The sequence below is a fragment of the Pseudomonas rustica genome (assembly GCF_018336155.1).
Lineage (GTDB): Bacteria > Pseudomonadota > Gammaproteobacteria > Pseudomonadales > Pseudomonadaceae > Aquipseudomonas > Aquipseudomonas rustica.
The window spans coordinates 224,416-338,660 of the sequence record NZ_JAGYHF010000007.1 but is presented as its reverse complement, the minus strand read 5'-3'; the positions used below and the strand labels follow the sequence as shown (position 1 = coordinate 338,660).

Here is a 114,245-nt window from a genome sequence, read left to right as displayed (position 1 = left end):
GTTTCAACCATTACTGGAGCGTTGCTGATTTTGCCGCAAACGCATATGCAGCAACGGATACGGCTGGCCCATACCATCCACTTCAGAGCGGCCGATCACTTCAAACCCCTGCTTGAAGTAGAAGCCAAGCGCCTGCGGGTTCTGTTCGTTGACGTCCAGCTCATCGGCGTTCAAATGCTGCATCGCATAGTTGAGCAGCTTCTTGCCCAAACCTTGACCGCGAAAATCCGGATCAATGAACAGCATCTCAATCTTGCCCGCCGCGACCCCGGCAAACCCGGTTATGCGCTGGTCGGCGTCCTTGGTGCAAATCAGCATCACCGCATCCAGATAGCGGGTCAGCACCAAATTACGCAGCAGCTCGATGTAGCTGTCCGGCAGAAAATCATGGGTGGCGCGAACCGAGGCCTCCCAGACCCGGGTCAGTTCCTGATAATCGCTGAGTTTCGGCGTGTGGATAACCGAGTGGTGACGCATGCCCGTTGGCCTCTTGTTCGTTCAAGGGAGTCCGTCCCCCGATAAACGATAGCCGTAAAAAAGCCCCGCATCTTGGAAAAAGAGCGGGGCTTTTTGTATTTGTTGCGGTGTCTGGCTGGATACTTCTGTCGCCAGCTAGATCTCTCCCGCTCACCCCAACCCTCTCCCCCAGAGGGGCGAGGGGGAAGGGAGCTGACCTTCGTGCTGTTCAAAATCTGAGTTCGACTCGATATTTCAAGTCGCCGTAATTCGAAAGAACACCTCGATCAGTCCCCTCTCCCTCTGGGAGAGGGCTAGGGTGAGGGGCTTTTGACCTTCAGATCAGATCTGCTCAGCCCACAGATCGTATTCATCAGCATCAGTCACTTTGCACCAGACCTTGTCGCCCGGCTTCAGGTTACTGCCGTTATCAATAAACACGTTGCCATCGATTTCCGGGGCGTCGAAGAAGCAGCGGCCAACCGCGCCTTGCTCGTCAACTTCGTCCACCAACACTTCGATTTCACGGCCGATGCGCATTTGCAGACGTGCCGAGCTGATCGCTTGCTGGTGGGCCATAAAGCGATCCCAACGATCCTGCTTGACCTCGTCCGGAACGATCTCCAGATCCAGATCGTTGGCCGGAGCGCCTTCTACCGGCGAGTACTGGAAGCAGCCGACGCGGTCGAGCTGCGCTTCGGTCAACCAGTTCAGCAGGTACTGGAAGTCTTCTTCGGTTTCGCCCGGGAAGCCGACGATGAAGGTCGAACGGATGATCAGATCCGGGCAGATTTCGCGCCAGTTCTTGATCCGCGCCAAGGTCTTGTCTTCGAACGCCGGGCGTTTCATCGACTTCAACACTTTCGGGCTGGCGTGCTGGAACGGGATGTCCAGGTACGGCAGGATCTTGCCGGCCGCCATCAGCGGGATCAGCTCGTCAACGTGCGGGTACGGGTAAACGTAGTGCAGACGTACCCAGACGCCCAAAGTGCTCAGTGCTTCACAGAGTTCGGTCATGCGGGTTTTCACCGGCGCGCCGTTCCAGAAACCGGTGCGGTATTTCACGTCAACGCCGTAAGCGCTGGTGTCTTGCGAAATAACCAGCAACTCTTTAACGCCGGATTTGACCAGACGTTGAGCTTCGTCGAGCACATCGCCGACCGGACGGCTGACCAATTTGCCGCGCATCGACGGGATGATGCAGAAAGAGCAGCTGTGGTTGCAGCCTTCGGAAATCTTCAGGTAAGCATAGTGACGCGGGGTCAACTTGATGCCTTGCGGCGGCACCAGGTCGATCAGCGGGTTGTGGTCTTTACGCGGCGGCACGACTTCGTGCACGGCGTTGACCACTTGCTCGTACTGCTGCGGGCCGGTCACGGCCAGCACGCTCGGGTGCACGTTGCGGATGTTGCCTTCTTCCACGCCCATGCAGCCGGTGACGATCACCTTGCCGTTTTCCTTGATCGCTTCGCCGATCACTTCCAGCGACTCAGCCTTGGCCGAATCGATGAAACCGCAGGTGTTGACGACTACAACGTCGGCGTCCTGATAGCTGGACACCACGTCATAACCTTCCATGCGCAGCTGGGTCAGGATGCGCTCGGAGTCGACCAGTGCTTTCGGGCAACCCAGAGATACAAAGCCAACCTTTGGATTGGCCGGCGCAGGAGTGGTGGACATGTCTAACCTCGGTATTTTGTGACGCCGCTTGCGCAGTGCGGAAGCCGACGGATGGGCGCTTAGGGTGCGCCTCTGATCAAAAAGTGCGCAATTCTAGCGGCGAGAAGCGCACTTGACCAGCTTTATGCCGGGAAATACGACGAGTGCTGCGCTATGCTTCGCGCCGTTGGGCTTTACCAATTTTTTACAGTCAACAAATCGTCTGTAACAACAGGTAAATCAGCGCATCATGCTGCACGACAAAGCATAGTGCTTCATTGAAAAGAAGCCGGTTCCGGTAAGTCAGGAGTGTTGGATGGGTCAGGCAAGTAGTCATGCGGCAGGCGCCGAGGGTTCGGCAACCAAGCCGCTGAGTATGCTGGTCGCGGCGGTCGGGGTGGTTTACGGCGACATCGGCACGAGCCCGTTGTACACCCTCAAAGAAGTGTTTTCCGGCGGCTACGGTGTGCCCGTCAATCACGACGGCGTGCTGGGCATTCTGTCGTTGATCTTCTGGTCGCTGATCTGGGTGGTTTCGATCAAATACATGATGTTCGTGCTGCGCGCCGACAACCAGGGCGAGGGCGGCATCATGGCGCTCACCGCATTGGCAAGGCGAGCGGCAGGGCATCGCAAAAAGCTGCGTTCATTATTGGTGGTTTGCGGACTGATCGGCGCTGCGCTGTTTTATGGCGACAGCATGATCACCCCGGCGATTTCCGTACTCTCGGCGATTGAAGGTCTGGGGCTGGCATTCGATGGCATCGACCATTGGGTGGTGCCGCTGTCATTGGTGGTTCTGGTCGGGTTGTTCCTGATCCAGCGTCACGGTACCGCGCGGATCGGCATCCTCTTCGGGCCGATCATGGTCACCTGGTTCCTCGTCCTCGGCGCGCTTGGTGTGTATGGCATCAGCCACACGCCAGAAGTGCTGCATGCGATGAACCCGATGTGGGCGGTGAATTTCTTCGTCGTTCATCCGGGCATGGGCGTGGCGATCCTCGGTGCCGTGGTGCTGGCGCTGACCGGTGCCGAAGCGCTGTACGCCGACATGGGCCACTTCGGTCGCAAACCGATTGCCCGCGCGTGGTTCATTCTGGTGTTGCCGGCGCTGGTGCTCAACTACTTCGGTCAGGGCGCTTTGCTGCTGGAAAACCCGGAAGCGGCGCGTAACCCTTTCTATCTGCTGGCGCCGAGCTGGGCGTTGATTCCGCTGGTCGGCCTGTCGACACTGGCCACGGTGATTGCCTCGCAAGCGGTGATTTCCGGCGCGTTCTCCCTGACCCGTCAGGCGATTCAGCTCGGCTACATTCCGCGCATGTACATCCAGCACACCTCCAGCGCCGAGCAGGGCCAGATTTATATTGGCGCGGTGAACTGGGCGTTGATGGTTGGCGTGGTGTTGTTGGTGCTCGGCTTCGAATCGTCTGGCGCACTGGCCTCGGCCTACGGCGTGGCGGTGACGGGCACCATGCTGATGACCACCATTCTGGTGTCGGCAGTGATGCTGCTGCTGTGGAAATGGCCACCAATCCTTGCCGTGCCGGTGTTGATCGGTTTCCTGCTGGTGGACGGTCTGTACTTCGCCGCCAACGTGCCGAAGATCGTGCAGGGTGGTGCATTCCCGGTGATCGCCGGTATTGCGCTGTTCGTGCTGATGACCACTTGGAAGCGTGGCAAGCAGCTGCTGGTCGATCGCCTCGACGAAGGCGCGCTGCCGCTGCCGATCTTCATCAGCAGCATCCGCGTGCAACCGCCGCATCGTGTGCAGGGCACCGCGGTGTTCCTCACCGCGCGCTCCGACGCCGTGCCGCATGCGTTGTTGCACAACCTGCTGCACAACCAAGTGCTGCATGAGCAGGTGGTGTTGCTGACAGTGGTCTACGAAGACATTCCGCGCGTGCCGCCATCGCGACGTTTCGAGGTGGAAGCGCACGGGGAGGGCTTCTTCCGGGTGATCCTGCACTTCGGCTTCACCGACGAGCCGGACGTGCCGCAGGCGCTGAAGCTGTGTCATCTGGATGATCTGGATTTCAGCCCGATGCGCACGACCTACTTCCTCAGCCGCGAAACGGTGATTGCCTCGAAGCTGGAAGGCATGGCGCGTTGGCGTGAGGCGCTGTTTGCGTTCATGTTGAAGAATGCCAATGGGAACTTGAGGTTCTTCAATCTGCCGCTGAACCGGGTGATTGAGTTGGGGACGCAAGTGGAGATGTAACTTGGCGTTATAGAAGAAGCCCCCGTCAGCGCTAGTGGCTGGCGGGGGCTTTTTTGTGTCCGTACACATTGCTTGAATACTGCACCAAGCCCCCTGTGGCAGCGGGCTTGCTCGCGAAGGCGGTGGATCAGCTACTGGAGATGCCGTCTGACGCAACGCCTTCGCGAGCAAGCCCGCTCCCACAATGATTCTGGGTATTTCCTGTATCCCGTGATCAATCCTCCTGTAGGAGTGAGCCTGCTCGCGATAGCGGTGTGTCAGTTGGCAAATAGGTGGCTGACACTCCGCTATCGCGAGCAGGCTCACTCCTACAGGGGATTGGGGTGATCCTCTGAATGTAAAAAGCCCCCGCCATCGTGAGATGGCGGGGGCTTTTTTAAGGACGCTTCAGATCACTCTTCCGCGACCTGGCTCGCCGCCTGACGCTTCTCGATCAAGTCCACCAAGCGCTTGGCCAGCGCCGGGTAGTTCTCGTCGAAGTGGTGGCCGCCGGGCAGTTTCACTGCTTCACCGACTGCAGTATTGTCGGTGCAACCACTTTCATCCGCCTCTTCTTCGCCATAGATGCAGATCACCTTGGCCGGTGGCAACTTGGCCATTTCCGGGCCGGTGGCGGCTTCTTTGCCGGCGTTGCCGAGCCAGCCTTCGACTTCGATTTCGAAGCTGCCGGTGCGGGCGAAGGCGAGCAGGATGATGGCGTCTACGCGTTGCTGCTCGGTGTCCGGCAGGCGGTTGTAGATCGCCGGCAGAACGTCTGCACCGAACGAATAACCGGTGAGGATGAAGCGTTTGGTGCCCCATTTCTGCCGGTAGTGCTGCATCAGTTCGCTCAGATCCAGTGCGCTTTGCTCCGGGCTCTTGTGCTGCCAGTAGTAGCGCAGGGTGTCGATGCCGACCACCGGATAGCCAATCTTGGCCATTTCACCGGCCACATCGCGGTCGAGGTCGCGCCAGCCGCCGTCACCGGAGAGGAACAGGGTGACAGTGTCTTTGGCCTGACCGGCCGGCACTTCAACCACCGGAATCGCCAGGCCACCGTTAGCCTTGTCGCCGCCGACGAGGATTTTGCGTAGTTCGTTGTTCAGCACTTGCGGCAGGTTGATGTCGTAGTCGCTGATGCTGGTTTCGGCGTTCGGTTGATCGCGCACGAAGCCTGCGCTGGCGTCGTCCGGGTTGTCGTTCCACGCTGCCAGCCAGTGGCCGTGGGCAGCGGATTTCGGCAGCAGGTGGGTGCAGCCACCTTTTTCCAGCGCCAGGTCGACGGAAATGGCCTGGGCCTTGTCGTCTTTCTGTTCCGCCAGCCAGCGCCAGGCCAGCACCGCGCCAGGGCCGATGCCGCTGACCAGAGTGGCCGGGCCGTTCAGCTCGCGCAGGCCGGTTTGCAGGGCGCGGCTTTGTTGCAGGCAGTCCTTGGGCAGAATCACCTGAACGATCTGCGCCGAGGCACTGCGGCTCAGGGTGGTCAGTTGATTGTCGGTCAGCTTCTGGTCGCTATTGACCGCCACCAGCACCTGCGCCTTGGGCTTGGTGCCGGGGATGATGCGGGTCAACACGGTGCCGTCGGCTGCCGTAATGGGTTCGAGCGTCGGTTCCGGTGCCGGGCGTTTGAGGTACCAGTAACCGCCGCCGGCAATCACGGCCAGCACAATCAGTGCGGCCAGGATGTACTTCAGGGAGCGTTGAATCATCAGCGTTTCACCAATCCAGTCAAGCCGCCCGCGATCAGGGCAGCAGTGTCGGCCAGCGCCACCAACGGATCGAGTCCGGCGGGCACGGCCATATAACGGGGTTCCCAGTCAGGCTGGAACTTGTCTTTGAAGCGGCGCAAGCCTTGGAAGTTGTACAGCTGCTCACCACGGCGGAATACCATCGAGCCCAGACGCTGGGTCAGCGGTGCACCACGGCGGGGTTGCAACCCCGACAACGGCACCATGCCCAGGCTGAAACGCGCGTATCCGTGACTCTTATAATGTTGAATCAGGCCGACCATCATGAATTCCATGGTCAGCTTCGGCGCATCCGGGTGCGCGCGCATCAGGTCGAGACTGGCCAGATCATGGCTGAACGTCTCAAGCAGGTTGGCGAACGCCACCGGGCGACCTTCGAAGCGAATCACCGCGATGCGGAAATGCTTCAGGTATTCGTCGCTGAAACGGCCGAGGGAGAAACCTTTCTCGCGCACGTTCTTACCGGTCAGCCAGGCATCGGAAATCACTTTCAGCTCATCCATCGGCGCCTGGCCCGGCTCGTGGATCTCCAACGACAGACCGTCGCGGGTGCCTCGGTTCCAGGTGTAACGCAGATCCTTCATCTCTTTGCCCTTGGCTTCCAGGTCAAAGCGATGCAGATCGACGCGGGCTTCTTCGCCAAGCTTGATCGCGGTCAGGCCGATGTCCATGTAGTACGGCAGGTTCTCCGCGCGTACCTGATAGAACACCGGGCGCGCATGGTAAATGTCGCAGAGGTCGCGGAACTGCCAAATCATTTCTGCGCGTTGCTGGCCGGGGCCGATCGGGTCGTACAGCGCCACCAGGCTGCGGCCACGACGGGCGTACATCAGAAACGCCTCGTCGTTGGGGTGGAACAGCAGCGCCTTGTCACCGGTCAGCGCGAGGCCGCCGTCGGGTTGCGAAGAGGCCATCAAAATCTTCGAGGCGCGCTCCAGTTCATCCGGCGTCGGCAAGTGAATCACCGGGCGCGCAGTGCGCAGCAGCCAGGTCAGGGCGATCACCAACAGCAACACCGCAGCACCAAGCAGCGAACGCAGTCCGCGTGGGGCATCAGCGTCGAGGGTGAACTGCCACCACAGTTGATGGCTGTAAGGAACATCCTGATAGGCGAACAGCAGCAGCCAGGTCGATGCACCGAGGACGCACAGGCTGGCGACCAGATACAGCGGCGAGAAGGGCAGTTCGGTCAGTCGGCTCGGGCGGTAGAACGAGCGACGGAAAACCCCCAGCAACGCGGCGGTGAGGGTCATCAGCGTGGCTTCTTCCCAGTCGAAGCCTTTAAGCAGCGAGAGCAGGGCGCCGACCAGCAACAGAATGGTGGTCAGCATCCATGCTGCCGACAGGCGACGGCGCAGACCTTGGGCGAGCATCAGACACAACACGCCAATCAGGCTGGCGCCGAAGTGCGAAGCGTCGACCAGGCGATGTGGAATCAGAAAACCAATGTGCTCAAGACGCGTGTCGATCTCGGGCGTTGCGCCGGAAAACAGCAGCACCACGCCGGAGAGGAACACCAGCACCGCAAGGATCGGCGCGGCCAGACCCGAGGCAGCGCGCATTGTTTGCGATTGAAACAGGCGCTGACCTTCGTTGATCAGCAGCACTACGCAGGCCACCAGCAACGGCAGCACCACGTAGATCAGGCGATACAGCAGCAGGGCTGCGGCCAGTGGTGCGGCGCCGAGCTTGTCGGCAAACGCTGCCAGCAGAATCGCTTCGAACACGCCAACGCCGCCAGGCACATGGCTGAGCACGCCAGCGGCAAGGGCGAGCAGATACACCAGCAGGAACGCGCCAAACGGTGGCGCTTCGGGCAGCAGCAGATACAGCACGGTCGCGGCGGCGGCGACGTCGAGTGCGGTGATGATCAGTTGCAGAAAGGTCAGACGGCGACCCGGCAGGCGCAAGGTGCGGCGACCGACCCGAACCAGCAGGTTGTCACGCAGTGGTTGTTCCGGCAGACGCCGACGATAGATGCCGATAGCCAATACCGCGCCAAGCAACAGCACGACAGCGGCAACTGTGCCCAGCAAACCTTCGGACAGGCCGAGTGCCGCAGAGGCAGCGGGCAGGTCACTCAGCGTCGCCAGCGCAGCCAGTGGCGGCAGGGCGCAACCCAGCGACAGGCTGGCGAACAGGGTCATGTGCGCGACTTCCGCCGCCCCCAGACCATGCCGTGCATATAAACGATAGCGAACCGAGCCGCCGGACAGCAGCGACAGGCCAATGGCGTTGCCAATCGCAAACGCGGTGAACCCGCCCATCGCCAGAGTACGCGGCGGCAAGGTCACGCCGGCATAGCGGCTGGCCGACCATTCATAGCCGAGCAGAATAATGAAGCCGACCACCGTCGCACCGAAAGCGCCGAGCAGGGCGGGTTTCGGTACCTCGAGAATCGAGTCGTGCAGAGCGTCGAGATCAAGCTCGGCCAATAGATGGCGACAGGCAATCAGCGCAATGGCGAACAGCAGCAACGTAACGGCCAGACCAATTGGCTGACGGTATTTGCTCAAACGATCCAGCAAGCGCAAACGCTCGGGCTTGATCGGATGTTCCGCTGTGACGGTGTCTTGTGGATCAGACGAGTTGGCGCGCATCAATCACCTCTTGGATTGTGCGCGACAGGATGGAGGTATCCAGCCAAGTTACCAATCCCTGTAGAAAAAAATAATCACAAAATACTACGCCTCTCACCGGGTATCGGCGAGGGCAGTTCCTGGATTGCAGACGTCGTGCCTGCGACACAAGCATAGTCGCAAGTTGGCGAGTCTGAAGATCCCAAGCGTTCACTGCACAGTGACAGATCATTGTTGCGAAAGGACTTTTTCAACAGATACAAAAAAGGCCACTCTTTCGAGTAGCCTTTTTTGATGTTTGGTTGCGGGAGCCGGATTTGAACCGACGACCTTCGGGTTATGAGCCCGACGAGCTACCAGACTGCTCCATCCCGCGTCTGTGTGGCGGCATTCTACAGAGGAACGACGGGGTGTCAACCGCTAATCCCGTAAAGGGTCAAATAAGTGTGAGATCGCGTCAAACGGTCGCAGGTCGCGCCTAAGTTTCGGAAATGCAACGAATTCCTGTTTGGCGATCGCTTCCTTATAAGTAGAAGAAATCTGCAAAACAGACGCGCACAAAAAAGGCCACTCTTTCGAGTAGCCTTTTTTGATGTTTGGTTGCGGGAGCCGGATTTGAACCGACGACCTTCGGGTTATGAGCCCGACGAGCTACCAGACTGCTCCATCCCGCGTCTGTGTGTCGGCATTCTACAGAGGATCGCCGGGGTGTCAACCCGCAATCTGGATAAAATCTGTTGAGGTTCAATCGGTTAGCGCTTTTTGCAGTGCCTGAAAAGGCGTGCAGGGCAGGTGGCACAAGGGTTTCAGCTCTATCGAAGGGCTTCTTTCGATTGAGAAAATAAATTCATCGGCCTTTTCCTACGCGTGGAAAAGAACATTCTTACCACTGGTGCTATATACAGGTGTCAGTGAGATACTGCCGATCCGGCTCGCCATGTTTCCTTTTCTGTCATGACTCAGCGAAAAATCATCCACGTCGACTGTGACTGTTTCTACGCCGCCATCGAGATGCGTGATGACCCGAACCTCGCCGGCAAGCCTTTGGCGGTAGGTGGTTCGGCGGATCGGCGCGGTGTCATCGCCACCTGCAACTACGAGGCGCGGGCCTATGGCGTGCGCTCGGCGATGTCCTCGGGGCATGCCTTGAAGCTGTGCCCGGATCTGACCATCGTCAAACCGCGCATGGACGCCTATCGCGAAGCCTCGAAAGAAATCCATGTGATTTTCAGCGACTACACCGATCTGATCGAACCGCTGTCGCTGGACGAGGCTTATCTGGATGTCTCGGACAGTGCGCATTTCGGCGGCAGCGCCACGCGTATTGCTCAAGACATTCGTCGACGCGTCTCCAATCAACTGCATATCACCGTGTCTGCCGGTGTGGCGCCGAACAAGTTTCTGGCGAAGATCGCCAGCGACTGGAAAAAACCCAATGGTTTGTTCGTGATCACCCCGGATCAGGTCGAGGACTTCGTCAGCGGTTTGCCGGTGAGCAAACTGCACGGCGTCGGCAAGGTCACCGCCGACAAACTGGGCAGGCTCGGCATTGTTGACTGCTCGCAATTGCGCGAGTGGGACAAGTTGGCGCTGGTGCGCGAATTTGGCAGTTTCGGCGAGCGAATGTGGAGCCTGGCGCGTGGGATTGATGATCGTCTGGTGCACAACGACAGTCGGCGTCAGTCAATCAGCGTGGAAAATACCTACGACGTTGATCTGCCGGATTTGCGCAGTTGCCTCGACAAGTTGCCTGAGCTGCTGGAAACCCTGAAAACCCGCATGGCACGGATCGACAGCAGTTATCGACCGGGCAAGCCGTTCGTCAAAGTGAAGTTTCATGACTTTACCCAAACCACGCTGGAACAGGCCGGGGCAGGGCGGGATTTGGGCAGTTATCAGTTGATGCTGACGCAGGCGTTCAATCGCGGCGGGAAACCGGTGCGGTTGTTGGGGGTTGGGGTGAGGCTGGAGGATTTGCGGGGAGGGTTTGAGCAGATGGAGTTGTTTGAGCGTTAAAGTCAAAAGATCGCAGCCTTCGGCAGCTCCTACATTGGAACGCGTTTTCCTGTAGGAGCTGCCGAAGGCTCGGGCCGCGTTCGGACGATCTTTTATGAGGCCTTAATTCGGCCCCGGATCAGCCACCAACCGCCCCGCATCCTTGGTCAAAGACTTGAGAAACTCAGTCTGCAGCTCAGGATCGTTACGCGTCAGTTCGATCAGGCTTTGTTCCAGTTCGCTGGCTTCTTCTTCCAGACCCAGTTCCGACAGACGTTTGACCCGGTGTACCCACTGGCTCACTTCGTCGTCTTCCAGATCGTCGTAAATCAAGCCGTGCGCTTCGAGCAACTTGCCACGCAAGTGGCTGCTGATCGCCAGGGACGAGTCGGAATGCACGTCATCCTTGGCGTCCTCGACACTGATCTGCAGTTTGCCGACGTAATTGAGTTCATGCTCGGCAAATGGACTGTCGAGCAGATTCAAGCGCAGCACGCCGTTGCGATCGGTGGTCATGTCGAAGGTCTGTTTGCCAGCCTTGACCTGCACCGGCCGCTCGCTCCACGGCAGGCTCGAATACTCCGTGCGCTTGTCGCGCTGGATTTCATCGATACCGGCCAGGTTCTGCTGCGCACGGCCGTTGGACTGCACGTTCATGAACGGGTTGAGCCCGGCAAAACCGTAACTCAGCCAATCCTTGGTGACGCTGTCCGGCAGATTGCCGAGGGCAAACACGTTGACCACGTTGGCGCCGACACCACCGACCACCGCCACCACGCCCAGCGGAATCTCGTAGACCTCGCGCCAAGGCTGGTAAGGCGTGTAGCGATCGTAGCGACGTGTCACTTCGAACTCGGTGACTTCAAAAGTCTTCTGTTCGTTGATCTTCACGCGTCGCTGCGGCAGCTCAAGCTCCTTAGGCTCACCGACATCAATCTGCAGGCTGTGGTCGAGCAACTTTCGCTCGACCCGCTCTTCGTGCTCGCTGCGCTGTGACATGTGATTGGCACAGCCGCTGACCAGCAGGGCACCGCACAGGGCGGTGCCACCGAGGCCTAAGGTGTTTCGCTTGAACATGACGTCTCTATCTGGTTTCAGCGGCGGATACGGGCCTGAAGGAAGGACAGTACGTCGGCGACCGGCAGTGCTTGCGCTTCGCCTTCGGTACGACTCTTGTATTCCAGGTTGCCTTCGGCGAGGCCGCGGTCGCTGACCACGATCCGGTGAGGAATGCCGATCAGCTCCATGTCCGCGAACTTGATGCCCGGGCTGGTTTTCTTGTCGCGATCATCCAGCAGCACTTCGAAGCCGGCCGCCGTCAGTTCGGCGTACAGCTTGTCGGTGGCTTCGCGCACCTGCTCGGTTTCATAACGCAGCGGTACCAGTGCGATCTGGAACGGCGCCAAAGTGTCGCTCCAGATGATGCCGTTGGCGTCGTTGTTCTGCTCGATGGCCGCCGCCACCACGCGGGAAACGCCGATGCCGTAGCAACCCATTTCCAGCGTGACTGGCTTGCCGTTTTCGCCCAGCACTTCGCATTTCATCGCTTTGCTGTACTTGTTGCCCAGCTGGAAGATGTGCCCGACTTCGATGCCGCGTTTGATTTCCAGCGTGCCTTTGCCGTCCGGGCTTGGGTCGCCGGCGACCACGTTACGCAGGTCAGCCACGGTCGGAACCGGCAGATCGCGCTCCCAGTTCACGCCGAAGTAGTGCTTGTCGTCGATGTTCGCGCCGATGCCGAAGTCGCTCATCAGTTCGACCGAGCGGTCGATGATGATTGGCAGCGGCAGGTTCAGCGGGCCGAGCGAACCGGCGCCGGCGCCAATGGCGTCACGCAGTTCGGCATCGGTGGCCATGACCAGCGGGTTGGCCACGCCAGCTTGCTGGGCAGCCTTGATTTCGTTGAGTTCGTGGTCGCCACGGATCACCAGCGCGATCAGCTTGCCTTCTTCTTCGGCGCGCACGATCAGGGTCTTGATGGTCTTTTCAATCGGCAGATTGGATTTTTCCACCAGCGCCGCGATGGTTTTGGTGTCAGGCGTATCGACCAGGCGAAGTTCTTCAGTCGCAGCGGCGCGCGACGTTTCGCGCGGCACGGCTTCGGCTTTTTCGATGTTCGCTGCGTAGTCGGAACCGTTGCTGAAAACGATGTCGTCTTCGCCGGATTCAGCCAGTACGTGGAACTCGTGCGAACCTGCACCGCCGATCGAACCGTTGTCGGCTTCCACCGGACGGAATTTCAGACCCAGACGCGTGAAGATGTTGCAGTAGGCTTCATGCATGCGATCGTAGGTAATCTGCAGCGATGCCTGATCAGCGTGGAAGGAGTAGGAGTCCTTCATGATGAATTCGCGGCCGCGCATCAAACCGAAGCGTGGACGGATCTCGTCACGGAATTTGGTCTGGATCTGGTACAGGTTGATTGGCAGCTGTTTGTAGCTGCTCAACTCGTTGCGCATCAGATCGGTGATCACTTCTTCGTGGGTCGGGCCCGCGCAGAAATCACGACCGTGGCGGTCTTTGATGCGCAGCAGCTCAGGGCCGTATTCTTCCCAGCGCCCCGATTCCTGCCACAGCTCGGCCGGTTGGGTGCTCGGCATCAACACTTCCAGAGAGCCGGCAGCGTTCATTTCTTCACGAACGATGGCTTCAACCTTGCGCATCACTCGCAAGCCCATCGGCAGCCAGGTGTACAGGCCCGAGGCGAGTTTGCGGATCATGCCGGCGCGCAGCATCAGCTGGTGGCTGATCACGACCGCGTCGGAAGGCGTTTCTTTCTGTGTGGCGAGCAAAAATTGACTGGTGCGCATGGTTGGCCGTTGTCGGTTGCTATGACTGGAAATGACGGAGCAGTGTACCGGCGACTTTTGCTGACGTACAGGCGTGTGGCCGGTGGAGGAGTTCAACGGCGGGATTCCTCCCGCCATTGACGAAATGTCTTACGACTCTTCCGCGACGGGCGTCGGGACGGGCTCGGGCGTGGGTGTCGGGCCTTCGCGGCGACTTTCCTGGAACCAGTGCAGAGCGATCAGCACCAGCGTCGGCACACCGAGCAACGCGGTGATCAGGAAGAAGTTGTGGTAACCGAACTTCTCCACCATCACCCCGGAATAGCCGCCGATCAGGCGCGGCAGCAGGAGCATGATCGAGCTGAGCAGGGCGTATTGCGTCGCGGAGAACTTCAGGTTGGTCAGGCTCGACAGGTAGGCGACAAACGCCGATGTCGCCAGCCCCGAACTGAAGTTGTCGAGGGAAATGGTCACCACCAGCATCTTCAGGTTCGGGCCCATGTCGGCGAGCATCAGGAACAGCAGGTTGGTGCCTGCCGATGCGGCGCCGCCGATCAGCAGAATCGGCAGAATGCCGAAACGCACGATCAACAGGCCGCCCATGCCGGCGCCGACGAGGGTCATGATCAGGCCGAAAATCTTGCTGACGCTGGCGATCTGATCCTTGGTGAAGCCCTGATCGATGTAGAACACGTTGGCCATTACGCCCATGACCGTGTCGGACATCCGGTAGGTCGCGATCAAACCGAGCAGCAGTAGTGCCTGCCAGCGATAACGCAGGATGAAGTCGTTGACCGGCGTCAGCACCGGCGCCAGGCCACGGCGACCCATGGTCGACAGGCACAGACCGGTCAGCAGCGTATAGAGGATGGCGCGCAGGAAGGCGCGGTCTTCGAGCAGCAGATCGAGCGGGCTCATGCTGCCGAACAGCACGCTGGCGAAATCGGTGTTGTACAGCTGGGTGAACATCGCCGGCACGGACACGAGCAAGACGATCAGCACGAACACCGACATCAATTGATGCATGAACGTATAGCGCCCGGCCTGCAATTGCGTACGCAGCGGCACCGGCGGTTCGCGCATGAACAGCGTAGTGAGCAGGGCTGGGATCATCAGCGCGCCGAACAACACATAAGTGCCGGTCCACGCCGAGTGCTTGTAGTTGAAACCGGTAGAACCGAAGCCTTCGGCAAAAAACAATGCGCCGGCGGTGGCGAGCAGGGCGGCGACACGGTAGCCGGACATGTAGCTGGCGGCGAGTGCAGCCTGACGATTGTCGTCGGCGATTTCCAGTCGATAGGCGTCGACCGCAATGTCTTGGGTAGCGGAAGCGAAGGCGACGACCACGGCAATTGCGATCAACCAGGACAGGTGCTTCTGCGGATCACAGAAACCCATGCCGATCAGGCCAAGGATCACCAGGACTTGTGAGAGCACCAGCCACGAGCGGCGTCGGCCAAGCTTGCCGAGCAACGGCAGGCGCCATTGGTCGAGCAGCGGTGACCAGACCCATTTGAACGCATAGGCCAGGCCGATGAGGCTTGCGTAGCCAATCGTTTCACGGGCTACGCCCGCTTCACGTAGCCAGACGGAAAGCGTTGAAAACACCAGCATGTACGGCAGGCCGGCGGCGAAACCGAGCAACAACAGCACGAGCGTCGAAGGACTGGCATAAGCAGCTAGCGCGGCGCGCCAGGTTTTACGGGGCATGGGCTGAAGTCTGCCTCAAGATTGCGAAAACAAAGCGCGCACTCTAACCGCTGTGCTCTACCGGACGCCAGCCATGGCGCTGAATATCCACACGATTATTCTGGACGGTGATGCCTTCCACGCGCAAACGCGCCCGTTGTTCATCGCCCGACGGGCTGCCCACCGGCAAACTGATACGACCGCCGGCGCCCAAGACACGGTGCCAGGGCAGTTTGGTATCACCAGGCAACTGACTCAATACGCGGCCTACCCAGCGGGCGGCGCGCCCCAACCCGGCCAGTTCGGCTAACTGACCATAGCTGACGACTTTGCCTTCGGGCACTTGGGCGAGTGTCGAGTAGAGCGCCGTGCGTCGGATTTGCGCTTCGCTGTCCCCTTCGGGGTTCGGGTCTGTCACGTACGGAGTTCCTGAACTTGATCGTATCGAGGCTCTAAGCGTAATCCCTCGTCGTGCAGTTGAGAAATGAACTCAATAGAAATAGTCCGGTCAGTCCTTGTCAGGGTCTTATTCCTACGGATAATGCCCACCTTTTTTCGCAAACTTGAGCCCTCGATTCGCTTATGTTGTCCAGAACCTTGCTGTGCCTTGCTGTTTTCAGTGCGTCCACGCCCCTGCTTGCCGACACCGTCTGGTTGAAGAACGGTGACAAGTTGAGCGGCACCATTTCCCTGTTCGACGGCGGCAAACTGTTGATTCAGACCAAGTACGCCGGAGCGGTCACGATCGATTGGAAAGAGGTCAAGACCCTTGAGAGCGATCAGCACCTGTTGGTCAAACAGGATGCCTACACCGGCGAAGTCTCCAAGTCGCTGACGGCGGCGGAAGACGGCAAGGTCACCCTGGCCAACGGCGAGGCGCCAAAAACTGTCGAGCTGGCGAGCATTCAGCAGATTCTCAAGCCAAAACCGGTGGTCGAGGATCTGGTGTGGAAGGGCAATGTCGATCTGGCGATGGATTATCAGCGCGCGGAAAAAGACACCGACGATTACGACATCGATTTCAAAACCTCCGCGCGTCACGGTCGCTGGCGTCACACCGCCGAGGGCGAGTACAACCGCGAAGTGCAGGACGACGAAGTCACCACCAACAACTGGCGCGCCGAATACTCCCTCGACCGCTTCCTGACCGATAAGTGGTTTTGGCAGGGGCGCCTGAATTACAAGCGCGACCATGTTGAAGACCTTTCGCGCCAGCGCGTGGTCGGTACCGGTCCGGGTTACCAGTTCTGGGATGACGAGTTGGGCGCGTTCTCGCTCGGTTCGCTGCTCAACCGTACCGATTACGAATACAGCGATGGCGGCAAGGACAACTTCTATTCGGTCGCGATGAAGTGGGATTACAACCGTTACCTGATCGGCAAGAAGGTCGAGTTCTTCACTAACGGCGAGTTTGGCAAGCCGTTGTCGGGTGTCGCGGATTACGCGCTGGATGCCGAGATGGGCCTGCGCTACAAGGTTACTGAATGGGCGTCTCTGAATTTGAAAGCTGAGCGCGACATTATCAGTGGTACCGATGATGCGGATTTGAGCAAGACCCGTTATACCGCTGGGTTTGGCGTGGCCTGGTAAGATCTGCCGAGGCAAGGTAGAAAAAGCCCCGTGATTGCGGGGCTTTTTATTATCAGCTCTCTGATTGGGTTTTGCTGGCGCGAATCGAAACGCATTCTCCCTGCTTGACGCCCATTTGGTATTGGCATTCGTAACTCAGACTGCCGTCCTCCCTGAAGAAGCGTCTCGGGCCGTCCTCAGTGCCATCGACGTAGGTGGAAGATGAAGCAATCTCACCATTTTCGTGCCAGGTCGTGGATGCCCCTTGGCGTTTGTCGTCCTTGTATTTTTCGTGCTCCTTCAGCTGACCATCTGCGTACCACAGTTTGAAGTCGCCCTGTTTGCGATGTTGTTCGTCCCACTGCCACTGCAAGGTTTGCTTGCCCAGTTCATTCCATTGCTCATAGCTTCGCTGAACGCCATCCTTGTGATACTGCTTTTCTTTGACTGTCCCGTCGATGAAGTAAGTGGTTAGCCAGCCATCAGGCCTTCCGTCAACGTAGTTGCCGGAGAATTCTAAGGCTCCATTATCAAAATATTGGTTATTCGGCCCTTGAGCTTTGCCGTTGATGTAAACGGTTTCGTACTTCAGCTGTCCGTTCGGATGGTAGCTGAGGACGGGGCCGTCGAGGACATCATCTCGATAACTGCTGCGTCCGATTAACGCGCCGTCTTCGTCATATTCGAGGTATTCACCATCGACGTGCTTGCCCAAATGCCAGTTGTAGGATTCGGCTACCTTGCCATTGTCATGATAGATAAATTGCCAACCTTCCAGATCATTGTTCAAGTAGCTCTCTCGCTTGATGATCACGCCTTGATCGGAGTAGGTTAACGCCTCGCCATGGCGCAGGCCGTTTACGTCGTAGTAGTAGCTTCTCCGGGGTTTGCCGTCTCGGTAGTAAGCTTTGTATGTGTAAACGGCTTTTCCCGAAACAAAATCCTCCTTATCAACATAATGCTCGCTGCGTAAGGTTTGGGTGTCCACGTAAAAAATTTGTGCGTGCCATGCCTTGTTTTTCTTGTCGTAAGCCATTGGCATTTGTAGGTAGTACGACGCTTGTCCTTTGCCGATCGGCTTGGCGTGCTCGTCGAGATAAAGTTTGCCGTCCACCAGTGGGTTTGTCAGGTCGGCACATTCTTCCGGAGTGCAGGGGCGTACTTTTTCGAAGAAAGCGCGTTTTCGCTCGCAAGCTGAGAGCGTGAGCAGTAGAGGGATTTTTAGGTCGATCAAGTCCTGGACTTCGTCGAGTGCTCGGCGAAATGACTCGACCGGGATGCCTGAAGATTCCGGGGTAAGGTAAACCTCGTTGCTTCCACAGGCGTGCGGCGTAGAGAGTGTCAGGAGGGCTGCAGCTTTTAGCTGTATGGATGAGTGACCATTCACTTCTGGCCCTTTAGCCAGATAAGTCGATCGGGTGTTCATATCGAGGATCACTGTGGGGTGATCAGGCTTTGGGTCTGCATTCAGCGGTGGTGCGAATACGAAAATCAGCGCGTTGAGTGTGTTCCAGGAGATGAATTGCATCCTGCTTCTTCCATGTGTTTTCCAGGGCGCGAATCATATAGAGCTGAAGTGGGGTTGCGGCCCGAGAAAACAAACAGACACAAAAAAGCCCCGCTTTTAAGGGCGGGGCTCTTTTCTAAAGAAGCTACAAGTTAGATAACTTGTACTTCCTCAGCTTGCATGCCTTTCTGACCGCGGGTAGCGATGAAAGAAACCTGTTGGCCTTCTTTCAGGCTTTTGAAGCCGTCGGATTGGATAGCTTTGAAGTGAACGAACAGGTCGTCACCGGATTGTGGAGTGATGAAGCCGAAGCCTTTTTCATCGTTGAACCACTTAACGGTACCGGTTTGGCGATTAGACATGGTGTAACTCCTTGAACAAAGATAACTGCGACACAGGAAGAACCCTGGCCGAGACTGAGTGCAAAGAGCAGGAAAAATTCTTGTAGATGGTTGGATCGAAATTCAACATATCGTGTAGAGATTCTCAGTGACACAAGCAGCACAGTGGCGCCACCTTAACCCTTTTTCCGGAACGTGCCAATGCTTCTTGCGAAGGTTTCTAAGATTTAGGGACCAGCGGTGTGACAGTTCGTCGCCAGCGCGCGTAAATACGGGGTGTTCGGCGAGAATTGCAGCGCGCACTTTGAAGAGGGCGGCGCGCCCGGTAAGATGCCGGACAGAATTTTTCCACCTCGCTATTCAGGACACCCCGCCATGAGCATCAAATCGGACAAGTGGATTCGCCGCATGGCGCAGGAACACGGCATGATCGAACCTTTCGTCGAGCGCCAGGTGCGCGGCAGCGACGAGAGCCGGGTCATCTCCTACGGTGTCTCGAGCTACGGCTACGATGTGCGCTGCACCAATCATTTCAAGGTGTTCACCAACATCAACTCGTCGATCGTCGATCCGAAAAACTTCGATCCGGGCAGCTTCGTCGACGTCCACAGTGATGTCTGCATTATTCCGCCGAACTCCTTCGCCCTGGCCAGCACCGTTGAATACTTCCGCATTCCGCGCAACGTATTGACCATTTGCCTGGGTAAAAGCACCTACGCACGCTGCGGCATCATCGTGAACGTGACGCCGCTCGAGCCTGAGTGGGAAGGTCACGTGACGCTGGAATTCTCCAATACCACCAACCTGCCGGCGAAAATCTACGCCAACGAAGGCGTGGCACAGATGCTCTTCCTCGAATCCGATGAAGAATGTGAAGTTTCCTACAAGGATCGCGGCGGCAAGTATCAGGGCCAACGTGGCGTAACGCTGCCACGTACCTGATTCGTCCATCCGGCGGATGCCGGGAATTCTTTGGCGGGCAGACACTCTATGGGGTGTACTGCCCGTTTTTGTTTCAGCAAATGCGGGCCTTCGCCGAGGAGTGCTTTATGAAGATCGATCCGCATATCACTGCCGAACTGGCAAGGCTTGAGCCCAATCAGATTGGCGTATTGGCCTGGTCCTTGTTGGCACACCCGCCTATCAACATGGCCGGCGGAATTCCTGGTCAGCCTGATCCAGATACCCCCAATGAGCAACCGACCGAGCCGGGCGAGCCAACGCTTCCGGACGAGCCACCACCGGCGCCAGTTGCCTGATTAATTACCTGCTTTTGTAGGAGCAGAGCTTGCTCGCGAAGCGATTTGTCTGATTCATCGGTTTTGATTGGACGAACGCTTTCGCGAGCAAGCTTTGCTCCTACAGGGGCAGGGTGTGATTAGTTGATGGGCCAGATTTCGTTGTCGCCGGTAACGAAGATTCGACATTGCTCATCTTTTTCGACCGGATAGCCGCCGGTAAACGCTCCGAATGCCGGTAGCAGGCTGATTCGCTCGCCCAGTCTGAAACAGGCTAATCGTAAACTCTGCCGCCCTTTGCCAAACAACCGGTAAACCGGGTGGACGTGGCCGGCCAATACATGCCGTTCCGGGTGCGGATCAGGCTGGTGTTGAAGCGCAAACGGCCCTAACAGCAGCGGCTCTGGCACCACGCGAATGTTTAGCGACGCAGGCGGATCCCCTGCGCGTTTATCGTGATTGCCGCGAATCAACGTCATCGGCAGATCCGCATGACGCTCACGCCATTGCGCCAGCGCATTCAGCGTACCCACCGCATGCGAGCCCGGCCCGTGCAGGAAATCCCCCAGAAAGATCAGTTGCCGACACGGCAGCACCGCCAACAATCGGTCGATCACCGCAATGTTGCTCGCCGTCGTTCCCTGCGGCACCGGTTGTCCGAGGCTGCGATAGGCCGCTGCCTTGCCAAAATGCACATCAGCGATCAACAACGCCTCTTGCGCTGGCCAGTAGAGCGCCTTTTCCGGAAGTAACCACAACTCCTCGCCGGCCAAACGCACGGGATACGCCGCGTTCATGACGATTTACCGTTGTCGGCAGACTTCTCCAGATCACCGACCATGCGCCTGATCCGGTCGGCGAGTTTTTCCGAACTCATGCTTTCGCGCATGCGTTCCACCAGCAGCGGGAACCCGAGCGGCGTAGGACGTTTGATCTGATGCACATCGAGTTTCATCCCGTTGATCCGCTCCAGTGTCTGTTCCAACCGACGAATATCCAGTTCTTCGCGTAGGACTTCTTCCCCGGCCTGGGCGAGCAACAGGTTGTCGGCGTCATATTGTTTGAACACTTGAAAAAACAATCCGCTCGAAGCCTGCACCTGCCGGGTACTTTTCGGCGCGCCGGGATAGCCGGCGAATACCAACCCGGCGATTCGGGCGATTTCCCGGAAACGGCGCAAGGCCAATTCACCGGCATTGAGACTGGCGAGCACATCAGCCAAAAGATCCGCAGGGTCGAGCAGCTCGGCATTGAGCTGCTGCGACCAATCCACCGGCGTGGCACTGAGCAGCTCCAGCCCGTAATCATTCACCGCGATGGAAAAGGTCACCGGTTGGCGCTGGCTGACGCGCCACGCCAACAGGCTCGCCAGCCCCAGATGCACCTGGCGACCGGCGAACGGATAGAGGAAAAGGTGCCAGCCCTCGCGGGATTTCAGTACCTCCGCCAGCAGATTATTAACCGTCGGCAAGCCTGACCAGCGGGCCTGAGTCTCAAGCAACGGGCGCAGCGCCTGCATTTCCGGGCCGACGAACTCACCTACGGCGGCCGCACTAAACCGTGCAACCACCGCTTGCGCAAGTTCATTGGAGAGCGGCATCCGCCCGCCATTCCAGCGTGGCACCGCCGCTTTTTTCACGGTGCTGCGTTTGACGTACGCCGTCATGTTTTCCACCCGCACCAATTCCAGCAAACGCCCGGCAAACAGAAAACCATCACCGGGTTTCAGTCGGGCGATAAAGCCTTCTTCGACGCTGCCAAGCTGCTTGCCACCGCCGCCCTTGCTCCAGAATTTCAGGTTGATGCTCGCATCGCTGACAATGGTGCCGACGCTCATGCGATGCCGCCGCGCCAATCGCGCATCGGGCACGCGCCACACGCCGTGCTCATCCGGTTCGACCCGGCGATAATCCGGATAGGCTGTCAGAGACATCCCGCCATGGCGTACGAAAGCCAGCGCCCACGCCCAATCCGCAGGCGTCAGGTCGCGATAAGCCCACGCCGTGCGGACTTCTTCGTACAGCTCATCCGGTAAAAATCCGCCACCCAGCGCCATGCTGACCAGATGCTGTACCAGCACGTCCAGCGATTGATGCGGCGACAGGCGCGGTTCGATGCGCCGTTGTTCGACGGCGTCGCGCGCGGCAGCGGCTTCGATCAGTTCAAGACTGTGGGTCGGCACCAGCGTCACCCGCGAGGTGCGTCCCGGTGCGTGACCGGAGCGTCCGGCACGCTGCATCAAACGCGCAACGCCTTTGGCCGAGCCGATTTGCAGCACGCGTTCGACCGGTAAAAAATCCACACCGAGATCCAGACTCGACGTGCAGACCACCACTTTCAACAAACCATCCTTCAAGGCTTTTTCGACCCAGTCACGGGTGTCGCGAGACAGTGAACTGTGGTGCAACGCAATCAACCCGGCCCAGTCCGGCCGCGCTTCCAGTAATGCCTGATACCAGATTTCCGATTGCGCCCGGGTGTTGGTGAACACCAGCGTACTGGCGCAGGCATCGAGCTCGGCGACGACTTGCGGGAGCATCTTCAGACCAATGTGCCCGGCCCACGGAAAACGCTCAATGGACGGTGGGATCAGGGTGTCGACCTTCAGCGTTTTTTCGCTTTGTCCTTGAATACTCACGCCGCCGCCCTGTGGGATCAGCACGTGTTCGGCGTGGGATTGATTACCGAGCGTGGCGGACACCCCCCAGACGATCAGATCAGGCTGCCAGCGGCGCAAACGAGCGAGGGCCAATTGCAGTTGCACGCCGCGTTTGTTGCCAAGTAATTCGTGCCATTCATCGACGACGATCATCTTTAGCGAAGCGAGCGCAGTCTGTGCGTCGGCACGGGCCAGTAGCAGGGTCAGGCTTTCCGGCGTGGTGATCAGCGTGGTTGGCAAACGTCGACCCTGCCGCGCACGTTCGCTGCTGCTGGTGTCACCGGTGCGCAGGCCGATGCTCCACGGGATTTGCAGGTCATCGACGGGTGTTTGCAGGGCGCGCGCGGTGTCGGCGGCAAGTGCCCGCATCGGCGTGATCCACAACACGGTCAGTGGTTCGGCAGGTTGTTTGCGTTTGCGTGGCGGCGCATCGACGGGAAGGATTTTGGCGAATCGATTGAGGGCGGCGAACCATACGGCATAGGTTTTACCGGCGCCGGTGCTGGCGTGGAGCAGACCGGATTCGCCGTTTTTGACGGCCGCCCACACCTGTTTCTGAAAGGCGAAGGGCTTCCAGTCGCGGGCGCTGAACCAGATTTTTGCGAGGTCGAGAGATTTCGCCATGCCGGCTGCGCGCGCTCTGGAGGGGTTCTTCCAGAGACCACGGCGCGGGCGGACAAGTTTGATTTTTGTAGACGATGAACATCCATTGTGGGAGCGGGCTTGCTCGCGAAGGCGGTGTGTCAGTTAAAGAATTATTGGCTGACACACCGCCTTCGCGAGCAAGCCCGCTCCCACAGGGGTGATTTGTGTATGGGGTTACTTGAGGTTGCCGCTGAGGAATTGTTTCAGGCGTTCGCTTTTCGGGTTGCCGAGCACGTCTTCGGGGGCGCCTTCTTCTTCGACCAGGCCTTGGTGCAGGAACAGCACCTGGCTGGAGACTTTGCGGGCGAAACTCATCTCGTGGGTGACCATGATCATGGTGCGGCCTTCTTCGGCCAGACCTTGAATCACCTTCAACACTTCCCCCACCAACTCGGGGTCAAGCGCCGACGTCGGTTCATCAAACAGCATCACCTCCGGCTCCATCGCCAACGCCCGGGCAATCGCTACGCGCTGCTGCTGACCGCCGGACAAAAACGCCGGGTACTGATCCGCCACCCGCGCCGGCAAACCGACCTTGTCCAGATAACGCCGCGCGCGATCATCGGCTTCCTGCTTGCTGCAACCCAACACCCGGCGCGGAGCCATGGTGATGTTTTCCAGCACGGTCATGTGGCTCCACAGATTGAAATGCTGAAACACCATCGCCAGTCGCGTGCGCAAACGTTGCAGTTCATCGGCGTCGGCGACGTGCATGCCGTGGCGGTCGGTGACCATGCGGATGGTCTGGCCATCGAGGCTCATGGCGCCGTCGTTGGGTTGTTCGAGAAAGTTGATGCAGCGCAAAAAGGTGCTTTTGCCCGAGCCGCTGGCGCCGATCAGGCTGATCACGTCGCCGGTCTTGGCCTTGAGCGAAACGCCTTTGAGCACCTGATGGTCGCCATAGCTTTTGTGCAGGCCTTCAACGGTCAGTTTGTACATGGGACAGACATCCTCAAGGCGAAAGTAGGTAGCCGCTGCGATAGGCTTCGGCGCCCGCCACGTGGGCGATGACCATGCCCGCGGTGGCCATGCGGCGCAGCGAGCGGGCGTACATCAGCCCGGCAGTCGAGCTATGAATAGGGGTGATGCGGTCGTGGATCGGGTCGATGATTTCGGCGATCTGCTGCCCCGCTTCCAGGTATTGGCCGGCAACCGCCGTGTACACCAGCAAGCCGCCGACCGGCGTGGTCACCGGTTCCACGCCCGCCAGTGGCGTAGCGGGATACGGCAGCGGCGGTTGCGGTTTGGTTTCACCAACGATCGCATCGGACTGAATCAAGTAGTCGATCAACGCCTGGCAGTCGCGGCTGGCCATCGGGTGATTGACGTCACCCTGACCGCGCAACTCGACGGTCACCGAAAAACTGCCGAGCGGAATCTCGAAGTGTTCGCCGAAGCGTTCCTTCAGTTGCCACCACAGCAGAGTGAAGCATTCGTCGAACGACTGGCCGCCGGAATCGGTGGCCAACAGGCTCGCCTGGGATTCGATGTAGCGCGCCAGCGGTTCGACCTGCGGCCACGCTTCGGGCGTGGTGTAGAGGTGCACCACCGATTCGAAATCGCAGTGCAAGTCCAGCACCATGTCCGCATCGCAGGCCAGCCGTTGCAGGGTCAGGCGCTGCGATTGCAGTTGCGTGGTGGCGGTCTGGCGGGCGAGGGCGTCGCGCAGATGGCTGCGGATCAGTTCGAGGTTGTGCTGCGGATCGTCGCTGAGCTTGCCCTCGATGGCGTTGCCAATCTCTTCACTGAGGTCGACGAACCAGCGGTTGAAATTCTGCCCGCTCTCCAGTTCGTAACGGCCCAGCGGCACGTCCATCAGCACTTGTTCGAGGCCGACCGGGTTGGCCACTGGCACCAGCACGATCTGGCTGCGCAGGCGGCCGGCGGCTTCCAGCTCCGCCAGTCGCTGCTTGAGGTGCCAGGCGACGAGCATGCCCGGCAGTTCGTCGGCGTGCAGCGAAGACTGAATGTAAACCTTGCCCTTGGCCTGCTCCGGGCCGAAGTGGAAGCTGTGAATCTGTCGCGCAGTCCCCGGCAGCGGGGCCAGCAAGTCATGGATCAGGTGGCGCATTGGCATCTCTTTTTTTCTGGGGCCGATCCTAGTGAGTCGGGCCGAGGAAGGCCAGCCATCGGCGTTCGGCAAGGCGGAATAGGCCGACCAGCGCAAAGGTAATGGTCAGGTAGATCAGCGCGGCGATGCCGAACGACTGAAAGGTCAGAAAGGTCGCCGAGTTGGCGTCCCGCGCGACTTTCAGGATGTCGGGGATGGTCGCGGTGAAAGCCACCGTGGTCGAGTGCAGCATAAGGATCACTTCGTTGCTGTAGTAAGGCAACGAACGGCGCAAGGCCGACGGCATGATCACGTAGGCATAAAGCTTCCAGCCTGTCAGACCATAGGCCTTGGCCGCTTCGACTTCGCCGTGGTTCATGCTGCGGATCGCCCCGGCGAAAATCTCCGTGGTGTAAGCGCAAGTGTTGAGGGCGAAGGCGAGGATCGTGCAGTTCATCGCGTCGCGAAAGAAGCTATCGAGAATCGGCTGCGCACGCACGGCGGCGAGGCTATAGATCCCGGTGTAGCAAATCAGCAACTGGATATACAGCGGCGTGCCCCGGAACAGGTAGGTGTAGAACTGCACCGGCCAGCGAATGTAGAAGTGCGGCGACACCCGCGCGATCGACAACGGAATCGACACAAGGAAACCGATAACGATTGAGGCCGTGAGCAGCCACATCGTCATCGCCAGCCCGGTGATGTTCTGGCCGTCGGTATAAAGGAAGGCGCGCCAGTATTCCTGCAGAAGTTCGATCATCGTACGGCCTCCCGGGAACCGGCGGCGTAACGGCGTTCGAGCCAGCGCAGAATGAAGTTCGACGCACTGGTGATCAGCAGATAAATCAACGCGGCGAGTACCAGAAAGTAGAACAGTTGATAGGTGCTTTTACCGGCGTCCTGCGCGGCTTTGACCAGATCGGCGAGGCCGATGATCGACACCAGCGCGGTGGCCTTGAGCATGACCATCCAGTTGTTGCCGATGCCCGGCAGGGCGAAGCGCATCATTTGCGGAAACACCACGTAGCGAAAGCGCTGACCGCGTTTGAGGCCATAGGCGGTCGCAGCTTCAACCTGACCGCGCGGCACCGCGAGAATCGCGCCTCGGAAAGTCTCGGTGAAATACGCGCCATAAATGAAGCCCAGAGTCAGCACCCCGGCGCTGAACGGGTTGATCTCGATGTATTCCCATTCCATGTAGTCAGTCAGGGACGTCAGCCAGGTTTGCAGGCTGTAGAAAATCAGCAGCATCAGCACCAGATCCGGCACCCCGCGAATCAGCGTGGTGTAGAGCTGGGCGGGCAGGCGCACCAGTTTGATCTTTGACAGCTTGGCACTGGCGCCGAGCAGGCCGAGCAACACGGCCACCAGCAGCGACAACGCCGATAATTTGATGGTCATCCAGGTGCCTTCCAGCAGCAAAGGACCAAAGCCCTTGAGGCTGAAGGCAGAGAGCCCCAGATTTTGCAGGAGGGTTTCGAACATAAATCAGCAACCTGAGCGGATGGAAAAGGCGCCCATCGAGGATGGGCGCCGGGGCATTATTTGCCGCTGTACAGATTCAGATCGCCAAAGTGTTTCTTTTGAATCTCGGCGTATTTGCCGTCATCGTGTAACGCTTTGATACCTTTATCTAAAAGCGCCTTCAGCTCAGTGTTACCTTTCTTAATACCGACAGCGGTTTTGGCTGGCAGCAATTCGTTGTCGACTGGCTTGCTGACGTCATAGTCGGCGCCCTGTGGCGACTTCAGGAAACCCAGTTCGGCTTGCAGCATGTCCTGGATACCGGCGTCGAGACGGCCGGAGGTCAGGTCGGAATACACCTGATCCTGGTTCTGATAGGCCTGGGTTTTCACGCCGGCCTTGTCCAGCACGGCTTTGGCGTAGGCTTCCTGAATGGTGCCTTGCTCGTAGCCAACGGTTTTACCCTTCAGCGATGCAACGTCGGCAGTGATACCCGAACCTTTTTTCGACACATAAGCGGTCGGGCCGGAGAACAGCTCGCTGGAGAAGTCGATGACTTTCTCGCGGGCCGGGGTCACGGTCATCGACGAGATCACACCGTCGAATTTGTTGGCCTTGAGGCCCGGAATCATGCCGTCGAAGTCACTTTCGACCCACTTGCACTTGACCTTCAGTTCGGCGCAGATCGCGTTGCCCAGGTCGATGTCGAAGCCCACCAGGCTGCCGTCGGCCGCTTTCGACTCAAACGGTGCATACGAAGGGTCAACGCCAAAGCGCAGCTCTTTGTATTCCTTGGCCAGCGCGGAGCCAGCGGCCATGCACAACGCCAGTGCAGAAAGGGTCAGCAATGCTTTTTTCATTATTCAATCCCTAAGAACCAATATGAGCGCTTGTGGCGCAGAATTATTGTTACTGGAACGCGTACGACCTATAGAAAGTAGCAATTTCCGAACCATAGTCCCGAACAAGTGTTTTAAAAGGTTGGGCGGGGAGGGATGAGGGCGATTGAATGCCCGGAAATGGGCATCGCAGAAAGCATGCACTGTTTTGTGGCTGATCGTTCCCACGCTCTGCGTGGGAATGCCTCAACGGACGCTCCGCGTTTGGCTTTTGGGGGGACGCGGAGCATCCCAGGCTGCATTCCCACGCGGAGCGTGGGAACGATCAATGTCCGGGAGATTGGGGTCAGGCCAACAGATCTTGCAAGGTCGCGAGGCTATCCGCTTCTTCCACGGTTTTATCCTGCCGCCAGCGCAACATCCTCGGAAAACGCACCGCGATCCCGCTCTTGTGCCGCCGCGACAGGGCAATACCTTCAAAGCCCAACTCAAACACCAGACTCGGTTTCACGCTACTCACCGGGCCAAATTTCTCCACCGTGGTCTTGCGCACAATGCTGTCGACCTGACGCATCTCCGCATCCGTCAGCCCCGAATACGCCTTGGCAAACGGCACCAGCGCCCGTTGGCTCGACTCCGGCGGGCCGTCCCACACGGCAAAGGTGTAATCGCTGTACAAACTGGCGCGCCGACCGTGCCCGCGCTGCGCATAAATCAACACCGCGTCGACGCTGAACGGATCAACCTTCCACTTCCACCACACGCCCATGTCCTTGGTGCGTCCGACGCCATACAGCGAATCCCGCGCCTTGAGCATCATGCCTTCCACGCCCAGTCGCCGAGAGGCTTCGCGCTGGCGGGCGAGGTCGAACCAGTCGCTGCCGGTCAACACGGGGGAGGGTAGCAACACCGGGCTGTTACACCTTGCGATCACCTCTTCAAGTTGCGCGCGACGTTTGGCCTGCGGCTGGTTGCGCCAGTCTTCGCCCTGCCATTCGAGCAAGTCGTAGGCGAGCACCACCACCGGTACTTCTTCGAGGATTTTCTTGTCGAGGGTTTTGCGACCGATGCGCTGTTGCAGCAGGGCAAACGGCTGCACTGCTGGCGGCTCTGTCGATTGCGGATCGAAGGCGTCTTCGGTGGTCGGGTGAGTGCTTTTCCACACAACGATTTCGCCGTCGATCACCGTGCCGTCGGGCAAGCCGTGCACCAGCACATCCAGCTCGGGGAAACGTTCAGTGACCAGCTCTTCGCCGCGTGACCACACCCACAATTTGCCGTCGCGTTTGACCACTTGCGCGCGGATGCCGTCCCATTTCCATTCAATCTGCCAATTACTGGCCGGGCCAATCAGCGCTTCAAATTCTTCAACCGGTTGCGACAACGCGTGGGCGAGGAAAAACGGATAGGGCTGACCGCCGCGTTGGGCGTGTTCGTCGGCGGATTCCGGGGCAATCAGTTTCAGGTAACTGGCGGCGTTCGGGCGGTTCGACAGGTCGGTGTAACCCACCAGCCGCTGCGCCACGCGTTTGCTGTCCAGGCCGGCCATCGACGCCAGCGCGCGGGTGACGAGCAATTTCGACACGCCGACGCGGAAGCTGCCGGTGATCAGTTTGATGCACAGCATCAGGCTTGATCGATCGAGTTGCGCCCACAGCGTTGGCAGTTGCCTGCTCAAAAACTCGGGTGTTTCACCACGCAGCGGCAGCAGCTTTTCTTCGATCCATTCGGCGAGGCCGGCTTCAGAGCTGTGCGGATTCTCCGGGAGCACCAGCGAAATGGTTTCCGCCAGATCGCCGACCGACTGATAGCTCTCCTCGAAAAGCCACGGTTCGAGGCCCGACATTTCCACGGCAATCTCGCGCAGAATCCGCACCGGCACCAATTGCCGAGGCCGTCCGCCGGACAAAAAATACACCGCCCACGCCGCGTCCTGCGGTGCAGCCTGGGCGAAGTAGGCTTGCATCGCCGCCAGTTTGGCGTTGCTGGAAGTGGTTGCGTCGAGCTCGGCGTACAACTCGGCGAAGGCTTTCATGTCGGAGTCTCGGCGACGGTGGGTTCGGCGGCGATGTTGTCTTCCTCGTCATCGCCGTATTCGGTGTTGAAGCCTTGCGCGTCGAGGCCTTGCTCACGCAAGTGGCGCACCAGCACGCCGATTGAGCCGTGGGTGACCATCACGCGTTCGGCGCCGGTTTGATTGATCGCCCACAACAGGCCGGGCCAGTCGGCGTGATCGGAGAGGACAAAACCGCGATCGACACCACGCCGCCGACGGGTGCCGCGCAAGCGCATCCAGCCGCTGGCGAAGGCGTCGCTGAAATCACCGAAACGGCGCATCCAGCTGCTGCCGCCAGCAGAAGGCGGGGCGATGACCAGGGCTTGGCGCATGAGCGGATCGTTTTTGCTGACGTCGCCGGCGTAGATCGTCGGCGGCAGGTATACGCCGGCCTCGCGGTACACGCGGCTCAGCGGCTCGACCGCGCCATGGCTGAGGATCGGGCCGAGGCTTTCGTCGATGCCGTGAAGGATTCGCTGGGCTTTGCCGAACGAGTAACAGAACAGCACGCTGGCCTTGCCGGCGGCGATATTGGCTGACCACCACTGATTGATTTCACTGAACACCTGCGCTTGCGGCTGCCAGCGATAGATCGGCAGGCCGAAGGTCGATTCAGTGATGAAGGTGTGGCAGCGCACCGGTTCGAAGGGGGCGCAGGTGCCGTCCGGTTCGATCTTGTAATCGCCGGACGCGACCCAGACTTCGCCACCGTATTCGAGGCGCACTTGTGCTGAACCGAGCACGTGGCCGGCCGGGTGGAAACTGAGGGTGACGCCGTGGTGGGTCAGGCGTTGGCCATAGTCGAGGGTTTGCAGGTTGATGTCTTGACCCAGACGCGCGCGGAGAATCCCTTCGCTGGCGCTGCTGGACAGGTAATGCTGATTGCCGGTGCGCGCGTGATCACCGTGGGCATGGGTGATCACCGAGCGCTCGACGGGGCGCCAGGGGTCAATATAGAAATCACCCGCAGGGCAATAAAGACCTTCGGGACGCGCGATAACAAGGTCCATGGCGTGACCACAATGGGGGGCTTGTTAGCTATGAGGCTGGCGCTGGGCTGGAAGTTCTATCGACTTTGAAGCGCCACCCTCACCCCAGCCCTCTCCCGGAGGGAGAGGGGGCCGACCGAGGTGTCTGGCGAATGACATCGACCTGAAGAACCGGGTCGATTATGGATTTGGCACTGCACGAACCGAGCAAATCCCGGATGTGGAAAAACACGAACCGAGCAAATCCCGGATTCAGCACAGCACCTCCAGGTCGGCGTAAAACTTCGGCCACCCCCAATCAGTCCCCTCTCCCTCCGGGAGAGGGCTAGGGTGAGGGGCTTTTGACATCAGGCTTATTTCCCTGGAGTCAGGGTCAAACGGGTTTTGCCATACACCCGCTCAAAGTTCTGCGGCTGCCTCTATTTTCAGGACGACACAAAGCCAATGTGGGAGCGGGCTTGCTCGCGAATGCGGTGTGTCAGACGCCAAAAGTATTGACTGTCACGACGCCTTCGCGAGCAAGCCCGCTCCCACAGGGGAATTGCATTTACTTGCCGGGAGTCAGGGTCAAACGGGTTTTGCCATACACCCGCTCAAAGTTCTGCGGCTGCATTGGTAACCCGATGTACTGCCCCTTCAACCACTGATCAATCCCGTTCAGGTAATTCGGGCTCTGCGGATTGCCCGATTGCCCCGTACCGTTTTGCCCCATCAGCGGTTCGGTCTGGCCGAAGTCGACGATAAAACGCATCGACGGCGCGCGCGTGGTGTTGAAGTCCTGACCCCAAGCGAATGCCGACGTGTTCAACGTGGTGTGATCGCCGCCCGCCGCCAATGGGCCGCGCACGGTCTGACCATTGCTGTTTTTCCAGGCATAGCTGTGCAACTTGCCCCACTGCCAGGCCCGGTGATCGCCGCCCAACTGACTGTCGCCAGCGCTGATCGCCGCCGCAAGGCTGCGGGCAAGAATCAGCGCTTTGTCTTCTTTCTGCGGTGTGCGGATGTCGTCCCAGAACGGACTGTCTTCACGCCCCAACAGATGATCGGCCTGCGCCGCGTAGGACAAATCGCCGTTGGCGATAAACGCCTTCCACGCCGGGCTCGATTCCGGGCCGAGTTCGTCGAGGAAGATCTGTTTCATGCTTTCTTGCAGAAACAGCTCATAAATCGCCGCGTCCGCCGAGGTCGGGCTGAGCTTGCCGTCGAACGCCATCAATCGTGTGAACGCCTCGCGGGCCTTGCTGCGGTCGGCTTCCGGCAGGGCATCGATCGCCTGCTTCAGCGGCTGCTTCATGCCCGGCGCTTCGAAGACTTTCTTCAGCTTGGCGGCAAACGTGGTGGTCTGGTCGTATTGCATGGCGATCACGCTGCGGCTGTCGTGCTTGCCGCTGCCGGCCAGTTCGGCCAGGCGTTCGCCACGCTCCGGTGCGGCCCACGAGTTCGACAGCTGCATGCCGTAACCGTGAGGAATCACGCGCTGGTTGGCGGTGCCGAGCCAACCTTGCGCCGGATCCTGATCGTAGGGGTGCAGCATCGGGTCGGCGTAACCGTCCCAGTCGTAACGACCTTCCCAGCCCGGCGAGGGCAGCAAACCTTCGCCTTCGCGACGGTTAGGGAAACGCCCGGTGACTTGCCAGCCAATGTTGCTCGCATCGGCGAACACCAGATTCAGGGCGATGGCGCGGATTTCACGGCTGGCGTCCGAGGCACGTTCCACGGTTTGCGCGCGGGTCAGATCGAAAAATGCGTCCAGCGATTTATCGTCGGTGAAGCTCGGCGTTTGTAACGCCAGCCCGTAGCCACTGCCTTGCGCCGCTGCCTGTGCACTGTTGAGCAACGCACCGTGACGGGTTTCGTACACCGCTTCGCGAATCGGTCGCTGACCTTTGACGAAGTAGGTTTCGTTGCGCACGCCCAGCGGCTGCCATTTGCCGTTGACCTCGTAGGTCAGGCTGCTGCCCTGACGACGGATTTTTTCCAGGAACAGATCCTGGTTGTCGCCAAGCACGCTGGTCATGCTCCAGGCGACTTTGCCGTTGAAACCACCCAGTACCAGCGGCAAACCGGCAACGGTGACACCGGCGGCTTGATATTTCGGTGCGCGGATCTGCACGAAGCTCCACAGCGACGGCGCGGCGAGCGGCCCATGGGCGTCGCTGGCGAGAATGCTTTTGCCGCTGCGGCTGCGTTGCGGGGCGATCGCCCAGTTGTTCGAAGACGTCGCGCCCAAGAGGTTCAGCGTCGACAATTGCTGGCTGGCGCTGCTCAGTTCAGTCAGGCCGGGAATCTGCCCGTTGAGCTTGAGGCCTTGCAGCTTGTCGGCTTCGGCCAGCGGCAGGTTTTCGTCCGGCGCCGACGGCGTTAGCCAGGCGAGTTTGTCGGTGGTCACGGTTTGCGCGAGCACCAGCGAGGAGATTTCTTCCGGCAGGTTGGCCGACTGGCTGAAATTCAGCAGGGCGAAAATCAGCGCCGAATCTTCCGGTTTCCAGTATTCGGGTTTGTAGCCGCTGGAGGCGAGGTCGCCCGGCAGTTTGTCGGCGTAGCGGAACAGGTAAGCGTTAACGCCCCGCGCATAGACTTCGAAGAAACGCTTGAGGCGTGGCGACGAGGCCTTGTACAGCTCAGCGGCGCTTTTCTTCAGATTGACCGCGCGCATGTAGCGGTCGGCGTCGAGCATCGAGGCGCCGGACATTTCCGCCAGACGGCCCTGAGCCAGCAGGCGCAGGGTGACCATCTGGTTGATCCGGTCGCTGGCGTGGACGTAGCCGAGGCTGAACAGTGCGTCATGGAAGGTATTACTTTCGATCAACGGCATGCCCATGGCATTGCGTCGCACCGAAACATTCTGCGCCAGGCCCTTTAGCGGTTGCACGCCGGAGGTCGGCGGGAGGGTGTCCTGAGCGTTCCAGGTCTGGCAACCGGACAGCCCCAAAACACCGGCCACTGCTGCGGCAACGCCGAACCGGGGAAGAAAATGAGTAAGGGCTGGCGAGGCCATGGCAAAGCTCCTGCGGGGGGTAGCGTCAGTAAAGGCGCTACGTTAGTGAGCAGGAGGGTGCCGCGCAAGCGGGGGCGGGGGTTATTTGTGTATTTCTGTCGAATGGAAAAGATCGCAGCCTGCGGCAGCTCCTACATAGGCATTCATTCCCATGTAGGAGCTGCCGCAGGCTGCGATCTTTTGATCTTCAATCAGGATTTCGGTGGATTGATCTTCTGCACCAGCGCATACGCCTTGACCGTCGCCGGGCGATCCTTGATGTGGTTGAACCAGCGTTGCACATGCGGGAAGTCTTCAAGGTTCTGGCTCTGCCATTTGTGCGAGACGATCCACGGATAAATCGCCATGTCGGCAATGCTGTATTCACTGCCAGCAACAAACTCGTTATCCGCCAATTGCTTGTTCAATACGCCATACAACCGCGCCGTTTCATCAATGTAGCGCTTGATCGCGTAAGGAATTTTCTCCGGCGCAAACTGGCTGAAGTGATGATTCTGCCCGGCCATCGGCCCCAATCCGCCCATCTGCCAGAACAACCACTGCAACGCCGTTTGCCGCCCGCGCAGATCCTTGGGCAGGAACTGGCCGGTTTTTTCCGCGAGATACAGAAGAATCGCCCCGGATTCAAACACCGACAACGGCTCGCCGCCATCAACCGGCTGATGATCGACGATCGCCGGGATGCGGTTGTTCGGGGAAATTTTCAGAAAGTGGGGCTGGAACTGCTCACCCTGACTGATATTGATCGGGTGAACCTTGTAGGGCAGGCCGGCTTCTTCGAGGAACAGGGAAATCTTGTGGCCGTTGGGGGTGGTCCAGTAATACAGGTCGATCATGGAAAGCTCCAAATCAGAAAATGGCTTACTTGCGGACAGCAAACGCCAGCGTCAGGTGATCCCGTGTGCGTTCGATAGCTTGCCTGTTATCAGGAGGTGATGCTGAACTGCGCAGAATTCAATGACCCGCCCGTGAGAAAAATCGCCATGGAGCTTCAGGCCAACGCAGCACTGATCATCATCGACCAGCAAAAAGGCATCCTGCAGCCGCATTTGGGGCGACGGAATAATCCTCAGGCGGAAGACAGAATTGTTGATCTGCTGGGGTTCTGGCGGCGCAGCGGGCGGCCGGTGATTCATGTGCAGCATCTGTCGCGCGAACCGGACTCGGTGTTTTGGCCTGAGCAGGAAGGCGTGGAGTTTCAGCAACGGTTCTTGCCGCAGGACGCTGAATGGCTGATTCAGAAACAAGTGCCGGATGCGTTTTGTGTAGGCGGACTGGCGGCGCGTTTGCGTGAGGCGGGGGTTGGGCAGTTGGTCATTGTTGGCGTGGCGACGAATAACTCGGTGGAATCGACAGCGCGTTCGGCGGGGAATCTGGGGTTTGATACGTGGGTGGCAGAGGATGCGTGCTTTACCTTCGACAAGGCCGATTATTTCGGCACGTTGCGCACGGCTGAAGAGGTGCACGGGATGTCGTTGGGGAATTTGCAGGGGGAGTATGCGACGGTGGTGAGTGCGGCGCAGGTATTGGCGGAGGGCTGATATCTGTAGTGAATGTGCGGGCCCTTCGCGAGCAAGCTCAACCCCACAGGGGATTGCATTCCACCTGAAGAAACGCGGTCAATTGTAGGAGTGAGCCTGCTCGCGATAGCAGTTTGTCAGGTAACAAATTCATCAACTGACACACCGCAATCGCGAGCAGGCTCACTCCTACAATAAATGCATTCCAAGTGAAGGAACGCGGTCAACTGTGGGAGCGGGCTTGCTCGCGAAGGCGTCAGATCAGGCGAAGAAGCTCTTTGCCCAGAGCATCACGCCCCGTGGCACTTCTTGAATTTCTTGCCGTTGCCGCATGGGCACGGGTCGTTGCGGCCGACGTCTTTCAGGGCGTTGCGCACCGGTTCCTGGTGGGCGTGGCCGCAGTTCGGGCCGTGTACGTGACCGTGGTCATGATCGTGGTGATGGTCATGATCATGATCGTGGTTGCAGTCAGGGCCATGGACATGAGGTTGCTGAGTCATCGGTGTTGCTCCGGAATAAAATCGGCGGGGATTATCACGCCATTGCGCTCAAGGTGCACGTAGTGGGCGATGAATAAACCGGTTTCCATTTCACCCTGCAATCGATAAGGAATCTGCTGGTCGGGTTTTTTCAGCAGTTTCACCACGTCTTTGACCTTCGGCCACAGGTTGGTGCGGATCGGCACCTTGAAGTACGCGCTGTGCTTCGGCCCGACGGTGAACCAGTGTTCATGCTCGCCTTCAGCCAAGAGCATATCGCCCAGATGAATGCGGTATTCGAGGCCGCGCACGGTCAGGTCGCTGTCGTTGGGATTGTCGACGCGAAAGTGCAGGATGAATTTCTGCTCGAGCAGTTTCGCCCGCACCACTTCGACGTTTACCAAGTGCACGGCAGGGTCGACGCTGTCGTCGCTGAACCACGAGGCACAGCCGCCGAGGTTGAGGAACAGCGTGAGGATCAAGAATTGGAATGTGCGCCTGCAACCGAGCATGTGATAACTCCCTTTGGTGCTCAGTCTAGCCTTAAAAGATCGCAGCCTTCGGCAGCTCCTACAGGAGATCGCGTCCCCCGTAGGAGCTGCCGAAGGCTGCGATCTTTTGATCTTCAACCTCAAGCGCCGAAATACCCCGCGCAGCACTTCTTGAACTTCTGTCCGCTGGCGCATGGGCAGCTGTCATTGCGCCCCAGTTTCAATTGCACCGTCGGGTCGATGAAATACCAGCGCCCGGCGTTCTGCACAAACGAGGAACGCTCGCGATGGCTGTGCTCACCCTGATCGTCGTGCCAGCGCGCAGTGAAGGTGACGAAGGCGTGTTCCGGCTGCCCACCAAAGACTTCCGAGCTCTCGACTTCCAGGCCGAGCCAGGTGCTCTGCGCGCTCCAGTTGCTGATCGACTGCCGATCCAGACCCGCCTGCTGAGCGGGCAGGGTGGTCGCCACCAGATAGTCGATCAGGCCCAGCACATAAGCGCTGTAGCGTGAGCGCATCAAAGCTTCGGCACAGGGCGCCGGCAGGCCGTCGTGATAATGGCCGCAGCAGGCATCCAGCAGGTTGCCGCTGCCGCACGGGCAAATGGCTGTACTCATTGCATTACCACCAGTATTTGCCGAAATTTTCCGGATTGGCCCAGAACCGCGCGTTGAGCCAGTCGGGGACTTGTTTGTAGTCAAGCAGATCGTAGGTGAACAGGGTCAACACTTGATCGTCGCGCTGAAAACGTTCGCTGGCTTGCAGGGCCAGCGAATAGAAATCGGTTTCCTGCCAGCCGCAAGCCGACAGATCTGCCAGTACCGCGATGCGGCTGGCATTTAAATTTCGAATCCCGCCCAACAGATTCAGGCCATCGCGCTTGGGCAAATGTTCCAGGCAATCGACCACCAGCGCCAGATCAAAACGCTGCGCAGCCAGTTCGGCGGGCAACGCACCGGGGGCGGCGTGGGCGACAACGGAGTCCGGGTGCGCCTCCTTGAAAGCAGTCAGGGCCGGGAATTCGCTGGCGCCGATCAACAGCAAACGCGCCGGCGCGTAGCGATCCAGCAAAGCGGCCAACGCCTGTTGCGGCGTGCGGGAAGAAATGGCGACGTTCATCGAAGCTCCTCAATCAGACCGCCAAGACTAGCCTGCCTGACCGCGCCGGCAAAGAGCCCTGTCCCGCGACTTTGCGGCAATTGCGCCGAAGTCCTGTGAACACGGTCGCAAACAGCAGTGGCCTATTGCTGGCGGAGATTAAAACTCCGGTCTTTACTCCCTGAATCGGTTTCAAGCCGATCCCTCAGGAGAAAACCAGATGAGCATAGTGCGGACAGCATTACCTTTGATTCTGCTAACCAGTGTGTTGACGGGTTGCGCAGGTTTGCAGAAAACCGACTGGCCGACCTGTGCGGCGGTCGGTGGTGTCGTCGGGGCCGGTCTTGGCGCGACGGAAAGTTCGGCGTGGGCGGGCTACGGCGCGCTGATCGTAGGCGGTACGGCAGCGGCGTATTGCTGGGTACATGGTGATGGCGACGAAGACGGCGATGGTGTGCCGGACAGCCGCGACAAGTGCCCGGGCACTCCAAAAGGCGTGCAGGTCGATGCTGACGGCTGCCCACCACCGGCTCCAGCCCCCGTGGTTGAAGAAGCGGTAGTGGTCAAAGAAGAAACCATCGTTATTCGTGATGTGCACTTCCAGTTCGACAAAGCCACGCTGACCAGCCCTGACAAACAGGTGCTCGATAAAGTCGCGACGCGCCTGAAACAGGAATCCTCGACTGCACAACTGACCGTCACTGGTCACACCGACAGCGTGGGCAGCGATGCCTACAACAAAAAACTGTCGGATCGTCGTGCGCACTCGGTGGTGGAGTACCTGATCCAGCAGGGTGTGCCTCGTGCCAGCTTCGTTTCGGTCTCGGGTCTGGGTGAAAGCCAGCCGGTCGCTGACAACAAAACGGCAGACGGTCGCGCGCAAAACCGTCGCACCGAAATCAAAATCCAGCGCTAGCCCCCTCGCATCCGCGGCTTGTGCAGTCGCGGATGCGGGTCTTTACTCCTGTGTAACCGGTATGGGCCGGTGACACAGGAGCTTTCAAATGAGTGTTTTCTCAAGGTCCGTCTTGCCGGTTCTGCTGCTAGGCAGTTTGCTCACCGGTTGCGCCACGCACAGCGATGGCACTGCACCCCTCAATCAACGTACGTGGCCGGTCTGCAGCCTTCTTGGCGGCTTGGTCGGTGGCGGTCTTGGCGCCATTGAAAGTGGCGGCTGGGCCGGTGGCGGCGCAGCGCTGGGGATTCTTGCCGGCGGACTGATCTGTTACGCCCAGGATGGCGATGAAGACGACGATGGCGTGTTCGACCGCCGCGACCGTTGCCCCGATACACCGGCCAATACCCCGGTCGATCACCGTGGCTGCCCGTTGCCGCAATATCCGGTCACCGAAAAAACACCGGAGCCTGTGCCGCAAACTGAAGTCATCACCCTCAGCGATGCCGGCGATGTCTTGTTCGATTTTGACAAGTCTGACCTGACGCCTTCGGCCAAAGCCCAGCTCGATACGGTTATGGACAAACTGCGTAATGCCGACGTGGTGAGCATCAAGGTCATCGGTCATACCGACAGCAAAGGTTCGGACGCTTACAACCAGGCGCTGTCGGAACGTCGCGCCAGCAGTGTCGCCTCGTATTTGCTGAGTCAGGGTCTGTCGCCGAATAAACTCACCAGTGAAGGACGTGGCGAGAGTGAACCGGTGGCTGACAACGCAACCGATGAGGGCCGCGCGAAAAACCGTCGCGTGGAATTGCACATCAATCGTTAGGACGCGTCTGTAGGGCGCAGGCTAGAGCCGCCGGGCTTCGATCATCGTTGACCCGGCGGCCATTTGGCGACTTGTCTGGATTTTTTCTTTTCCCCTCTGGCTTATCCCCCGCAGAAGCCGTTACTGTGCGTCCAAAGAATAATTCGCAACACGGGGGAGCGTATGAAAGTGTTCTGGGGGCTGGGGCGGTTGTTGACCCTGCTGTTCTGCTGCGTGGTGCTGGCCAATCAACTGGTGCCATTCGTTCATCCGCTGCACCTGCTGGTCAATCTGGCTGGCGGTCTGTTGTTGCTGATCCACGTGCTCGAAGTGCTGCTGTGCAATCGCAGCCTCAAGGGGCGTCCACACCCTTGGCGTGACCGTGGCCGCATCCTGTTGTTCGGCGTATTCCATCTGCAAACCATCCCGGCCCCGGCCGCTCCGGAGGCTTCTTCCCATGCGTAAACTTTGCCTGCTCGCTGCATTCATCAGCCCTTTGGCCTGCGCCCAAGTGGTGACGGTTGAAACCAACTCGCTGATGCGCCTGCCCAACACCACCAGCACCTTGCAACTTGAACGTCTGGACGTGGCTGATTACGGCACGTTGCTGATTCCATCGAACGTGACCGAACTGACCGTGGGCGAATTGCGTCTGGGTCATGAAGCACGCATCGCCATCGTCCCGGCGGAACAGGCGCTGGAGATGAAAGTGGCGCGCGCTGAACTCAGCGAAGGCAGCCAGATCACCGCACGCGGTGCTCCTGGTACTTATGAAAAAGCCGCGCGCGCGGGGCGCAATCTGAATCTGCAATTCAAAGCGTTGAACGCGCCGCAACTGTTGGTCGATGCCCGTGGTGGCACCGGTGCGCCGGGGTTTGTCGGTCTGGATGGCGGCAACGGTGAGGATCCGGGCTGCACTTATGGTTCGGCCGGGCATGGCTTTGATGGCAGTGACGGCGCTGACGGCCAACCGGGGGCACCGGGTGCGCTGGTGCGGCTGGAAGTGCCGCGCGAGTTTCCGGCTGAGCTGATCAAGGTCAATGTGACCGGTGGCAACGGTGGCCCGGCGGGTGTCGGCGGCAAGGCAGGCAAGGGCGGCAAGTCCAAGGGCTGCCTGGTGTATCGCGCCGATGGCGGCAAAAATGGCAAGGCCGGGGCGGATGGACAGCCTGGGCCGGTGGGTGCGGCGGGGGCTGTGACTATTCAGCGCCTGTAAAAGCAGACCCTCACCCCAGCCCTCTCCCGGCGGGAGAGGGAGCCGACCGAGGTGACTCACGCTATCCATGGCTGATTGTTCCCACGCTCTGCGTGGGAACACAGCCCGTGACGCTCCGCGTCACTGGACGCGGAGCGTCCCTTGCGGCATTCCCACGCAGAGCGTGGGAACGATCACGGCCTCGCCGCCGCAATCGCCACCAACACCAACCCGACAATCAAATTAATCCCCACCACCCGCCGAATCCGCCCCAGCACCGCCGAACCTGCCGGCCAGTCCTTGGCGTCCACCGCCGTGCGCAATTCCGGCAGCATCAGCCCTTGAGCGCGGATAAACAGCGCCGTCATCACCACGTACAACCCGATCATCACCTGCACATACTTCGGCGCGGTCTCAAACCCAACCTGCTGCAGATGCAACATGCCCACGCCGCTAATCGGCAACAGGATCACCGCGACCCACACCCAGCGGAAAAAACCTTGAAACACTTCCACCCACAAGGTCAGCCGGGCGGGGCCGTCGAGGGCCTTCACGGTCGCGGGGCGCAAGACCATCCAGGCGAAAAACATGCCGCCGACCCATACCAGGGCGGACAGGACATGCAGGGGGTAGACGAGGCTAAAAAGTGTCATTGGGTTACTCCGTTCTGCGCAGGATCGATTCGCGGGGTATGATAGCCGCCGATCCAAACCACTGAAAATTTATCCAGCGTTTTTTGCGCCCGACACTCAATGATCAGCACTGAACTCAAAACCACGATCCAGGGCGCCTACTCGCGTTTTCTTGAAGCCAAGAGCCTCAAGCCGCGTTACGGCCAGCGCCTGATGATCGCTGAAATCGCCAAAGTCCTCGGGGATATCGACACCGACGACGAAGGCCGGCGCAGTGGCGACCCCGCAATTGTTGCGGTGGAAGCCGGCACCGGTACCGGCAAGACCGTGGCCTACAGCATGGCGGCGATCCCCACGGCCAAAGCCGCCGGCAAGCGTCTGGTCATCGCCACGGCGACCGTCGCGCTGCAAGAGCAGATCGTCTACAAGGATTTGCCCGACCTGATGCGCAACAGCGGGCTGAATTTCACTTTCGCACTGGCCAAGGGCCGTGGCCGCTACATGTGCCTGTCCAAACTCGACATGCTCTTGCAGGAAGGCCACGCGCAAACCGCCACTGCCCAGCTGTTCGAAGAAGAAGGCTTCAAGATCGAGGTCGACGAGGCCAGTCAGAAGCTGTTCACCAGCATGATCGAGAAACTCGCCGGCAATAAATGGGACGGCGACCGCGACAGCTGGCCGAATGCGCTGGAAGATGCCGATTGGGCGCGTCTGACCACCGATCACAGTCAGTGCACCAACCGTCATTGCCCGAACTTCGGCCAGTGCGCCTTCTATAAGGCCCGCGAAGGCATGGGCAAGGTCGACGTGATCGTCACCAACCACGACATGGTGTTGGCTGACCTGGCATTGGGCGGCGGCGCGGTGCTTCCCGATCCGCGTGACACCATTTACGTGTTCGACGAAGGTCACCACCTGCCGGACAAGGCCATCGGCCACTTCGCCCATTACACGCGTCTGCGTTCCACCGCCGACTGGCTGGAAACCACCGCCAAGAACCTCACCAAACTGCTCGCCCAGCATCCGCTGCCGGGCGATCTCGGCAAGTTGATCGAGCAAGTGCCTGAGCTGGCGCGGGAGATCAAGGCGCAGCAGCAGTTCATGTTCAGCGCCTGCGAACAGGTCGCCGATTTTAAACCCGGCGAAGACGTCGAGGGCCGTGAAAGGCCGCGCCATCGGTTCGTTGCCGGGGTGATTCCTGAACACATGCGCGAAATGGGCATCGAGCTGAAGAAAGGCTTCTCGCGCCTTAATGATCTGTTCACGCGTCTGACCGACCTGCTCAAGGAAGGCATGGACGGCGAGGTCAACATTGGTATCGCCAGCAATCAGGCGGAAGAGTGGTATCCGCTGTTCGGCAGCCTGTTGTCCCGCGCCTCCGGCAACTGGGAATTGTGGACAGCCTTCACCGCCGAAGACCCGGAAGACAGCCCGCCGATGGCGCGTTGGCTGACCTTGGCTGAAAGCGGTTCGCTGTTCGACATCGAGGTCAACGCCAGCCCGATTCTGGCCGCCGAAACCTTGCGCCGCAGCCTGTGGAACGTCGCCTACGGTTGCCTCGTTACGTCCGCAACCCTGACCGCGCTGGGCACGTTCGACCGCTTCCGCATGCGCGCCGGTTTGCCGAAAAAAGCCGTCACCGCCGTGGTGCCGAGCCCGTTCCATCACGCCGATGCCGGCGTGCTGCGAGTGCCGGATCTGAAAGCCGATCCGCGTGATGCTCCCGCGCACACCGCCGCGATCATTCGTGATCTGCCGGATCTGGTCGAAGGCTCGCGCGGCACGCTGGTGCTGTTCTCCTCGCGCAAACAGATGCAGGACGTGTTCGATGGCCTCGACCGCGACTGGCGCAAGCAAGTGTTCATTCAAGGCAACCTGTCGAAACAGGAAACCCTGAATAAGCACAAGGCGCGCGTCGATGGCGGTGATTCCAGCGTGCTGTTCGGTCTCGCCAGTTTTGCCGAAGGCGTCGACTTGCCGGGTGCTTACTGCGAGCACGTGGTCATCGCCAAGATTCCGTTCTCGGTGCCGGACGATCCGGTCGAAGCGGCGCTGTCGGAATGGATCGAAGCCCGTGGCGGCAATCCGTTCATGGAAATCTCGGTGCCCGACGCCTCGTTGAAACTGGTTCAGGCCTGCGGTCGTCTGCTGCGTACCGAGGAAGACCGCGGCACCATCACCTTGCTGGATCGGCGCCTGGTCACCCAGCGCTACGGCAAGGCGATCCTCAATGCGTTGCCGCCCTTCCGTCGTGAAATATCCTGAGACATCGGTGGGCAGTTTTGCCCGCCGTGTTGTCTATCTCTCTGCCATCGCTTTTCCATTGGCCATTATTGGTCGTTAGGGAGAACTCCGTTCTTATGATCCGCCGTTCGCTGCCTGCCGTTTTCGCCTTGATCTTCGCTGCCCCTCTGATGGCAGCGCCTGCCGGTCAGCAGACCCTGTTCAACTTTGTCCGCCCGGCGGACGTGGTCAAAGTCACCACCGAAAACGCCGATCTGCCGCAAGCCAACGCTGAGCAAACCGCAGAAGGCGAAGTGCTGCGCCGGGTGACGTTCAACCCGGTGGCCCGTCCGACCCTGCGTCTGACCCCGCAGACCGGTGCTTGGGACTGGTCGCAGTCGGGCATGATGAGCCTGCGTCTGCAGAGCGCGATGAACTGGGCCGTGACGGTCTATGTGCAAATACAGAGCAATGACGGCCGCACACTGGTCAGCCGCGTCGACCTGCCGGCCGGCCCTGCGCAGACCTTGCTGGTGCCGCTGGTGGCGTCGACGCCGCTGAGCCAGGGCATGAAAGCCGGGCCGCCGATGCCGATGACCGTCGACGGTCAGCGCATTTTGCTGGCCGCGAGCAGCGGTGAGATTGATCGCAGCCAAGTGGTATCGGTGAGTCTGTCGATGGATCAGCCGAAAGTCGCGCAGAGCTTGCTGCTTGAGCGTTTCGGCGTGCAGGACGGCGAGTTGGTCAGCCAAGCGGTGTACGGCAATCTGGTCGACGCTTATGGGCAATCGACTCGCAGCAAATGGCCGGAAAAAATCGCCAACGACGAACAACTGAAATCCGCTGCCGCCAAGGAACAGCAACAGCTGAAAACCTGGCTGGCCGAGCGCGAGAAGTCCTCGCTGGACAAGTTTGGTGGCTGGAACAAAGGCCCGGCGTTCAAGGCCAGCGGCTTCTTCCGCACCGAAAAACGCGACGGTCGTTGGTATCTGGTCACGCCTGAGGGGCATCCGTTCTACTCCCTCGGCGTCAACACCGTCAGCCCCGACGTCAGCCAGACGTACGTGGCAGGTCGCGAGTTCATGTTCGAATCCTTGCCGAAACCGGATGAGCCGTTGGCCAGTCACTTTGGTGAAGGCGACAACCGTGGCGGCAATGGTGTTGATCAAGGTCGTGGCTACGGCAATGGCCGCTGGTACGATTTCTACGGCGCCAACTTGCAGCGTGTGTACGGCGAACCGTGCAAAGCGGACAGCGAGGGCAAATCCGGCGTCGCTGCTGCGGCGAAGGCTGAAGCCACTGAAACCGCCGCCGCCAAAGCCGCAGAACCTGCCGCTGTGCCGGCAGAGCCGAAGTCCGGCGTCGCCGAAGCGGCCAAGACTGAAACCGTGCAAGTGGCCACGGAAAAGGCTGCCGCGCCGTGCAAAGCAACTATTGATGAGCAACAGTGGGCCAACCACACGCTCGATCGCCTGCAAGCCTGGGGCTTCAACACGGTCGGCAACTGGAGTGCCGATTCGCTGAGTGACGCCGAGCGCGTGCCGTACACCTTGCCGCTGTCGATCGTCGGCGATTACACCAGCATCAGCACCGGCAGCGACTGGTGGGGCGGCATGCCCGATCCGTTCGACCCGCGTTTCGCCATGGCCACCGAGCGTGCCGTGGCCATCGCTGCTCGCGATCACCGCGACGATCCATGGCTGATCGGCTACTACGCCGACAACGAACTGGCTTGGGCCGGCCCGGGCGACGATGCGAAATCCCGTTACGCGCTGGCCTACGGTACGTTGAAAATGACCACCGACGTGCCGGCCAAACGCGCATTCCTCAAGCAATTGCGCGACAAGTATCGCAATCAGGCGGGCCTGTCGAAGGCGTGGGGCATTGATCTGCCAGCGTGGGAATTGATGGAAGACCCGGGGTTCGTGCCGCCGCTGCCGAACCCCGAGCACCCGGAAATCGAGGCCGACTTCAAATATTTCCAGAAAGTCTTCGCCGACACCTACTTCAAGACCATCTCTGATTCGCTGAAATGGCACGCGCCCAACCAGATGCTGTTGGGCGGTCGCTTCGCCACCAGCACCCCGGAAGCCGTGGCGTCCTGCGCGCAGTATTGCGATGTGCTGAGCTTCAACATGTACACGCTCAAGCCGCAGGATGGCTATGACTTTGCCGCGCTGGGGGCGTTGGACAAACCGGTGCTAATTACCGAATTCAACTTTGGCTCGGCTGATCGCGGCCCGTTCTGGGGCGGCGTGACGCAACTGAGCAAGGAAGAAGATCGCGGGCCGGCATATGCCAATTTCCTCAAACAAGCGCTGAGTGAACCGTCGATCGTCGGCGTGCATTGGTTCCAGTATCTGGATCAACCGGTGACCGGGCGTCTGCTCGATGGCGAGAATGGCCACTTTGGTCTGGTGGGCGTGACGGATCTGCCGTATCAGGGCTTTGTTGAAACCGTGCGCAAGAGCAATTTGCAGGCGATGGATCAGTTGGGTCAGCAGGCGCAGAAAGCGCCGGTGCATGAAGCTGAAGGTGGCCGCAAAGGCGAGGCCGGCAAGGGCGCCGGGGCAGGGCATGCGGGTGGGCATTCGGGGAATGGTCATTAAGGCGTGATACCGCGTTATCGTTCTTCGCGAGCAAGCCCGCTCCCACAGGGGATCTTTGGTGCTATCGAGATCCCCTGTGGGAGCGGGCTTGCTCGCGAAGGCGTCAGTCGCCTCAACCCAAAATCTGAAATAACCGTCTAGCCCGCAGCTGTTCCCAAATCCCTCAAGGGCTGGAACAATGCGGGCCACTTTGTAGAGCGTTTTCGCGGGGGAGTTGCGGGTGCAGATTCAGGGACATTACGAGCTTCAATTCGAAGCGGTGCGCGATGCTTTCGCCGCGCTGTTCGACGATCCCCAGGAACGCGGCGCAGCCTTGTGCATTCAGGTCGGCGGAGAAACCGTCCTCGACCTCTGGTCAGGTACCGCCGACAAAGACGGCGCCGAAGCCTGGCACAGCGACACCATCGCCAACCTGTTCTCCTGCACCAAAACCTTCACTGCCGTCACCGCGCTGCAACTGGTCGCCGAAGGCAAGTTGCAACTCGATGTGCCGGTCGCACGCTACTGGCCGGAATTTGCCGCCGCCGGCAAAGAATCCATCACCCTGCGCCAATTGCTCTGCCACCAGGCCGGTCTGCCGGCGCTGCGTGAATTGCTGGCGCCGGAAGCCCTGTACGACTGGCAAACCATGGTCGACGCCCTCGCGGCGGAAACGCCATGGTGGACGCCGGGTACTGGCCACGGTTACGCGGCAATCACTTATGGCTGGCTGATCGGCGAATTGCTGCGACGTGCCGACGGTCGCGGCCCGGGCGAATCGATTGTTGCCCGGGTCGCCAAGCCGTTGGGGCTGGATTTCCACGTTGGCCTGGCTGACGAAGAATTCCATCGCGTGGCGCATATTGCGCGCGGCAAAGGCAATCCCGGCGATGCCGCCGCGCAACGTCTGCTGCAAGTGACCATGCGCGAACCGACCGCCATGAGCACCCGCGCCTTCACCAATCCGCCGTCGGTGCTCACCAGCACCAACAAACCGGAATGGCGACGCATGCAGCAACCGGCGGCCAATGGTCACGGCAATGCGCGCAGCCTCGCCGGCTTCTATGCCGGGTTGCTCGACGGCAGCCTGCTGGAAAGCGAAATGCTCGAAGAGCTGACCCGCGAACACAGCCTCGGCGAAGATAAAACCCTGCTGACCCGCACCCGTTTTGGTCTGGGCTGCATGCTCGACCAACCCGATGTGCCTAACGCCACCTACGGCCTCGGCCCACGGGCGTTCGGCCATCCGGGCGCGGGCGGATCGATCGGTTTTGCTGACCCTGAGCACGATGTCGCGTTTGGTTTTGTGACAAATACCCTTGGGCCTTACGTTTTGATGGATCCGCGCGCGCAGAAGCTCGCGCGGGTACTTGCCACTTGTCTATAAAGCAACACCCGAGGTCTCTGCATCGGAACCTCGTGCAGTTTTTCGATTCAAAGCGACAGTTTATCCGGGCGAAAGTGCTCTGATTTTTCATTACTTTATTTTGTGGATTTTCAATGTCATCTAAAAAGACCCTCGCCCTGGCCCTGTGTGTAGCGATCACCGGTTGCGCACAGACCCCAAAAAACGATGCGGAAGGCACCAGCACTTGGTGGCCGTTCGGTTCCTCCGAAAAAGTCGCGGCCAAAGAGCCTGCTCCAGCCCCGTTGAAACCTGCCGCAACCGCGCCGGTTGCCAAGTCTGAAAGCAGCAACCCTTGGTACTGGCCGTTCGGTTCCGATGACGAAGCCGTCAAGGCTGACATGAAGGCCGAAGTCGCGCCTGAAGCGAAAAAACCGGTCGCCGTGGCCAAGGCTGATGCCGATTCGGGCGCTAAATGGTGGTGGCCGTTCGGCGCCAAGGACGATCAAACCCCTAAAGCCGTGCCGATGCCAGATCCGAAAGTAACCCAAGCCTGGCTCGACGATTACGAGCCGCGCCTGCGTGAAGCGGTCAAGGACAGCAACCTGCAACTTGAGCGCCGTGAAAACGTCTTGGTCGTTACCGCACCGGTAGAAGGTTCGTTCAACCCGGATCGCCCGGCAATGCTGTTGCCAGTCACCCTTGGCCCGTTCACTCGCGTGGCTAAAATCCTCGAAGCTGATCCGAAAACCGCTGTGCTGGTACTCGGTCACAGCGACACCAGTGGTTCCGCGCCAGCCAACGTCAAACTGAGCCAGGAACGTGCACAAGCCATCGCGGCGATTTTCCGCCTCAGCGGTTTGCAGCGTGATCGTCTGATGCTGCGCGGCATGGGTTCCGAAGCACCGCGTGCGGCCAACGACAGCGTTGAAGGTCGCGCCCTGAACCGTCGAGTCGAGATGCTGGTGACGCCGCAAAACACCATGGTTGCCCTGCTGAGCAAGTACAACATGCCAGCACCGAAACCCGTCACCATGGTGGCGGCGCAAGACGTCAAGCCAGTGGCTAAACCGGTAACTCCGGCTCCGGCCGCGAAGAAAGCCGCTGTACCGGCCACCAAAAAAGCCCCGGCGAAAAAAGCCGCTGCCAAGGCTCCGGCGAAAAAAGCCCCGGCCAAGGCACCGGCGAAGAAAACCACGCCAGCCAAAGCGTCGACCACCGACAAGAAAGTCGCGGCGACCGATACCACCAAAAAGTGATTCGCTAACGAAAGGAATGCGCCATGACCCAGGCTCTGGCAGATATGCGTCGTGATTACACCCGGGATGGTTTGTCCGAGGCGCAAGCCCCGGCCGAGCCGTTTGCGCTGTTCCACCAGTGGTTCGCCGACGCGGTGAAAACCGAGCAGGCACCGGTGGAAGCCAACGCCATGACCCTGGCCACGGTTGATACGGACGGCCGTCCGCATTGCCGCATTCTGCTGCTCAAGGGCCTGGACGCGCAGGGCTTTACCTTCTTCACCAATTACGAAAGTGCCAAGGGCCAGCATCTGGCGGCGAATCCGTTTGCCGCCATGACGTTCTTCTGGCCAACCCTAGAGCGCCAGGTGCGCATCGAAGGGCGCGTCGTGAAGGTCACGCCGGAAGAATCCGATGCGTATTATCAGGTGCGTCCGCTGGGCAGTCGCCTCGGTGCATGGGCGTCGCCGCAAAGCCGAGTGATCAACGGTCGTGGTGAGCTGGAAGACCTGCTCAAAGCGACTGAACAACGTTTCTCCGACAGCCAGCCAGATTGCCCGCAACACTGGGGCGGTTACCGCTTGCTGCCTGAGCGCATCGAATTCTGGCAGGGCCGTCCGAGCCGTCTGCACGATCGCCTCAACTACCGTCTGCAGACCGGCCAATGGTCTGTTGAACGTCTGGCACCTTAAGCAGTCTACCGAGCGAGATAGCTTGCCGCAGCGGCAATGAGCCACTGCGGTAGATCGCGGCGCTTGATCTTCTGCGCCCGAGCGCTCGCCAGTTGCTCGAGCATGTAGGCGCGTTTACCTTCATCCTTGCCGGCCAGCGACAGCGCCAGGTCGCGATCCATCCAGCGTTTGATCCGCACGTACAGCCACCCGTGGAAGTACAGCCCGGCGAGCGTGGTGGCGAAAATGATGAAGTAATCCATGAAAATCCTTGGGGGCGGTGGCGCAGAATCCGTAATTTGGCGCTACTGTAGGGCTCTAGAAGGAAACGTGCAGGCGTCTGTACCTCGCCTGAATGAAAGCAAATTTGTCCGGGCTGCGCCGTGACAGGCGTCAAGCAGCGGAGTTTAATGAATATATGTTCTTTTGGAGTTGATGCTATGCGTAAGTCTGTTCTGCTGGTTGCTTCCTTTTCCACGATGGCGATGTTGCTTACCGGCTGCCAATCGAGCCTGACCGGCGACTCCTACTCCCGTGACGAAGCGCGTCGCGTGCAGACGATTCGCATGGGCACCATCGAATCCCTGCGCCCGGTCAAAATCGAAGGCACCAAAACCCCGATCGGCGGCCTCGCCGGTGCAGCAGTCGGCGGCGTCGGCGGCAGCGCCATTGGCGGCGGCAAGGGCAGCATCGTTGCAGCGGTCATCGGTGCGGTGGCGGGCGGTTTGATTGGTTCGGCCACGGAAGAAGGTTTGACCCGTACTCAGGGTGTGGAAATCACCGTGCGTGAGGATGACGGCAGCATGCGCGCCTACGTGCAGCAGGTTCAGGAGAACGAAGTGTTCCGCGTTGGCGAGCGGGTACGAATTTCGACTGTTGGCGGGACGAGCCGCGTTTCGCACTAAGCGAAAGCGAGTCGTTGAAGAAAACCCCGATCAGGTGACTGGTCGGGGTTTTTCTTTATTGTGCTTCAACGTCCATTGCACGTCAGTTGGAAGGTGTACTTCGGATCGAAGACGTTCCTTCCCAGCAGTTTCTCCAGCGCGGCAAGCTGATCATTTGAAAGATCGTAACCCTCCCAGCCTTCCTGCTTACAAGACCAATTCATGATGGCAGCCAGGTTCTCGTCGCATCCGCTAGGCAGGTCTTCTTCAAAAACGAGAAACTCTGTTTTCCTATCGAATGCTTCAATCCTATAAATCATAAGAGACCATCACCAGACATCGCTGTAGTCAAAAGAGATCTGATAATCGTAAGTTTTGAAGACGATGCCATGTTGAAAATACGGCTGAATGATTGGAATCCATTCTTCGAAAACATTGAAACCGCCATTGTTTATGTTGTTTTCCACCGGTATTCCCAAGGCATTCAAAACGCCCTCATCATCGCCTAAATCCTTGGAATACTCTTCGCCTTCGCACAGATCAGTTTGCTTGTCGTACCACTCCAGCCTCAGTTTTAATCCCATCATCAACCTCACAAATATTTTTTTCTGATGCTTCTTTCATCTTTCGCATCTTCGCGTCGCTCTCCTGTAAAAGGGTCAAACGCGCCTAGGTGAGTTCCGTCACTTGCTCGGTAAACCTCCAACTCTCCGTGCATCGAGTCCCACTCGTAGATTTTTCTACCTTTCGGATCTTTCCACCGTTCCCGAAGTCCTCCGCCTCCTTGTATGGGATTCTTTTTCTGCACCTTTATCAGTCCGGGAAATGCAGTGATTTCCTCTGCTTTTGGCGGCCTATGATAACTATGCCCCGCGGACGGTAAGCCTTTACGTGATGATGTGCTGACTACGATGTATACCGGCCTAACACCCGAATTAGCCGGAAAAACCAAAATGAAATCCCGATACTCCGGCGGATAAACCGGATTAACCAGAATCCCGTCCGCCGCTTTCGTCGGTGGATACACCCAGATATGCGGCGCTTGCGGTGCAGCCTCCAGCGCCGGAATACCGAGAATGTCGGAGCCATCCACAGCAGGCGTCCAGATCAGTTCGACGCCTTCACCCAGATCCGCAATGAACTGGCTGCCGCGCGCGGTGAACTGCACGACATCAACCATTTCCCAATCACGATTCTTGCCGGTGTAGAAACCGTAACCTTTCAGACTGCCGTCGGCCTGTTGTTCGATTCTCAGCCGAACACGAGTTCGCGCCTGCTCAAGCCCGCGCAACTGCTCATCGGTATACAGCGCACTGTCGCCAAGACTCGATGGCATGAACAGCGCGACCAAACCCACCAAAGGCGCAACGGCCGCACTGGATACCACAGCGGGCAGGGCTTCAAACACCGAACCCGCCAACGCCAGACTGCCAAACCCGGCCGGAATGGCGGTTGCACCGATTTTCTTGAGCGGGACGCCGCCGCTATCATCAGCCTCACGCGCGCCCAGCAAAATCAGCTCACCGTAGTCCTTCAAACTGTCAGTCGGCACCATCCCCGAAGGATTGGCGTAATCGATGATCGCGTCCGGCAATTTGCAGGACTTGGCGAATACGCAGCCGGCCCGAACGACATCGTCCTTTTTCGCCGCCACTTCCCGACCACGCTCGAAAGCCTCTTGCCGGGCCAGCATGGCGTCGTAAGCATTTTGTCTGGCGTCGCGGTCAGCCAATTTACTGGCCGTCATGTAGCGTTAGGTGACGTGATGCCCGTCGCCTTGCGGTGGGTTGGGAACCCGGGGAATGTCCTTGTTGCCAGCCACTGATCGTCCTTTCGTTCATCCATCGACAGCCCCTCGCAAGGGACTGGGCAACGTTAACGAAGCAGGAAAATTGTGGCTGTAGGACGTGTCTTTAAAGAGGTGGGGATTAGTCGCTGTATATCAGTGTGGCGGGACTTGTGGCGAGGGGATTTATCCCCGTTGGACTGCGTAGCGGCCCCAAAAGAATGGGACTGCTACGCAGTCCATCGGGGATAAATCCCCTCGCCACAGGTGTTCTACGCAGGATTCGGTAATGTGTTTCGGCGACTCGCCGCCGCCGTCACCGCATAACCAATCAGCGCCGCCAGAATCGAGCCGGTCAGAATGCCCATTCGATCCATCCCGGCGTAGTCGCTCACGCCGGGTTCAAAGGCCAGCGAACCAACAAACAGGCTCATGGTGAAGCCGATCCCGCAGAGGATCGCCACGCCCATGACCTGGCCCCAGTTGGCGCCTTGGGGCAGGGCGGCGATGCCGACTTTGACGGCCAGCCAGGTGAGGCCGAAGACGCCGACGGTTTTGCCGAGCAGCAGGCCGACTGCAATGCCCATCGGCACGTCGTGGGTGAAGCTTTCGACGGTGACGCCGCTCAGCGACAGGCCGGCGTTGGCGAAAGCGAACAGCGGCAGGATGCCGTAGGCGACCCACGGATGTAGCGCATGTTCGAGGGTCAGCAGTGGCGACGGCTCGGCGTTTTTCGTGCGCAGCGGGATGCAGAAGGCCAGGGTCACGCCGGCCAGCGTCGCGTGGACACCGCTTTTGAGCACGCAGACCCAGAGGATCAGCCCGATGATCATGTACGGCCCGAGCTTGACCACCCCGAGTCGGTTCATCGCCACCAGCGACGCAATACACGCGGCCGCGAGGCCCAGCGACAGGGTCGACAGTTCGCCGGAGTAGAAGATCGCGATGATGACGATGGCGCCGAGGTCATCGATGATTGCCAGGGTCATCAGGAACAGCTTCAACGACACCGGTACGCGCTTGCCGAGCAGGGCCAGTACGCCGAGGGCGAAGGCGATGTCGGTGGCGGTCGGGATCGCCCAGCCGCTGAGGGCCGCAGGGTTGTCGCGGTTGAGGAACCAGTAGATCAGCGCCGGCACCAGCATGCCGCCGATGGCTGCGGCGCCGGGCAGGACGATTTGCGACGGCTTCGACAGCTGACCGTCGAGTACCTCGCGTTTCACTTCCAGGCCTATGAGCAGGAAAAACATCGCCATCAGGCCATCGTTGATCCACAGCAGCAGGGGTTTAGCGATTTTCAACGCACCGATCTGCGCCACCACGGGGGTGTCGAGCAGGCCGGTGTACAGCCACGACAGTGGCGAGTTGTTGATAATCAGAGCCAGGATGGCCGCGGCGATCAATAACAGACCGCTGGCAGCTTCCAACTGAAAGAAACGCGTGAAAGTGCTACGCAGAGGCAAGGTCGCTCTCCATCGAATCGTCAAAAAGGTGGAACACCCTAACCCGTACTGTTAGTTGTTAAAACAAAAGTTATATTCTTTTTTGTTATATGTCGTTACAGGCTCTCTGGCTCAAGCCACGGTGAGCCTAGCAGTTGCCTGACATATTGAGACTCAGCTGTATCTGTGCGGAATATAGGATTAATCCTAATCTGAGGTACGAACCTTTTCAGGAGGCCAATCTCCTGCCCGATTCAACGAGAACACAGACCATGAGCGACAACCGACAGTGGGCCCGCGAAGCCATCCGCATCATCGAAGCGGACTTCCAGCGCAGCGCCGACACCCATCTGATCCCCTTGCCGCTGCCGGGTTTTCCGGGCATCGAGCTGTACTTCAAGGATGAATCCAGTCATCCGACCGGCAGCCTCAAACATCGCCTGGCCCGTTCGTTGTTCCTTTATGCACTGTGTAACGGCTGGCTGAAACCCGGCGCGCCGGTGATCGAAGCGTCGAGCGGTTCGACGGCGATTTCCGAAGCGTATTTCGCTCGGATGCTCGGTTTGCCGTTCATTGCGGTGATGCCGGCGACCACCTCGAAAGAAAAAATCGCCCAGATCGAGTTCTATGGCGGCAAAAGCCATCTGGTAAAAGATCCGACGCAGATCTACGCCGAATCCGAGCGTCTGGCCCGAGAACACGATGGTCACTTCATCGACCAGTTCACCTACGCCGAGCGCGCCACCGACTGGCGCGCGAACAACAACATCGCTGAATCGATCTTCCAGCAGATGCGTTTCGAGACGCACCCGGAACCGAGCTGGCTGATTTCCAGCCCCGGCACCGGCGGCACCACCGCGACCCTCGGCCGTTACGTGCGCTATCGCCAGCATTGCACCCGCGTGTTGTGCGCCGATGCCGAGCGTTCAGTGTTCTTCGATTACTACCAGACTGGCGACGCGACTTTGCGTCTGGATTGCGGCTCGCGGATTGAAGGCATTGGCCGGCCACGGGTGGAAGCGTCGTTCCTGCCGAAGGTGATCGATGCGATGGTCAAAGTGCCGGACGCCTTGTCGCTGGCGGCCATGCATTATCTGGCGCAGCGTCTGGGCCGGCATGTTGGTGGGTCGAGCGGCACCAATCTGATCGGCGCGTTGATGGCGGCGCAGCAGATGAAAGCGGCGGGGGAGTCGGGGTCGATCGTGGCGATTTTGTGCGATGGCGGCGAGCGGTATGCCGACACGTATTACGATCAGGGTTGGCTGACGGCGCAGGGGTATGAGTTGAGTGGGTTGATTGAGGCGGTGGCGGCGAGTGCCGAGCGCGGTGAACCGCTGCCGACCTCAGTGCAACGCGCCAACATCTGACACACCGAAAACCAAATGTGGGAGCGGGCTTGCTCGCGAAGGCAGTGTGTCAGGCGATACATGTATCGACTGAAACGACGCTTTCGCGAGCAAGCCCGCTCCCACAGGGGTTTCGTGTTGTGTCAGTTAGTGCTGATTAGTCAGTCAGGCCGAGGATGTCGCGTGCCACGGCTTCTGCGATGCGAATCCCGTCCACACCCGCCGACAGAATCCCGCCCGCATAACCCGCGCCTTCACCCGCCGGGAACAAGCCCTTCACGTTCATGCTCTGCAGCGTTTCGTTACGCGTAATGCGCAGCGGCGACGAGGTGCGTGTCTCGATCCCGGTCAACACCGCATCGTGCAGCGAGTAACCGCGAATCTGCTTCTCGAACGCCGGCAAGGCTTCACGAATCGCTTCAATCGCAAATTCCGGCAATGCCAGGGACAGATCGCCCAGCGCCACGCCCGGTTTGTACGACGGCTCGACTTCGCCCAGTTCGGTCGAAGGAATGTCATTGATGAAGTCGCCAACCAGTTGCGCCGGCGCCTTGTAATCGCTGCCGCCAAGGATGAAGGCGTGAGATTCCAGGCGTTCCTGCAACTCGATCCCCGCCAGCGGGCCGCCCGGATAATCGACTTCCGGGGTGATGCCGACGACGATGCCGGAGTTGGCGTTGCGCTCGTTACGCGAGTACTGGCTCATGCCGTTGGTGACCACGCGGTTCGGCTCGGAAGTCGCCGCGACCACGGTGCCGCCCGGGCACATGCAGAAGCTGTAGACCGAACGGCCGTTCTTGGCGTGGTGCACCAGTTTGTAGTCGGCGGCACCGAGTTTCGGGTGGCCGGCGTACTTGCCCAGACGCGCGCGGTCAATCAGCGATTGCGGGTGTTCGATGCGGAAACCCACCGAGAACGGCTTGGCTTCCATGAACACGCCACGGCTGTGGAGCATGCGGAAAGTGTCGCGGGCGCTGTGGCCGAGGGCCAGAACCACGTGTTTCGAATGCAGGGTTTCGCCGCTGGCCAGTTCGACGCCGACCAGTTGGCCGTCTTCGATCAGCACGTCGGTGACGCGTTCCTGGAAGCGCACTTCGCCGCCCAGTTCGCGGATCTGCTCGCGCATGTTTTCAACCATGCCGGTCAGACGGAACGTACCGATGTGCGGCTTGCTGACGTAGAGGATTTCTTCCGGCGCGCCGGCCTTGACGAACTCGTGCAGGACTTTGCGGCCAAGGAACTTCGGATCCTTGATCTGGCTGTACAGCTTGCCGTCGGAGAACGTGCCCGCGCCGCCTTCACCGAACTGCACGTTGGATTCTGGATTGAGTACGCTTTTACGCCACAGGCCCCAAGTGTCCTTGGTGCGCTGACGGACTTCGGTGCCGCGTTCGAGGACGATCGGCTTGAAGCCCATTTGCGCCAGCAGCAGGCCGGCGAAGATGCCGCACGGGCCGAAACCGACAACGATCGGGCGCTGGTTCAGGTCGCTCGGCGCTTCGCCGACGAATTTGTAGCTGACATCCGGCGCCACGTTGACGTTACGGTCGTCGGCGAACTTGCCCAACACGTTGGCCTCGTCGCGAACTTCGAGGTCGATGGTGTAGATGAAGCACAGTTCGGAGGACTTTTTGCGCGCGTCGTAGCTGCGCTTGAACAAGGTGAAATCGAGCAAATCATCGCTGGCGATGCCCAGGCGCTGCACGATGGCAGGGCGCAGGTCTTCTTCGGGATGGTCGATTGGCAGCTTGAGTTCAGTGATTCGTAACATGGCGAGGATCCGGGTTCGCGGGGCGCACAACTGCGCCAGGGCGTTTGAAGGCCGCGATTATAAGCCGCAAAGGCCGGATCCGGTGAGGCTAAAACGCTCAGTCGTTGCGCGATCCGCCGAAATACCCGCAACCGCGCTGCACCTTGCCGTCGATACGCAACTCGGCGCTCATGTGCTGCACGCTGCCGGTGTTGCTGTCGATGCAGCGCTGCGGCGCGACCCACAATTCGATGCGCTGGTTATTGGCTTCGCTGCTGAGGTTGAAGCGGCCATCGCCCAATTGATCTTCAATGTATGGCACGGCGAGTGGCGGCTGGCCTTCACGGTCGATGACCATACCTTTGCCGCTGACCTTGACGTTCCACTCCGGGCCATGGCCGGCGGCACGCAGGATCAGCAGTTTGAAATTCGGATCATCACACGCGGTGCCGGAGCGCTCGACGCGATACAGCTGAGTCAGATCGAGGCGATCGCCGGAGACTTTGCCGCGAACATCGGCGAACAGCTTGCCTTGCTCGTCGGCGAGGGTGGCGGCTTCTTGCAGCACGCTGGTGCCGCCGATGTCGTTGACCACCAGTTGGCGCTGATCCTGACACGGCTGGAACACCAGTTTGCCCTCAGCGGCGGTCAGTTGCCCCTGCATCCGCGTTTGCCCGACGTGCGAGGCACTTTCACGCGGGCCATCGAACAACTGGCACGCCGCAAACAACGGCAGCAGGGCAACAAGGACTAACGAACGGGCAACACGCATCTTCGGCTCTCCAGACAAGTGTCGCCACGTTACGCAGCCTGTCAGTCAAATGCAAAAGATCGCAGCCTGCGGCAACTCCTACACCGAGTTACGCCGCCCGCCGACAAAATGCAAAACATCGCAACCCCGACACTCCCCTGTAGGAGCTGCCGAAGGCTGCGATCTCTTGATCTTACCCAACGTGAAACGTCTGCCCGGTCTGTAGCCCTTCAACACTCTTGGCGTAGGCCAACGCCACATCCGCCGCAGGAACCGGCTTGTAGCCACGGAAGTACGGCGCATATTTGCCCATCGCTTCCAGCAACACCGTCGGGCTGATCGAGTTAACGCGCAGGCCACGCGGCAACTCAGTGGCCGCTGCCCGCACAAAGCTGTCCAGCGCACCGTTGACCAGCGCTGCCGACGCACCGCTGCGAATCGGATCGTGGCTGAGTACGCCAGTAGTGAAGGTGAACGAGGCGCCATCGTTGGCGAATTCGCGGCCGATCAGCAGCAAATTCACTTGGCCCATCAACTTGTCCTTGAGGCCGAGGGCGAAGCTGTCTTCGCTCATCTCGCCCAGCGGGGCGAAGGTGACGTTGCCAGCGGCGCAGACCAGTGCGTCGAATTTGCCGGTCTGCTCGAACAGCTTGCGGATCGACGTGCTGTCACTGATATCCACATGGAAATCACCGCTGGTGCGGCCGATACGAATTACTTCGTGGCGTTGCGACAGTTCTTTGTCCACGGCCGAACCGATGGTGCCGCCAGCGCCTATCAACAGAATCTTCATCGAGCTGTACCTCAAGTGTGTGAACGAGGTTTCAGTCTAGAGTGGTTTTTTCTGTGGATAAGCGCACTAATAGGCAACCTTTGGTTTTCAAATGGAAACAATCCATGAGCGAAATGGATGATCTGGCGGCGTTCGCCGTGTTGATCGAAGCCGGCAGTTTCACCTTGGCGGCGCAGCAATTGGGCTGCAGCAAGGGGCAGTTGTCCAAACGCATTAGCCAGCTCGAAGCGCAGTTTTCCGTGGTGTTGCTGCAACGCACCACTCGACGCCTGAGCCTGACGGCGGCGGGCGCTGCGTTATTGCCGCAGGCGCAGGCGCTTGTAGTCCAGGTCGAAAAGGCGCGTCAGGCATTGGCGCGGTTGAAGGACGACATGGCCGGCCCCGTGCGTATGACGGTTCCGGTGTCGTTGGGGGAAACGTTTTTCGATGGATTGTTGCTGGAGTTTTCGCAGCAGTATCCCGAGGTGCAGATCGAGCTGGAGCTGAACAACAGCTACCGCGATCTGTCCCGCGATGGCTTTGATCTGGCGATCCGTTCAGAAGTGGCCAATGACGAACGACTGGTGGCCAAGCCGTTGCTGGCCTGGCAGGAAATGACCTGTGCAAGTCCCGCTTATCTGGATCGATTCGGCGAACCGTCGACGCCACAGGCGCTGGCCGAGCACCGTTGCTTGCTCAACAGCCACTACAGCGGTCGCGAAGAATGGCTGTATCACCAGCAGCACGAATTGTTGCGAGTACGCGTGTCGGGGCCGTTTGCCAGCAATCACTACAACTTGCTGAAAAAAGCCGCGCTCAGCGGCGCCGGTATCGCGCGATTGCCTTCCTATCTGCTGCAAGCGGAATTGGCTGACGGCCGATTGCGCTGGATCCTGCGCGATTATCAGACGCGGCGCATGCCGATGTACCTGGTGCATCCGTATCAGGGCGGGTTGCCGAAACGTACGCAAGTGTTGGCGGACTATCTGATTGGCTGGTTCAAACGCAGCGGCGAGGCGCTGGATCGACTCCAGCGTTAACGGTGATCCCCTGTAGGAGCTGCCGAAGGCTGCGATCTTTTGATCTTTCTTTTCAAGAGCAAAAGATCGCAGCCTTCGGCAGCTCGTACAGGGATTTTTGTTTAGCGGGAAAAACGGCGGGCGATCAGGTGGTCAATCGACAACTTGCCCGGCCCGGTTGCCATCAGGTATAGCAATACCGCCGCCCACGTACCGTGAGTCGGGTAAGCATCCGGGTATACAAACAGCTGAATGGTCAACGTCATCCCCAGCAATGCCATGGCCGAAAAGCGCGTAGCAAACCCAACCAGAATCAGCACCGGAAAGAAGTGCTCGGCAAACGCGGCCATGTGCGCGGCGATCTCCGGCGACAGCAGCGGCACGTGATATTCGCTGGTGAACAACGGAATGGTCGAATCGGCCAGACGCGGCCAGCCAAGCTGAAAGGTGCCGTCGATGAGGTCGATCGCCAGCCCCTCGACCTTGGTCTGCCCGGACTTCCAGAACACCGCCGCAATCGCGAAGCGCGCAATAAAAGCGATCAGGCTCTGGGGGATTCTCTCGAGCAGCGCAATGGCGCGAGTGATCAGGTTGTTCATGGCGTTACCTTATTGTTCAAGTGGGTGATGACGTTGCGCGCGATCAGCAAGGCCAGGGTCTGGCTGAGATCGAATTCAGGGCTGTTTTCGGCAGCTGCCAGCAGCGGCTGGCCGTTGATCAAATGGCGGATAAACACGCTGGCGCCGTGATCGATGGCGTACACCTCAACCTCCAGACCGTTGCGCAGGATCAGCGCGTGCTGGCCCTGATGGATTTCGATGCCTTCAAGTGACGGTTGTTGCTGATGTGCAGCCCAGATCGCAACCACGGCATAAGCCGAATGGAGGAGGTGCAGGGAGGGATGAAGCGTGAAGCACAGATCGCTCAAGCCTTGCGGGGCGGCGAGTGCTGCGGTGATCTGTTCTGGCCGTACGGGGTCGGCGTCGGCGGCGTGATAGGCCTGCGTGCGCAGATGCTCAAGGCGCGCGACATCGGCCAGATAAGGCACGCTCGATGCCGGTTCGAAGGTGTCGATAAAGTCCGCAAACGCTTCGCCATAGCGACTCATCAACGGACTCTGCGGCGGCTGCTGTTGTACGAAAGTGGCCGCCATGGCGCGGAAAAATTCCTCGCCGACCAGTTGCGCAACCACCGGATAACCGTCCGCCAGTGCGTTGATCAACGAGCTCTGCACATTGTTGCGGTACACCGCGAAACGACTAGCGGGATCGGCGCCGTTGCTGCTGCACAAACCGGCAGGGCAGGGCAGACGTACATCGAGCAGCGCGGCGCTGAATGCGCTGTGCGTGCTCATGGCCGACTCCCGGCGCACAGCAGCATTTCGTCTGCCTGCTGCGCTTCGGCCAGCAAGGTGTTGAATGAGGGCACCTGATTGTCCCGTTCGATCAAGGTTGCCATCGGCCCGATACGATCCAGCGTCTGCCAATACAAGGCCCAAACGGCCTGATCGATCGGCGCGCCGTGATCGTCAATCAGCAAGCGATCACCCAGGTTGTCGGAATCTTCGGCAAACCCGGCCAGATGAATCTCGCCAACCGCGTGCAGCGGCAGCGCATCGAGATACGCCAATGGATCACGGTGATGATTTACGCACGACACATAAACATTGTTGACGTCCAGCAACAGCCCACAGCCGCTGCGACGGATCACTTCGTGGATGAAGTCAGGCTCGTCGTACGTTGAGCGCTGAAACGCCAGATACGTCGCCGGGTTTTCCAGCAGCATTGGCCGTTTAAGGGTGTTTTGCACCTGATCGATGTGCGCGCAGACGCGGTTCAGCGTCGACTCGTCGTAAGCCAAAGGCAGCAGGTCATTGAGGAACACCGGGCCATGGCTCGACCAGGCCAGATGTTCGGAAAAGGAGTGTGGTTGATAGCGCTCAATCAGCTCGGCCAGACGTTGCAGGTGCTGAGTATCCAACGGCCCTTCGCTGCCGATGGACAGGCCGACGCCATGCAGCGACAGCGGATACTGTTCGCGAATCAAACCGAGAAAGTGATGAAACGGGCCGCCGGCCACCATGTAGTTTTCGGCGTGGACTTCGAAGAAACCGATGTCCGGTTGGGTGTCGAGCACTTCACGAAAGTGCCCGGTCTTGAGCCCCAGCCCCGCACGGGGCGGGAGCCCGGTGAGGGCTGCCTGAGTGCGGGGGAGGGCATGGTCGTCAGGTGTGAACATGATCGTCACTCAGGCAGGCCGTGAATCAGGACTTCGCTTTGAAAGCTTCCATCTGGCCGAAACCGGTCGGCGAGGTTTTGCTTTCAGTCTTGGCGCAGGTGCCTTTAGGGACGAGCTTCCAGGCGTTGGCCTGGTAGTCGGTTTTCGCGGTGCCAGCGCAGGTGGTGCCGGCGCCTGCAGCGCAATCGTTCTTGCCTTTCATGGCCACGCCGAAGCATTTTTCCATGTCATCGGCCGCATGGGCGGTGGAAACGGCAGCGATGCTCAGCGCAGAGCCGAGGGCCAGAACCAAAGCGGTAGCGGACAGGGTGCGGGTGGTAGCAGTCATGGTGTTTCTCCAGTTTCGGTCAGGGTTTTTACAAGCGTTTTTGCGCTTGCTTAACCCTCTAGAGAACGGTCATGGCGATGCGTTACAGCCCAACCGAAAATATTTTTCACGAACATGTAGGAGCTGCCGAAGATTTGATGATTGGAAGTAAGCCGGTTGTATTGATCGTGAATAGTTATAAGAAACTGTCATTTATTACAGTGTTATGAGTTCGTATTCTTGAGTAAATTGAAAGCTGGTGAGTTATTTAATAAGGAGAGAAATATGAAAAAGGCCGAGTTAGAAGAGTATCTAGAGGGAAAGATTAACGATAAGGCAAGGCTCATTCTCGATGAAGATATGGTTCATGACGGCGCCGCACTAGGGGAGATGCAATTCTATTTTTGCATGCGTCGAATATTAAACAAAAAGGCGAATCTTGAGGATGTCGGGACGCTGCGCGCGATGAATAACTTAATGCGCATGCTTGGGCTTTTGTCTCCGAAGGAAACGCTACGTTCTAAAATTGAGAAGTGACTGTTCTTGGAAAATATGCTGTATCTAATTAGATCTGCGCTCGTAAGTGTTTCCTATATGCGAGATAAAAGGTCGTTGGTCAGGGAATGAGGACGCGAATATGAGTGATGTAGAGAAAAAAGTTAAGGATTTGGTCAAAAATCAGTTGGGAGTGGAAAACTATCTGGTAACAGGTGAGGCCAGCTTTGTAGATGATTTAGGGGCGGACTCGTTGGATACAATTGAATTGATCATGGCGCTGGAAGCAGAGTTTGATATACAAATTCCGGATGACATCGCTGAGAATATTAAAACTGTGCAAGAAGCTGTGAACTATATAGAGCTGAATGTTTGATAAATCAGTTTCCTGTTATTGATATGTGGATTTTAAATGTTATGAATAAAAAACGGCCCGAAGGCCGTTTTTTTTTGTTGGGCGAATGCATCAACCGCCGAGGTACGCCTCGCGTACTTTCGGGTCGGTCAGCAGCGCTTCACCGGTGCCTTGCATGACCACACGGCCGTTCTCCAGAACGTACGCGCGATCAGCGATTTTCAGCGCCTGGTTGGCGTTCTGCTCGACCAGGAACACCGTTACACCGTCCTTGCGCAGCATTTCGATGATGTCGAAAATCTGCTGGATAATGATCGGTGCCAGGCCCAGCGACGGCTCGTCGAGCAGCAGCAGTTTTGGCTTGCTCATCAGCGCACGACCGATGGCGAGCATTTGCTGTTCGCCGCCGGACATGGTGCCGCCGCGCTGGTTGAAGCGTTCTTTCAGGCGTGGGAAAAGTCCGAGAACCTTGTCCATCTGTTCCTGATAGTCGCCCTTGTCGGTGAAGAAGCCGCCCATGGACAGGTTTTCTTCAACGGTCAGACGGGCAAACACCCGACGACCTTCCGGCACCACCGCGATGCTTTTGCGCATGATCTGCGACGAGTCCTGGCCGACCAGTTCCTCACCCATGTAACGGATGCTGCCGCTGTGCGCTTGCGGCGAACCGCACAGCGTCATCAGCAGCGTGGACTTGCCGGCACCGTTGGCGCCGATCAGGGTCACGATCTCGCCCTGACGGACTTCGACGTTGACGCTGTGCAGGGCCTGGATCTTGCCGTAGAAGGTGGAAACGTTTTCGAACTGCAGCATTTACGCTTCCCCCAGGTAGGCTTTGATCACTTCAGGATTGTCGCGGATCTGTTCCGGCGTGCCGTCAGCCAGAGGCGTGCCCTGGTTGATCACGACGATGTGGTCGGAAATGCTCATGACCAGTTTCATGTCGTGTTCGATCAACAGCACGGTGACGTTGTGCTCCTCACGCAGCACGCTGATCAGCGCCTTGAGGTCTTCGGTTTCCTTCGGGTTCAGGCCGGCGGCCGGTTCGTCGAGCATGAGGATCCGCGGACGGGTCATCATGCAGCGGGCGATTTCCAGACGACGTTGCTGACCGTAGGCCAAGGTGCCGGCGGTACGGTTGGCGAACTCCTTGAGGTTGACCTTTTCCAGCCAGTACTCGGCAAATTCCATGGCCTCGCGCTCGCTTTTGCGGAACGACGGGGTCTTGAACAGGCCGGCCAGAAAGTTCGTGTTCAGGTGACGGTGCTGGGCGATCAACAGGTTCTCGACCGCCGTCATGTCCTTGAACAGGCGCACGTTCTGGAAGGTGCGCACCACGCCTTTGAGGGCGATCTTGTGGCCCGGCAGGCCTTGAATCGGCTCGCCGTCGAGCAGGATGCTGCCACCGGTGGGCTGATAGAAACCGGTCAGGCAGTTGAACACGGTGGTCTTGCCCGCGCCGTTCGGCCCGATCAGTGCAACCACTTGTTTCTCTTTGACGGTCAGGGCCACGCCGTTGACCGCCAGCAAGCCGCCGAAGCGCATGCTCAGGTTCTCAACTTTTAAGATCTCGCGGCTCATTTTCGCAACTCCATGTGTGGGCGTTGCATCGGCAGCAGACCTTGTGGACGCCAGATCATCATCAACACCATCAGCGCACCGAACATCAACATGCGGTACTCGCTGAACTCACGCATCATTTCCGGCAACAGGATCATTACCACGGCGGCCAGAATCACACCCAACTGCGAACCCATACCGCCCAACACCACGATGGCGAGGATGATTGCCGACTCGATGAAGGTGAACGACTCCGGGGTTACCAGACCCTGACGGGCGGCGAAGAAGCTACCGGCGAAACCGGCGAATGCAGCGCCAAGTGTGAACGCCGACAGCTTGATGATCGTCGGATTCAGGCCCAGCGCACGGCAGGCGATCTCGTCTTCACGCAGCGCTTCCCACGCACGGCCGATCGGCATGCGCAGCAAACGGTTGATGACGAACAACGCCGCCAGCGCCAGCACCAGGGCAACCAGGTAGAGGAAAATCACCTTGTTGATCGAGTTGTATTGCAGGCCGAAATACTCGTGGAAGGTTTGCATGCCTTCCGCAGCCTTGCGTTCAAAGGTCAGGCCGAAGAACGTCGGTTTCTCGATGTTGCTGATGCCGTTCGGACCGCCAGTGATGTCGGTCAGGTTGCGCAGGAACAAACGGATGATCTCGCCGAAGCCGAGGGTCACGATCGCCAGATAGTCACCGCGCAAACGCAGCACCGGGAAGCCCAGCAGGAAGCCGAACGTCGCCGCCATCAGGCCGGCAATCGGCAGGCAGATCCAGAAGCTCAAGCCGTAGTAGTGCGACAGCAGCGCGTAGCTGTAGGCGCCGACGGCGTAGAAGCCGACGTAACCGAGGTCGAGCAGACCGGCCAGACCGACGACGATGTTCAGGCCGAGGCCGAGCATCACGTAGATCAGGATCAGCGTTGCGATATCCACTGCGCCACGCGAACCGAAGAACGGCCACACCAGTGCACCGATGATCAGCGCAATGATGAAGTAGCGTTGCGTGGTCGGCAGGGTCAGGAAGTTGCTGGCCTTGGCCGGGATCAATGGCATGCCCGGCGAGGATTTCCACGCCTTGCTGATCTGCTGGTTGAACAGCACCCGCAGGAACATCAGCACCGAACAGATGGCGATGGTCGCCAGAATCATCGGACTGGTGTTATGCACTTCGAGGTTGATGCCGACGATGGTCAGTTTCAGTCCGAGTACCGGGTAGGCCACAGCCCACACCAGCAAGGCACTGAACAGTGCCTGTTTAAGATTCCTAGTCATACTTTCTCAACCTCCGGACGGCCCAGAATGCCGGTCGGACGGAACAACAGCACCAGAACCAACAAGCCGAAAGCCACGACGTCCTTGTATTGGTCGCCGAAGATATCGGCGCCAAACGCTTCCGCCACCCCAAGCACCAACCCGCCGAGCATGGCGCCGGGGATGCTGCCGATGCCGCCGAGTACTGCTGCGGTGAAGGCTTTGAGGCCGACGAGGAAACCGGCGTTCGGGTTGATCACGCCATATTGCATGCTCAGCAGCACGGCCGCGATGGCCGCCAGCGCAGCACCAATGACGAAGGTCAGGGCGATGATGTTGTTGGTGTTGATGCCGAGCAGGTTGGCCATCTTGATGTCTTCGGCGCAGGCGCGGCAGGCGCGACCCAGGCGAGAACGGGAGATGAACAGCGTCAGGCCGAGCATGGCGATCAGCGTCACCACGAACACCACGATTTGCATGTAGGAAATCAGCACTTCATGTGCGCCACCTGGCCCGAAGGAAATGTTCCCGGGGATCAGGTTGGGGATGGATTTGTCCTTGGAGTCTTGCGCCAGCAGAACCGTGTTCTGCAGGAAGATCGACATACCGATGGCGGAAATCAGCGGGATCAGACGGTTGCTGCCGCGCAGGGGGCGGTAGGCGATCCGTTCGATGCTGTAACCGTAGGAACTGGTGACAACGATGCTCGCAATGAAGGCCGCGGTCATCAACAGCGGGACGTTGTCGATTCCCATCATGGCCAGCCCGGCGATGGCGATGAACGCCACGTAGGAACCGATCATGTACACCTCGCCGTGGGCGAAGTTGATCATTCCAATGATGCCGTAAACCATCGTATAGCCGATGGCAATCAGGGCATACGTGCTGCCAATGGTCAGACCATTAACCAGCTGCTGGAAGAAGTGATAGAGGTCAGGCATTACAACGCTCCTAAAAACCTGATACGCATTTCACTGGTGGAGTCATTTTCCCGCCCGGCCCCGTGGATCTATATCCACTTCGAATCCGGGTTTTGCCAGCGAACCGCTGATGACGGTTTTGAGATTTTCAGGTGGGGAGACTGGCGGATCACGCCAGCGCGGCCCATACATTCGTAAAACAAAGCCCACGGCACGCCGTGGGCTTTATTGGCAGTCAGTCAGGCAGCGCCTTACTGAGGGGATACTTCAGTTTTTGGTTTGCCGAAGTGCCACTCGTAAACCACAAATTTGAAGTCCTTCAGGTCGCCCTTGGCGTCGAAGCTCAGGTCGCCAGTCGGGGTTTTGAAGGTGCCAGCGTGAATGGCTTCAGCCACTTTGGCCGGGTCTTCGCTCTTGGCAGCGGTGATACCGCCGGCAATCACTTCAACAGCCGAGTAGGAAGGGAACACGAACGGGCCGCTCGGATCTTCTTTCTTCGCTTTGAATGCATCAGCCAGGGCGATGTTGGCCGGATCCTGGTCGAAGGATTTCGGCAGGGTTACCAGCAGACCTTCGGAAGCGTCTTTGGCGATCTGCGAAATCGAGTCGTTACCCACGCCTTCCGGACCCATGAACTTGGCTTTCAGGCCTTTTTCAGCCGATTGACGCAGGATCAGGCCCAGCTCCGGGTGGTAGCCGCCGTAGTAAACGAAGTCGACGTTGGCTTGCTTGAGCTTGGCGATGATCGAGGAGAAGTCCTTGTCGCCGGCGTTGACGCCTTCGAACACAGCAACTTTCACGCCTTTCTTCTCAAGGGTCGATTTGACGGCGGTGGCGATGCCTTCACCGTATTGCTGCTTGTCGTGTAGCACAGCAACGATTTTCGGTTTGACGTGATCGGCAATGTAGTTACCGGCGGCAGGGCCCTGGGCGCTGTCCAGACCGATGGTACGGAAGACCATTTTGTAACCACGGGCGGTGATGTCCGGGCTGGTGGCAGCCGGGGTGATCATGATCACGCCTTCGTCTTCGTAGATGTCCGAAGCCGGTTGAGTGGAGCTGGAGCACAGGTGACCGACCACGAACTTGACGCCGTCGTTGACGACCTTGTTCGCTACCGCTACTGCTTGTTTCGGATCGCAGGCATCGTCGTATTCAACGGCTTCGAGTTTCTTGCCGTCGACGCCGCCCTTGGCGTTGATTTGTTCGATGGCCATTTTCGCGCCACTGAACTGCATGTCGCCGTATTGGGCTACTGGACCGGTCTTAGGGCCGGCGATACCGATTTTGATGGTGTCAGCTGCGAACGAATGGCTGGCAACCCCGGCCAGAACCATTGCGGCAAACAGTTTGGAAATCTGCTTAGTAGCCTTAGTCATAGTGCTCCACTCTTACTGTTGTATTTTTTTTTGAGTTCTGGCGCCGTAGCAGCAGAACCGGGTCAGATATCTTTGCGATACCCTCCGGAAATGCCCCCGGCAACTGTACCGGTACAGTGTAGAGCGCCGGTTGTTAGCCTGGGAAGCGGGCGCCGAGGGGCAAAACCTGAGGGTGTCGCTTTTTTGAATGAAAAAGACAGAATTGCGGCGGGGCGTTCGTGGGGTTATGCCCCAATCAACAGCATTCCTTGGCTTTCCTGCTCTTTTCGTTCGGTACAGCCTTTTGCAACCGGGTTTTGCTGGCGGATCACCGACGTTATTATTCGCGTCGATTTCTTTTCCGGACAGTTCCCATGAATCAAGAACCTAGCACCCTCTATGCCAAGCTGCTTGGTGAAACCGCATCTATTACCTGGAAAGAGTTGGAGCCGTTCTTCGCCAAGGGTGCCCTATTGTGGGTCGAACCGGCGCTGGATCTGATCGCTGCCGCCGAGGCCGTGGCGTCGGATGAAGGCGAGAAAGTCGCCGCCTGGCTGGCCGAAGACAGACTCGCCAAGCTGTCTGAAACGCGGGCGCTGGATCTTTTCGAACGCGATCCGCAGCTGTGGGCAGTGGTGGTTTCGCCGTGGATTCTGATCCAGGAAAGGGCGGGTTCTGCCGACGTTGCACCTTGATGGTGCGTCCGCTGGTCGGCGAAAAGTGTGTAGCGGAGTAGCGTGATGGCACGTTGCCGTGAAGAAAGGCCACAAGCGAGGGTGGCATCACGGTGACGTAAACGTAATGGGAACAGTTGAGAGAGCAGCCTTTGGGCTGCTTAATTGTTTCTGGATGTTGGAATGGCTGAAATATTCAGTGAATTTGAGGGCCTCTTCGCGAGCAAGCCCGCTCCCACAGTGTCCGAGTGAACACAAATATTGTGAACACCACAAAACCTGTGGGAGCGGGCTTGCTCGCGAATGGGGCGCCTCGGTTCCGGATCAGACCGAGAAAGACTTCCCGGTATGGTTATTCAGCGAAATAACCTTGGTCTTTCCAATCCGGTGACGATAAATCTCGCGCAAATACTTGATCGACTTCTTCACACAATCGCGCGACAACCGAATGTCATTGATCGAAACAAACTTGTCTTTGTCGTTGATCAGCTCGCGGTACTTCTTCTCGTACATCGGTTTGATCGCGTACCAGTTGGTGTCGAGGATCTTCGCCGGGTTCTCGAATTCGTTTAGCAAATCGTCGATGCGATCTTCGTCGAATTCTTCATTAATGATGAAGTCGAGGATCGAGTTGTCCAGCGTCTCATCGAAACGGTACGGCGTCTTGGCGAAGCAGCGTTTGATGAACGCGACGATCAAGGTCAGGAAGTCGTCCGACAGGCACGGGCTCTTCGCAATCAATGTGGTCAGCGACAGGTTGGCCGAGGCGCCGATCACCAGCGCATAACGCTTGAGCGTGGTGTTGGGGAACAGGCTGTTGAGGTGAGTCTTCAACCGGTTCAGATCCATGTACGACAGCTTGTAATCCTTGGGCAGCGAAACGATCGAGACCACCGACGAGCAGTTCTTGAAGAAGTGCAGGTCGTGCAACGCGGCGGCGTCGTAGCCGGAATTCTTGTACTGCTCCAGCGAAGCGCGATAACGCTTGGATTCAATCGGCAGCAGGCTGATGCCTTCGATCGCTTGCGTGACCTTGTTGAAGTGCGGCAGGTCGATCGAGCGGAAGAACAGATCGTCGATGTTCAGGCGCTGCGGCTCTTTATCGAACACCTTGAATTTGTCGCTGCTCGGCGGCGGAGTTTCCGGCACCACCGATTCGGCGTAGGCAATCGCCACCGGGCCGGCCAGACTCATGAACAGGTCGTTGGCATCCAGGCGAATGGTCTCACCGATGTCGATGCCGGCGCGGCGGAAATAGTTCTGATCGTAGTCAGTCGTCACCGCCTGCGCCGTCAGAATGTTGAAGATTTGCTGCGAGATGTATTGGTTGGCGTGCTTTTCCATCGCATTGACATCAATGTTCTGGATGTTGCCGTCATCGCTCTCTTCGGCGTAACGCATGATGTCGTTGGAGATCAGCATCATCGCGTTCCATGGGCGGATACGGCCCATGACGCTGGCTTCGCTGCTGTCTTCGTTGGCGAAGTTGTAGGAGAAATCCCATTCTTCCGAAAGGTATTTGCACAGCAGGCGTCCGGCGTTGATGTGCAGCGCCTCGGACATTTCGCTGCGGTGATCGGAAATATTCGGCAGCACGCAGATGCCGCTGGTGAAGATCGGTTCGAACACGAACGAATGACCGCTTTTGCCGTCATGCTCGTCCATCGGTTTGGTGTCGAACGTCTTGTTCATGTACGAGTGCTGCTGGGCCAGACCGAATTCCGAAGCCATGCCGGAACCGGTACCGCCGCCGGCACTGAAAATCGAGAAATACAGACGTGACTGGTTGGCTTTGATGCCGCAGCTGTCGATCAGGTACGAGTGGATCATTTTCCAGTCAGGGCTGGAGAAACGCTGGGTGTCCTTGTTGAGGATGATCTTCGCCAGGTACTGGCCGAGGATCGGCGCGTTACCGGCGCCACCGGCGTGGACTTCGGACAAGTCCATGATCTTCATTTTGCTGTAGTCGCGCAGGAAGCCGCTTTTTTCGCCCTTGCGCGAGAAACGAATGCGCCCGGCGATGTCCTTGTCGAGGTCGCCGAGCATCACCAGCGGCTCGACCAGAAACACCGGTTTGCTCGCTTTGCTGTTGCCGATGCGCAGGTTGTTCTTGATCCACTGCGCCGGGCTGTAGCCTTTTTCGGTGGCGCGTCGGTCATTCGACGGGCGATCTTCGTTGTTGAATTCGTTGAGGTAAAACTTGCGCGCGTTGTACACCAGCTCCGCCACGTCGAGGGCGATGTTCGAGCCGCAGCGACCGAGGCCGATCAGGCACACCGACGGGAATTCCTGATCGTTGTGCTGTTCGTTATCGCCTTCCAGGTGCGGCGGGCGCGGGAACACCATGTCGCGCAGACCGTCGAGGTTGTCGAGGATGCGGTCGGTATTGGTTTCGGTGAAGTACAGGTATTGCTGGGTTGACAGCGGGCGCGAGGGAACCAGCGGTTTGGGCGATGACGGGCTGTTGGCGGCGGGGCTCGGATTCAGATCGGAGACCGCGGTGGCGGTATTGTTTTTAGAAGTCATTGGGCGCCATTTACCTGGTACTGGGTTGGTTCGCAGACCAATGTCAGCGAACCTCACGGAATAAGAGCTCGCGTCTTGTTTGCGCGAATTTGGCCCGGGCGTCAGGGACTTGGCCTGACGGTCGCTCGGGGGAATCCTTTCCTGATCGCTGATGAATCGGCCATTATTCGGCGATCTTTAATCAAAAGGAGGCTAAATGATGTCAACGCTACCTTCGTTGGGGTTCGCCGGAATCGGTCTGATGGGCTTGCCGATGTGCCGCCGCTTGCTGGCCGCCGGTTACCCGCTGAGCGTGTGGAACCGCAACCCGGACAAATGCGCGCCACTGGTTGAGGCCGGCGCCCGGCAAGTGGCGACCCCGGCTGAACTGTGCGCACACGCCGACGTGGTGATGCTGTGCCTGGCTGATACGGCGGTGGTGCGCGAGGTGGTGTTCGGCGCGGGCGGTGTCGCTGAGGGTGGCAAGAGCGGTCAGTTGCTGGTGGATTTTTCCAGCCTGGAACCGACCGCGACGCGCGAGATGGCCGCTGAATTGGCGCAGAAAACCGGCATGTCCTGGCTGGACTCACCGGTGTCCGGTGGTGTGGTCGGTGCCGAGGCCGGCAGTCTGGCAATTATGGTCGGTGGTGAAGCGGCGGATCTTCAGCGAGTGCGCCCGGTGCTGCTCAATCTCGGTCAGCGCGTTACGCACATGGGCGGCGTTGGCGCCGGTCAGGTGACCAAGGCCTGCAATCAAATGATCGTCGCTTGTAATGCATTGGTAATTGCTGAAGTGGTGGCGCTGGCGGAAAAAGCCGGGGTCGATGCCAGCCTGATCGCCGAAGCATTGGCCGGCGGTTTTGCCGATTCGAAACCGTTGCAGATCCTCGCCCCGCAAATGGCCGAAAGCCGTTTCGAGCCGATCAAATGGCACGTGCGCACGCTGCTCAAGGATCTCGACACCGCGGTGAAGTTTTCTCGCGAACAGGGCTCGGCCACGCCGATCAGCGGATTGGCCGCACAATTGATGCGCCTGCATGGGGCGCAGGGCTTTTTGGCGAAGGATCCAGCAACGCTGGTGCAAATGTACCGCGCGCCAGAATCAACGGATTGACCGCATGGGACTGTTTGCGCTGATTGATTTCTTCCAGCACCGGGCGTAATTCGTCGAGCGGCACCGGGCGACTGAGCAGGTAACCCTGAATGAAATCGCAGCCCGAGCGTTCGAGAAATTCGTACTGCTCCAGGGTTTCGACGCCTTCGGTGACCACCTGCAAATGCAGGGTGTGCGCCATGACGATGATCGCCTGGACGATTTCCATGTCCGCCGTGGCATTGGGAATGTCGATGATGAACGAGCGATCGATTTTCAGCGTATTCAGCGGCAGACGCTTGAGGTAGGCCAGCGACGAATAACCGGTGCCGAAGTCATCGATCGACAGCGACACACCGAGGGCGCGGATCTGCCGCAGCAGCACCAGGGTGTTGGCGATATTGCCCATCAGCGCATTCTCGGTGACTTCCAGCTCCAGCCGTTCCGGCGCGACCCCGGCGGTGCGTAAGGCGTTTTCGATTTCGTCAGCCAGTTCTTCGCGGCCAAGGTTCAGCGGCGAGCAGTTCCAGGCGATTTTCAATTCATCGCAGCCGTGGCGCGACAGTTCTCCCAAATCCTTGCAGGCGCGACGCAGCACCCAGTTGTCCAGTTCGGCGATCAGGCCATTGTTTTCGGCGATGCTGATAAAACGATCCGGCGTCAGCAGGCCGTTGACCGGGTGCTGCCAGCGGATCAACGCTTCGAGCTTGGTGACCTTGCCGGTTTTCAGTTCGAAGATCGGCTGGTAATACAGCATCAAACCATTTTCTTCGCGCAGGGCATGACGCAGTTCTTCTTCGAGCTGCAACTCCATGGTCGCGCGGTTTTTCAGGTTGGAATTGAAAAAGTGCAGGCCGTTGCGCCCGGCACCTTTGGATTGATACAGCGCCAGATCGGCGTGCTTGAGCAGTTCCTCGCAGGTGGTGCCGTCGTCCGGAAACAGACTGATGCCGATGCTGGTGGTCATCACCATGCGCCGCCCGGCCAGCTCAATCGGCTCCTTCATTTTTTGCATGATGCGCTGGGCCATGCTGCGCGCTTCTTCGCGGTCATGCAGGCCGATGAGGATGCAGAACTCGTCGCCACCGAACCGCGCGACCACGTCTTCATGGCTGCGCACCGAGCCTTTGATGTGGTCAGCGATGACTTTCAACAGCGCGTCGCCGGCGTCATGGCCGAGGCTGTCGTTGATGCGTTTGAAGTGGTCGATGTCGAGAAACATCACCGCGAGCATGCCGCCCTCGATGGCTTTCTGATTGAGCTTCTCGGCGAAGATCTGATTGAAACCGCGGCGGTTGATCAGGTTGGTCAGCGCGTCGTAATTGGCCACTTGCTGCAGCGACATGCGCGCCTGGTCGAGCTGGCTGAGCAGGGCGTTGACCCGGCGCAGGTCATGCTCCTTGTGTTGCAGTTTTTTATCGGCGAGTGCGGCGCTGATCGCGCTGCCGAGAATCAGCAAGGTGATCAGGGCCACGGTCAGGCCCAATTGCAGGTGGCTGGTTTCGGCGGTCAATGTCGGCGTGCTGGCCTCGGGCAAAATCAGCTTGAGGGCGGCCATCCCGGTGAAATGCATGCTGAAAATGCCGGCGCCGAGGATCAGTGCGGCGCTGTATTTGAGTATTTGATGAAGTAAACCGCTGCCTTCGCGCAGATAGCCTGCCACCCACAGAGCGGCGAAACTGGCGCCGATGGCGATCACCACTGACAGGGTGAACAGTCCAGGATCGTAGTACGAGGTGGCGGCCGATTGCATCGCCGCCATGCCGACGTAATGCATGCCGGCAATGCCCAGACCGATGACGAGCGCGGTTTTCAGGTAGAGCACCAGACTGGGCTGGGATTCGCTCAGGGTGTGCATGGCCAGCCACGAGGCGAGCAGGGCGATGAGCAGGGAAAACAGGGTGATGGGCAGGTCGTACTGGATGTCGATCGGTGCCTGAAACGCAAGCATGCCGATGAAGTGCATGGCCCAGATGCCGCCGGCCAGGCAGGTCGCGCCGATCCAGCGCCATAGTCGCTGTGAACGCGGTTCTTCCGCGTGACCGACGCGTTCGGCCATGTCGAGGGTGGCAAAACTGGCGGCGCACGCGACCAGATAGGCCACCAGCACCAGCAGCGGGTTATGGCTGCAATTAAGAATGACCTGCCCGCTCTCCGGCAGCTCGGTAACAAACTGCAAACCAAGCCACTCCATAGCATGCCCCGTCTCTGAGTCGTCCTTACTGCGCGGCTAGCGCAGGCGAATGACTGGAGTATAGAGGCGGTTTTCGCAGAGCAAGTGGTAGTGGCACATTGGCGCTAATGATTTCGGCATTAGCGTCATAGCGATTGGCGCTAAAGGCTTAGGCGATCTGTTCGAAAGGGATTTGCGCCCATTCCGGTTGCAGCGGCGGCAGGCCAAAACGTGCGCGGGCCTTATCGCAATCGACGTTCTGCTCGCCGTTTTCCCACGACGATTCGAACTCGCGGCAGGGACTGGAACGCAATTCATAAATGGAGCACTTCACTTCGCTACCGACTTCGCCTTCCAGCGCCGTGCAGCGTGGCGATTTGCAGTCGGTGCCGTTCATCGCCACCCGGCTCGGGCTGATCTGCGTGACCAGTTCATCGGGCACGGTGCCGCCGGAGGAAGCGCACTCACCCCAGAAAAAAGACACACGGAAATGGGAACAACAGGCACCGCAATTCAGACACGGACTGACTTCGGACATGGACGGGGGTATCAAAGGGATTGATCGGGAGATCCGGACGGATCCGGCGGCTATTCTAGGCTTCGCCACGGCGTTGGGAAGGGGGGCGTGAAACTATTTTTTTGTGGCAAGGTTTTGCCGTAAAAGCCCCGGTTTTCGGGGGATTCAAGCGTTATCAAGGGCTTACGTTTCGTTACAGTGCCATGGCCCGATATCAGGCAGACGAATGATCACAGACAGCCCCCCTCAGGCTGACTAGATTGCAGGTTCCGGGCTCGGATGCGTTGGCAGTGAAGCCCTATAACAATAAAGAGACGGACCCATGCAGAACTCGACCCAAGCGGCGAATGCCTGGCGCATTCTGTTCCTGCTGTTCCTCGCCAACCTGTTCAACTTCTTCGACCGCACCATTCCGGCGATCATCATCGAGCCAATCCGCATGGAATGGCACCTCAGTGACTTTCAACTGGGCATCGTCGGTACCGCATTCACCCTTGTTTACGCGATTGCCGGCCTGCCGTTGGGGCGCATGGCCGACACCGGCTCACGGCGCAAACTGATGGGCTGGGGCCTGGCGACGTGGAGCGCGCTGACCGCAGTCAACGGGCTGGTCGGCAGCTTCTGGAGCTTTTTGATCGTGCGCATGGGCATCGGCATCGGTGAGGCCAGTTATGCGCCGGCAGCCAACTCGCTGATCGGCGATCTGTTCCCGGCGCATCGTCGGGCGCGGGCGATGGGCATTTTCATGCTCGGTCTGCCGCTGGGCTTGTTGCTGGCGTTCTTCACCATCGGCTGGATGGTCAAGGCATTCGACAGCTGGCGCGCGCCGTTTTTTATCGCGGCGGTGCCGGGGCTGGTCCTGGCGATCTTCATGTTCTTCATTAAAGAGCCGAAGCGCGGCGCGGCGGAAACCGTGCAGGTTTCGCAGGAACGCGTCGACAAGCCGATCCGGCGGATTCTGGCCGTGCCGACCTTTCTCTGGCTGGTGATGGCCGGGTTGTGCTTCAACTTCGCGACCTATGCCTGCAACTCGTTTCTGGTGCCGATGCTGCAGCGCTATTTCCTCATGCCGCTGCAGGAAGCGGCCGTGGCGACTGGCGTGATCGTCGGCGTGACCGGACTGATCGGTTTGACGCTGGGCGGCTGGATTGCGGACAAGATTCACCAGCGCGTGGCCAACGGGCGGCTGTTGTTCGCGGCGTTCAGTCTGATTATTTCGACCCTGTGCACGGCGTGGGCATTGCATTCCGGGCGCATCGAGATTGGTGTGTTTGTCGCGGTATTCAGTGTCGGCTGGCTGTTTGCCTACAACTTCTACACCTGCGTTTACACCGCGATTCAAGACGTGGTCGAACCGCGTCTGCGGGCGACGGCGATGGCGTTGTTCTTTGCCGGGTTGTATCTGCTGGGCGGTGGCTTGGGGCCGGTGGTGGTCGGTGGTTTGTCCGATCACTTTGCGCACACGGCGATGCTGGCGGCGGGGGCTGAGCAGATGAGCGAGGCGTTCAAGGCAGTCGGGCTGCATGACGCGATGTATTTGATTCCGGTGGCGCTGTTTCTGACGATGGTGTTTCTGTTTCTCGCGGCGCGGTGTTTTGTGCGCGATGCGCAGAGGATGAAGGAAGGTTTGGTTGCGGTGGTTGAACCAGAGGTTGCAGTGGCGACGGCTTAAGATCAAAAGATCGCAGCCTTCGGCAGCTCCTACATGGGAATGCGGTTCCTGTAGGAGCTGCCGAAGGCTGCGATCTTTGCTTGATCGTGCCCACGCTCTGCGTGGGAATGCAGCACGGGACGCTCTGCGTCCCTTTCCAGAGCTGGAACGCTGAGCGTCCCTTGAGGCATTCCCACGCGGAGCGTGGGAACGATCGGCCCGCATCGCTGCGGGCCTTGTTGTTTCAGCAGAGGAGCAGGGCGGTTTAACCCGCCACCAACACCCGAATCGCTTCCAGGCGCAACGCCGCTTTGTCCAGCATCGCCAGACCTTGCTCACGCTGTTCACGCAATGCCACCAGTTCGCTGTCACGTACGGTCGGGTTGACCGCTTGCAACGCGGTCAGGCGCGCCAGTTCTTCGTCGGTGTCAGCCGCCAGACGGCGACGGGCCTCGGCCACGCGCTCGGCGTGACGCGGGGTGATCTTGTCTTCACCGGCGTTGATCCGTGGCGTCAGCTGATCGCGCTGGGCCTGGATGAACTTGTTGGCGCTGGCGCGCGGCACGCTTTCCAGCTGATCGTTCAGGGTTTCAAACGAGACGCGTGGCGACAGATCGTTGCCATTGGCATCGAGCAGGCAGCGCAGGGCGGCCGGCGGCAGGTAGCGGCCCAACTGCAGCGCGCGCGGAGCCACCACTTCGCTGACGTAGAGCAATTCCAGCAACACGGTGCCCGGCTTCAGCGCCTTGTTTTTGATCAGCGCGACGGCGGTGTTGCCCATCGAACCGGACAGCACCAGATCCATGCCGCCCTGCACCATCGGGTGTTCCCAGGTGATGAACTGCATGTCTTCGCGCGACAGCGCTTGGTTACGGTCGTAAGTGATGGTCACGCCTTCGTCGTCGCCCAGCGGGAAGCTGGCGTCGAGCATCTTCTCGCTCGGCTTGAGGATCAGGGCGTTTTCCGAATGGTCTTCGCTGTCGATGCCGAACGCGTCGAACAGGGTTTCCATGTAGATCGGCAGGGCGAACTGATCGTCTTGCTCAAGGATGTCCTCGACCAGTGCTTCACCTTCGCCAGCGCCGCCGGAGTTGAGCTCCAGCAAACGGTCGCGACCGGTGTGCAGCTCGGCTTCGAGACGCTCACGCTCGCTGCGCGCTTCGTCGATCAGCGCTTGCCACTCGCTGTCGTCGGCTTCTTCGAGCAACGGCAGCAGGCGCGGGCCGAACTGATGCTGCAAGGCGTTGCCGGTCGGGCAAGTGTTGAGGAACGCGTTCAGCGCTTCGTGGTACCACTGGAACAGGCGCTCTTGCGGGCTGGTTTCCAGGTACGGCACGTGCAGTTCGATGATGTGCTTCTGGCCGATCCGGTCGAGACGACCGATACGCTGCTCAAGCAAATCCGGGTGCGACGGCAGATCGAACAGCACCAGGTGGTGTGCGAACTGGAAGTTACGACCTTCACTGCCGATTTCCGAGCAGATCAGCACTTGCGCGCCGAACTCTTCATCGGCGAAGTACGCGGCGGCGCGGTCACGCTCAAGGATGTTCATGCCTTCGTGGAACACCGTGGCCGGGATGCCGGAACGCACGCGCAGGGCGTCTTCCAGATCCATCGCGGTTTCGGCGTGGGCACAGATCACCAGCACTTTGGTGCGCTTGAGCATTTTCAGCTGATCGATCAGCCATTCGACGCGCGGGTCGAATTTCCACCAGCGTTCTTCTTCGCTGGCGTCCGGCTGCGCCTGGAAGCTGACTTCCGGGTACAGCTCGGCGTGATCGCCCAACGGCAGTTCGAGGTATTCGTCCGGGCACGGCAGCGGGTACGGGTGCAGTTTGCGCTCCGGGAAACCCTGCACGGCGGCGCGGGTGTTACGGAACAGCACGCGGCCAGTGCCGTGGCGGTCAAGCAGTTCACGCACGAGGCGGGCACTGGCTTCAGTGTCGCCATCGTTGACCGCGGTCAGCAGGGCTTCGCCTTCGTTGCCGAGGAAACCCTGAATGGTTTTGTGCGCTTTGGCCGAGAGACGGCCCTTGTCGAGCAGTTCCTGAACGGCTTCGGCCACCGGGCGATAGTTGTCGCTCTCGGCACGGAACGCGGCCAGGTCGTGGAAACGGTTTGGATCGAGCAGGCGCAGACGGGCAAAGTGGCTGTCCTGACCAAGTTGTTCCGGAGTCGCGGTGAGCAGCAGCACGCCCGGGATGACTTCGGCGAGTTGCTCGACCAGCGAGTATTCGGCGCTGGCCTTTTCTTCGTGCCAGACCAAGTGGTGCGCTTCGTCGACCACCAGCAAATCCCAACCGGCGGCGAACAGCGCATCCTGCGCCTTCTCGTCGTCGACCAGCCATTCCAGCGCGACCAGCGCCAGTTGGGTGTCTTCGAACGGGTTGGTGGCATCGCTTTCGATAAAGCGTTCTTCGTCGAACAGCGCAACTTGGAGGTTGAAACGACGGCGCATCTCCACCAGCCACTGGTGCTGGAGGTTTTCCGGGACGAGGATCAGCACGCGGTTGGCGCGGCCCGAGAGCAGTTGGCGATGGATCACCAGACCGGCTTCAATGGTTTTACCCAGACCCACTTCGTCCGCCAGCAATACGCGCGGCGCAATGCGGTCGGCGACTTCACGGGCGATGTGCAATTGGTGCGCGATCGGTTGCGCACGCACGCCACCCAGGCCCCAGAGCGAAGATTGCAGCTGGCGGCTAGTGTGTTCGAGGGTGTTGTAACGCAGCGAGAACCACGACAGCGGGTCAATCTGCCCGGCGAACAGACGGTCGCTGGCCAGACGGAACTGAATGAAGTTCGACAGCTGGGTTTCTGGCAGGGTAACGGCTTCGTTCTGCCCGTTGAGGCCGTGATAAACCATCAGCCCGTCGACATCGTCGACTTGCTGCACGGTCATCTTCCAGCCTTCGAAGTGGGTAATGGTGTCACCCGGCGAGAATCGCACGCGGGTGAGGGGCGCATTCCGTAGCGCGTACTGGCGGGTTTCGCCAGTGGCCGGGTAGAGCACGGTCAACAAGCGGCCGTCCTGTGCCAGAACGGTGCCTAAACCCAGCTCGGCTTCGCTGTCACTGATCCAGCGTTGCCCCGGTTGATACTGCTGCGCCATGCTGCCTGACTCCCACCTTGAAAAAGCGGGCTATCTTAACGGAATGAGGGCTTCAGGGCCAAAGATTACTGGCGTAGGAGCTGCCGAAGGTTGCGATCTTTTGATCTTTGGAAACACTTGAGTTCTGCGCTGTCCGATGAAAGATCGCAGCCTGCGGCAGCTCCTACAGGTGCCAAGTGCGTCACAGAATTGCGACGGGTGGCTCAAGGCGTGTTTGCCTTAGCCGATAGCCTGCTGACAGGAGAACCCCCATATGTTGCCACCGATGCTCCCCTTGAGCGCTGTGCCGATCACTTCGCAGCAGGATCCGATCCGCCAGCGGCCGGATATTCCGCCGGTGGTGCCGGTGCAGGAAAGCTCCAACGAAAGCACGATCGATTTGCAAAAACGCGATCCGGAAGAGGATCGACTGCTGGCGCGCGAAGAACAGCGCCGTCAGCAGGAGCGTGATCGTCGCCGTCGCGAGGCCGACGAAGATCCCGAAGAGCATCTGGCCGTGCCGGGTACGGTGCTTAACGCCGACAATACCGTGCCGGTGGTGCCGTTGATTGAAGATCAGCCGCGTCAGGGCTTGTGGGTCGATATCGAGATTTGAGCGGCTCTGGCTAGATGATTGGTTTGATCGTGTTTGGCTGGGTGGCTGGTCAGCGCTGGCGGCAGGCGGCATTATTGGCGCAGTCCTGCCGGTGATGTGGCAGTTGTGATTCTTTGAAGCGATGTTCTGAACGCCATGAGCCAAGACGACAAACTGATCGACCTCAGCACTGAACGCGCCAAGCGGGTGCATGACATTAAAGAGAAGCGGCTGAACGAAGTGCGTCAGGCGTTTGAGCAGGCGATGCCGTTGGGCAAGCCGAAGAAAAAGTTGAAGAACAAGCCGAAAAAACGTTGATCTCCCCCTGCATCTGTTGATGCAGGTCAGTTATTTCCCCTCCTTTCTCTCCCTTCGATGCGGTTATTGATCCCGGTCAATTTGTGCGCCTGTGTGTTTGGTAATTTAGTCCCATCGCAGCAAAGCAGGGGCCAGGAGGCCAGTCATGTTTTTCGATAACGTGGTGTTTGCCGGGGTTCTGACTGTAGGGCTGATGGTTCTGTTTTTTGCAGGGTTTGGATTTTTTATCTGGAAGGATGCGCATAAGCGTAAGAAGTGATTCTTCTGGATTGATGGGCACGCAAGGCATTTTGGGGCGACTTCGGTTGCCCCTTTTTTTTTGCCTTGGCGGCCTTTGGGCCGACCAGGCAGGGGGGGTGTTTTGTGAATATCCGTTGCTGCGGTAACGGCTGCTTAGGGTTTCGCCCTTACGGCGAGTCACCTTTTCCAGACGCCGAAAAGGTAACCGAAAAGGCTTTGCCCTGACGTTCGGCCCGCTCGCTGGGGCTCGGGGTTCCTTCGCTCCGGGATTGATCCGGAGGGCAGCGCCTACGGTTTGCTTCGCTGCACCTCCTCTCGCTGTGTTTGGCTGCGCCAAACGGTCGCTGCGCTCCCACCCCCGGATCAATCCCTCCACTCAGCCTGCCGACGGGCTCCGAGATCAAGATCAAGATCAAGAGCAGGCGAGCTGACACTCGGCCTATTGAGTGGTGTGGAGCACGGCGCGCTTGGCTTTGGTTTTTGTGGTGTTTTTGCCCCTCATCGGAACGCCGCCCGCCCAGCCCTCTCCCGAGGGAGAGGGAGCCGATGGTGGGCTTTTCAAAATATGCATTCGACTCGGCATCCCAAGCCGGCGTACCTCTCCCAAACACCCCGATCAGTCCCCTCTCCCTCCGGGAGAGGGCTAGGGTGAGGGGCTCTTGATCTTGATCTGGCTTTTGACGTGGCTTTTGATCTCAAGCCCCTTCGGCAGGCCGAGCGTAGGTGTCCATCCGGGGATCAGGCGCGTAGCGCCGTGCGGCGTAGCCGCACACATCGAGAGGAGGTGCAGCGAAGCAAACCGTAGGCGATGTCCCCGGATGGACACCGTAGCGAGGGAACACTGAGCCTAAGCGAAGTGCCGTACGCCGGGGCAAAGCCTTTTGGGTTACCTTTTCGGCGTTTGGAAAAGGTAACTCGCTGTAAGAGCGAAACCGCCAGCAGCCATCACCGCAGCAACGGATATGCCCCCAATCCCAACCCCAACCCCCGAACCAAAAAAAAGGCGCGATCCCAAAGAATCGCGCCTTCTTCATATACAGCTATCTATCAACTACCCAAAGCCTTCGAAGCCAACCAGAACAACCCAGCCGACAACGCCACGGTAGCCGGCAGGGTCAACACCCAAGCCAACAGAATAGTGCGAACAGTCCCACCTTGCAGGCCGCTCTTATTCGCGACCATGGTCCCCGCCACACCCGAAGACAACACATGAGTCGTCGACACCGGCAAACTGAAGATGTTGGCCAAACCAATCAAACTCGCCGTAGTGATCTGCGCCGACATGCCCTGCGAATAGGTCATGCCCTGCTTGCCGATCTTCTCGCCAATGGTCAGAACCACACGTTTCCAGCCAACCATGGTGCCCAGACCCAGCGCCAGTGCAACCGCCAGAATCACCCAGAACGGGGCGTATTCAGTGGTCGTGGTCAGGTCTTTACGCAACTTGTCGAGGTCAGCCTTTTCACGGGCATCCAGAACCGGCAACTTGCTGACTTTCTTCGCGGTATCGTCCAGGCACAGCAAGTAGCGACGCACTTCGATGCGGCTATCCGACGACAACGAATGGTAGTCCGCTACACCTTTAAGCGTGTGCAGCAGGGCGCTGATGGTCGGTTCGGTCTGCTGCGGGTTGCAGCGGAATTTCTCCGGCAGGTCGCCGTCTACGCTCTTGCCCAGTGCGAGGAATTCACCCAGCGAATCGGCGTTGCGCTGGTAGAACTGGCTCAGGTGCAGAGTAGCGTCGCGGGTGCGTTCGATCTGGTAAGTGGTGCTGTTCAGGTCGAGAACGAACTGCGCCGGCACGATACCGATCAACACCAGCATGATCAGGCCGATGCCTTTCTGGCCATCGTTGGAACCGTGCACGAAGCTCACGGCCATGGCCGAGATCACCAGAACCAGACGGTTCCAGAACGGCGGATGCTTTTTGTCGTCGAGTTTGCGGCGCTGTTCAGGCGTCTTGTGCATCTTCGACAGCGGGCGCCACCATTTCAGGCCGATCAGGATCAGCGCTGCAATCAGGAAGCCAGCCATCGGCGAGAACACCAGCGAAGCGCCGATGTCGATCGCTTTCTGCCAGTTAACGCCGTCGGCCAACGGAATGTCGTTGATCAACGCGTTGGCCAGGCCGACACCGAGGATCGAGCCGATCAGGGTGTGGGAACTGGACGCCGGGATACCGAAGTACCAGGTGCCGAGGTTCCAGGCGATTGCCGCTGCGAGCAACGAGAAAACCATCGCAAGGCCATGGCCGGTGTTCACATTGATCAGCAGTTCAACCGGCAGCAGGTGGACAATGGCATACGCCACGCCAACGCCACCCAGCAGCACGCCGAGGAAATTGAACACACCGGAAAAGAACACCGCCAGGTGCGGCGGCATGGCTTTGGTGTAGATAACAGTGGCTACCGCGTTAGCGGTGTCATGAAATCCATTGATGAACTCGAAGGCGAGGACAAACGTCAGGGCGAGCAAGAGGCTCACAAGCACCCAAGCATCCAGTCCGCTGAATAAATCGATCATGAAGGTTTTCTGACCCGGTCGTAAGGGGGCGCGATTATGCCAGAAAAGACTGGAAATCGATGCCCTCAGTGCTCATCGGTAACGCACTTCTTCGATTTAATTTGTTGCAGCACATGAAAACCAAGCGGCGTGCAGGGTTTTTCAAGCCTTTGATTTGTCTATAAAAAGGCTTTTTGGAACAAGCGTTTTACCCGCGTTTGGAGGGCTCAAACGCTTGTCTGAAATATCTGTGAAACTTTCCGAAGCTGTCCTTTAGCCGGTTCTACGCAGAATCAGCCGCTGCCCGCGCGTAGCGGGCGCGCAAGGCATCGTCTCGGCACCGCGTGGGTAACCGGTGCGTACACGGATGCTCAAGGCCTTCAAAAACCGTGGCTCATGGCTCTTCGGCTTTGAGTTCCTTTTCGATCTTTTCGATTTCTTGCTTGAAGACCTGATCCTGAACGGTAGGGCGTTTGCGCCATGCCTTGCGTTCCGGTTCTGGTTGAGCGGCGTAGGTGGTGACTTCCCCGCCGTAAACATCCTTGTAACGTTGTTCTTGGCGCTCAAGTTCCGCGCGCAGTTCGTCTTTCGTCACAGTGCTACCTGTATGAGTTGAGATAAGTGTCTGGTGAATCGCACTGCAACGAGTCGATTGAGCGGGCCCGTCGAGAACTCAACGCCAGAACAGGCATTGATGTCTTCGGCAGGGCGATCAAGACTTCCATGTTACAGGCGGCTACGACACCAGATTAAAACGGACGCAGCATCAGTTCCTGTTTCAGCGAGCGCTGGCGTTACATCAATCATGAGCGTCAGGCGCTTGCCGGGGCTGGCGGCGATTGGCGTCGCCTCAGCCGGTGACCACCTCGATGAATAACGGGTGCCACTGAGGTGCATTATAGCGGTCGATTCAGGATTGACTATCGTTGCCAAGTTAAAAACGGTTCGGGATGTGTGATTGTTTTGTTAATCGTAACTTTCTCGGGTAGTTGAAGTGCAAGCAAACGTTTACTTCGCCGCGATCTGTTTTTGGCGCCATTTAGTCGATCAACTAAATCTTGATTGAGTTCCCCGGCAAAGTTGCACAAGCGTCTCAAATAGAAAGCCACAGCAGAGGAGGGCGATTGCGATTATCGGTCGACGGTTCGATAATCGCCCAATGTTGATGGCCCGCCGCTTGTGCATCTGCCCGCGAGCCGTTTGTATAGCCATTGATCCGTGTCGGGTAAAAAGGACAATAAATGAACGATCAAATGCGCAACTCCTTCACTTCCGTGGCGCCGCCGATCGTCGCCTCGCCGGCCAAGCGGATTCAGGCGCTGACCGGTGATCCGGATTTCATGACGTCGCTGGCCCGTGGCCTGGCGGTGGTGCAGGCGTTTCAGGAGCGCAAACGTCATCTGACCATCGCGCAGATCAGCCACCGCACGGAAATTCCCCGCGCCGCGGTGCGCCGTTGCCTACATACGTTGATCAAACTCGGCTACGCCACCACCGACGGACGCACCTATTCTCTGCTGCCGAAAGTGCTGACCCTCGGCCACGCTTATCTGTCGTCGACGCCGCTGGCTGTGTCCGCGCAGCCGTACCTCGATCGCATGAGCGAGCAACTGCACGAAGCCTGCAACATGGCCACACTTGAGGGCGACGACATTCTTTACATCGCGCGGTCGGCGACCACGCAGCGGCTGATCTCGGTCGACCTGTCGGTGGGCGGGCGTCTGCCGGCGTATTGCACATCGATGGGCCGAATCCTGCTGGCAGCGCTGGACGACACGTCCTTGCGCGAATACCTCGACCACGCTGAACTGGTGGCTAAAACCAGCCGCACGATCCACACCCCCGACGCGTTGCTCGAATGTTTGCAGGAAGTGCGGCAGCAAGGTTGGTGCATCGTCGATCAGGAATTGGAACAAGGCCTGCGCTCGATTGCCGTACCGGTCTACGACGCTTCGGGCCAAGTGGTGGCGGCGCTCAACGTCAGCACCCACGCCGGTCGCGTCAGTCGCACCGAGCTTGAGCAGCGCTTTCTGCCGGGCCTGCTCAGCGCCAGCCGCGACCTCAGCGCGCAGTTGTTTGCCTGATGAAGCTGTTCGATAAACGCACAGTGTTGCGTTTATCGAATTGACGCTAAAACCCCCGGATCATTAATGTCGCGGCAGCGTCATCCGGCGCTGTTGTGAATGAGCCCGCCGGACTGTCGACTCCCATAATAATGACAAGAGGCAACTCACCATGCGCACGCTCCCCGACTGTCTCCGCTCCAACCGCTGTTGCCGGGTTCACCGCAACGCCTGATTGCAACCTTCTATTCTTGTAGCTGTGCCGCTCCCTGGCCGGCCGCCGTTCGACTGCGTTTTTTGCGTGGATAAAAATAATGAACCAGCCTCAGTCCGCTGTGGGTCAGTGCCTCGACGTGCAGACCTTCATCAACGCCCAACCGATCTCGCGCTATCAATGGCGGGTGGTGATCTTGTGTTTCCTGATTGTCTTTCTCGATGGCCTCGACACCGCCGCGATGGGCTTCATTGCCCCGGCGTTGTCGCAGGACTGGGGCATCGACCGCGCCAGCCTCGGCCCGGTAATGAGCGCCGCGTTGATCGGCATGGTCTTCGGCGCACTGGGTTCCGGCCCTTTGGCTGACCGCTTTGGGCGAAAAGTCGTACTCGTCGGCGCCGTGATTCTGTTCGGTGCCTTCAGCCTGGCGTCGGCCTACAGCACTAACGTTGAACAACTGCTGGTGCTGCGCTTCCTGACCGGTCTCGGTCTGGGTGCGGGGATGCCCAATGCCACCACGCTGCTCTCGGAGTACACCCCGGAGCGCAAGAAGTCGCTGCTGGTGACCAGCATGTTTTGCGGTTTCAACCTCGGCATGGCCGGTGGCGGGTTTATTTCCGCCAAACTGATTCCGGCGTTCGGCTGGCACAGTCTGCTGCTGATCGGCGGGATTTTGCCGCTGATCCTCGCGGTGGTGCTGCTGTTCTGGCTGCCGGAATCGGCGCGATACCTTGTCGTCCGTAACCGTGGCACCGACAAAGTGCGCAAAACCCTGGCGCCGATCGATCCGGTCACCGTCGCCCAAGCCTCTAGTTTCAGCGTGCCGGAACAAAAAACCGTGAAGGCACGCAATGTGTTCGCGGTGATCTTCTCCGGCACTTACAGCACCGGCACCTTGCTGCTGTGGCTGACCTACTTCATGGGCCTGGTCATCGTTTATCTGTTGACCAGTTGGCTGCCGACGCTGATGCGTGACAGTGGCGCGAGCATGGAACAAGCCGCGTTCATCGGTGCGCTGTTCCAATTCGGCGGGGTATTGAGCGCGGTCGCTGTGGGATGGGCGATGGATCGTTTCAATCCGCACAAGGTTATAGGCATTTTCTACCTGCTGGCCGGGGTGTTTGCCTACGCGGTGGGGCAGAGCTTGGGCAATATCACCTTGCTGGCGACTTTGGTGCTGGTGGCGGGGATGTGCGTGAACGGCGCGCAATCGGCAATGCCGTCGCTGGCGGCGCGGTTTTATCCGACGCAGGGGCGGGCGACCGGCGTGTCGTGGATGCTGGGGATTGGCCGCTTTGGCGCGATTCTCGGGGCGTGGATGGGCGCGACGTTGTTGGGCTTGGGCTGGAATTTTGAGCAGGTGTTGACGGCGTTGGTGATTCCGGCGGCGGTGGCGACGGCGGCGGTGGTGATCAAGGGCATGGTCAGTCATGCGGATGCCACCTGAGTACTACTGTCAGAATCTCCTTTGAATGTTCTGGCCCCTTCGCGAGCAAGCTCGCTCCCACATTGGAATGCATTTCAAAATGTGGGAGCGGGCTTGCTCGCGAAGCTTTTGATCGGATTGTTAGGCAAACAACAATCTGTTCGATAAACGAACACTCAGTCGATTATCGGATTGTTTGGCACTTTTCCCAGGCTTAATCTGCAGTGACTCCGGCGCTGAACCTCGCGCCTTTTTATCACTGGCGATTCATTACAAAAACAGGAGCCCGCTCCATGGCTGAGATCCTTTCGCTGCACGACGCGGTGAAGCAATTCGTCAACGACGGCGACACCGTCGCACTCGAAGGCTTCACTCACTTGATCCCTACGGCCGCAGGTCATGAAATCATTCGTCAGGGCAAGAAAGATCTGACGCTGGTGCGGATGACGCCTGACCTGATCTACGACCAACTGATCGGCGCCGGTTGCGCACGCAAACTGATTTTCTCCTGGGGCGGCAACCCTGGCGTGGGTTCGCTGCACCGTCTGCGCGACGCGGTCGAGAAACAATGGCCGCAGCCGCTGGAGATCGAAGAACACAGCCACGCCGACCTGGCGAATGCCTACGTCGCGGGCGCTTCCGGCCTACCGTTCGCGGTGCTGCGTGCCTACGCCGGTTCCGACCTGCCGAAGGTCAATCCGCTGATCAAAACCGTGACTTGCCCGTTCACCGGTGAAGTGTTGGCGGCCGTGCCGTCGGTGCGCCCGGACGTGACCTTGATCCACGCACAGAAAGCCGACCGCCAAGGCAACGTGCTGCTGTGGGGCATTCTCGGCGTGCAGAAAGAAGCCGCGCTGGCCGCCAAGCGCTGCATCGTTACCGTCGAAGAAATCGTCGACAACCTCAACGCACCGATGAACTCCTGCGTGTTGCCGACCTGGGCCTTGAGCGCAGTCTGCCATGTACCCGGCGGCGCACATCCGTCCTACGCCCACGGTTACAACGAGCGCGACAATCGTTTCTATCAGGCGTGGGATCCGATCGCCCGCGACCGTGAGACGTTTACCGCGTGGATCAACGAATACATCCATGGCTGCGCTGACTTCAGCGAGTTCCAGGCCAAGTTGGCCGCTGCTTCGGAGGCCAAGTAATGACTTACACCACCAATGAAATGATGACCGTCGCTGCGGCCCGTCGCCTGAAGAACGGCTCGGTGTGCTTCGTCGGCATCGGTCTGCCGTCGAAAGCCGCCAACCTCGCGCGTCTGACCTCGTCGCCGGACGTGGTGTTGATCTACGAATCGGGCCCGATTGGCGCCAAGCCGAGCGTGCTGCCGCTGTCCATCGGTGACGGCGAACTGGCGGAAACCGCCGACACCGTCGTCCCGACCGGTGAGATTTTTCGCTATTGGTTGCAGGGCGGACGCATCGACGTCGGTTTTCTCGGCGCCGCGCAGGTCGACCGTTTCGGCAACATCAACACCACCGTGGTCGGCGATTACTTCTCGCCGAAAGTGCGCCTGCCGGGTGCCGGTGGCGCGCCGGAAATTGCCGGCTCGGCGAAAAGCGTGTTGATCATCCTTAAACAGTCGGCGCGTTCGTTTGTCGACAAGCTCGATTTCATCACTTCGGTCGGTCACGGCGAGGGCGGCGATTCGCGCAAACGTCTGGGCCTGCCGGGCGCCGGCCCGGTCGGGATCATCACCGACCTGTGCATCATGGAGCCGGAAGAGGGCACCCACGAATTCGTGGTCACCGCACTGCACCCGGGCGTGACCCGCGAGCAAGTAATCGCGGCCACCGGTTGGGCGATTCGTTTTGCCGACAGCGTTGAGACCACCGCGGAGCCGACTGACGTCGAACTGACCGCGCTGCGCGATCTCGAAGCGCGCACCGCCGCGGCCCACGGTCAGGCACCGGGAGAAGCATGATGCGTGACGTTTATATCTGCGACGCGATTCGCACGCCGATCGGCCGTTTCGGCGGCGGACTGTCCGCCGTTCGTGCTGATGACCTGGCCGCCGTGCCGATCAAGGCCCTGATGGAGCGCAATCCATCGGTGGACTGGAACGCCATCGACGAGGTGTTCCTCGGCTGCGCCAACCAGGCTGGCGAAGACAACCGCAACGTGGCGCGCATGGCGCTGCTGTTGGCCGGCCTGCCGGAAACTGTGCCGGGCGTGACCCTCAATCGTCTGTGCGCTTCGGGCATGGATGCAATCGGCACGGCATTCCGCGCCATCGCCAGCGGCGAGATGGAGCTGGCGATTGCCGGCGGCGTCGAGTCGATGTCCCGCGCACCGTTCGTGATGGGCAAGGCTGACGCGGCGTTCTCGCGCAACATGAAACTGGAAGACACCACCATCGGCTGGCGTTTCATCAACCCGCTGATGAAGGCGCAATATGGCGTCGACGCGATGCCGCAGACCGCCGACAACGTCGCCGACGACTACAAAGTCTCGCGCGCCGATCAGGACGCTTTCGCCCTGCGCAGTCAGCAACGTACTGCCGCCGCGCAGGCTGCAGGATTTTTCGCTGAAGAAATCGTCGAAGTGCGGATTGCCCACAAGAAGGGTGAAACCGTGGTCAGCCAGGATGAACATCCGCGCGCCGACACCACGATTGAAGCGCTGACAAAATTGAAACCGGTCAACGGCCCGGACAAAACCGTTACCGCCGGCAATGCCTCCGGCGTCAACGACGGTGCCGCGGCGCTGATTCTCGCGTCCGCCGAAGCGGTGAAAAAACACGGCCTGACCGCCCGCGCCAAAGTGCTCGGCATGGCCAGCGCCGGCGTAGCGCCGCGCGTAATGGGCATCGGCCCGGTGCCAGCGGTGCGCAAATTGATCGAACGCCTCGGCGTAGCGGTCAGCGATTTCGACGTGATCGAACTCAACGAAGCGTTTGCCAGCCAAGGCTTGGCGGTGCTGCGTGAATTGGGTCTGGCGGATGACGCCGCGCAGGTCAACCCGAACGGCGGTGCGATTGCCCACGGTCACCCGTTGGGCATGAGCGGTGCGCGTCTGGTGTTGACCGCACTGCATCAGTTGGAAAAGACCGGTGGCAAGAAAGGTCTGGCGACCATGTGCGTCGGCGTCGGCCAAGGTCTGGCCCTGGCCATCGAACGCGTCTGACGCAAGCCGTGACGAAAAAGAACAGAGGAAAGCGACATGTCTGACAAGCCTGGTTACCGTCGTCCGCAGGAAGGCACTCAGCCTGAGTACCTGCACCCGACCTATCAATCCACCAACCTGCGCTCGCCGTCGAAGCCGTTGGTGTTTCTGCCGCATTCGCTGTCGGAAATCACCGGGCCGACCATCGGCGCCGAGCGCGTGGGCGACACCGATAACGACCTGACCGCCCAGCATGCAGGCGAGCCACAGGGCGAGCGCATCATCATTCACGGCCGCGTGCTCGACGAAAACGGTCTGCCGGTGCCGGGGATTCTGGTGGAAATCTGGCAGGCCAACGCCGCTGGCCGCTATAACCACAAGCGCGACGTGCATGATGCGCCGCTCGACCCGAACTTCACCGGCACCGGCCGCACCGTGACCGACGCCGACGGCTGGTATCAGTTCCAGACCATCAAGCCTGGCGCCTATCCGTGGGGTAACCACCACAACGCCTGGCGTCCGGCGCACATTCACTTTTCGCTGTTCGGGCCGAGCATTCTTACGCGCCTGGTTACGCAAATGTATTTCCCGGGTGACCCGCTGCTGGCCTACGACCCGATCTACAACTGCGTGCCGGACACTTCGGCCAAGGAACGCCTGATCGCCAGTTTCGATCTGGAAAAAACCATTCCGTCCTACGCCCTCGGTTATCGCTGGGACATCGTGCTGCGCGGGCGTGAAGCCACGCCGATGGAGAAATAAGATGACGCTGACTGCGACCACGTCCCACACCGTCGGGCCGTATTACCACATCGGCCTGACCTGGCTGAACCGCGAAGACCTCACCGTCGAACAAACCCTCGGCGAGCGCGTGGCGATCACCGGGCAAGTGGTGGATGGCAAAGGCGATGTCGTCAACGACGCCATGCTTGAAGTCTGGCAGGCGAACGCTGCCGGCAAGTACGACCACCCGGAAGACGAGCAGGACAAAGCGCTCGACCCGAACTTCGAAGGCTTTGGCCGCGTGCCGGTGGATGCTGAAGGGCGGTTTCGCTTTACCACGATCAAACCGGGCACGGTTGAAGGGCTGAAGGGCTCGACACAGGCGCCGCATTTGGTGGTGCTGGTGTTTGCCCGTGGCTTGGTGAAGCATTTGCTGACGCGGATCTACTTTGAAGGCGAGCCGGCCAACGTTGATGATCCGTTGCTCGAATGTGTGCCGGCTGAACGCCGCGCGACCTTGCTGGCGAAGAAGGATGAATCGGGTGTTTACCAGTGGAATGTGATTTTGCAGGGCACTGATGCCGAGACGGTGTTCTTCGATTATTAAGATCAAAAGATCGCAGCCTGCGGCAGCTCCTACATGATCGTTCCCACGCTCTGCGTGGGAATGCCGCCATGGACGCTCCGCGTCCACCGTGACGCGGAGCGTCACCGGATGCGTTACCACGCAGAGCGTGGGAACGATCAACAGGGGAATGCAGACCCATGTAGGAGCTGCCGAAGGCTGCGATCTTTTGATGTTTCGCCTTGTGGAACGGGACTGTTGCAAAGTATGTCTAGACTCTCACTGTCCCTATCGAGTGAAAAACAATGACAACGACCACCTCCCATTACACCGGCGAAGAGCGCAGCAAGCGCATCTTTGCCATTGTCGGCGCCTCGTCCGGCAACCTTGTCGAATGGTTCGACTTCTACGTTTACGCCTTTTGCGCGATCTATTTCGCCCCGGCGTTTTTCCCCTCCGATAACCCGACGGTGCAACTGGTCAACACGGCTGGCGTGTTCGCTGCCGGCTTCCTGATGCGTCCGATCGGTGGCTGGATTTTCGGCCGGATCGCTTACAAGCATGGGCGCAAGAAATCCATGCTCATCTCGATTCTGATGATGTGCTTCGGCTCGTTGCTGATCGCTTGCCTGCCGACCTACAACAGCATTGGCGTCTGGGCGCCGATCCTGTTGCTGTTCGCGCGTTTGCTGCAAGGCCTGTCGGTCGGCGGTGAATACGGCGCCACCGCGACCTACATGAGCGAAGTCGCGCTCAAGGGCCAGCGCGGATTTTTCGCCTCGTTCCAGTACGTGACCTTGATCGGCGGGCAACTGCTGGCGGTGTCGCTGGTGGTGATCCTGCAACAGTTCCTCACCGAAGAAGACCTGCGTGCTTACGGCTGGCGGATTCCGTTTGTTGTGGGTGCAGTTGCGGCGGTGATTTCGCTGTTCCTGCGTCGCTCGCTGAAAGAAACCACCAACAAGGAAACCCGCGAACACAAAGACGCCGGCAGCATCCGCGCGCTGTTCCGCGATCACAAAGCCGCGTTCATCACCGTGCTCGGTTACACCGCCGGTGGCTCGCTGATTTTCTACACCTTCACCACGTACATGCAGAAATATCTGGTGAACACCGCCGGCATGCACGCCAAGACCGCCAGCTACATCATGACCGGCGCGCTGTTCCTGTATATGTGCATGCAGCCGCTGTTCGGCATGCTCGCCGACAAGATCGGCCGACGTAATTCGATGCTCTGGTTCGGCGCGCTCGGTACGCTGTTCACCGTGCCGATTCTGTTGAGCCTGAAGAGCGTCAGCAGTCCGTTTCTGGCGTTTGTGTTGATCACCGTTGCGCTGGCGATCGTCAGTTTCTACACCTCGATCAGCGGTCTGGTGAAAGCCGAAATGTTCCCGCCGGAAGTCCGCGCCCTCGGCGTTGGTCTGGCGTACGCGGTGGCGAATGCGATCTTCGGCGGTTCGGCGGAATTCGTCGCGCTGAGCCTGAAGAACATCGGCATGGAAAACTCCTTCTACTGGTACGTGACGGCGATGATGGCGATCGCGTTCCTGTTCAGTCTGCGCTTGCCGAAACAAGCGGCGTATTTGCACCACGATCTCTAACCCGATGCGCGCGGGCCGTGATGGCCCGCGCCGGCAAGGATTTTTATGACTCAGCGACCGGGCAATCAATTGTTCGATGCCTACTTCACTGCCCGCGATATGCGTGAGGTGTTCTGCGATCAGGGCCGCGTGCAGGCGATGCTCGACTTCGAAGCGGCGCTGGCCCGGGCCGAGGCGCGGGTCGGCTTGATTCCGTCCACTGCGGTGGCGCCGATTGCGGCGGCGTGCAGCGCCGGTCTGTATGACTTCGCAGCACTGGGCGAGGCGATTGCCACGGCCGGCAATTCGGCGATTCCGCTGGTCAAAGCGTTGGGCAAACAGATTGCCGCGACCGATGCAGAAGCCGAGCGTTATGTGCATTTGGGCGCGACCAGTCAGGACGTGATGGATTCCGGGCTGGTACTGCAATTGCGTCAGGCGCTGGAATTGATTGAAAGTGATCTGGCGCAATTGGCCGATTCCCTCGCCACTCAAGCGCAACGTCATGCAGCGACGCCGCTGGCCGGACGTACCTGGCTGCAACATGCGACGCCGGTTACCCTCGGCATGAAAATCGCCGGATGGCTGGGGGCCGTGACTCGCAGCCGTCAGCGTCTGCGCGAACTCAAACCGCGTCTGCTGGTGCTGCAATTTGGCGGCGCCTCGGGGACGCTCGCGGCGTTGGGTGAGCAGGCGATGCCGATTGCCGAAGCGCTGGCCGGAGAACTGCAACTGACCTTGCCGGAACAACCGTGGCATACCCAGCGCGATCGCGTGGTGGAGTTCGGTGCGGTGCTCGGTTTGATCGCCGGCAGCCTCGGCAAATTCGGCCGCGACATCAGCCTGTTGATGCAGACCGAAGCCGCTGAGGTTTTCGAGCCTTCAGCGCCGGGCAAGGGCGGTTCGTCGACCATGCCGCACAAACGCAATCCGGTTGGCGCAGCGGTGTTGATCGGTGCGGCGACGCGTGTGCCGGGTCTGGTCTCGACGCTGTTCAGCGCAATGCCGCAGGAGCACGAACGCAGCCTCGGTTTGTGGCATGCCGAGTGGGAAACCTTGCCGGAAATCTGCTGCCTGGTTTCCGGTTCGCTGCAACAGGCGAAATTGCTCGCTGAGGGTCTGGAAGTCGACGCTGAGCGCATGGCGCGCAATCTCGAACTGACCCAAGGGCTGGTGCTGGCCGAAGCGGTGAGCATCGTCCTCGCGCAACGGGTCGGCCGCGACACCGCGCATCATCTGCTCGAACAATGCTGCAAGCGCGCGGTGGCCGAGCAGCGTCATTTGCGCGCCGTACTCGGTGACGAACCGCAAGTCACCGCCGAATTGAGCAGTGCTGAACTCGATCATCTTTTGAACCCCGCCCATTACCTCGGTCAGGCGAAAACCTGGGTCGAGCGTGCGGTGGCCGAACACAACGCATTGTCTGTCTGAAAGGAGAGGGCTGTGGCTTTCGTTCAACTCGCCGATGGCGAACTGCACTATCAAATAGAAGGCCCGGTCGATGCGCCGGTGCTGGTGCTGTCCAACTCGTTGGGCACTGATCTGCACATGTGGGACGCGCAGATGCCGGCGTTCACCGAGCATTTCCGCGTGCTGCGTTTCGACACCCGTGGTCACGGCAAATCACTGGTTACGCCGGGGCCGTACAGCATCGAGCAACTCGGTCACGACGTACTCGGTTTGCTGGATGCGTTGCACATTGATCGCGCGCATTTCTGCGGACTGTCGATGGGCGGCCTGATCGGCCAGTGGCTGGGGATCAATGCCGGGCATCGTCTGCACAAACTGATCGTCTGCAACACGGCAGCCAAAATCGGTGATCCATCGGTGTGGAATCCGCGTATCGAAACCGTGCTGCGTGACGGCGCGGCGGCGATGGTTGCTCTGCGCGATGCATCGATTGCTCGCTGGTTTACCCCGGATTTTTCCGCTGCACATCCGGCCGCAGCCAAGCAGATTACCGACATGCTCGCGGCGACTTCGCCTGAAGGGTATGCGGCCAATTGCGCGGCGGTGCGTGATGCCGATTTCCGCGAGCAACTGGCTTCGATCAACGTGCCGTTGCTGGTGATTGCCGGCACCGAAGATGCGGTGACGCCGCCGGCCGGTGGGCATTTCATTCAGGAGCATGTACGCGGTGCCGAGTACGCCGAGTTCTATGCGGCGCACCTGTCGAACGTGCAGGCCGGTGCTGATTTCAGTGATCGCGTATTGGCGTTTCTAAACGCCTGACAAGGGGATTTTCGTGGACGAGAAACAACGTTACGACGACGGCATGCAAGTGCGCCGCGCGGTGTTGGGCGATGCGCACGTCGATCGCAGCCTGACCACGCTGACCGAGTTCAACTCGGAATTTCAGGAGATGATCACCCGGCATGCCTGGGGCGATATCTGGACGCGTCCGGGCTTGCCTCGGCACACGCGCAGTTTGATTACCATCGCCATGCTGATCGGCATGAACCGCGAAGGCGAGCTGAAACTGCATTTGCGCGCGGCGGCGAATAATGGCGTGAGCCGCGGCGAGATCAAGGAAGTGATCATGCAGAGCGCGATTTACTGCGGGATTCCGGCGGCGAATGCGACGTTTCATTTGGCGGAATCGGTGTGGGATGAGCTAGGGGTTGAATCCCGGGAATAGTCGTTGACCGGGCTGACGCCTTCGCGAGCAAGCCCGCTCCCACATTTGGAATGCATTTCAACTGTGGGAGCGGGCTTGCTCGCGAAGGCGATAGTCGCCCGAATGAAGTCAAACCCTGGCAACAATAAATATCCGCTTGAACGCAAACAACGTATGCCCGTCCGCCTCCTGCGGATACTGCGCGTGCACCCGCATCAGATAGTGATAAATAAACCGCGCCTGCTCCGCTGAATCCAGCGCCTGCATCACCGGCCGCAGCGCCGACACTTTCACCCAGTCATACACCGGCGATTTGCCGTCGACCACCTGCAACTGCTCGGTCTCCCAGATATCCAGCGACGTGGTCAGCGGCGCCAGCAAACGGTAGTAATCCTCCAGCGCCAACAACGGCCGCGCCGCCATACGCTGGCGCAGTTCCGGCGTGCCCAATGGCGTGCCGCCGATACCGCCGTCATCGAGGGTTTCCAGCATCAGCCGATACCACAACGCATCGCGCCAGTCCGGCATATGCGCGGCCAGGCAGCCGCCGGCGTTGAGCTGGCCGAGCAGGCGCGGCAGCAGCGTTTCATGACCATTAATAAAGTGCAGCACGGCAGCGGCAAACAGCAGATCCGCCGGTTGTTCAGGCTGCCAGTCAAGCAAGTCGCATTGTTGCCATGAGGCGTTGATCGGCAGGGCGCGTGCCTCGTCGAGCATTTGCGCTGAACTGTCGATGCCCAGCAAATGCGCCTGCGGCCAGCGCTCGGCCAACAACCGCGTGGCGATGCCGGTGCCGCAACCGAGGTCAACAATGTGTTTGGGGTTGTGTTGGTCGACACGGTCGAGCAATTCATTGACCGGGCGTTGCCTGAGGCGGGAAAACTGCTGGTACGCCTTGGCGTTCCAGTCAGGTGCTGCTTCTTTGAGTCGGGTGATCATGAGGTCGTCCTCTGGTGATCAACAGTGTCTTCCGATGACAGCCTGGCTCAAGTCTTTAGGGGACCAACATCAACAGATAACGGAAGTGGGAAGGGGCGTACACCTGAGTCCTTCAGGTTTTTTAACTTTACCTGCCGGCCGGCAAATCACCACTCATCCAGACCAATGGCACAAATCCCTGTAGGAGCTGCCGAAGGCTGCGATCTTTTGATTTTGTTTTTTAAGATCAAAGTCAAAAGATCGCAGCCTGCGGCAGCTCCTACAGGGTGGATTTGTGTTTAGAGGAGGCTGATCGGGTAACTGACAATCAAACGATTCTCGTCGAATTCGTTATTGCTGAAATCCCGGCGCATGGTCGAGTTGCGCCATCTGACGTTGAGATCCTTGAGCGTGCCGCTCTGCACGGTGTAGCCCAGTTCCGATTCGCGGCCCCATTCCTTGCCGTCAGTGATGGTGCCGGTGTGTACGTTGTCGCCGCTGATGTAACGGTTCATCAGGGTCAGGCCGGGCACGCCCAACGCGGCGAAGTTGTAGTCGTGGCGCAGCTGCCACGAGCGTTCCTGCGCGTTGTCATAACTGGCGTTGTAACTGTCGTTGGCCAGCGTGCCGCCGCTGGTGCCGTTGACGCGCATCCATGCGCTGTCGCCGGTGAGTTTTTGCAGGCCGACGTAGAAAGTGTTGCCGCCGTATCGGGCCGAGAACATCCCCGACCAGGTCTTGTTGTCGAGATCGCCGGCGCGCGCGCTGCCGTCGTCCTTGCCGTAGAAGAAACCGAGGTTGGCGCCCAGCGTCCAGTCGCCCAGCGGTTGGCTGTGGGTCAGGTTGACGTATTGCTGGCTGTAGATGTCCTTGAGTTCAGCGTTCCACAAGCCGATCTGTGTGCGTTTTTCGTTGAACACATATTCGCCGCCCTGAAAGTTGAATCGATCCGAGGTGAACGCCGCTTTGCCGGTCATCGACATGTCGCTCATGCTGCTGTCGTCGCGCGGGCTGTTGGCGCGGAACTGGCCGCCGTAGAGGGTCAGGCCGTCGATTTCTTTCGAGGTGATCTGGCCGCCACGAAAAGTTTGCGGCAGCGAGCGACCGTCGTCCGAACGCAGGATCGGCAGCAGTGGCATCCATTCGCCGACCTTCACTTCGGTCTGGGAAAATTTCGCCTTGAACGCGACGTTGGTGCGCCCGAAGCTATCCGCCGGGCGCCCGTCGTGATCCAGCGGCAACAACTGCGTTCCGCCCGTGCCTTTGCCGCCATCGAGTTTCAACGAATACAAACCCAGCACGTCCATGCCGAAGCCGACGGTGCCTTGGGTGAAGCCGGATTTGGCGTCGAGGATGAAGTTCTGCGTCCACTCTTCAGCCTTGCCCTGCGCCTTGGTCGGGTTGGTGAAGTTGCGGTTGATGTAGAAGTTGCGCAGGTTGAGGTTGACCTTGGCCCCTTCAATAAACCCCGCTTCTTCAGCCGCGACGGGGAGGGCGGCACCCGCCAGGGCCAGGGCGATCAGGCCGGGAAATGCGTAGGGCGCAGGGGAGGTAGTCATAGCTGGGTCTCTCTTGTTTTTTTGAGGCAAACGGAATGCGCTGCGGCCGTTTTGATGGCGCAGAAATGCGATGGATTCAGGGGGTGAGGCGGCGGCGATCAGCCGGACGGAGCAGAGCGTGGGAGCATGTGGCGAACCTGTTGTTATTGGTTTTGTGGCTCGAATGGTGCGGGGGGCGGTGGTGGGGATTCAATCGGGAGAAGCGGGTTTTGGGCGATTATCGAACGCAAGATTGGGCCGGTTTTTTTGGGTGAATGTGAGGGCCTCTTCGCGAGCAAGCCCGCTCCCACATTTGGAATGCGTTCCCCTGTGGGAGCGGGCTTGCTCGCGAAGGGGCCAGTTCAGGCAATACAACTTTATGGCAGGCAACAAAAAGCCCACCAATCGGTGGGCTTCTTGTGTTCAGCAGATGATCAGAACAATCTCATCTTCGGCGCTTCTTCTTTCACCGGCTCGTTCTTCGCGGTTTGCGAGTTCCAGCCGCCACCCAAAGCCTTGTACAGGTTGACCGCACTGGTCAGCTGCGCGAGGCGGTCGGTGATCAGCGCTTGTTGCGCGCTGAACAGCTGACGCTGGGCATCGAGGAAGGTCAGGTTGCTGTCGACACCGATGCGGTAACGACGCTCGGCCAGGCGGTAGTAATCCTGGTTGGCCTGAACGAAGTCACGCTGCGCTTGCAGCTGTTCGGTGTAGGTCTGGCGGGCGGCCAGGCCGTCGGCGACTTCCTGGAAGGCGGTTTGAATCGACTTCTCATAATTCGCCACGCCAATGTCTTTCTGGATCTTGGCGTAGTCGAGGCTGGCGCGCAGGCTGCCGGCGTTGAAGATCGGCAGGTTGATCTGCGGCGAGAACAGCCACGTCCCCGAACCACCCTTGAACAGACCGGACAGATCCGGGCTCAGGGTGCCCGCGTTGGCGGTCAGGCTGATGCTCGGGAAGAACGCTGCACGGGCCGCGCCGATGTTGGCGTTGGCCGCTTTCAGGTTGTGCTCGGCTTGCAGAATGTCCGGACGACGTTGCAGCAGATCCGATGGCAGACCCGGCGGTACGTCGCTGAGCAGATCATCCGACAGCGGTTTGGCCGCTTGCAGGTTGGCCGGGATACCGGTGCCGAGCAGCAGGGTCAGGCTGTTTTCGTCCTGAGCGACCTGGCGGGTGTAGCGCGCCAGTTGTGCACGGGCGTTTTCCACCGAGGTACGCGACTGCGCCAGATCCAGTGCCGAAGCGACACCGACTTCGTTGCTGCGGCTGGTCAGCTTGTAGCTTTCTTCAAAGGCACCGAGGGTGTCCTGGGTCAGCTTGAGCAGTTCCTTGTCCGCTTGCCAGGTCAGGTAAGCATTGGCGACGCTGGCGACCAGACTGATCTGGGTGCTGCGGCGCGCTTCTTCCGTGGCGAAGTATTGTTGCAGCGCTTGTTCGCTCAGGCTGCGAACGCGACCGAACAGGTCGAGTTCGTAGGCGCTGATGCCGACAGTGGCCGAGTACGAGCTGCTGATCATCGACTCGCCGGTCTGCGAAGCGCGTTCCGGAAGACGTTGACGGCTGCCGGAACCATTGGCCGAAATCGCCGGGTACAAGTCAGCACGCTGAATGCGGTATTGAGCCGCGTAAGCGTCGATGTTCAGTGCCGCGACACGCAGGTCACGGTTGTTTTCCAGCGACACCTGGATCAGCTGTTGCAGGGCAGGGTCGTGGAAAAACTGCTTCCAGCCCTGCTCGGCAGCGGCTTGCGCCGGTGCCTGGGCCGGCGAGTACGCCGGCCCTTGCGGGTACTGGCCTGCGACCGGAGCCTCAGGCTGCTGATAATCAGGTATCAGCGAGCAACCGCTCAGTACGAAGGCGGCGACTGCGATGGAGAGTAGCGACTTGCTCATTGGCCAGCCTCTTTAGGAGTTTCTTTAGCTTCGTCATCTGGATCGGCGATTTTACGCTGGCCGATGGACGAAACCGTAACGAAGAACAGTGGAACCCAGAAGACCGCCAGGATCGTGGCTGTGAGCATACCGCCAATTACGCCGGTACCGATCGCGTGTTGGCTGCCCGAACCGGCACCGGTGGAGATCGCCAACGGTACAACACCGAGGACGAAGGCCAGCGACGTCATGATGATCGGTCGCAGACGCATGCGGCAGGCTTCGATCGCCGCATCACGCAGGCTACGCCCTTGTTCATGCAGTTCCTTGGCGAACTCGACGATCAGAATGGCGTTTTTAGCCGCCAGACCAATGGTCGTCAACAGACCCACCTGGAAGTACACGTCGTTGGACAGACCGCGCAGGCTGGTGGCCAGCAGCGCGCCGATGATCCCCAGCGGCACCACGAGCATAACGGCGATCGGAATCGACCAGCTCTCGTACAGCGCCGCCAGACACAGGAACACCATCAGCAGCGACAGGGCGTACAGCGCCGGCGCTTGCGAACCCGACAGACGTTCTTCATATGACAGACCGGTCCAGGAGATACCGACACCCGCCGGCAGCTTCTTGGCAATCGCTTCGACTTCGGCCATCGCATCACCGGTGGAGTAACCCGGCGCCGGAGAACCGAGGATCTCCATCGCTTCTACACCGTTGTAACGCGCCAGTTTCGGCGAACCATAGATCCACTCGCCCTTGGCGAATGCGGAGAACGGCACCATGGTCCCGGCGCTGTTGCGCACGTACCATTTCTTCATGTCTTCGGGGCTCATGCGAGCACCGGCCTGACCTTGCACGTACACCTTCTTCACCCGACCACGGTCGATGAAGTCGTTGACGTAGCTACTACCGAAGGAAATCGACAGGGTGCTGTTGATGTCGGAAATGCTCACACCCAAGGCGCGGGCTTTCTCGTCATCAATTTCCAGGTGGTATTGCGGCTCGTCGTTCAGGCCGTTCGGACGTACCTGGTAGAGCACCTTGCTCTGCGCGGCCAGACCGAGGAACTGGTTACGCGCTTCCATCAACTTGTCGTGACCGATACCGGCACGGTCTTGCAGGAACACGTCGAAACCGGTGGCGTTACCCAACTCCAGTACCGCTGGCGGGGCGAAAGCAAACACCATCGCGTCGCGGAAGGTGAAGAAGTGCTGCTGCGCACGCTGGGCGAGGGCAAACACGCTGTTGCTGGCGTCACGCTCGTCCCACGGTTTAAGCATGATGAACGCCAGACCCGAGCTCTGCCCACGACCGGCGAAGTTGAAGCCGTTCACGGTGAACACCGAGGCCACCGCACCGGACTCTTTCTCCAGCAGGTAGGAACGCATTTCGTCGATGACGACTTGGGTACGTTCAGCACTGGAACCGGCCGGGGTTTGCACCTGAGCGAACAGTACGCCTTGGTCTTCTTCCGGCAGGAACGCGGTCGGAATGCGCGTGAACAGCCAGATCATGCCAACCACGATCAGCAGATACGCCAGCAGATACGGGGCTTTGCGCGACAGCATGTTGCCAACGCCGCGCTCGTAGCTGCGAACGCCACGGTCGAAGTTACGGTTGAACCAGCCGAAGAAGCCTTTTTTCGGTGTGCCGTGCTCGCCTTTCGGAATCGCCTTGAGCATGGTGGCGCAGAGCGCCGGGGTGAAGATCAGCGCAACCAATACCGACAGGGCCATGGCCGAGACGATGGTGATCGAGAACTGCTTGTAGATCACACCGGTGGAGCCGCTGAAGAACGCCATCGGCAGCAGTACCGCCGACAGCACCAGCGCAATACCGACCAGTGCGCCCTGGATCTGGCCCATGGACTTTTTGGTCGCTTCCTTCGGTGACAAGCCTTCTTCGCTCATCACCCGCTCGACGTTTTCCACCACAACGATGGCATCGTCCACCAGCAAGCCGATGGCCAACACCATACCGAACATGGTCAGGGTGTTGATGCTGAAACCGAACGCCGCGAGGATGCCGAAAGTACCGAGCAATACTACCGGCACGGTCATCGTGGTGATGACGGTGGCGCGGAAGTTTTGCAGGAACAGGAACATCACCAGGAACACCAGCACGATCGCTTCGACCAGGGTTTCAACCACACCCTTGATCGATTCGGTCACCACCGGAGTGGTGTCGTACGGGAATACCACTTCCATGCCTTCCGGGAAGAATGGCTTGAGCTCGTCAATCGTCTTGCGCAGGGCTTTGGCGGTGTCGAGGGCGTTGGCGCCGTTGGCCAGTTTCACCGCCAGACCGGACGACGGCTTGCCGTTGAACTGAGCCGAAATGGTCGAGTTTTCGCCACCCAGACCGACATCGGCGACGTCACCAATGCGAACTTGCGAACCGTCCTGATTGACCTTCAGCAGAATCGCCTTGAACTGCTCGGCAGTCTGCAGACGGGTCTTGCCGATGATCGTGGCGTTCAGTTGCTGGCCAGGCAGCGCCGGCAAACCGCCGAGCTGACCGGAGGAGACCTGGACGTTCTGCGCCGAGATCGCGGAGCTGACGTCGGCCGGGGTCAGGTTGAATTTGTTCAACTTGGCCGGGTCGAGCCAGATGCGCATCGCGTACTGGGCACCGAAGACCTGGAAGTCACCCACACCGGCGGTCCGCGAAATCGGATCCTGCATGTTCGACACGATGTAGTTGGACAAGTCGTCCTTGGTCATGCTGCCGTCACGCGATACCACGCCGATCACCAAGAGGAAGTTTTTCACTGCCTTGGTCACACGGATACCTTGTTGCTGCACTTCCTGCGGCAACAGCGGGGTGGCCAGGTTCAGCTTGTTCTGGACCTGAACCTGCGCGGTGTCGGAGTTGGTGCCTTGCTCGAAGGTCGCGGTGATGGTCATGCTGCCGTCGGAGTTACTTTCCGACGACACATAACGCAGGTTGTCGATACCGTTGAGCTGCTGCTCGATGACCTGAACCACGGTGTCCTGCACGGTTTGCGCCGAAGCGCCCGGGTAGGTCACGGAGATCGCAATGGCCGGTGGTGCAATGCTCGGGTACTGGTTGATCGGCAATTTCAGGATCGAAAGTGCCCCGACCAGCATGATCACCAGGGCAATTACCCAGGCGAAAATCGGACGGTCGATGAAGAATTTTGACATGAGTTACTCCCCTTTGCCGCCAGCGGCTTTGTCAGCAGGCTGAGCGGGGGCCGGGTTCTTTTTCGCTACGTTGGTGGCTTCGGTCGGGTTCACTTGCACGCCCGGACGAACGTATTGCAGGCCTTCGGTGATCAGACGATCGCCGGCTTTCAGGCCGTCTTCGATCAGCCACTGGCTGCCGACGGTGCGGCTGGCCTTGAGCTGACGCAGCTCGACCTTGTTGTCGGCGCCAACGACCAGTGCGGTCGGGGTGCCTTTGAGGTCGCGGGTCACGCCTTGTTGCGGTGCCAGAATCGCTGCAGCGTTAACACCGGCCTGCAATTGAGCACGGACGAACATGCCCGGCAGCAGGGTGTGATCCGGGTTCGGGAACACGGCGCGCAGGGTCACGGAACCGGTAGTCGGGTCGACCGACACTTCGGAGAATTCCAGCTTACCGTCGAGCTTGTACTGGCTGCCGTCTTCCAGGGTCAGTTTGACCGCTGCCGAGTTCTCGCCGGATTTTTGCAGGCGACCGCTTTCCAGCTCGCGGCGCAGTTCCAGCAATTCAACCGAAGACTGGGTCACGTCGACGTAAATCGGATCCAGCTGCTGGATCGTTGCCATGGCATCGGTCTGGCCATTGTTGACCAGCGCACCTTCGGTGACCGAAGAGCGACCGATACGGCCGGAGATCGGCGCGTAAACCTTGGTGTAACGCACGTTGATCTGCGCGCTCTGCAACGACGCTTCCGATTCCATGCGGTTGGACACGGCGGTGTCGTATTCCTGACGGCTGACGGCTTGTTCATCGACCAGTTGCTTGTAGCGATCAGAGATCGACTTGGTCGAACGCAGGTTGGCTTCGGCGCTTTTCAGGGTCGCTTCGTACACGGCTGGATCGATCTGATACAGCTGCTGGCCGGCTTTGACGTCGCCACCTTCCTTGAACAGACGCTTGAGAATGATGCCGTTGACCTGTGGTCGAACTTCGGCAACGCGGAACGCGCTGGTGCGGCCCGGCAGTTCCGAAGTGAGGGTAAAGGCTTGTGGTTGCAGGGTAACGACGCCGACCTGAGGGGGCGGAGCGGCCGGTGCCGCTTCTTCCTTTTTACATCCGCTGAGCAGCGATGCCAGGGCGACGGCAGTGACCAGAGCGGTAACAGCTGGCTTGAATTGCATGAAAATCCTCGGGTCAGGCGCGCAAAAAGCGCACAAGAAGTGTGGAAGGGTAAAAAAAGGGTACCGGGTGGATAAGTAGCTTGCTAAGGAATATACTTACGTTCATGGTTGTTTGTAAACACCTTGGCGTCGTACCCACCCTGTTACAAAAGTCGTCGCAAGGTAAGAAATTGTAGGCCGGGGAGCCGATCCGCGAGAGATCACCCCCTCTTTATTCAGCGGATATTCAGCCATCCCTGAAACATCCTGTTTGAGGTTTTACTGCCATGGTCCGTCGTACCAAAGAGGAAGCTCAGGAAACCCGCAACCAGATTCTGGAAGCGGCGGAGAAAGCCTTTTATGAAAGGGGCGTCGCTCGTACGACGCTGGCGGACATCGCGACCCTTGCCGGCGTCACGCGTGGCGCTATTTATTGGCATTTCAGCAATAAAGCCGACCTGCTTCAGGCCATGCTCGACACCCTGCACGAAACGCTGGATGAGCTGGCCAAGGCCAGCGAGAGCGAGGACGAACTCGATCCGCTGGGCTGCATGCGCAAGCTGTTGATTCATTTGTTTCATCAAATTGCACTGGACCCGAAAACCCGGCGTATTAACGAAATTCTGTTTCATAAGTGCGAATTCACCGATGAAATGTGCGATTTGCGCCAGCAGCGCCGGTCGGCCAGCCTCGAATGCAATGATCGCATCGGGCTGACCCTGCGTAATGCGGTGAATCGCGGCCAGTTGCCGGAAGATCTCGACACTGCCCGCGCGGCCATCAGCATTCATGCCTATATTGATGGCCTCCTGTACGGATGGCTTCTGGCACCGGACAGCTTTGAACTGCATGCCGAGGCCGAGCGTTGGGTCGATACAGGGTTGGATATGCTGCGCCTGAGCCCCAGCCTGCGCAAATGAAACAAATGCTCAACTGGTACAGCTTATGTCAATTGGCGCGGGTGAAAACGCTGATTTCCACCCGAGCTCTTCAAAAACAGCCTGCTTTTATATACGCACAAGCGGCGGGTTGATAGGTCGCCCGTTACGAATTTTGTAGGGAAATTGTTTCGCAGGTGTTACCCCTAAGGAACGTCGGTTGTCAGACCGAACAAATTTTCCGGCCGCTTACGATGTTTTTTCGATGACAAGCTCTCATTAAGGTAATCGTTTAACTGATGTTGATTGCGATACTGTAGCTGTAAGGCGCGACAGCTTGCTCGTGAATGATGCGAGCATTGAAATTCAAATGTGAATTGGCTGAGGGGCGGATGTTCAGATTGCGAAAAGGCACCGTCTTCTGATTGAAGCCAAAGGTGTCATATTCAAGCTTTAGTTTTAGCAGTGTCGAGAACTCGAAGCTTTCATGTTCGCTTTTAAAGCAAAACGTATGCTCCGCCTGGGTGGAACGCGCCGATTTTCCGCCCTCCCGTTTAGGTGTCTCGCTGCTTAGTATAAAAGACGTGTACTGCCATGGCTTGATTTTGCAGTCTTCCATGGTTTCCTGGCTGATATCCCAACTACCAGAAACCAGATTAAAGGTTCGATAGCTGCCATTGTAGATATACACGATGATGCTTGTGTAGTCCTTGATGCGGCTGATCGATTTCCAGTCCTTAGCCTCCTGTTGCTGCGTCTGTTGAGTGAGAACTTCAAATTTTTTAAAGATCTCGTTATGTTCCTGGATAATGCCTGAAACGTCTTTTGCAGCATCAGAAACGTATGAGAAGTTTGGAAGGGAAAGAAAGAACTCACCAATACTTTGAATAAGGTCGGGAGAAGCATTTTTATTTACGAACGTCGAGGTTTCGGTAATTGTTTCTTCGTGATTGTCGGTCATCAAGTAGTGCTCTAATAGTTGAATGAGCTGATGAAAATAACAGAGATTTTTTTTGTGGGCGCGAAAGCAATGTAATGGGGCGTTTCATTGCTGAGTCAGGCAGATATAAAAAAGCCCCGGCTCTGGCGAGTCGGGGCTTTGTGTTTCTAATATGTAACTTACAAAGTTGGATAGTCGATGTAACCAACCGGCCCCTTAGCGTAGAACAACTCCGGACGCGCTTCATTCAACGGCGCATCAGCCTGCAAACGCGCCGGCAGATCCGGGTTGGCAATAAACGGCACGCCAAACGCCACAGCGTCAGCCTTGCCACTCGCCAGCCACGCGTTGGCGCTGTCCTTGGTGAAGCGTTCGTTGGCGATGTACGGGCCACCGAAAGCTTCTTTCAGTTGCGGGCCGAGGCTGTCGGTGCCTTCTTTCTCACGGGAGCAGATGAACGCGATACCGCGCTTGCCCAGCTCACGCGCGACGTAGGTGAAGGTTTCGGCGAGGTTGTCGTCGCCCATGTCATGGGAGTCGGCGCGCGGTGCCAGGTGCACACCGACGCGGCCAGCGCCCCAGACTTCGATCGCAGCGTCAGTCACTTCCAGCAGCAGGCGCGCGCGGTTTTCCAGGGAGCCGCCGTAGTTATCGGTGCGCTGGTTGGTGCTGCTTTGCAGGAACTGGTCGAGCAGGTAACCGTTGGCGCCGTGGATTTCCACGCCGTCAAAACCGGCGGCTTTGGCGTTCTCGGCACCGGTGCGGTAGGCGTCGACGATGTCGGCGATTTCAGCGGTTTCCAGTGCACGCGGGGTTGGGTAGTCGGCCAATGGGCGCACCAGGCTGACGTGACCTTTTGGCTGAATGGCGCTCGGGGCGACCGGCGCTTCACCATTGAGGTACGACGGGTGGGAGACGCGGCCGACGTGCCACAGTTGCAGGAAGATCTTGCCGCCAGCGCCGTGAATGGCTTTGGTCACATTGGACCAGCCGCGCACTTGGTCGTTGGACCAGATGCCCGGGGTGTCCGGGTAGCCCACACCCATTGGCGTTACCGAAGTGGCTTCGCTGAGGATCAGGCCGGCGGAAGCGCGCTGTACATAATATTCAGCCATCAGCGCGTTCGGTACGCGGCCTTCATCGGCGCGGCAGCGGGTCAGCGGGGCCATGATGATGCGGTTGGCCAGTTCGACGTCGCCGAGTTTGATGGGATCAAAAATAGTTGCCATGTCTACAACCCTCGTAAAAGTGAAAGTTAATCAGTGAGTCGCGGGGGCCAGATCGGCATTGCCGTTCTGACGGAAAGTAATCAGGGTCACCAACAGCGCCAGTACCGCGAGGGCACCGCCGGCGAGCGGCACGCTGGTCAGGCCGTAACCCTGGGCGATGACGCTGCCGCCGACCCAGGCGCCGAGGGCGTTGCCGACGTTGAAAGCGCCGATGTTCAGGGTCGACACCAGGTTCGGTGCGGCTTTGCCGAAGGTCACCACGTTGACTTGCAGGGCCGGCACGGCGGCGAAGCAGGCGACAGCCCAAAGGAACAGGGTGATTTCAGACGGAATCAGCGCGACGCTGGTCCAGGTCAGCACGGTGGAGATCACCGCCATGGCTATAAACACGCCGATCAACGTCGCGGCCATGCCTTTGTCGGCGAGTTTGCCGCCGATGATGTTGCCGACAGTCAGACCGAGGCCGATCAACATCAGCGTCCAGGTCACGCCACGCGGCGAGACGCCGGTGACTTCGCCAAGCAGCGGCGCCACATAAGTGAACACGGTGAAGACGGACGCGGCGAACAGCGCGGTCATGCTCAGCGACAGCCAGATTCCGGCACCTTTGAGGGCGGCGAGTTCGGCGCGCATGTCGAGTTTTTCTTCATCACGCTTGGCCGGCAGGAAGCGGATCAGGCCGATCAGCGCGATCACGCCAATCACGGTCACCGCCCAGAAAGTCGAGCGCCAGCCGTATTGCTGACCCAGCGCAGTGCCCAGTGGAACGCCAAGCACGTTGGCCAGCGTCAGACCGGTGAACATCAAGGCTACGGCGGAAGCACGTTTGTTGGCCGGCACCAGATTGGCGGCAACGACCGAACCGATACCGAAGAAAGCGCCGTGGCAGAGGGCCGTGACTACACGGGCGAACATCAACACGTTGTAGTCACTGGCGATGGCGCAGAGCAGGTTGCCGACAATAAAGATGCCCATCAACGCGACCAGTGCCGCCTTGCGCGGCAGTTTGGCGGTGGCCAGTGCCATGAACGGCGCACCGATGGCCACGCCCAAGGCGTAACCAGTCACCAGCCAGCCGGCGCCGGGGATCGACACACCGAGGTCGGCCGCCACATCGGGCAACAGGCCCATGATGACGAATTCGGTGGTGCCGATGGCAAAGGCGCTCAAGGCGAGGATGAGTAGCGAGAGGGGCATGCGGGTTTCCTTGTCGGCTGGCTGACGTTAAGGGTCAGAGCTCTTTACTGAGGGTGCTGAGGAACGCCTGGATCACGTCCTCGTTACGTTTGAAAAAATGCCACTGCCCGGCCTTCTGGCTGCTGATCAGCCCGGCGCGTTGCAACGTTGCGAGGTGTGCAGAAACGGTCGACTGCGACAGGCCGCAGCGTTGATCGATCTGCCCGGCGCAAATGCCGTACTCGTGGTTGTGCAACTGTTCCGGGAATTCGCCTTTCGGGTCTTTCAGCCAGTTGAGGATGTCTCGCCGTACTGGGTGCGCCAGGGCTTTTATTATTTCGTCGAGGTCAAGGTTCATGGCAGGGTGCTCGGTTGTGTACAACGCTATATCGCGATGAGGCGAACTTTAAATCGGTACTTCGCGATATACCAATATGATTTCGGTCTGATGAGCATGCAAATCGGTATATCGGGTTATAACGATATGGTGAGGTGTCGATTGCAGGGCGCGGTGCTAAGCTGCGCCCATGAACTATCTCGCACATTTGCACCTCGGTGGCCAGCGCCCCGGCCAATTACTCGGCAGCCTGTATGGCGATTTCGTCAAAGGGCGGCTGCAAGGGCAGTTTGCGCCGGAGGTGGAAGCGGCGATTCAGCTGCATCGACGGATTGACGTGTTTACTGATCGCCATCCGCTGGTGGATGTCGCGTTGGGGCGGTTTACCGAAACGCGGCGGCGTTATGCCGGGATCGTGCTTGATGTGTTTTTCGATCATTGTCTGGCGCGGGATTGGCGGTTGTATGCCGATCAGCCGCTGGAGGTTTTCACGGCTGATGTGTATCGGGTGCTGACCCACGAGCGGGAGCTGCCCGAGCGACTGGCGAAGATTGCGCCGCATATGGTTGCCAATGACTGGTTGGGTTCGTATCAGGAATTTGAAGTGCTGGAACAGGTCTTGCGCGGGATCTCGCGGCGGTTGAGCCGGCCCGAGGAACTGGCGGGGGCGATGCAGGAATTGCGGCGGTTGTATGAGCCGTTGAGTGAAGATTTCAGATTGTTCTACCCACATCTCCAGGATTTTGCTGGGTTGCGGGATTAAGCAAGATCAAAAGATCGCAGCCTGCGGCAGCTCCTACAGGGATCGGTGTAGGAGCTGCCGCAGGCTGCGATCTTTTGATGTTCAGGCCGCGATCAATTCGCCGGTGCGACGCGGTTCGGCAGGTTTCGCGACCTCACCAAACAACACTTTCTGCACCGCCTGCTGTGCTTCAAACGCCAGCGCCGCACGCTCGCGCCCCTGACAGGCAATCGGCTGGAGCAGGTGCACTTCAACGTCGCCGCAATCATTGCTGAACAAACGCATCAAGTGCGACAGCAAATCATCGTCACCAATAAACGGCGCCAGCGCATCGATTTCGCCGTCGCGCAGATAACGAATCGCCACCGGTTGCAGCATCACCTCCGAATCAATCGCCGCCGACAGCAAGCGACCGTGAAAGGTGCGCAACGAGCGGCCATCCGTGGTGGTGCCTTCCGGGAACATCAGCAGCGGATGCGCGGTTTGCAGGTGACGGGTCATTTGCTTGCGAATCAACTGGCTGTCGCCCGAACCGCGACGAATAAACAGACTGCCAGCCTTCGCCGCGAGCCAACCGGCGACCGGCCAGGTGCGCACTTCAGCCTTGGACAGAAACGACAGCGGCGTGAGCATGCCGAGCAGCGGAATATCCGTCCACGACACATGATTGCTCACCCACAACATCGGCTGCTTCGGCAGCTCGCCGTGCACGGTCATGCGAAAGGGCAGGGCATTGCCCAAGCGCGCCATGAAAAAGCGCGACCAACGCTGGCGACGTTCCATCGAATGCGCCAGACCAATCCGTTCAAAAACGCCGAAGACACCGGCCATGGTCAGCCCCAGTGTCACCACGATCAGCACTCGCGCAATCCGCGCGTACACCCGCAACCGGCTCATCACACGGCCGCCTTGAAGTGTTTGGCGTAGCGTGGGCAGAGTTCGTCGCGCTTGAGCAGGATGAACACGTCGGCGACCTGAAAATCTTCGTCCCAGCACGGCTCGCCACAGATCTTCGCGCCCAGACGCATGTAGGCCTTGAGCAGCGGCGGCATTTCTGCGATCACGTTCGATGGAATATCCAGCGTCGGCAGCGGTTTCTTCGGTTCGGCGCGCAGGTGTTCGGTGCACAGATAACGTTCGCGCAGACGCTGCATGATCGCGTGCGCCTGCACGCCGCCGTCCTGCATCGGGATGCTCGCGCAGCCCATCAGATAGCTGTAGCCGCCCTGATTCAACACCTCGGCCAACTCGCCCCACAACACGGCGATGGTGCCGCCATTGCGGTACGCCGGGTCGACGCAGGTGCGGCCGATTTCGAGGATCGGGCCTTGCAGATGCGCGAGGCCGTGCAAGCTGAATTCTTCTTCGCTGTAGAACTTGCCGAGGCTGCTGGCGGCGGTGTGATCGAGCAAACGCGTGGTCGCCACCAGACGCCCGGTGTTCAAATCACGCACGCCGATGTGGCTGCAGTGAACATCATAATCATCCATGTCCAGACCCAGTTCCGCGCCTTTCAGCTTGGCGTTGAACTCGCCGCTGAACACGTTGAATCGCAGGGCCTGGGCTTGCTGCAAGGCCTCGGCGCCGATCAGGCGTTCGGCTTGCAGGCGGCGTTCATTGCCGGTGTCGCTGATGCGGGCGATCTGAGTCATGTGAATCTCCGTACGGGCCTTGAACCCGTCGTGGGTTGCAGCCGATCGACTTTCTTTATGCAGCCGTGTTGTGCAAAGTCAGGCTATGTAGCCCCGGTGTCATCGCCATGAACGTTCGGTGATGCTTATATGACAGCCCACAAGGAGCCTCTTATGCCCTGGCCAGATCTGCTGCAAAGCCGTGAACGACTGCCCGCCGTTGCTGACCTTGCCGAGGGTTTTGCGACGTTGTTGCAGCAGTTGGGCAACGTCACGCCGTTCGAATTGGCGGTCGCCGGTGGGCGGCGGATGGCGACGCCGGGGCTGGCGTTTCTGGTCGGTTATCAGGCGGCGTTGCGCATGTTGTGGCCGAGTGCACCGCTGAGCCTTGGCGCTTTGTGTGCGACTGAACAGCGCAGTCTGCGCCCGGCAGACATGCAGACGCGGCTGACGGATTTGCGTCTGAGTGGACGCAAGGATTTCGTCACCGCCGGTGATGCGGCGGATTGGTTGTTGATCGCGGCGCGCAGTGAAGAGCCCGGCGAAAGTCCGCGCCTGAGTCTGGCCGTGGTCTACCCCGGCGAGCCCGGCGTGAGCGTGGAGAAATTGCCGGCGCTGCCGTTGATGCCGGACATCAGTCATGGTCGGCTGTTGCTCGATGGTGCGTTGTGTGAGTTGTTGGCCGGGGATGGTTGGGATGCGTATGTGAAGCCGTTTCGCACGCTGGAAGATGTTTATGTGCTGAGTGCGATGACCGCGTGGCTGTATGGCGTTGGGCAGGACAGCGATTGGCCGCAGATGCTGCAATTGCGTTTGCTGGCGCTGTTGGCCGGGTGTGCGGAGGCGAGCCGGCAGCCGCCGAATAATCCGGCCGGGCATGTGTTGTTGGCTGGGTTGTTTGCGCAGTTTGATGCGCTCAAGCTTGAGGTCGATCACGCGCTGGGGGAGAGTGGCTCGGAGTGGGCGCAGATGTGGCGGCGGGATCAAGGGGTGATGCAGTTGGCGGCGGGGGCTCGGGCCAAGCGGTTGGCAAAGGCGCTGGCGGTGGCATGACATGGCATTTCAATTGAAGGAACCCGATCCCTGTGGGAGCGAGCCTGCTCGCGAAGGCGGCCTCAGCATCACCACACATCTGTCATCAACCCCGACTAATCTCAGCAGGTTCATCCCCAGAGCCCCTCACCATGTTCAAAGGCCTGACCCTGCTTCTGCTGCTGATCAGCTCCACCGTTCAGGCCGAACCATGGCCCGGTGAGCAGTGGCCGACTGGCGCGATAATCACCAATACTGAAGCGCTGGAAAACTACGCCTTCCCACCCCGCGACGACACCACCCGCAAAGGCGTCCGCACCGATGCGCTGCTGATCATCCGCGACGGGCAGATCATCTACGAACGCTACGCCGGCCCAACCAACGCGCAAACCCCGCACCTGACCTGGTCAATCAGCAAAACCCTGATGGCCACCGTCCTCGGTGTGGCGTACGGCGAAGGCCTGTTCAAACTCGAAGACCCCGCTGCGAAGTTTTACCCGCCGCTGGCTAAACACCCGGACATCAAACTCGCCGATCTGCTGCACTGGGCCTCAGGCCTCGACTGGCAGGAAGACTACGAATACGCGCCGCTGAAATCCTCGGTGGTGGCGATGCTTTACACCCGTGGTCACCGCGACATGGCGGCTTTTACAGCGAATCACGACAGCTACGCGCCACCGGGGCAGGCCTTCCGTTACTCCAGTGGCGACAGCAATTTGCTGGCGGCGGCACTGAAAAACATCGTCGGCCCACAGCGCTATGCGGACTATCCATGGACGGCGCTGTTCGAACCCTTGGGCATCCGCCACGCCGTGTGGGAAACCGATGCGACTGGCACCTTTGTCGCTTCGTCTTACGCCTATCTCACCGCGCGGGATCTAGCGCGAGTGGGTCTGTTGATGGCGCGCGATGGGCGCTGGAATGAACGGCAGTTATTGCCAAAGGATTGGCTCGCGTTCAACCTCAAACCGTTCGCCGGTTACAAGGCGCATCAAGACGAAGCCGTGCCTGGCGGACAATGGTGGCTCAACCGTGCGGCGGATGGCGCGGCGTCTCCGTGGCCCGATGCACCGGCCGACACTTTCGCCGCCCTTGGCCATTGGGGCCAGGCGATGTATGTGATTCCCAGCGAGAAACTGCTGATCGTCCGTTATGGCGATGATCGCGATGGCAGTTATCGGCATAACGAGCTGCTCAAGCGCGTGATGCAGGCGGTGCGGCCATGAAGCGCTTTTTGCTGTTGCTGCTGGTTTTGTTGCTCGGCTGGATCGTTTACGAACGGGAAAATCTGTGGGCCTTCCCGGACATCATCAGCGCCTACACCGCCAAGGAATATTGTTCGTGCCGGTACGTGATGAACAACGATGCCGAGTATTGCCGTGGCTACGTAAAACAATGGCTGCCGACCAGCCAGTTCAGCGATGACCCTGCCCGCAAAACCATCACCGTCAGCGGCATGGGGCGCAGCAACAGCGCCCAGTGGCAAAGCGAACGCCAGGGCTGCCGCCTGAATCCCTGAAAACAGACACACAATCCCCCTGCAAACCGGAACCCCTGTGGGAGCGGGCTTGCTCGCGAAGGCGTCGTGTCAGGCAAAACAGTTGTCGCCTGATACACCGCTTTCGCGAGCAAGCCCGCTCCCACAGGGGTGTGGGGTGTTGTGGATATTGCAGTTCCACTCTGCGGAACCACATTCGATTGTCCTCGCGCGCGTCTCGCGGTTATCTGGCGGTGAGCACGACCTGCCTTCCAACGTGTCGTGAATTCATTGCGAACAACAAGACCGGGAAAACCCGCGCGAGGAGAACCGTCATGACCCGACATCAGCACATTCTGGCCTGGCTCAGCGACGTCGCCAGCGACCTGCACGCCACCCGCCAGGACATCCACGCCCACCCCGAACTCGGTTTCGAAGAAAGCCGCACCTCGGCGCTGGTCGCCAAATCCCTCGAAGGCTGGGGCTACGAAGTCCACACTGGCATCGGTAAAACCGGCGTCGTCGGTGTGCTGCGCAACGGCAGCAGCTCGCGCAAACTCGGTCTGCGTGCCGACATGGACGCTTTGCCGATCATCGAAAATACCGGCGTCGCCTACAGCAGCCAGCACAAGGGCTGCATGCACGCCTGCGGTCACGACGGACACACGACCATGCTGCTCGGCGCCGCGCGTTATCTGGCGGCGACGCGTCAGTTCGACGGCACCCTCACGCTGATTTTCCAACCCGCCGAAGAAGGTCAGGGCGGCGCCGAAGCGATGCTCGCCGATGGTCTGCTTGAGCGTTTCCCCTGCGATGCGCTGTTCGGCATGCACAACATGCCGGGCCTGCCCGCTGGGCATCTGGGCTTTCGCGAAGGGCCGATGATGGCTTCGCAAGATCTGCTCAACGTGGTCATCGAAGGCGTCGGCGGCCACGGTTCGATGCCGCACCTGACCGTCGATCCGCTGGTCGCTGCGTCGAGTGTGGTGATGGCGCTGCAAACCGTGGTCGCGCGCAACATCGATGCGCAGCAAGCGGCGGTGGTCACCGTCGGCGCACTGCAAGCGGGGGAGGCGGCCAACGTCATTCCGCAGCAGGCGATTCTGCGTCTGAGCCTGCGCGCACTGAATGCCGATGTGCGCGAACAAACCCTCAACCGCGTGCGCAACATCATCGAAACCCAGGCGCAGAGTTTCGGCTGTACTTCGACAATCGAACATCGTCCCGCCTATCCCGTGCTGGTCAACCACGCTGCCGAAACCCAGTTCGCCCGCAACATTGGCGTCGAATTGGTCGGTGCTGATGCCGTCGATGGCAACACGCCAAAATTGATGGGCAGCGAAGACTTCGCCTGGATGCTCCAGCGTTGCCCCGGCGCCTATCTGTTTATCGGCAACGGCGTGTCGCGGCCGATGGTGCACAACCCCGCCTATGACTTTAACGACGACATCCTGCTGACTGGCGCCGCCTACTGGGGCGCGCTCACCGAGAGCTGGCTCAAGCCGGCCTGATTTCTTCACGTTCTGCTGCCGCTGAATCCCGAGCGCACCGGCGCACGGGCTCACCCAACAGCTTTTGGAGAATCTCCCATGCAGGCTTCAGGCACAGGTGTTTCG

Annotated in this window: 103 protein-coding genes, 2 tRNA genes and 1 pseudogene (1 of these 106 running past the window's edge); 44 read left to right on the top strand and 62 right to left on the bottom strand. The window is 59.4% G+C overall.

Annotated features, from left to right (window positions below; translation table 11 throughout):
- Positions 1-3: 3 nt before the first annotated feature.
- Together KFS80_RS16115 and rimO are read right to left on the bottom strand one after the other, a co-directional pair.
- Positions 4-477, bottom strand: a complete 474-nt coding sequence (locus KFS80_RS16115) for a GNAT family N-acetyltransferase (RefSeq protein ID WP_212545309.1) — start codon at positions 475-477, stop codon at positions 4-6.
- Positions 478-798: 321 nt separating this feature from the next.
- Positions 799-2,136, bottom strand: coding sequence for a 30S ribosomal protein S12 methylthiotransferase RimO (rimO, locus tag KFS80_RS16110; RefSeq protein WP_212545308.1), 1,338 nt, complete (start codon positions 2,134-2,136; stop codon positions 799-801).
- 355 nt (positions 2,137-2,491) lie between these two features.
- On the opposite strand from rimO, the gene KFS80_RS16105 reads away from it, so the two are divergent.
- Positions 2,492-4,333: a potassium transporter Kup gene (locus KFS80_RS16105; RefSeq protein ID WP_400754929.1), complete on the top strand. Its 1,842-nt coding sequence runs from the start codon at positions 2,492-2,494 to the stop codon at positions 4,331-4,333.
- 392 nt (positions 4,334-4,725) lie between these two features.
- On the opposite strand, the gene KFS80_RS16100 is transcribed toward KFS80_RS16105, so the two are convergent.
- The 4 genes from KFS80_RS16100 to KFS80_RS16085 form a co-directional block, all read right to left on the bottom strand.
- The gene (locus KFS80_RS16100) at positions 4,726-6,021 is read right to left on the bottom strand and encodes a virulence factor family protein (protein WP_212545306.1); all 1,296 of its coding nucleotides are present in this window, start codon (positions 6,019-6,021) and stop codon (positions 4,726-4,728) included.
- Entirely contained in the window at positions 6,021-8,660 is a 2,640-nt protein-coding gene (gene mprF / locus KFS80_RS16095; RefSeq protein ID WP_053117756.1) for a bifunctional lysylphosphatidylglycerol flippase/synthetase MprF, read from the bottom strand. Before mprF ends, KFS80_RS16100 begins: the two co-directional genes overlap by 1 nt.
- Before the next feature lie 278 nt (positions 8,661-8,938).
- Positions 8,939-9,015 (bottom strand) — tRNA-Met (locus tag KFS80_RS16090).
- A 221-nt stretch (positions 9,016-9,236) separates the two neighbouring features.
- Positions 9,237-9,313 (bottom strand) — tRNA-Met (locus KFS80_RS16085).
- Positions 9,314-9,593: 280 nt separating this feature from the next.
- Here KFS80_RS16085 and dinB point away from each other — a divergent pair.
- Positions 9,594-10,655, top strand: a complete 1,062-nt coding sequence (gene dinB / locus KFS80_RS16080; protein WP_053117758.1) for a DNA polymerase IV — start codon at positions 9,594-9,596, stop codon at positions 10,653-10,655.
- Positions 10,656-10,757: 102 nt separating this feature from the next.
- Here the strand turns inward: dinB and KFS80_RS16075 are convergent, their stop codons facing one another.
- From KFS80_RS16075 to KFS80_RS16060, 4 genes are all read right to left on the bottom strand, one after another.
- Positions 10,758-11,711: a hypothetical protein gene (locus tag KFS80_RS16075; protein ID WP_212545305.1), complete on the bottom strand. Its 954-nt coding sequence runs from the start codon at positions 11,709-11,711 to the stop codon at positions 10,758-10,760.
- A gap of 17 nt (positions 11,712-11,728) precedes the next feature.
- Positions 11,729-13,444, bottom strand: a complete 1,716-nt coding sequence (locus KFS80_RS16070) for a proline--tRNA ligase (RefSeq protein ID WP_212545304.1) — start codon at positions 13,442-13,444, stop codon at positions 11,729-11,731.
- Between the two features lie 129 nt (positions 13,445-13,573).
- Positions 13,574-15,133 (bottom strand): AmpG family muropeptide MFS transporter, encoded by a 1,560-nt coding sequence (locus KFS80_RS16065; protein WP_053117762.1) that lies wholly within the window; start codon positions 15,131-15,133, stop codon positions 13,574-13,576.
- Between the two features lie 43 nt (positions 15,134-15,176).
- On the bottom strand, positions 15,177-15,530 hold the full coding sequence (locus KFS80_RS16060; RefSeq protein ID WP_053117764.1) for an MGMT family protein: 354 nt from the start codon (positions 15,528-15,530) through the stop codon (positions 15,177-15,179).
- Positions 15,531-15,694: 164 nt separating this feature from the next.
- On the opposite strand from KFS80_RS16060, the gene KFS80_RS16055 reads away from it, so the two are divergent.
- Positions 15,695-16,702, top strand: a complete 1,008-nt coding sequence (locus tag KFS80_RS16055) for a DUF481 domain-containing protein (protein ID WP_159815002.1) — start codon at positions 15,695-15,697, stop codon at positions 16,700-16,702.
- A 52-nt stretch (positions 16,703-16,754) separates the two neighbouring features.
- Here the strand turns inward: KFS80_RS16055 and KFS80_RS16050 are convergent, their stop codons facing one another.
- Together KFS80_RS16050 and KFS80_RS16045 are read right to left on the bottom strand one after the other, a co-directional pair.
- A complete protein-coding gene (locus KFS80_RS16050; RefSeq protein ID WP_212545303.1) occupies positions 16,755-18,209 on the bottom strand; it encodes a toxin-antitoxin system YwqK family antitoxin in 1,455 nt (484 codons plus the stop codon).
- Between the two features lie 131 nt (positions 18,210-18,340).
- Positions 18,341-18,550 (bottom strand): cold-shock protein, encoded by a 210-nt coding sequence (locus tag KFS80_RS16045; protein WP_002554837.1) that lies wholly within the window; start codon positions 18,548-18,550, stop codon positions 18,341-18,343.
- A 354-nt stretch (positions 18,551-18,904) separates the two neighbouring features.
- On the opposite strand from KFS80_RS16045, the gene dcd reads away from it, so the two are divergent.
- Both dcd and KFS80_RS16035 read left to right on the top strand, forming a co-directional pair.
- The gene (gene dcd, locus KFS80_RS16040; RefSeq protein ID WP_053117768.1) at positions 18,905-19,471 is read left to right on the top strand and encodes a dCTP deaminase; all 567 of its coding nucleotides are present in this window, start codon (positions 18,905-18,907) and stop codon (positions 19,469-19,471) included.
- Between the two features lie 107 nt (positions 19,472-19,578).
- Complete coding sequence (locus KFS80_RS16035; protein WP_053117770.1) at positions 19,579-19,788, top strand: hypothetical protein; 210 nt, start codon at positions 19,579-19,581, stop codon at positions 19,786-19,788.
- A gap of 119 nt (positions 19,789-19,907) precedes the next feature.
- Here the strand turns inward: KFS80_RS16035 and pdeM are convergent, their stop codons facing one another.
- From pdeM to KFS80_RS15980, 11 genes are all read right to left on the bottom strand, one after another.
- Positions 19,908-20,564, bottom strand: a complete 657-nt coding sequence (gene pdeM / locus KFS80_RS16030) for a ligase-associated DNA damage response endonuclease PdeM (protein ID WP_212545302.1) — start codon at positions 20,562-20,564, stop codon at positions 19,908-19,910.
- On the bottom strand, positions 20,561-23,050 hold the full coding sequence (locus KFS80_RS16025) for a ligase-associated DNA damage response DEXH box helicase (RefSeq protein WP_212545301.1): 2,490 nt from the start codon (positions 23,048-23,050) through the stop codon (positions 20,561-20,563). Before KFS80_RS16025 ends, pdeM begins: the two co-directional genes overlap by 4 nt.
- A gap of 195 nt (positions 23,051-23,245) precedes the next feature.
- Complete coding sequence (locus KFS80_RS16020) at positions 23,246-24,010, bottom strand: ABC transporter ATP-binding protein (protein WP_008083895.1); 765 nt, start codon at positions 24,008-24,010, stop codon at positions 23,246-23,248.
- A 13-nt stretch (positions 24,011-24,023) separates the two neighbouring features.
- Entirely contained in the window at positions 24,024-25,142 is a 1,119-nt protein-coding gene (locus tag KFS80_RS16015) for a succinylglutamate desuccinylase/aspartoacylase family protein (RefSeq protein WP_212545300.1), read from the bottom strand.
- A gap of 28 nt (positions 25,143-25,170) precedes the next feature.
- Positions 25,171-25,881, bottom strand: a complete 711-nt coding sequence (locus KFS80_RS16010; RefSeq protein WP_158832068.1) for an ABC transporter permease — start codon at positions 25,879-25,881, stop codon at positions 25,171-25,173.
- Positions 25,878-26,606, bottom strand: a complete 729-nt coding sequence (locus KFS80_RS16005; RefSeq protein ID WP_008083898.1) for an ABC transporter permease — start codon at positions 26,604-26,606, stop codon at positions 25,878-25,880. The genes KFS80_RS16010 and KFS80_RS16005 overlap by 4 nt, the downstream gene beginning before the upstream one ends.
- Before the next feature lie 56 nt (positions 26,607-26,662).
- Positions 26,663-27,445 carry a transporter substrate-binding domain-containing protein gene (locus KFS80_RS16000; protein WP_008083900.1) on the bottom strand — a complete coding sequence of 261 codons (783 nt, stop codon included), beginning with the start codon at positions 27,443-27,445 and terminating at the stop codon, positions 26,663-26,665.
- Positions 27,446-27,770: 325 nt separating this feature from the next.
- On the bottom strand, positions 27,771-29,459 hold the full coding sequence (locus KFS80_RS15995; protein ID WP_053117779.1) for an ATP-dependent DNA ligase: 1,689 nt from the start codon (positions 29,457-29,459) through the stop codon (positions 27,771-27,773).
- Complete coding sequence (locus KFS80_RS15990; RefSeq protein WP_212545299.1) at positions 29,456-30,490, bottom strand: ligase-associated DNA damage response exonuclease; 1,035 nt, start codon at positions 30,488-30,490, stop codon at positions 29,456-29,458. The genes KFS80_RS15995 and KFS80_RS15990 overlap by 4 nt, the downstream gene beginning before the upstream one ends.
- A 526-nt stretch (positions 30,491-31,016) precedes the next feature.
- The gene (locus KFS80_RS15985) at positions 31,017-33,467 is read right to left on the bottom strand and encodes a penicillin acylase family protein (RefSeq protein WP_212545298.1); all 2,451 of its coding nucleotides are present in this window, start codon (positions 33,465-33,467) and stop codon (positions 31,017-31,019) included.
- A 191-nt stretch (positions 33,468-33,658) separates the two neighbouring features.
- Positions 33,659-34,303 (bottom strand): glutathione binding-like protein, encoded by a 645-nt coding sequence (locus KFS80_RS15980; protein WP_053117786.1) that lies wholly within the window; start codon positions 34,301-34,303, stop codon positions 33,659-33,661.
- A 147-nt stretch (positions 34,304-34,450) separates the two neighbouring features.
- Between KFS80_RS15980 and KFS80_RS15975 the strand changes: the two genes are divergently transcribed.
- The gene (locus KFS80_RS15975) at positions 34,451-35,008 is read left to right on the top strand and encodes a cysteine hydrolase family protein (protein WP_212545348.1); all 558 of its coding nucleotides are present in this window, start codon (positions 34,451-34,453) and stop codon (positions 35,006-35,008) included.
- Positions 35,009-35,277: 269 nt separating this feature from the next.
- On the opposite strand, the gene KFS80_RS15970 is transcribed toward KFS80_RS15975, so the two are convergent.
- The 4 genes from KFS80_RS15970 to KFS80_RS15955 all read right to left on the bottom strand — a co-directional run bounded on the left by KFS80_RS15970 (position 35,278) and on the right by KFS80_RS15955 (position 37,076).
- Positions 35,278-35,487: an SEC-C metal-binding domain-containing protein gene (locus KFS80_RS15970; RefSeq protein ID WP_008083915.1), complete on the bottom strand. Its 210-nt coding sequence runs from the start codon at positions 35,485-35,487 to the stop codon at positions 35,278-35,280.
- Positions 35,484-35,978, bottom strand: coding sequence for an LEA/WHy family protein (locus KFS80_RS15965; protein WP_212545297.1), 495 nt, complete (start codon positions 35,976-35,978; stop codon positions 35,484-35,486). The genes KFS80_RS15970 and KFS80_RS15965 overlap by 4 nt, the downstream gene beginning before the upstream one ends.
- 119 nt (positions 35,979-36,097) lie before the next feature.
- Entirely contained in the window at positions 36,098-36,574 is a 477-nt protein-coding gene (locus KFS80_RS15960; protein ID WP_053117790.1) for a YchJ family protein, read from the bottom strand.
- A gap of 4 nt (positions 36,575-36,578) precedes the next feature.
- Entirely contained in the window at positions 36,579-37,076 is a 498-nt protein-coding gene (locus tag KFS80_RS15955; RefSeq protein WP_159815023.1) for a DUF6231 family protein, read from the bottom strand.
- A 199-nt stretch (positions 37,077-37,275) separates the two neighbouring features.
- Here KFS80_RS15955 and KFS80_RS15950 point away from each other — a divergent pair, with 199 nt between their 5' ends.
- The 4 genes from KFS80_RS15950 (at position 37,276) to KFS80_RS15935 (ending at position 39,977) form a co-directional block, all read left to right on the top strand.
- Positions 37,276-37,971 (top strand): PA1041 family peptidoglycan-binding anchor lipoprotein, encoded by a 696-nt coding sequence (locus KFS80_RS15950; protein ID WP_053117794.1) that lies wholly within the window; start codon positions 37,276-37,278, stop codon positions 37,969-37,971.
- Positions 37,972-38,059: 88 nt separating this feature from the next.
- Positions 38,060-38,782 carry a PA1041 family peptidoglycan-binding anchor lipoprotein gene (locus KFS80_RS15945; protein WP_212545296.1) on the top strand — a complete coding sequence of 241 codons (723 nt, stop codon included), beginning with the start codon at positions 38,060-38,062 and terminating at the stop codon, positions 38,780-38,782.
- Between the two features lie 162 nt (positions 38,783-38,944).
- Positions 38,945-39,226 (top strand): DUF1145 domain-containing protein, encoded by a 282-nt coding sequence (locus tag KFS80_RS15940; RefSeq protein ID WP_053117797.1) that lies wholly within the window; start codon positions 38,945-38,947, stop codon positions 39,224-39,226.
- Entirely contained in the window at positions 39,219-39,977 is a 759-nt protein-coding gene (locus KFS80_RS15935; RefSeq protein WP_212545295.1) for a collagen-like triple helix repeat-containing protein, read from the top strand. The genes KFS80_RS15940 and KFS80_RS15935 overlap by 8 nt, the downstream gene beginning before the upstream one ends.
- Positions 39,978-40,150: 173 nt before the next feature.
- Here the strand turns inward: KFS80_RS15935 and KFS80_RS15930 are convergent, their stop codons facing one another.
- Positions 40,151-40,609: a CopD family protein gene (locus tag KFS80_RS15930; protein ID WP_212545294.1), complete on the bottom strand. Its 459-nt coding sequence runs from the start codon at positions 40,607-40,609 to the stop codon at positions 40,151-40,153.
- Positions 40,610-40,708: 99 nt separating this feature from the next.
- On the opposite strand from KFS80_RS15930, the gene dinG reads away from it, so the two are divergent.
- The 5 genes from dinG (at position 40,709) to pdxH (ending at position 48,674) form a co-directional block, all read left to right on the top strand.
- Complete coding sequence (gene dinG, locus KFS80_RS15925; RefSeq protein WP_008085357.1) at positions 40,709-42,853, top strand: ATP-dependent DNA helicase DinG; 2,145 nt, start codon at positions 40,709-40,711, stop codon at positions 42,851-42,853.
- A 95-nt stretch (positions 42,854-42,948) separates the two neighbouring features.
- Positions 42,949-45,420, top strand: coding sequence for a beta-galactosidase (locus KFS80_RS15920; protein ID WP_212545293.1), 2,472 nt, complete (start codon positions 42,949-42,951; stop codon positions 45,418-45,420).
- 220 nt (positions 45,421-45,640) lie between these two features.
- Complete coding sequence (locus KFS80_RS15915) at positions 45,641-46,786, top strand: serine hydrolase domain-containing protein (RefSeq protein ID WP_212545292.1); 1,146 nt, start codon at positions 45,641-45,643, stop codon at positions 46,784-46,786.
- Positions 46,787-46,899: 113 nt separating this feature from the next.
- Entirely contained in the window at positions 46,900-48,003 is a 1,104-nt protein-coding gene (locus KFS80_RS15910) for an OmpA family protein (RefSeq protein ID WP_212545291.1), read from the top strand.
- A gap of 23 nt (positions 48,004-48,026) precedes the next feature.
- On the top strand, positions 48,027-48,674 hold the full coding sequence (pdxH, locus tag KFS80_RS15905) for a pyridoxamine 5'-phosphate oxidase (RefSeq protein ID WP_212545290.1): 648 nt from the start codon (positions 48,027-48,029) through the stop codon (positions 48,672-48,674).
- Between the two features lie 5 nt (positions 48,675-48,679).
- Here the strand turns inward: pdxH and KFS80_RS15900 are convergent, their stop codons facing one another.
- Positions 48,680-48,916 carry a hypothetical protein gene (locus tag KFS80_RS15900; protein WP_212545289.1) on the bottom strand — a complete coding sequence of 79 codons (237 nt, stop codon included), beginning with the start codon at positions 48,914-48,916 and terminating at the stop codon, positions 48,680-48,682.
- A 177-nt stretch (positions 48,917-49,093) separates the two neighbouring features.
- Here KFS80_RS15900 and KFS80_RS15895 point away from each other — a divergent pair, with 177 nt between their 5' ends.
- Entirely contained in the window at positions 49,094-49,558 is a 465-nt protein-coding gene (locus KFS80_RS15895; protein WP_007918566.1) for an outer membrane lipoprotein, read from the top strand.
- A gap of 65 nt (positions 49,559-49,623) precedes the next feature.
- Here the strand turns inward: KFS80_RS15895 and KFS80_RS15890 are convergent, their stop codons facing one another.
- From KFS80_RS15890 to nhaA, 4 genes and pseudogenes are all read right to left on the bottom strand, one after another.
- Positions 49,624-49,857, bottom strand: coding sequence for a DUF7683 domain-containing protein (locus tag KFS80_RS15890; RefSeq protein WP_212545288.1), 234 nt, complete (start codon positions 49,855-49,857; stop codon positions 49,624-49,626).
- Between the two features lie 9 nt (positions 49,858-49,866).
- Positions 49,867-50,121, bottom strand: a complete 255-nt coding sequence (locus tag KFS80_RS15885) for a colicin E3-like toxin immunity protein (protein ID WP_212545287.1) — start codon at positions 50,119-50,121, stop codon at positions 49,867-49,869.
- A gap of 8 nt (positions 50,122-50,129) precedes the next feature.
- Positions 50,130-51,359: pseudogene (locus tag KFS80_RS15880) on the bottom strand (S-type pyocin domain-containing protein).
- 236 nt (positions 51,360-51,595) lie between these two features.
- A complete protein-coding gene (gene nhaA / locus KFS80_RS15875) occupies positions 51,596-52,786 on the bottom strand; it encodes a Na+/H+ antiporter NhaA (protein ID WP_053117820.1) in 1,191 nt (396 codons plus the stop codon).
- 251 nt (positions 52,787-53,037) lie between these two features.
- On the opposite strand from nhaA, the gene KFS80_RS15870 reads away from it, so the two are divergent.
- On the top strand, positions 53,038-54,132 hold the full coding sequence (locus KFS80_RS15870) for a PLP-dependent cysteine synthase family protein (protein WP_212545286.1): 1,095 nt from the start codon (positions 53,038-53,040) through the stop codon (positions 54,130-54,132).
- Positions 54,133-54,268: 136 nt separating this feature from the next.
- On the opposite strand, the gene KFS80_RS15865 is transcribed toward KFS80_RS15870, so the two are convergent.
- The 3 genes from KFS80_RS15865 to KFS80_RS15855 all read right to left on the bottom strand — a co-directional run bounded on the left by KFS80_RS15865 (position 54,269) and on the right by KFS80_RS15855 (position 57,405).
- Entirely contained in the window at positions 54,269-55,882 is a 1,614-nt protein-coding gene (locus KFS80_RS15865) for an NAD(P)/FAD-dependent oxidoreductase (RefSeq protein WP_212545285.1), read from the bottom strand.
- Between the two features lie 97 nt (positions 55,883-55,979).
- Positions 55,980-56,633, bottom strand: a complete 654-nt coding sequence (locus KFS80_RS15860; RefSeq protein ID WP_212545284.1) for a COG3650 family protein — start codon at positions 56,631-56,633, stop codon at positions 55,980-55,982.
- Positions 56,634-56,805: 172 nt separating this feature from the next.
- Complete coding sequence (locus KFS80_RS15855) at positions 56,806-57,405, bottom strand: short chain dehydrogenase (protein ID WP_053117827.1); 600 nt, start codon at positions 57,403-57,405, stop codon at positions 56,806-56,808.
- 104 nt (positions 57,406-57,509) lie between these two features.
- Between KFS80_RS15855 and KFS80_RS15850 the strand changes: the two genes are divergently transcribed.
- Positions 57,510-58,424 carry a LysR family transcriptional regulator gene (locus KFS80_RS15850; protein ID WP_212545283.1) on the top strand — a complete coding sequence of 305 codons (915 nt, stop codon included), beginning with the start codon at positions 57,510-57,512 and terminating at the stop codon, positions 58,422-58,424.
- Positions 58,425-58,525: 101 nt separating this feature from the next.
- On the opposite strand, the gene KFS80_RS15845 is transcribed toward KFS80_RS15850, so the two are convergent.
- Genes KFS80_RS15845 through KFS80_RS15830 form a run of 4 tightly spaced genes read right to left on the bottom strand, consistent with a single transcriptional unit; the run spans position 58,526 to position 60,969 of the window.
- Positions 58,526-59,002 carry a DoxX family protein gene (locus tag KFS80_RS15845; protein WP_212545282.1) on the bottom strand — a complete coding sequence of 159 codons (477 nt, stop codon included), beginning with the start codon at positions 59,000-59,002 and terminating at the stop codon, positions 58,526-58,528.
- Positions 58,999-59,757 (bottom strand): HvfC/BufC N-terminal domain-containing protein, encoded by a 759-nt coding sequence (locus KFS80_RS15840; protein ID WP_212545281.1) that lies wholly within the window; start codon positions 59,755-59,757, stop codon positions 58,999-59,001. The genes KFS80_RS15845 and KFS80_RS15840 overlap by 4 nt, the downstream gene beginning before the upstream one ends.
- On the bottom strand, positions 59,754-60,641 hold the full coding sequence (bufB, locus tag KFS80_RS15835; protein WP_212545280.1) for an MNIO family bufferin maturase: 888 nt from the start codon (positions 60,639-60,641) through the stop codon (positions 59,754-59,756). The genes KFS80_RS15840 and bufB overlap by 4 nt, the downstream gene beginning before the upstream one ends.
- A 25-nt stretch (positions 60,642-60,666) precedes the next feature.
- Complete coding sequence (locus KFS80_RS15830; protein ID WP_053117837.1) at positions 60,667-60,969, bottom strand: BufA1 family periplasmic bufferin-type metallophore; 303 nt, start codon at positions 60,967-60,969, stop codon at positions 60,667-60,669.
- A gap of 264 nt (positions 60,970-61,233) precedes the next feature.
- On the opposite strand from KFS80_RS15830, the gene KFS80_RS15825 reads away from it, so the two are divergent.
- Both KFS80_RS15825 and KFS80_RS15820 read left to right on the top strand, forming a co-directional pair.
- A complete protein-coding gene (locus tag KFS80_RS15825; RefSeq protein ID WP_212545279.1) occupies positions 61,234-61,485 on the top strand; it encodes a hypothetical protein in 252 nt (83 codons plus the stop codon).
- A gap of 100 nt (positions 61,486-61,585) precedes the next feature.
- On the top strand, positions 61,586-61,819 hold the full coding sequence (locus KFS80_RS15820) for an acyl carrier protein (RefSeq protein ID WP_212545278.1): 234 nt from the start codon (positions 61,586-61,588) through the stop codon (positions 61,817-61,819).
- Between the two features lie 90 nt (positions 61,820-61,909).
- On the opposite strand, the gene KFS80_RS15815 is transcribed toward KFS80_RS15820, so the two are convergent.
- The 5 genes from KFS80_RS15815 to KFS80_RS15795 all read right to left on the bottom strand — a co-directional run bounded on the left by KFS80_RS15815 (position 61,910) and on the right by KFS80_RS15795 (position 66,910).
- The gene (locus tag KFS80_RS15815) at positions 61,910-62,611 is read right to left on the bottom strand and encodes an ABC transporter ATP-binding protein (RefSeq protein WP_008082262.1); all 702 of its coding nucleotides are present in this window, start codon (positions 62,609-62,611) and stop codon (positions 61,910-61,912) included.
- Entirely contained in the window at positions 62,612-63,379 is a 768-nt protein-coding gene (gene livG / locus KFS80_RS15810) for a high-affinity branched-chain amino acid ABC transporter ATP-binding protein LivG (RefSeq protein ID WP_034154995.1), read from the bottom strand.
- Positions 63,376-64,632, bottom strand: coding sequence for a high-affinity branched-chain amino acid ABC transporter permease LivM (locus tag KFS80_RS15805; RefSeq protein ID WP_008082257.1), 1,257 nt, complete (start codon positions 64,630-64,632; stop codon positions 63,376-63,378). Before KFS80_RS15805 ends, livG begins: the two co-directional genes overlap by 4 nt.
- Positions 64,629-65,552 carry a high-affinity branched-chain amino acid ABC transporter permease LivH gene (gene livH, locus KFS80_RS15800; protein ID WP_008082254.1) on the bottom strand — a complete coding sequence of 308 codons (924 nt, stop codon included), beginning with the start codon at positions 65,550-65,552 and terminating at the stop codon, positions 64,629-64,631. The genes KFS80_RS15805 and livH overlap by 4 nt, the downstream gene beginning before the upstream one ends.
- A gap of 230 nt (positions 65,553-65,782) precedes the next feature.
- Positions 65,783-66,910 (bottom strand): branched-chain amino acid ABC transporter substrate-binding protein, encoded by a 1,128-nt coding sequence (locus tag KFS80_RS15795; RefSeq protein ID WP_053117839.1) that lies wholly within the window; start codon positions 66,908-66,910, stop codon positions 65,783-65,785.
- 353 nt (positions 66,911-67,263) lie between these two features.
- On the opposite strand from KFS80_RS15795, the gene KFS80_RS15790 reads away from it, so the two are divergent.
- The gene (locus KFS80_RS15790) at positions 67,264-67,584 is read left to right on the top strand and encodes a DUF2288 domain-containing protein (protein ID WP_212545277.1); all 321 of its coding nucleotides are present in this window, start codon (positions 67,264-67,266) and stop codon (positions 67,582-67,584) included.
- A 303-nt stretch (positions 67,585-67,887) separates the two neighbouring features.
- Here KFS80_RS15790 and KFS80_RS15785 read toward each other — a convergent pair whose 3' ends face one another.
- Entirely contained in the window at positions 67,888-70,089 is a 2,202-nt protein-coding gene (locus KFS80_RS15785) for a hypothetical protein (protein ID WP_053117842.1), read from the bottom strand.
- A gap of 196 nt (positions 70,090-70,285) precedes the next feature.
- Here KFS80_RS15785 and KFS80_RS15780 point away from each other — a divergent pair, with 196 nt between their 5' ends.
- Positions 70,286-71,182 (top strand): NAD(P)-dependent oxidoreductase, encoded by an 897-nt coding sequence (locus KFS80_RS15780; protein WP_212545276.1) that lies wholly within the window; start codon positions 70,286-70,288, stop codon positions 71,180-71,182.
- On the opposite strand, the gene KFS80_RS15775 is transcribed toward KFS80_RS15780, so the two are convergent.
- Positions 71,073-73,355 (bottom strand): putative bifunctional diguanylate cyclase/phosphodiesterase, encoded by a 2,283-nt coding sequence (locus KFS80_RS15775; RefSeq protein WP_212545275.1) that lies wholly within the window; start codon positions 73,353-73,355, stop codon positions 71,073-71,075. The genes KFS80_RS15780 and KFS80_RS15775 overlap by 110 nt on opposite strands.
- Positions 73,356-73,503: 148 nt before the next feature.
- The gene (locus KFS80_RS15770) at positions 73,504-73,872 is read right to left on the bottom strand and encodes a YkgJ family cysteine cluster protein (protein WP_212545274.1); all 369 of its coding nucleotides are present in this window, start codon (positions 73,870-73,872) and stop codon (positions 73,504-73,506) included.
- Positions 73,873-74,173: 301 nt separating this feature from the next.
- Between KFS80_RS15770 and KFS80_RS15765 the strand changes: the two genes are divergently transcribed.
- Positions 74,174-75,523, top strand: a complete 1,350-nt coding sequence (locus KFS80_RS15765) for a spinster family MFS transporter (RefSeq protein WP_212545273.1) — start codon at positions 74,174-74,176, stop codon at positions 75,521-75,523.
- Between the two features lie 244 nt (positions 75,524-75,767).
- Here KFS80_RS15765 and rapA read toward each other — a convergent pair whose 3' ends face one another.
- A complete protein-coding gene (gene rapA, locus KFS80_RS15760; RefSeq protein WP_053117852.1) occupies positions 75,768-78,614 on the bottom strand; it encodes an RNA polymerase-associated protein RapA in 2,847 nt (948 codons plus the stop codon).
- Positions 78,615-78,867: 253 nt separating this feature from the next.
- Here rapA and KFS80_RS15755 point away from each other — a divergent pair, with 253 nt between their 5' ends.
- From KFS80_RS15755 to ccoM, 3 genes are all read left to right on the top strand, one after another.
- Positions 78,868-79,209: a hypothetical protein gene (locus KFS80_RS15755; RefSeq protein ID WP_053117854.1), complete on the top strand. Its 342-nt coding sequence runs from the start codon at positions 78,868-78,870 to the stop codon at positions 79,207-79,209.
- Positions 79,210-79,344: 135 nt separating this feature from the next.
- The gene (locus tag KFS80_RS15750; protein ID WP_212545272.1) at positions 79,345-79,506 is read left to right on the top strand and encodes a hypothetical protein; all 162 of its coding nucleotides are present in this window, start codon (positions 79,345-79,347) and stop codon (positions 79,504-79,506) included.
- Between the two features lie 145 nt (positions 79,507-79,651).
- Positions 79,652-79,765: a cytochrome c oxidase subunit CcoM gene (gene ccoM / locus KFS80_RS27105; RefSeq protein ID WP_041070550.1), complete on the top strand. Its 114-nt coding sequence runs from the start codon at positions 79,652-79,654 to the stop codon at positions 79,763-79,765.
- A gap of 1,028 nt (positions 79,766-80,793) precedes the next feature.
- On the opposite strand, the gene KFS80_RS15745 is transcribed toward ccoM, so the two are convergent.
- Positions 80,794-82,269, bottom strand: a complete 1,476-nt coding sequence (locus tag KFS80_RS15745; protein ID WP_053117856.1) for an inorganic phosphate transporter — start codon at positions 82,267-82,269, stop codon at positions 80,794-80,796.
- Between the two features lie 373 nt (positions 82,270-82,642).
- A complete protein-coding gene (locus tag KFS80_RS15740; protein ID WP_053117858.1) occupies positions 82,643-82,843 on the bottom strand; it encodes a hypothetical protein in 201 nt (66 codons plus the stop codon).
- Between the two features lie 646 nt (positions 82,844-83,489).
- On the opposite strand from KFS80_RS15740, the gene pcaR reads away from it, so the two are divergent.
- From pcaR to pcaC, 11 genes are all read left to right on the top strand, one after another.
- Positions 83,490-84,332 (top strand): pca regulon transcriptional regulator PcaR, encoded by an 843-nt coding sequence (gene pcaR / locus KFS80_RS15735; RefSeq protein ID WP_007917109.1) that lies wholly within the window; start codon positions 83,490-83,492, stop codon positions 84,330-84,332.
- 293 nt (positions 84,333-84,625) lie between these two features.
- A complete protein-coding gene (gene pcaK, locus KFS80_RS15730; protein WP_053117860.1) occupies positions 84,626-85,972 on the top strand; it encodes a 4-hydroxybenzoate transporter PcaK in 1,347 nt (448 codons plus the stop codon).
- Positions 85,973-86,244: 272 nt separating this feature from the next.
- The gene (locus tag KFS80_RS15725; protein ID WP_212545271.1) at positions 86,245-87,102 is read left to right on the top strand and encodes a CoA transferase subunit A; all 858 of its coding nucleotides are present in this window, start codon (positions 86,245-86,247) and stop codon (positions 87,100-87,102) included.
- Positions 87,102-87,881: a CoA-transferase subunit beta gene (locus KFS80_RS15720; protein WP_212545270.1), complete on the top strand. Its 780-nt coding sequence runs from the start codon at positions 87,102-87,104 to the stop codon at positions 87,879-87,881. Before KFS80_RS15725 ends, KFS80_RS15720 begins: the two co-directional genes overlap by 1 nt.
- On the top strand, positions 87,878-89,083 hold the full coding sequence (pcaF, locus tag KFS80_RS15715) for a 3-oxoadipyl-CoA thiolase (protein ID WP_212545269.1): 1,206 nt from the start codon (positions 87,878-87,880) through the stop codon (positions 89,081-89,083). The genes KFS80_RS15720 and pcaF overlap by 4 nt, the downstream gene beginning before the upstream one ends.
- A 36-nt stretch (positions 89,084-89,119) precedes the next feature.
- Positions 89,120-89,824 (top strand): protocatechuate 3,4-dioxygenase subunit beta, encoded by a 705-nt coding sequence (gene pcaH, locus KFS80_RS15710; protein ID WP_053117867.1) that lies wholly within the window; start codon positions 89,120-89,122, stop codon positions 89,822-89,824.
- Position 89,825: 1 nt separating this feature from the next.
- Positions 89,826-90,392, top strand: a complete 567-nt coding sequence (gene pcaG / locus KFS80_RS15705; RefSeq protein WP_212545268.1) for a protocatechuate 3,4-dioxygenase subunit alpha — start codon at positions 89,826-89,828, stop codon at positions 90,390-90,392.
- A 263-nt stretch (positions 90,393-90,655) separates the two neighbouring features.
- Positions 90,656-91,951: an MFS family transporter gene (locus KFS80_RS15700; RefSeq protein ID WP_212545267.1), complete on the top strand. Its 1,296-nt coding sequence runs from the start codon at positions 90,656-90,658 to the stop codon at positions 91,949-91,951.
- Between the two features lie 45 nt (positions 91,952-91,996).
- Positions 91,997-93,361 (top strand): 3-carboxy-cis,cis-muconate cycloisomerase, encoded by a 1,365-nt coding sequence (locus KFS80_RS15695; RefSeq protein ID WP_212545266.1) that lies wholly within the window; start codon positions 91,997-91,999, stop codon positions 93,359-93,361.
- A gap of 12 nt (positions 93,362-93,373) precedes the next feature.
- Complete coding sequence (gene pcaD, locus KFS80_RS15690; protein WP_212545265.1) at positions 93,374-94,162, top strand: 3-oxoadipate enol-lactonase; 789 nt, start codon at positions 93,374-93,376, stop codon at positions 94,160-94,162.
- A gap of 13 nt (positions 94,163-94,175) precedes the next feature.
- The gene (gene pcaC / locus KFS80_RS15685; protein ID WP_025110738.1) at positions 94,176-94,568 is read left to right on the top strand and encodes a 4-carboxymuconolactone decarboxylase; all 393 of its coding nucleotides are present in this window, start codon (positions 94,176-94,178) and stop codon (positions 94,566-94,568) included.
- A 108-nt stretch (positions 94,569-94,676) separates the two neighbouring features.
- Here pcaC and KFS80_RS15680 read toward each other — a convergent pair whose 3' ends face one another.
- The 5 genes from KFS80_RS15680 to KFS80_RS15660 all read right to left on the bottom strand — a co-directional run bounded on the left by KFS80_RS15680 (position 94,677) and on the right by KFS80_RS15660 (position 103,208).
- Complete coding sequence (locus tag KFS80_RS15680) at positions 94,677-95,486, bottom strand: methyltransferase domain-containing protein (RefSeq protein WP_212545264.1); 810 nt, start codon at positions 95,484-95,486, stop codon at positions 94,677-94,679.
- 278 nt (positions 95,487-95,764) lie between these two features.
- The gene (locus KFS80_RS15675; RefSeq protein ID WP_212545263.1) at positions 95,765-97,024 is read right to left on the bottom strand and encodes an OprD family porin; all 1,260 of its coding nucleotides are present in this window, start codon (positions 97,022-97,024) and stop codon (positions 95,765-95,767) included.
- A 413-nt stretch (positions 97,025-97,437) separates the two neighbouring features.
- On the bottom strand, positions 97,438-98,898 hold the full coding sequence (emhC, locus tag KFS80_RS15670) for an efflux RND transporter outer membrane subunit EmhC (RefSeq protein ID WP_053117884.1): 1,461 nt from the start codon (positions 98,896-98,898) through the stop codon (positions 97,438-97,440).
- Positions 98,895-102,047 (bottom strand): efflux RND transporter permease subunit, encoded by a 3,153-nt coding sequence (gene emhB, locus KFS80_RS15665; RefSeq protein WP_212545262.1) that lies wholly within the window; start codon positions 102,045-102,047, stop codon positions 98,895-98,897. Before emhB ends, emhC begins: the two co-directional genes overlap by 4 nt.
- Positions 102,048-102,050: 3 nt before the next feature.
- On the bottom strand, positions 102,051-103,208 hold the full coding sequence (locus KFS80_RS15660; RefSeq protein WP_053117889.1) for an efflux RND transporter periplasmic adaptor subunit: 1,158 nt from the start codon (positions 103,206-103,208) through the stop codon (positions 102,051-102,053).
- Positions 103,209-103,474: 266 nt separating this feature from the next.
- Here KFS80_RS15660 and emhR point away from each other — a divergent pair, with 266 nt between their 5' ends.
- Positions 103,475-104,107, top strand: coding sequence for an efflux system transcriptional repressor EmhR (gene emhR, locus KFS80_RS15655; protein WP_159815374.1), 633 nt, complete (start codon positions 103,475-103,477; stop codon positions 104,105-104,107).
- A gap of 250 nt (positions 104,108-104,357) precedes the next feature.
- Here the strand turns inward: emhR and KFS80_RS15650 are convergent, their stop codons facing one another.
- From KFS80_RS15650 to KFS80_RS15635, 4 genes are all read right to left on the bottom strand, one after another.
- Positions 104,358-105,026 carry a hypothetical protein gene (locus KFS80_RS15650; RefSeq protein WP_212545261.1) on the bottom strand — a complete coding sequence of 223 codons (669 nt, stop codon included), beginning with the start codon at positions 105,024-105,026 and terminating at the stop codon, positions 104,358-104,360.
- Between the two features lie 158 nt (positions 105,027-105,184).
- Complete coding sequence (locus KFS80_RS15645; protein WP_212545260.1) at positions 105,185-106,234, bottom strand: alkene reductase; 1,050 nt, start codon at positions 106,232-106,234, stop codon at positions 105,185-105,187.
- A 30-nt stretch (positions 106,235-106,264) separates the two neighbouring features.
- Positions 106,265-107,431 carry an MFS transporter gene (locus KFS80_RS15640; protein ID WP_212545259.1) on the bottom strand — a complete coding sequence of 389 codons (1,167 nt, stop codon included), beginning with the start codon at positions 107,429-107,431 and terminating at the stop codon, positions 106,265-106,267.
- 34 nt (positions 107,432-107,465) lie between these two features.
- Positions 107,466-107,768, bottom strand: coding sequence for an ArsR/SmtB family transcription factor (locus KFS80_RS15635; RefSeq protein WP_016771327.1), 303 nt, complete (start codon positions 107,766-107,768; stop codon positions 107,466-107,468).
- Between the two features lie 169 nt (positions 107,769-107,937).
- On the opposite strand from KFS80_RS15635, the gene KFS80_RS15630 reads away from it, so the two are divergent.
- Positions 107,938-108,510, top strand: coding sequence for an acyl carrier protein phosphodiesterase (locus KFS80_RS15630; RefSeq protein ID WP_212545258.1), 573 nt, complete (start codon positions 107,938-107,940; stop codon positions 108,508-108,510).
- Positions 108,511-108,591: 81 nt separating this feature from the next.
- On the opposite strand, the gene KFS80_RS15625 is transcribed toward KFS80_RS15630, so the two are convergent.
- Positions 108,592-109,386 carry a lysophospholipid acyltransferase family protein gene (locus tag KFS80_RS15625; protein ID WP_212545257.1) on the bottom strand — a complete coding sequence of 265 codons (795 nt, stop codon included), beginning with the start codon at positions 109,384-109,386 and terminating at the stop codon, positions 108,592-108,594.
- Entirely contained in the window at positions 109,386-110,141 is a 756-nt protein-coding gene (olsB, locus tag KFS80_RS15620; RefSeq protein WP_008080112.1) for an L-ornithine N(alpha)-acyltransferase, read from the bottom strand. Before olsB ends, KFS80_RS15625 begins: the two co-directional genes overlap by 1 nt.
- 153 nt (positions 110,142-110,294) lie before the next feature.
- Here olsB and KFS80_RS15615 point away from each other — a divergent pair, with 153 nt between their 5' ends.
- The 5 genes from KFS80_RS15615 to KFS80_RS15595 form a co-directional block, all read left to right on the top strand.
- Positions 110,295-111,173 carry an acyl-CoA dehydrogenase middle domain-containing protein gene (locus KFS80_RS15615; RefSeq protein WP_212545256.1) on the top strand — a complete coding sequence of 293 codons (879 nt, stop codon included), beginning with the start codon at positions 110,295-110,297 and terminating at the stop codon, positions 111,171-111,173.
- Positions 111,174-111,304: 131 nt separating this feature from the next.
- Positions 111,305-112,378 (top strand): serine hydrolase domain-containing protein, encoded by a 1,074-nt coding sequence (locus KFS80_RS15610; protein ID WP_212545255.1) that lies wholly within the window; start codon positions 111,305-111,307, stop codon positions 112,376-112,378.
- Entirely contained in the window at positions 112,375-112,671 is a 297-nt protein-coding gene (locus KFS80_RS15605) for an amidase (RefSeq protein WP_159815367.1), read from the top strand. Before KFS80_RS15610 ends, KFS80_RS15605 begins: the two co-directional genes overlap by 4 nt.
- 293 nt (positions 112,672-112,964) lie before the next feature.
- Positions 112,965-114,140: a M20 aminoacylase family protein gene (locus tag KFS80_RS15600; protein WP_212545254.1), complete on the top strand. Its 1,176-nt coding sequence runs from the start codon at positions 112,965-112,967 to the stop codon at positions 114,138-114,140.
- A 78-nt stretch (positions 114,141-114,218) separates the two neighbouring features.
- Positions 114,219-114,245 carry the 5' portion of a citrate-proton symporter gene (locus KFS80_RS15595; protein ID WP_053117911.1) on the top strand. 1,284 nt of this gene lie beyond the right edge of the window, so only the first 27 of its 1,311 coding nucleotides appear in the window; its start codon is at positions 114,219-114,221; its stop codon lies off the right edge, out of view.

Coding starts and splice junctions, on each gene's coding strand:
- KFS80_RS16115 (WP_212545309.1), bottom strand. CDS start 477: ATGCGTCACCACTCGGTTATCCACACGCCGAAACTCAGCGATTATCAG.
- rimO (WP_212545308.1), bottom strand. CDS start 2,136: ATGTCCACCACTCCTGCGCCGGCCAATCCAAAGGTTGGCTTTGTATCT.
- KFS80_RS16105 (WP_400754929.1), top strand. CDS start 2,492: ATGCTGGTCGCGGCGGTCGGGGTGGTTTACGGCGACATCGGCACGAGC.
- KFS80_RS16100 (WP_212545306.1), bottom strand. CDS start 6,021: ATGATTCAACGCTCCCTGAAGTACATCCTGGCCGCACTGATTGTGCTG.
- mprF (WP_053117756.1), bottom strand. CDS start 8,660: ATGCGCGCCAACTCGTCTGATCCACAAGACACCGTCACAGCGGAACAT.
- dinB (WP_053117758.1), top strand. CDS start 9,594: ATGACTCAGCGAAAAATCATCCACGTCGACTGTGACTGTTTCTACGCC.
- KFS80_RS16075 (WP_212545305.1), bottom strand. CDS start 11,711: ATGTTCAAGCGAAACACCTTAGGCCTCGGTGGCACCGCCCTGTGCGGT.
- KFS80_RS16070 (WP_212545304.1), bottom strand. CDS start 13,444: ATGCGCACCAGTCAATTTTTGCTCGCCACACAGAAAGAAACGCCTTCC.
- KFS80_RS16065 (WP_053117762.1), bottom strand. CDS start 15,133: ATGCCCCGTAAAACCTGGCGCGCCGCGCTAGCTGCTTATGCCAGTCCT.
- KFS80_RS16055 (WP_159815002.1), top strand. CDS start 15,695: ATGTTGTCCAGAACCTTGCTGTGCCTTGCTGTTTTCAGTGCGTCCACG.
- KFS80_RS16050 (WP_212545303.1), bottom strand. CDS start 18,209: ATGCAATTCATCTCCTGGAACACACTCAACGCGCTGATTTTCGTATTC.
- KFS80_RS16045 (WP_002554837.1), bottom strand. CDS start 18,550: ATGTCTAATCGCCAAACCGGTACCGTTAAGTGGTTCAACGATGAAAAA.
- dcd (WP_053117768.1), top strand. CDS start 18,905: ATGAGCATCAAATCGGACAAGTGGATTCGCCGCATGGCGCAGGAACAC.
- KFS80_RS16035 (WP_053117770.1), top strand. CDS start 19,579: ATGAAGATCGATCCGCATATCACTGCCGAACTGGCAAGGCTTGAGCCC.
- pdeM (WP_212545302.1), bottom strand. CDS start 20,564: ATGAACGCGGCGTATCCCGTGCGTTTGGCCGGCGAGGAGTTGTGGTTA.
- KFS80_RS16025 (WP_212545301.1), bottom strand. CDS start 23,050: ATGGCGAAATCTCTCGACCTCGCAAAAATCTGGTTCAGCGCCCGCGAC.
- KFS80_RS16020 (WP_008083895.1), bottom strand. CDS start 24,010: ATGTACAAACTGACCGTTGAAGGCCTGCACAAAAGCTATGGCGACCAT.
- KFS80_RS16015 (WP_212545300.1), bottom strand. CDS start 25,142: ATGCGCCACCTGATCCATGACTTGCTGGCCCCGCTGCCGGGGACTGCG.
- KFS80_RS16010 (WP_158832068.1), bottom strand. CDS start 25,881: ATGATCGAACTTCTGCAGGAATACTGGCGCGCCTTCCTTTATACCGAC.
- KFS80_RS16005 (WP_008083898.1), bottom strand. CDS start 26,606: ATGTTCGAAACCCTCCTGCAAAATCTGGGGCTCTCTGCCTTCAGCCTC.
- KFS80_RS16000 (WP_008083900.1), bottom strand. CDS start 27,445: ATGAAAAAAGCATTGCTGACCCTTTCTGCACTGGCGTTGTGCATGGCC.
- KFS80_RS15995 (WP_053117779.1), bottom strand. CDS start 29,459: ATGAAAGCCTTCGCCGAGTTGTACGCCGAGCTCGACGCAACCACTTCC.
- KFS80_RS15990 (WP_212545299.1), bottom strand. CDS start 30,490: ATGGACCTTGTTATCGCGCGTCCCGAAGGTCTTTATTGCCCTGCGGGT.
- KFS80_RS15985 (WP_212545298.1), bottom strand. CDS start 33,467: ATGGCCTCGCCAGCCCTTACTCATTTTCTTCCCCGGTTCGGCGTTGCC.
- KFS80_RS15980 (WP_053117786.1), bottom strand. CDS start 34,303: ATGATCGACCTGTATTACTGGACCACCCCCAACGGCCACAAGATTTCC.
- KFS80_RS15975 (WP_212545348.1), top strand. CDS start 34,451: ATGGAGCTTCAGGCCAACGCAGCACTGATCATCATCGACCAGCAAAAA.
- KFS80_RS15970 (WP_008083915.1), bottom strand. CDS start 35,487: ATGACTCAGCAACCTCATGTCCATGGCCCTGACTGCAACCACGATCAT.
- KFS80_RS15965 (WP_212545297.1), bottom strand. CDS start 35,978: ATGCTCGGTTGCAGGCGCACATTCCAATTCTTGATCCTCACGCTGTTC.
- KFS80_RS15960 (WP_053117790.1), bottom strand. CDS start 36,574: ATGAGTACAGCCATTTGCCCGTGCGGCAGCGGCAACCTGCTGGATGCC.
- KFS80_RS15955 (WP_159815023.1), bottom strand. CDS start 37,076: ATGAACGTCGCCATTTCTTCCCGCACGCCGCAACAGGCGTTGGCCGCT.
- KFS80_RS15950 (WP_053117794.1), top strand. CDS start 37,276: ATGAGCATAGTGCGGACAGCATTACCTTTGATTCTGCTAACCAGTGTG.
- KFS80_RS15945 (WP_212545296.1), top strand. CDS start 38,060: ATGAGTGTTTTCTCAAGGTCCGTCTTGCCGGTTCTGCTGCTAGGCAGT.
- KFS80_RS15940 (WP_053117797.1), top strand. CDS start 38,945: ATGAAAGTGTTCTGGGGGCTGGGGCGGTTGTTGACCCTGCTGTTCTGC.
- KFS80_RS15935 (WP_212545295.1), top strand. CDS start 39,219: ATGCGTAAACTTTGCCTGCTCGCTGCATTCATCAGCCCTTTGGCCTGC.
- KFS80_RS15930 (WP_212545294.1), bottom strand. CDS start 40,609: ATGACACTTTTTAGCCTCGTCTACCCCCTGCATGTCCTGTCCGCCCTG.
- dinG (WP_008085357.1), top strand. CDS start 40,709: ATGATCAGCACTGAACTCAAAACCACGATCCAGGGCGCCTACTCGCGT.
- KFS80_RS15920 (WP_212545293.1), top strand. CDS start 42,949: ATGATCCGCCGTTCGCTGCCTGCCGTTTTCGCCTTGATCTTCGCTGCC.
- KFS80_RS15910 (WP_212545291.1), top strand. CDS start 46,900: ATGTCATCTAAAAAGACCCTCGCCCTGGCCCTGTGTGTAGCGATCACC.
- pdxH (WP_212545290.1), top strand. CDS start 48,027: ATGACCCAGGCTCTGGCAGATATGCGTCGTGATTACACCCGGGATGGT.
- KFS80_RS15900 (WP_212545289.1), bottom strand. CDS start 48,916: ATGGATTACTTCATCATTTTCGCCACCACGCTCGCCGGGCTGTACTTC.
- KFS80_RS15895 (WP_007918566.1), top strand. CDS start 49,094: ATGCGTAAGTCTGTTCTGCTGGTTGCTTCCTTTTCCACGATGGCGATG.
- KFS80_RS15890 (WP_212545288.1), bottom strand. CDS start 49,857: ATGATTTATAGGATTGAAGCATTCGATAGGAAAACAGAGTTTCTCGTT.
- KFS80_RS15885 (WP_212545287.1), bottom strand. CDS start 50,121: ATGGGATTAAAACTGAGGCTGGAGTGGTACGACAAGCAAACTGATCTG.
- KFS80_RS15870 (WP_212545286.1), top strand. CDS start 53,038: ATGAGCGACAACCGACAGTGGGCCCGCGAAGCCATCCGCATCATCGAA.
- KFS80_RS15865 (WP_212545285.1), bottom strand. CDS start 55,882: ATGTTACGAATCACTGAACTCAAGCTGCCAATCGACCATCCCGAAGAA.
- KFS80_RS15860 (WP_212545284.1), bottom strand. CDS start 56,633: ATGCGTGTTGCCCGTTCGTTAGTCCTTGTTGCCCTGCTGCCGTTGTTT.
- KFS80_RS15855 (WP_053117827.1), bottom strand. CDS start 57,405: ATGAAGATTCTGTTGATAGGCGCTGGCGGCACCATCGGTTCGGCCGTG.
- KFS80_RS15850 (WP_212545283.1), top strand. CDS start 57,510: ATGAGCGAAATGGATGATCTGGCGGCGTTCGCCGTGTTGATCGAAGCC.
- KFS80_RS15845 (WP_212545282.1), bottom strand. CDS start 59,002: ATGAACAACCTGATCACTCGCGCCATTGCGCTGCTCGAGAGAATCCCC.
- KFS80_RS15840 (WP_212545281.1), bottom strand. CDS start 59,757: ATGAGCACGCACAGCGCATTCAGCGCCGCGCTGCTCGATGTACGTCTG.
- bufB (WP_212545280.1), bottom strand. CDS start 60,641: ATGTTCACACCTGACGACCATGCCCTCCCCCGCACTCAGGCAGCCCTC.
- KFS80_RS15830 (WP_053117837.1), bottom strand. CDS start 60,969: ATGACTGCTACCACCCGCACCCTGTCCGCTACCGCTTTGGTTCTGGCC.
- KFS80_RS15825 (WP_212545279.1), top strand. CDS start 61,234: ATGAAAAAGGCCGAGTTAGAAGAGTATCTAGAGGGAAAGATTAACGAT.
- KFS80_RS15820 (WP_212545278.1), top strand. CDS start 61,586: ATGAGTGATGTAGAGAAAAAAGTTAAGGATTTGGTCAAAAATCAGTTG.
- KFS80_RS15815 (WP_008082262.1), bottom strand. CDS start 62,611: ATGCTGCAGTTCGAAAACGTTTCCACCTTCTACGGCAAGATCCAGGCC.
- livG (WP_034154995.1), bottom strand. CDS start 63,379: ATGAGCCGCGAGATCTTAAAAGTTGAGAACCTGAGCATGCGCTTCGGC.
- KFS80_RS15805 (WP_008082257.1), bottom strand. CDS start 64,632: ATGACTAGGAATCTTAAACAGGCACTGTTCAGTGCCTTGCTGGTGTGG.
- livH (WP_008082254.1), bottom strand. CDS start 65,552: ATGCCTGACCTCTATCACTTCTTCCAGCAGCTGGTTAATGGTCTGACC.
- KFS80_RS15795 (WP_053117839.1), bottom strand. CDS start 66,910: ATGACTAAGGCTACTAAGCAGATTTCCAAACTGTTTGCCGCAATGGTT.
- KFS80_RS15790 (WP_212545277.1), top strand. CDS start 67,264: ATGAATCAAGAACCTAGCACCCTCTATGCCAAGCTGCTTGGTGAAACC.
- KFS80_RS15785 (WP_053117842.1), bottom strand. CDS start 70,089: ATGACTTCTAAAAACAATACCGCCACCGCGGTCTCCGATCTGAATCCG.
- KFS80_RS15780 (WP_212545276.1), top strand. CDS start 70,286: ATGATGTCAACGCTACCTTCGTTGGGGTTCGCCGGAATCGGTCTGATG.
- KFS80_RS15775 (WP_212545275.1), bottom strand. CDS start 73,355: ATGGAGTGGCTTGGTTTGCAGTTTGTTACCGAGCTGCCGGAGAGCGGG.
- KFS80_RS15770 (WP_212545274.1), bottom strand. CDS start 73,872: ATGTCCGAAGTCAGTCCGTGTCTGAATTGCGGTGCCTGTTGTTCCCAT.
- KFS80_RS15765 (WP_212545273.1), top strand. CDS start 74,174: ATGCAGAACTCGACCCAAGCGGCGAATGCCTGGCGCATTCTGTTCCTG.
- rapA (WP_053117852.1), bottom strand. CDS start 78,614: ATGGCGCAGCAGTATCAACCGGGGCAACGCTGGATCAGTGACAGCGAA.
- KFS80_RS15755 (WP_053117854.1), top strand. CDS start 78,868: ATGTTGCCACCGATGCTCCCCTTGAGCGCTGTGCCGATCACTTCGCAG.
- KFS80_RS15750 (WP_212545272.1), top strand. CDS start 79,345: ATGAGCCAAGACGACAAACTGATCGACCTCAGCACTGAACGCGCCAAG.
- ccoM (WP_041070550.1), top strand. CDS start 79,652: ATGTTTTTCGATAACGTGGTGTTTGCCGGGGTTCTGACTGTAGGGCTG.
- KFS80_RS15745 (WP_053117856.1), bottom strand. CDS start 82,269: ATGATCGATTTATTCAGCGGACTGGATGCTTGGGTGCTTGTGAGCCTC.
- pcaR (WP_007917109.1), top strand. CDS start 83,490: ATGAACGATCAAATGCGCAACTCCTTCACTTCCGTGGCGCCGCCGATC.
- pcaK (WP_053117860.1), top strand. CDS start 84,626: ATGAACCAGCCTCAGTCCGCTGTGGGTCAGTGCCTCGACGTGCAGACC.
- KFS80_RS15725 (WP_212545271.1), top strand. CDS start 86,245: ATGGCTGAGATCCTTTCGCTGCACGACGCGGTGAAGCAATTCGTCAAC.
- KFS80_RS15720 (WP_212545270.1), top strand. CDS start 87,102: ATGACTTACACCACCAATGAAATGATGACCGTCGCTGCGGCCCGTCGC.
- pcaF (WP_212545269.1), top strand. CDS start 87,878: ATGATGCGTGACGTTTATATCTGCGACGCGATTCGCACGCCGATCGGC.
- pcaH (WP_053117867.1), top strand. CDS start 89,120: ATGTCTGACAAGCCTGGTTACCGTCGTCCGCAGGAAGGCACTCAGCCT.
- pcaG (WP_212545268.1), top strand. CDS start 89,826: ATGACGCTGACTGCGACCACGTCCCACACCGTCGGGCCGTATTACCAC.
- KFS80_RS15700 (WP_212545267.1), top strand. CDS start 90,656: ATGACAACGACCACCTCCCATTACACCGGCGAAGAGCGCAGCAAGCGC.
- KFS80_RS15695 (WP_212545266.1), top strand. CDS start 91,997: ATGACTCAGCGACCGGGCAATCAATTGTTCGATGCCTACTTCACTGCC.
- KFS80_RS15680 (WP_212545264.1), bottom strand. CDS start 95,486: ATGATCACCCGACTCAAAGAAGCAGCACCTGACTGGAACGCCAAGGCG.
- KFS80_RS15675 (WP_212545263.1), bottom strand. CDS start 97,024: ATGACTACCTCCCCTGCGCCCTACGCATTTCCCGGCCTGATCGCCCTG.
- emhC (WP_053117884.1), bottom strand. CDS start 98,898: ATGAGCAAGTCGCTACTCTCCATCGCAGTCGCCGCCTTCGTACTGAGC.
- emhB (WP_212545262.1), bottom strand. CDS start 102,047: ATGTCAAAATTCTTCATCGACCGTCCGATTTTCGCCTGGGTAATTGCC.
- KFS80_RS15660 (WP_053117889.1), bottom strand. CDS start 103,208: ATGCAATTCAAGCCAGCTGTTACCGCTCTGGTCACTGCCGTCGCCCTG.
- emhR (WP_159815374.1), top strand. CDS start 103,475: ATGGTCCGTCGTACCAAAGAGGAAGCTCAGGAAACCCGCAACCAGATT.
- KFS80_RS15650 (WP_212545261.1), bottom strand. CDS start 105,026: ATGACCGACAATCACGAAGAAACAATTACCGAAACCTCGACGTTCGTA.
- KFS80_RS15645 (WP_212545260.1), bottom strand. CDS start 106,234: ATGGCAACTATTTTTGATCCCATCAAACTCGGCGACGTCGAACTGGCC.
- KFS80_RS15640 (WP_212545259.1), bottom strand. CDS start 107,431: ATGCCCCTCTCGCTACTCATCCTCGCCTTGAGCGCCTTTGCCATCGGC.
- KFS80_RS15635 (WP_016771327.1), bottom strand. CDS start 107,768: ATGAACCTTGACCTCGACGAAATAATAAAAGCCCTGGCGCACCCAGTA.
- KFS80_RS15630 (WP_212545258.1), top strand. CDS start 107,938: ATGAACTATCTCGCACATTTGCACCTCGGTGGCCAGCGCCCCGGCCAA.
- KFS80_RS15625 (WP_212545257.1), bottom strand. CDS start 109,386: ATGAGCCGGTTGCGGGTGTACGCGCGGATTGCGCGAGTGCTGATCGTG.
- olsB (WP_008080112.1), bottom strand. CDS start 110,141: ATGACTCAGATCGCCCGCATCAGCGACACCGGCAATGAACGCCGCCTG.
- KFS80_RS15615 (WP_212545256.1), top strand. CDS start 110,295: ATGCCCTGGCCAGATCTGCTGCAAAGCCGTGAACGACTGCCCGCCGTT.
- KFS80_RS15610 (WP_212545255.1), top strand. CDS start 111,305: ATGTTCAAAGGCCTGACCCTGCTTCTGCTGCTGATCAGCTCCACCGTT.
- KFS80_RS15605 (WP_159815367.1), top strand. CDS start 112,375: ATGAAGCGCTTTTTGCTGTTGCTGCTGGTTTTGTTGCTCGGCTGGATC.
- KFS80_RS15600 (WP_212545254.1), top strand. CDS start 112,965: ATGACCCGACATCAGCACATTCTGGCCTGGCTCAGCGACGTCGCCAGC.